The organism is Komagataeibacter xylinus NBRC 15237 (genome assembly GCF_001571345.1).
GTDB classification, from domain to species: Bacteria; Pseudomonadota; Alphaproteobacteria; order Acetobacterales; family Acetobacteraceae; genus Komagataeibacter; species Komagataeibacter xylinus.
The window spans coordinates 1-105054 of record NZ_BCTP01000009.1; the positions used below are offsets into that span (position 1 = coordinate 1).

The 105054-nt window shown below is 64.2% G+C and carries 98 protein-coding genes, 1 tRNA gene and 1 riboswitch; of the genes, 52 read left to right on the forward strand and 47 right to left on the reverse strand.

Annotation, left to right across the window (positions count from 1 at the left end):
- A partial coding sequence (locus GXY01S_RS05415) for a hypothetical protein (RefSeq protein ID WP_255210363.1) occupies positions 1-289 on the forward strand: 289 nt, incomplete at its 5' end.
- Positions 290-438: 149 nt separating this feature from the next.
- Here the strand turns inward: GXY01S_RS05415 and GXY01S_RS05420 are convergent.
- Complete coding sequence (locus GXY01S_RS05420) at positions 439-1704, reverse strand: D-amino acid dehydrogenase (RefSeq protein ID WP_061272733.1); 1266 nt, start codon at positions 1702-1704, stop codon at positions 439-441.
- Positions 1705-1814: 110 nt separating this feature from the next.
- The gene (locus tag GXY01S_RS05425; protein WP_061272736.1) at positions 1815-2840 is read right to left on the reverse strand and encodes an NAD(P)/FAD-dependent oxidoreductase; all 1026 of its coding nucleotides are present in this window, start codon (positions 2838-2840) and stop codon (positions 1815-1817) included.
- 256 nt (positions 2841-3096) lie between these two features.
- On the opposite strand from GXY01S_RS05425, the gene tsaE reads away from it, so the two are divergent.
- The 5 genes from tsaE (at position 3097) to trxA (ending at position 11386) form a co-directional block, all read left to right on the forward strand.
- The gene (gene tsaE / locus GXY01S_RS05430) at positions 3097-3582 is read left to right on the forward strand and encodes a tRNA (adenosine(37)-N6)-threonylcarbamoyltransferase complex ATPase subunit type 1 TsaE (protein ID WP_061272739.1); all 486 of its coding nucleotides are present in this window, start codon (positions 3097-3099) and stop codon (positions 3580-3582) included.
- On the forward strand, positions 3579-4340 hold the full coding sequence (locus GXY01S_RS05435) for a nucleotidyltransferase family protein (RefSeq protein ID WP_061272742.1): 762 nt from the start codon (positions 3579-3581) through the stop codon (positions 4338-4340). The genes tsaE and GXY01S_RS05435 overlap by 4 nt, the downstream gene beginning before the upstream one ends.
- Positions 4337-7390 (forward strand): double-strand break repair protein AddB, encoded by a 3054-nt coding sequence (addB, locus tag GXY01S_RS05440; RefSeq protein WP_061272746.1) that lies wholly within the window; start codon positions 4337-4339, stop codon positions 7388-7390. The genes GXY01S_RS05435 and addB overlap by 4 nt, the downstream gene beginning before the upstream one ends.
- On the forward strand, positions 7387-10977 hold the full coding sequence (addA, locus tag GXY01S_RS05445) for a double-strand break repair helicase AddA (protein ID WP_061272748.1): 3591 nt from the start codon (positions 7387-7389) through the stop codon (positions 10975-10977). Before addB ends, addA begins: the two co-directional genes overlap by 4 nt.
- 79 nt (positions 10978-11056) lie before the next feature.
- Positions 11057-11386 (forward strand): thioredoxin, encoded by a 330-nt coding sequence (gene trxA, locus GXY01S_RS05450; protein WP_061272751.1) that lies wholly within the window; start codon positions 11057-11059, stop codon positions 11384-11386.
- Between the two features lie 103 nt (positions 11387-11489).
- On the opposite strand, the gene hpnK is transcribed toward trxA, so the two are convergent.
- The 5 genes from hpnK to dxs all read right to left on the reverse strand — a co-directional run bounded on the left by hpnK (position 11490) and on the right by dxs (position 17858).
- The gene (gene hpnK / locus GXY01S_RS05455; RefSeq protein ID WP_061272755.1) at positions 11490-12344 is read right to left on the reverse strand and encodes a hopanoid biosynthesis-associated protein HpnK; all 855 of its coding nucleotides are present in this window, start codon (positions 12342-12344) and stop codon (positions 11490-11492) included.
- A 70-nt stretch (positions 12345-12414) separates the two neighbouring features.
- A complete protein-coding gene (gene hpnJ, locus GXY01S_RS05460) occupies positions 12415-13839 on the reverse strand; it encodes a hopanoid biosynthesis associated radical SAM protein HpnJ (RefSeq protein ID WP_061272758.1) in 1425 nt (474 codons plus the stop codon).
- A gap of 103 nt (positions 13840-13942) precedes the next feature.
- Positions 13943-15121 carry a bacteriohopanetetrol glucosamine biosynthesis glycosyltransferase HpnI gene (gene hpnI / locus GXY01S_RS05465; RefSeq protein WP_061272759.1) on the reverse strand — a complete coding sequence of 393 codons (1179 nt, stop codon included), beginning with the start codon at positions 15119-15121 and terminating at the stop codon, positions 13943-13945.
- 62 nt (positions 15122-15183) lie between these two features.
- A complete protein-coding gene (locus tag GXY01S_RS05470; protein WP_061272762.1) occupies positions 15184-15846 on the reverse strand; it encodes an ABC transporter substrate-binding protein in 663 nt (220 codons plus the stop codon).
- The gene (dxs, locus tag GXY01S_RS05475; RefSeq protein WP_370664425.1) at positions 15843-17858 is read right to left on the reverse strand and encodes a 1-deoxy-D-xylulose-5-phosphate synthase; all 2016 of its coding nucleotides are present in this window, start codon (positions 17856-17858) and stop codon (positions 15843-15845) included. The genes GXY01S_RS05470 and dxs overlap by 4 nt, the downstream gene beginning before the upstream one ends.
- 445 nt (positions 17859-18303) lie before the next feature.
- On the opposite strand from dxs, the gene hpnH reads away from it, so the two are divergent.
- Both hpnH and GXY01S_RS05485 read left to right on the forward strand, forming a co-directional pair.
- Complete coding sequence (gene hpnH, locus GXY01S_RS05480; RefSeq protein WP_061272768.1) at positions 18304-19485, forward strand: adenosyl-hopene transferase HpnH; 1182 nt, start codon at positions 18304-18306, stop codon at positions 19483-19485.
- Positions 19486-19616: 131 nt separating this feature from the next.
- On the forward strand, positions 19617-20906 hold the full coding sequence (locus tag GXY01S_RS05485; protein ID WP_061272771.1) for a hemolysin family protein: 1290 nt from the start codon (positions 19617-19619) through the stop codon (positions 20904-20906).
- Positions 20907-21055: 149 nt separating this feature from the next.
- Here GXY01S_RS05485 and GXY01S_RS05490 read toward each other — a convergent pair whose 3' ends face one another.
- The gene (locus tag GXY01S_RS05490; protein ID WP_061272774.1) at positions 21056-23032 is read right to left on the reverse strand and encodes a lytic transglycosylase domain-containing protein; all 1977 of its coding nucleotides are present in this window, start codon (positions 23030-23032) and stop codon (positions 21056-21058) included.
- 181 nt (positions 23033-23213) lie between these two features.
- Complete coding sequence (locus tag GXY01S_RS05495) at positions 23214-24155, reverse strand: uracil-DNA glycosylase (RefSeq protein ID WP_061272777.1); 942 nt, start codon at positions 24153-24155, stop codon at positions 23214-23216.
- Between the two features lie 18 nt (positions 24156-24173).
- On the opposite strand from GXY01S_RS05495, the gene GXY01S_RS05500 reads away from it, so the two are divergent.
- Positions 24174-26003 carry a tetratricopeptide repeat protein gene (locus GXY01S_RS05500; RefSeq protein ID WP_255210364.1) on the forward strand — a complete coding sequence of 610 codons (1830 nt, stop codon included), beginning with the start codon at positions 24174-24176 and terminating at the stop codon, positions 26001-26003.
- Positions 26003-26932, forward strand: coding sequence for a 4-(cytidine 5'-diphospho)-2-C-methyl-D-erythritol kinase (locus tag GXY01S_RS05505; protein ID WP_061272783.1), 930 nt, complete (start codon positions 26003-26005; stop codon positions 26930-26932). The genes GXY01S_RS05500 and GXY01S_RS05505 overlap by 1 nt, the downstream gene beginning before the upstream one ends.
- A 112-nt stretch (positions 26933-27044) precedes the next feature.
- Here GXY01S_RS05505 and GXY01S_RS05510 read toward each other — a convergent pair whose 3' ends face one another.
- From GXY01S_RS05510 to GXY01S_RS05535, 6 genes are all read right to left on the reverse strand, one after another.
- Positions 27045-28031: an SDR family oxidoreductase gene (locus tag GXY01S_RS05510; RefSeq protein ID WP_061272786.1), complete on the reverse strand. Its 987-nt coding sequence runs from the start codon at positions 28029-28031 to the stop codon at positions 27045-27047.
- Between the two features lie 127 nt (positions 28032-28158).
- Complete coding sequence (locus tag GXY01S_RS05515; RefSeq protein ID WP_061272789.1) at positions 28159-28737, reverse strand: YqaA family protein; 579 nt, start codon at positions 28735-28737, stop codon at positions 28159-28161.
- Between the two features lie 40 nt (positions 28738-28777).
- On the reverse strand, positions 28778-29257 hold the full coding sequence (locus GXY01S_RS05520; RefSeq protein WP_061272792.1) for an OsmC family protein: 480 nt from the start codon (positions 29255-29257) through the stop codon (positions 28778-28780).
- A gap of 40 nt (positions 29258-29297) precedes the next feature.
- On the reverse strand, positions 29298-30875 hold the full coding sequence (locus GXY01S_RS05525; RefSeq protein WP_082770731.1) for an ATP-binding protein: 1578 nt from the start codon (positions 30873-30875) through the stop codon (positions 29298-29300).
- 8 nt (positions 30876-30883) lie between these two features.
- Positions 30884-31603, reverse strand: coding sequence for a response regulator (locus GXY01S_RS05530; RefSeq protein WP_061272795.1), 720 nt, complete (start codon positions 31601-31603; stop codon positions 30884-30886).
- A gap of 77 nt (positions 31604-31680) precedes the next feature.
- Positions 31681-32703 (reverse strand): cysteine synthase A, encoded by a 1023-nt coding sequence (locus tag GXY01S_RS05535; protein ID WP_061272975.1) that lies wholly within the window; start codon positions 32701-32703, stop codon positions 31681-31683.
- Between the two features lie 151 nt (positions 32704-32854).
- On the opposite strand from GXY01S_RS05535, the gene GXY01S_RS05540 reads away from it, so the two are divergent.
- Positions 32855-33265, forward strand: a complete 411-nt coding sequence (locus GXY01S_RS05540; RefSeq protein WP_061272978.1) for a rhodanese-like domain-containing protein — start codon at positions 32855-32857, stop codon at positions 33263-33265.
- Positions 33266-33384: 119 nt separating this feature from the next.
- On the opposite strand, the gene GXY01S_RS05545 is transcribed toward GXY01S_RS05540, so the two are convergent.
- Together GXY01S_RS05545 and GXY01S_RS18495 are read right to left on the reverse strand one after the other, a co-directional pair.
- Positions 33385-34278, reverse strand: a complete 894-nt coding sequence (locus GXY01S_RS05545) for a DUF2272 domain-containing protein (RefSeq protein WP_061272798.1) — start codon at positions 34276-34278, stop codon at positions 33385-33387.
- An 18-nt stretch (positions 34279-34296) separates the two neighbouring features.
- Complete coding sequence (locus tag GXY01S_RS18495) at positions 34297-34557, reverse strand: hypothetical protein (RefSeq protein WP_146222758.1); 261 nt, start codon at positions 34555-34557, stop codon at positions 34297-34299.
- Here GXY01S_RS18495 and GXY01S_RS05550 point away from each other — a divergent pair.
- Entirely contained in the window at positions 34529-35527 is a 999-nt protein-coding gene (locus GXY01S_RS05550) for an aldo/keto reductase (RefSeq protein ID WP_061272801.1), read from the forward strand. The two genes, GXY01S_RS18495 and GXY01S_RS05550, sit on opposite strands and share 29 nt — an antisense overlap.
- A gap of 39 nt (positions 35528-35566) precedes the next feature.
- Here the strand turns inward: GXY01S_RS05550 and GXY01S_RS05555 are convergent, their stop codons facing one another.
- Entirely contained in the window at positions 35567-35926 is a 360-nt protein-coding gene (locus GXY01S_RS05555) for a hypothetical protein (RefSeq protein WP_061272804.1), read from the reverse strand.
- Positions 35927-35980: 54 nt separating this feature from the next.
- Positions 35981-37750 carry a Na+/H+ antiporter gene (locus GXY01S_RS05560; protein WP_061272806.1) on the reverse strand — a complete coding sequence of 590 codons (1770 nt, stop codon included), beginning with the start codon at positions 37748-37750 and terminating at the stop codon, positions 35981-35983.
- 279 nt (positions 37751-38029) lie between these two features.
- Here GXY01S_RS05560 and GXY01S_RS05565 point away from each other — a divergent pair, with 279 nt between their 5' ends.
- Together GXY01S_RS05565 and GXY01S_RS05570 are read left to right on the forward strand one after the other, a co-directional pair.
- Complete coding sequence (locus tag GXY01S_RS05565) at positions 38030-38941, forward strand: DnaJ C-terminal domain-containing protein (protein WP_061272809.1); 912 nt, start codon at positions 38030-38032, stop codon at positions 38939-38941.
- Positions 38938-39267 carry a chaperone modulator CbpM gene (locus GXY01S_RS05570; protein ID WP_061272812.1) on the forward strand — a complete coding sequence of 110 codons (330 nt, stop codon included), beginning with the start codon at positions 38938-38940 and terminating at the stop codon, positions 39265-39267. The genes GXY01S_RS05565 and GXY01S_RS05570 overlap by 4 nt, the downstream gene beginning before the upstream one ends.
- Before the next feature lie 54 nt (positions 39268-39321).
- On the opposite strand, the gene GXY01S_RS05575 is transcribed toward GXY01S_RS05570, so the two are convergent.
- On the reverse strand, positions 39322-39729 hold the full coding sequence (locus tag GXY01S_RS05575; RefSeq protein WP_242501156.1) for a hypothetical protein: 408 nt from the start codon (positions 39727-39729) through the stop codon (positions 39322-39324).
- A 224-nt stretch (positions 39730-39953) separates the two neighbouring features.
- Here GXY01S_RS05575 and budA point away from each other — a divergent pair, with 224 nt between their 5' ends.
- From budA to GXY01S_RS05600, 5 genes are all read left to right on the forward strand, one after another.
- Positions 39954-40757: an acetolactate decarboxylase gene (gene budA, locus GXY01S_RS05580; protein ID WP_370664426.1), complete on the forward strand. Its 804-nt coding sequence runs from the start codon at positions 39954-39956 to the stop codon at positions 40755-40757.
- A 75-nt stretch (positions 40758-40832) separates the two neighbouring features.
- A complete protein-coding gene (alsS, locus tag GXY01S_RS05585; RefSeq protein ID WP_061272818.1) occupies positions 40833-42524 on the forward strand; it encodes an acetolactate synthase AlsS in 1692 nt (563 codons plus the stop codon).
- Positions 42525-42725: 201 nt separating this feature from the next.
- Positions 42726-44459 (forward strand): D-lactate dehydrogenase, encoded by a 1734-nt coding sequence (dld, locus tag GXY01S_RS05590; protein ID WP_061272822.1) that lies wholly within the window; start codon positions 42726-42728, stop codon positions 44457-44459.
- 129 nt (positions 44460-44588) lie between these two features.
- Entirely contained in the window at positions 44589-46283 is a 1695-nt protein-coding gene (locus GXY01S_RS05595; RefSeq protein ID WP_061272826.1) for an alpha-keto acid decarboxylase family protein, read from the forward strand.
- 93 nt (positions 46284-46376) lie between these two features.
- Positions 46377-46808, forward strand: coding sequence for an NUDIX domain-containing protein (locus tag GXY01S_RS05600; protein ID WP_061272829.1), 432 nt, complete (start codon positions 46377-46379; stop codon positions 46806-46808).
- A 58-nt stretch (positions 46809-46866) separates the two neighbouring features.
- Here the strand turns inward: GXY01S_RS05600 and GXY01S_RS05605 are convergent, their stop codons facing one another.
- The 3 genes from GXY01S_RS05605 to GXY01S_RS05615 all read right to left on the reverse strand — a co-directional run bounded on the left by GXY01S_RS05605 (position 46867) and on the right by GXY01S_RS05615 (position 50193).
- The gene (locus GXY01S_RS05605) at positions 46867-47052 is read right to left on the reverse strand and encodes a hypothetical protein (protein ID WP_061272832.1); all 186 of its coding nucleotides are present in this window, start codon (positions 47050-47052) and stop codon (positions 46867-46869) included.
- A 466-nt stretch (positions 47053-47518) separates the two neighbouring features.
- On the reverse strand, positions 47519-48502 hold the full coding sequence (locus tag GXY01S_RS05610; protein ID WP_061272835.1) for a phosphotransferase enzyme family protein: 984 nt from the start codon (positions 48500-48502) through the stop codon (positions 47519-47521).
- Between the two features lie 209 nt (positions 48503-48711).
- The gene (locus GXY01S_RS05615; protein WP_061272838.1) at positions 48712-50193 is read right to left on the reverse strand and encodes a carbohydrate porin; all 1482 of its coding nucleotides are present in this window, start codon (positions 50191-50193) and stop codon (positions 48712-48714) included.
- Between the two features lie 261 nt (positions 50194-50454).
- Here GXY01S_RS05615 and moaB point away from each other — a divergent pair, with 261 nt between their 5' ends.
- The gene (moaB, locus tag GXY01S_RS05620) at positions 50455-51006 is read left to right on the forward strand and encodes a molybdenum cofactor biosynthesis protein B (protein WP_061272841.1); all 552 of its coding nucleotides are present in this window, start codon (positions 50455-50457) and stop codon (positions 51004-51006) included.
- Between the two features lie 99 nt (positions 51007-51105).
- Entirely contained in the window at positions 51106-51687 is a 582-nt protein-coding gene (locus GXY01S_RS05625; protein WP_061272844.1) for a DJ-1/PfpI family protein, read from the forward strand.
- Positions 51688-51790: 103 nt separating this feature from the next.
- Here GXY01S_RS05625 and folE read toward each other — a convergent pair whose 3' ends face one another.
- The 3 genes from folE to metZ all read right to left on the reverse strand — a co-directional run bounded on the left by folE (position 51791) and on the right by metZ (position 54151).
- Positions 51791-52396, reverse strand: a complete 606-nt coding sequence (folE, locus tag GXY01S_RS05630) for a GTP cyclohydrolase I FolE (protein WP_061272846.1) — start codon at positions 52394-52396, stop codon at positions 51791-51793.
- 56 nt (positions 52397-52452) lie between these two features.
- A complete protein-coding gene (gene apaG / locus GXY01S_RS05635) occupies positions 52453-52863 on the reverse strand; it encodes a Co2+/Mg2+ efflux protein ApaG (protein ID WP_061272983.1) in 411 nt (136 codons plus the stop codon).
- 85 nt (positions 52864-52948) lie between these two features.
- Positions 52949-54151, reverse strand: coding sequence for an O-succinylhomoserine sulfhydrylase (gene metZ / locus GXY01S_RS05640; protein WP_061272988.1), 1203 nt, complete (start codon positions 54149-54151; stop codon positions 52949-52951).
- A 118-nt stretch (positions 54152-54269) separates the two neighbouring features.
- A riboswitch (SAM riboswitch) is annotated at positions 54270-54350 on the reverse strand.
- A 119-nt stretch (positions 54351-54469) separates the two neighbouring features.
- Between metZ and GXY01S_RS05645 the strand changes: the two genes are divergently transcribed.
- A tRNA-Gly gene (locus GXY01S_RS05645) sits at positions 54470-54543 on the forward strand.
- A 21-nt stretch (positions 54544-54564) separates the two neighbouring features.
- On the opposite strand, the gene GXY01S_RS05650 is transcribed toward GXY01S_RS05645, so the two are convergent.
- A complete protein-coding gene (locus tag GXY01S_RS05650; RefSeq protein ID WP_061272849.1) occupies positions 54565-54963 on the reverse strand; it encodes a hypothetical protein in 399 nt (132 codons plus the stop codon).
- Positions 54964-55267: 304 nt separating this feature from the next.
- On the opposite strand from GXY01S_RS05650, the gene GXY01S_RS17960 reads away from it, so the two are divergent.
- Positions 55268-55495 carry a hypothetical protein gene (locus tag GXY01S_RS17960; protein WP_129551418.1) on the forward strand — a complete coding sequence of 76 codons (228 nt, stop codon included), beginning with the start codon at positions 55268-55270 and terminating at the stop codon, positions 55493-55495.
- Positions 55496-55607: 112 nt separating this feature from the next.
- On the opposite strand, the gene GXY01S_RS05655 is transcribed toward GXY01S_RS17960, so the two are convergent.
- Positions 55608-56045: a hypothetical protein gene (locus GXY01S_RS05655; RefSeq protein ID WP_174520920.1), complete on the reverse strand. Its 438-nt coding sequence runs from the start codon at positions 56043-56045 to the stop codon at positions 55608-55610.
- A gap of 49 nt (positions 56046-56094) precedes the next feature.
- Between GXY01S_RS05655 and GXY01S_RS17965 the strand changes: the two genes are divergently transcribed.
- Entirely contained in the window at positions 56095-56280 is a 186-nt protein-coding gene (locus GXY01S_RS17965; protein WP_146222759.1) for a hypothetical protein, read from the forward strand.
- Positions 56281-56442: 162 nt separating this feature from the next.
- Here the strand turns inward: GXY01S_RS17965 and GXY01S_RS05660 are convergent, their stop codons facing one another.
- The 10 genes from GXY01S_RS05660 to GXY01S_RS05705 all read right to left on the reverse strand — a co-directional run bounded on the left by GXY01S_RS05660 (position 56443) and on the right by GXY01S_RS05705 (position 67815).
- Positions 56443-57117 carry a PqiC family protein gene (locus GXY01S_RS05660; protein ID WP_061272852.1) on the reverse strand — a complete coding sequence of 225 codons (675 nt, stop codon included), beginning with the start codon at positions 57115-57117 and terminating at the stop codon, positions 56443-56445.
- Positions 57114-58067, reverse strand: coding sequence for an MlaD family protein (locus GXY01S_RS05665; protein WP_061272856.1), 954 nt, complete (start codon positions 58065-58067; stop codon positions 57114-57116). The genes GXY01S_RS05660 and GXY01S_RS05665 overlap by 4 nt, the downstream gene beginning before the upstream one ends.
- A gap of 5 nt (positions 58068-58072) precedes the next feature.
- Entirely contained in the window at positions 58073-58876 is an 804-nt protein-coding gene (locus GXY01S_RS05670; RefSeq protein ID WP_061272859.1) for an ABC transporter ATP-binding protein, read from the reverse strand.
- Positions 58877-58881: 5 nt separating this feature from the next.
- Complete coding sequence (locus GXY01S_RS05675; RefSeq protein ID WP_370664427.1) at positions 58882-60072, reverse strand: ABC transporter permease; 1191 nt, start codon at positions 60070-60072, stop codon at positions 58882-58884.
- A gap of 161 nt (positions 60073-60233) precedes the next feature.
- Positions 60234-61292: a hypothetical protein gene (locus GXY01S_RS05680; protein WP_061272862.1), complete on the reverse strand. Its 1059-nt coding sequence runs from the start codon at positions 61290-61292 to the stop codon at positions 60234-60236.
- Positions 61289-62023 carry a 2OG-Fe dioxygenase family protein gene (locus GXY01S_RS05685; protein ID WP_061272864.1) on the reverse strand — a complete coding sequence of 245 codons (735 nt, stop codon included), beginning with the start codon at positions 62021-62023 and terminating at the stop codon, positions 61289-61291. Before GXY01S_RS05685 ends, GXY01S_RS05680 begins: the two co-directional genes overlap by 4 nt.
- Positions 62016-64610 (reverse strand): mechanosensitive ion channel domain-containing protein, encoded by a 2595-nt coding sequence (locus tag GXY01S_RS05690; protein ID WP_174520917.1) that lies wholly within the window; start codon positions 64608-64610, stop codon positions 62016-62018. The genes GXY01S_RS05685 and GXY01S_RS05690 overlap by 8 nt, the downstream gene beginning before the upstream one ends.
- Positions 64611-64804: 194 nt before the next feature.
- Positions 64805-65407: an RDD family protein gene (locus tag GXY01S_RS05695; RefSeq protein WP_061272870.1), complete on the reverse strand. Its 603-nt coding sequence runs from the start codon at positions 65405-65407 to the stop codon at positions 64805-64807.
- Between the two features lie 222 nt (positions 65408-65629).
- A complete protein-coding gene (gene argJ, locus GXY01S_RS05700; RefSeq protein WP_061272874.1) occupies positions 65630-66865 on the reverse strand; it encodes a bifunctional glutamate N-acetyltransferase/amino-acid acetyltransferase ArgJ in 1236 nt (411 codons plus the stop codon).
- Between the two features lie 86 nt (positions 66866-66951).
- Positions 66952-67815 carry a peptidylprolyl isomerase gene (locus GXY01S_RS05705; RefSeq protein ID WP_082770732.1) on the reverse strand — a complete coding sequence of 288 codons (864 nt, stop codon included), beginning with the start codon at positions 67813-67815 and terminating at the stop codon, positions 66952-66954.
- 285 nt (positions 67816-68100) lie between these two features.
- On the opposite strand from GXY01S_RS05705, the gene secA reads away from it, so the two are divergent.
- The 14 genes from secA (at position 68101) to ftsH (ending at position 82939) form a co-directional block, all read left to right on the forward strand.
- Positions 68101-70842 (forward strand): preprotein translocase subunit SecA, encoded by a 2742-nt coding sequence (gene secA / locus GXY01S_RS05710; protein ID WP_061272881.1) that lies wholly within the window; start codon positions 68101-68103, stop codon positions 70840-70842.
- A 65-nt stretch (positions 70843-70907) separates the two neighbouring features.
- Positions 70908-71657, forward strand: a complete 750-nt coding sequence (locus GXY01S_RS05715; RefSeq protein WP_061272884.1) for a YebC/PmpR family DNA-binding transcriptional regulator — start codon at positions 70908-70910, stop codon at positions 71655-71657.
- Between the two features lie 8 nt (positions 71658-71665).
- Entirely contained in the window at positions 71666-72172 is a 507-nt protein-coding gene (gene ruvC, locus GXY01S_RS05720; protein ID WP_061272887.1) for a crossover junction endodeoxyribonuclease RuvC, read from the forward strand.
- Positions 72169-72789, forward strand: a complete 621-nt coding sequence (gene ruvA / locus GXY01S_RS05725) for a Holliday junction branch migration protein RuvA (protein ID WP_061272890.1) — start codon at positions 72169-72171, stop codon at positions 72787-72789. Before ruvC ends, ruvA begins: the two co-directional genes overlap by 4 nt.
- Positions 72786-73847, forward strand: coding sequence for a Holliday junction branch migration DNA helicase RuvB (ruvB, locus tag GXY01S_RS05730; protein WP_061272894.1), 1062 nt, complete (start codon positions 72786-72788; stop codon positions 73845-73847). The genes ruvA and ruvB overlap by 4 nt, the downstream gene beginning before the upstream one ends.
- The gene (locus GXY01S_RS05735) at positions 73834-74253 is read left to right on the forward strand and encodes a YbgC/FadM family acyl-CoA thioesterase (protein WP_061272897.1); all 420 of its coding nucleotides are present in this window, start codon (positions 73834-73836) and stop codon (positions 74251-74253) included. The genes ruvB and GXY01S_RS05735 overlap by 14 nt, the downstream gene beginning before the upstream one ends.
- A 201-nt stretch (positions 74254-74454) precedes the next feature.
- On the forward strand, positions 74455-75120 hold the full coding sequence (gene tolQ / locus GXY01S_RS05740) for a protein TolQ (protein ID WP_078524996.1): 666 nt from the start codon (positions 74455-74457) through the stop codon (positions 75118-75120).
- A gap of 1 nt (position 75121) precedes the next feature.
- Entirely contained in the window at positions 75122-75553 is a 432-nt protein-coding gene (gene tolR, locus GXY01S_RS05745; RefSeq protein WP_061272903.1) for a protein TolR, read from the forward strand.
- A gap of 30 nt (positions 75554-75583) precedes the next feature.
- The gene (locus tag GXY01S_RS05750) at positions 75584-76576 is read left to right on the forward strand and encodes a hypothetical protein (RefSeq protein ID WP_061272906.1); all 993 of its coding nucleotides are present in this window, start codon (positions 75584-75586) and stop codon (positions 76574-76576) included.
- A 30-nt stretch (positions 76577-76606) separates the two neighbouring features.
- Entirely contained in the window at positions 76607-77974 is a 1368-nt protein-coding gene (tolB, locus tag GXY01S_RS05755; protein ID WP_061272909.1) for a Tol-Pal system beta propeller repeat protein TolB, read from the forward strand.
- Between the two features lie 248 nt (positions 77975-78222).
- Positions 78223-78696 (forward strand): peptidoglycan-associated lipoprotein Pal, encoded by a 474-nt coding sequence (gene pal / locus GXY01S_RS05760; protein ID WP_061272912.1) that lies wholly within the window; start codon positions 78223-78225, stop codon positions 78694-78696.
- 113 nt (positions 78697-78809) lie between these two features.
- Positions 78810-79565, forward strand: a complete 756-nt coding sequence (locus GXY01S_RS05765; protein WP_061272915.1) for a tol-pal system YbgF family protein — start codon at positions 78810-78812, stop codon at positions 79563-79565.
- 23 nt (positions 79566-79588) lie between these two features.
- Complete coding sequence (gene tilS, locus GXY01S_RS05770) at positions 79589-80866, forward strand: tRNA lysidine(34) synthetase TilS (protein ID WP_061272917.1); 1278 nt, start codon at positions 79589-79591, stop codon at positions 80864-80866.
- Positions 80867-80998: 132 nt separating this feature from the next.
- Positions 80999-82939 carry an ATP-dependent zinc metalloprotease FtsH gene (gene ftsH, locus GXY01S_RS05775; protein WP_061272920.1) on the forward strand — a complete coding sequence of 647 codons (1941 nt, stop codon included), beginning with the start codon at positions 80999-81001 and terminating at the stop codon, positions 82937-82939.
- 128 nt (positions 82940-83067) lie between these two features.
- Here ftsH and GXY01S_RS17970 read toward each other — a convergent pair whose 3' ends face one another.
- Positions 83068-83214 carry a hypothetical protein gene (locus GXY01S_RS17970; protein WP_156470290.1) on the reverse strand — a complete coding sequence of 49 codons (147 nt, stop codon included), beginning with the start codon at positions 83212-83214 and terminating at the stop codon, positions 83068-83070.
- Here GXY01S_RS17970 and folP point away from each other — a divergent pair.
- From folP to GXY01S_RS05800, 5 genes are all read left to right on the forward strand, one after another.
- The gene (gene folP / locus GXY01S_RS05780) at positions 83213-84262 is read left to right on the forward strand and encodes a dihydropteroate synthase (RefSeq protein ID WP_061272923.1); all 1050 of its coding nucleotides are present in this window, start codon (positions 83213-83215) and stop codon (positions 84260-84262) included. The two genes, GXY01S_RS17970 and folP, sit on opposite strands and share 2 nt — an antisense overlap.
- Before the next feature lie 51 nt (positions 84263-84313).
- The gene (gene glmM / locus GXY01S_RS05785) at positions 84314-85672 is read left to right on the forward strand and encodes a phosphoglucosamine mutase (protein ID WP_061272926.1); all 1359 of its coding nucleotides are present in this window, start codon (positions 84314-84316) and stop codon (positions 85670-85672) included.
- A gap of 3 nt (positions 85673-85675) precedes the next feature.
- Positions 85676-86470 carry a bifunctional hydroxymethylpyrimidine kinase/phosphomethylpyrimidine kinase gene (thiD, locus tag GXY01S_RS05790; protein WP_061272929.1) on the forward strand — a complete coding sequence of 265 codons (795 nt, stop codon included), beginning with the start codon at positions 85676-85678 and terminating at the stop codon, positions 86468-86470.
- 146 nt (positions 86471-86616) lie between these two features.
- A complete protein-coding gene (locus GXY01S_RS05795) occupies positions 86617-87345 on the forward strand; it encodes a response regulator transcription factor (RefSeq protein ID WP_061272995.1) in 729 nt (242 codons plus the stop codon).
- A gap of 296 nt (positions 87346-87641) precedes the next feature.
- Positions 87642-88088, forward strand: a complete 447-nt coding sequence (locus tag GXY01S_RS05800; RefSeq protein WP_242501154.1) for a hypothetical protein — start codon at positions 87642-87644, stop codon at positions 88086-88088.
- 132 nt (positions 88089-88220) lie between these two features.
- Here GXY01S_RS05800 and GXY01S_RS05805 read toward each other — a convergent pair whose 3' ends face one another.
- The 3 genes from GXY01S_RS05805 to GXY01S_RS05815 all read right to left on the reverse strand — a co-directional run bounded on the left by GXY01S_RS05805 (position 88221) and on the right by GXY01S_RS05815 (position 90393).
- On the reverse strand, positions 88221-88463 hold the full coding sequence (locus GXY01S_RS05805; protein ID WP_174520918.1) for a hypothetical protein: 243 nt from the start codon (positions 88461-88463) through the stop codon (positions 88221-88223).
- 534 nt (positions 88464-88997) lie between these two features.
- Complete coding sequence (locus GXY01S_RS05810; protein WP_061273001.1) at positions 88998-89597, reverse strand: hypothetical protein; 600 nt, start codon at positions 89595-89597, stop codon at positions 88998-89000.
- Between the two features lie 109 nt (positions 89598-89706).
- Complete coding sequence (locus GXY01S_RS05815) at positions 89707-90393, reverse strand: YfdX family protein (protein WP_061272934.1); 687 nt, start codon at positions 90391-90393, stop codon at positions 89707-89709.
- A gap of 393 nt (positions 90394-90786) precedes the next feature.
- Between GXY01S_RS05815 and dinB the strand changes: the two genes are divergently transcribed.
- Both dinB and GXY01S_RS05825 read left to right on the forward strand, forming a co-directional pair.
- A complete protein-coding gene (gene dinB, locus GXY01S_RS05820; protein ID WP_255210365.1) occupies positions 90787-91869 on the forward strand; it encodes a DNA polymerase IV in 1083 nt (360 codons plus the stop codon).
- A 153-nt stretch (positions 91870-92022) separates the two neighbouring features.
- Positions 92023-92412: an immunity protein YezG family protein gene (locus tag GXY01S_RS05825; protein ID WP_061272938.1), complete on the forward strand. Its 390-nt coding sequence runs from the start codon at positions 92023-92025 to the stop codon at positions 92410-92412.
- 90 nt (positions 92413-92502) lie between these two features.
- Here the strand turns inward: GXY01S_RS05825 and GXY01S_RS05830 are convergent, their stop codons facing one another.
- Genes GXY01S_RS05830 through GXY01S_RS05840 form a run of 3 tightly spaced genes read right to left on the reverse strand, consistent with a single transcriptional unit; the run spans position 92503 to position 95408 of the window.
- On the reverse strand, positions 92503-93090 hold the full coding sequence (locus GXY01S_RS05830; protein WP_165165645.1) for a DUF1643 domain-containing protein: 588 nt from the start codon (positions 93088-93090) through the stop codon (positions 92503-92505).
- Between the two features lie 59 nt (positions 93091-93149).
- Positions 93150-94436, reverse strand: coding sequence for an NAD(P)/FAD-dependent oxidoreductase (locus GXY01S_RS05835; protein ID WP_061272941.1), 1287 nt, complete (start codon positions 94434-94436; stop codon positions 93150-93152).
- Positions 94437-94484: 48 nt separating this feature from the next.
- On the reverse strand, positions 94485-95408 hold the full coding sequence (locus tag GXY01S_RS05840) for an MBL fold metallo-hydrolase (RefSeq protein WP_061272944.1): 924 nt from the start codon (positions 95406-95408) through the stop codon (positions 94485-94487).
- Between the two features lie 90 nt (positions 95409-95498).
- Between GXY01S_RS05840 and GXY01S_RS05845 the strand changes: the two genes are divergently transcribed.
- The 6 genes from GXY01S_RS05845 (at position 95499) to GXY01S_RS05870 (ending at position 101421) form a co-directional block, all read left to right on the forward strand.
- Positions 95499-96179, forward strand: a complete 681-nt coding sequence (locus tag GXY01S_RS05845; protein WP_061272946.1) for a peroxiredoxin — start codon at positions 95499-95501, stop codon at positions 96177-96179.
- A 4-nt stretch (positions 96180-96183) separates the two neighbouring features.
- The gene (purU, locus tag GXY01S_RS05850) at positions 96184-97065 is read left to right on the forward strand and encodes a formyltetrahydrofolate deformylase (RefSeq protein ID WP_061272949.1); all 882 of its coding nucleotides are present in this window, start codon (positions 96184-96186) and stop codon (positions 97063-97065) included.
- Positions 97065-97556, forward strand: a complete 492-nt coding sequence (gene mntR, locus GXY01S_RS05855) for a manganese-binding transcriptional regulator MntR (RefSeq protein WP_061272952.1) — start codon at positions 97065-97067, stop codon at positions 97554-97556. The genes purU and mntR overlap by 1 nt, the downstream gene beginning before the upstream one ends.
- 24 nt (positions 97557-97580) lie before the next feature.
- Positions 97581-98918 (forward strand): DUF763 domain-containing protein, encoded by a 1338-nt coding sequence (locus tag GXY01S_RS05860; RefSeq protein WP_061272955.1) that lies wholly within the window; start codon positions 97581-97583, stop codon positions 98916-98918.
- A gap of 92 nt (positions 98919-99010) precedes the next feature.
- The gene (locus GXY01S_RS05865; protein WP_061272958.1) at positions 99011-100840 is read left to right on the forward strand and encodes an ABC transporter ATP-binding protein; all 1830 of its coding nucleotides are present in this window, start codon (positions 99011-99013) and stop codon (positions 100838-100840) included.
- Between the two features lie 110 nt (positions 100841-100950).
- Positions 100951-101421: a GAF domain-containing protein gene (locus tag GXY01S_RS05870; protein ID WP_061272961.1), complete on the forward strand. Its 471-nt coding sequence runs from the start codon at positions 100951-100953 to the stop codon at positions 101419-101421.
- A gap of 178 nt (positions 101422-101599) precedes the next feature.
- On the opposite strand, the gene GXY01S_RS05875 is transcribed toward GXY01S_RS05870, so the two are convergent.
- Together GXY01S_RS05875 and GXY01S_RS05880 are read right to left on the reverse strand one after the other, a co-directional pair.
- Positions 101600-102751 (reverse strand): retropepsin-like aspartic protease, encoded by a 1152-nt coding sequence (locus tag GXY01S_RS05875; protein WP_082770734.1) that lies wholly within the window; start codon positions 102749-102751, stop codon positions 101600-101602.
- Complete coding sequence (locus GXY01S_RS05880) at positions 102705-103676, reverse strand: ion channel (RefSeq protein WP_061272964.1); 972 nt, start codon at positions 103674-103676, stop codon at positions 102705-102707. Before GXY01S_RS05880 ends, GXY01S_RS05875 begins: the two co-directional genes overlap by 47 nt.
- Positions 103677-103831: 155 nt before the next feature.
- On the opposite strand from GXY01S_RS05880, the gene GXY01S_RS05885 reads away from it, so the two are divergent.
- A complete protein-coding gene (locus GXY01S_RS05885) occupies positions 103832-104731 on the forward strand; it encodes a 3'-5' exonuclease (RefSeq protein ID WP_061272967.1) in 900 nt (299 codons plus the stop codon).
- The last annotated feature ends 323 nt before the right edge of the window (positions 104732-105054 follow it).

Below are 105054 nucleotides of genomic sequence, written 5' to 3' on the forward strand. Positions count from 1 at the left end.
GCTGGAGTATTTTTATATGATCGTTTCCACCCGTCGTTTCCTGGCCGCCCTGTCCGCTGTTGCCGTCATGGGCGTTGCGGCACCTGTCATGGCGCAGACCGCCGAGCCGACCACCCCGGCCGTTTCCGCGCCGCAGCACGTGCCTGACGCAGCCGATGCCTCGGCTCCGGCTGAAGAAGCTGGTGCGAAGAAGAAGCATCACGGTGGCCGCCATCACAATGGCACGCACCATCATGCCGCCAAGAAGGACGCGGCAGCTCCGGCTGCTGCTGCCCCGGTCGCTCAGTAATTCCCGCATGCCCGTAACCGGCTCCGTTGGGGGCTGGTTACGGCTGCAAGAAAAAAGCCCGGCTCATGCCGGGCTTTTTTTGCGCAAAATCCGGGCGGTGCCGCCTTGTTGCGCAAAGGCGGCCCCCTGTTTGAAAGGCCTGTCCGGCTTCAGGCCGTGGCGTAGCGGTCGATGGACAGGTCGAGGCACGGGATCTCGGTGCGCTTGTTGCTCATGCGGTCGGCCAGCACGCGGCCCGAGCCGCAGGCCATGGTCCAGCCCAGCGTGCCGTGGCCGGTATTGAGCCACAGATTGGCAAAGCGCCCCGCAGGCCCGATCACCGGCGTGCCATCGGGCGTGCTCGGGCGCAGTCCGGTCCAGTAGGCACCCTGCGACAGGTCGCCGCCCCTGCCGAACAGTTCGCTGAACGAGAGTTCAAGCAGTTCGCGCCGGTCGCGGCTCAGGCGCAGATTGTAGCCCGTCAGTTCCGCCGTGCCGCCAATGCGGATCCGCTCGCCCAGCCGCGTGATCGAGACCTTGTGGGTCGCGTCATTGACGGTGGAAACCGGGGCGCGGGCAGGATCGGTTACCGGCAGCGTCAGCGAATAGCCCTTGGTGGGGTAAACCGGCAGCCTGATGCCCAGCGGGCGTAGCAGCAGCGGGGAGTAGCTGCCCATCGACACCACATAGGCATCCGCCGTCATGCGGCCCATGGACGTGCGTACGCCCAGAATGTCGCTGGCCGAGGCATCAAGGGCCTCGATATTGGTCTCGTAATGGAAGGTGACGCCAAGCTCCTCTTCCGCCTTCTGGGCCAGGCGGGCGGTGAACATGTGGCAGTCGCCCGATTCATCGCCGGGCAGGCGCAGCCCGCCCTGAAACAGGTGGCGGTTTTCCATCAGGCCCGGCTCGTGGCGGGCAATGTCATCAGGGCTGAGGAACTCGTGGGCAATGCCTGCAAGATCGAGCAGCTTCATGTCGCGGGCGGCGGCGTCCACCTGCTTTTGCGTGCGGAAAAGCTGGATCAGGCCACGCTGTTCGTCATCATAGGTGATGCCGGTATCGCGGCGCAGGGCATCAAGGCAGTCGCGGCTGTAGGTCGCGATGCGCAGCATGCGGGACTTGTTGACATCGTAGTCATGCGCGTTGCAGTTGGCCAGAAGCTGCTCGAGCCAGCGCATCATGGCGAAGTCGAGACGCGGGCGCACGACGATGGGGGCGTGCGGCCCGGCCATCCAGCGCAGCACCTTGAGCGGCAGCGCGGGCTCGGCCCAGGGGGAGGAAAACCCCGGCGAGATCTGGCCCGCATTGGCAAATGAGGTTTCCATCGCGGCGGCGGGCTGGCGGTCAATGACCGTGACCTCGTGGCCTTCCTTGGCGAGATACCATGCCGCCGTCACGCCAACCACGCCCGCGCCCAGAACGATAACTTTCACGGTCTGTCCCTTATTCTTCCGTCATCAACACATTCGGGGATGCGCCACACGGAAGCAATGGTCAACCATTTGAGTTATGACAGGACCGGGTGGCTGAAATCCGCCCCCCGTCAGCCCGCGGGCACGCCCTTGCTGGTCGAATATTCAAAATGCAGCGCCGTATCCGGGTGCACGATGGGGTGGATGGCGTGGGCCGCCATGGCCCCTTCGGTAAAGCCCTGCAGGATCAGCTTGAGCTTGCCGGGATAGGTCGCGACATCCCCCACCGCGAAAATGCCGGGCAGGCTGCTCTCGCAGGTGGAAGGGGTGACGGGAATGGTGCCGCGCATGGTGTCGAGCCCCCACTGGGCAATCGGCCCGAGGTCGGTCGCCAGCCCGAAGAAGGGCAGCAGGTGGTCGCACGCCACATGCCTGATCGTGCCATCGAGTGTTGCCAGGTCCACGCCCGCAAGCGCGCCGTTTGTGCCGTGCAGGCCATGGAGCTGGTAGCCGATGATCTTTTCCACCTCGCCCCGGCTGACGGCCTCGTCAAGCTGGCGCAGGCTTTCGGGGGCGGCGCGAAAGCGGTCGCGGCGGTGCACCAGCTTCACGCTGCGCGCCACCTCGCGCAATGACAGCGCCCAGTCCACCGCTGAGTCGCCACCGCCTGCAATCAGCACGTCCCTGCCCGCAAAATCGGCGCGGCGGCGCACGAAATACTGCACGCTGCCCGTGGCCTCGAATGCTTCCAGCCCCTCAAGCGGGGGGCGGTTGGGGCCAAACGCGCCCGCACCGGCCGCAATGATGACGGCGCGGGCTTCAATCACGTCGCCTTTGGTGGTGCCCAGGCGGAAACTGCCGCGGGTGCCTTCAAGGCGCTCGACCCGGCGGCCAAGCAGGCGCGGCACGTCAAATGGCGCGATCTGGCGGTCAAGGGCCTCGATCAGCGCGCCACCCTCGATCGCGGGGTGGGCGGGAATGTCATAGATCGGTTTTTCGGGGTAGAGCGCTGCGCACTGGCCGCCAATTTCATCAAGCGCGTCAATCAGCACGCAGCCAAGTTTGAGCATGCCGCATTCAAAGGCGGCGAACAGCCCGGCAGGGCCTGCGCCAATAATGGCGACATCGGTGGTGTGGGTGGGGGAGGGCGTGGTCATGTCCGGCTCAGCTGTCCTGCAGTCCGTGGTCTGGGTAAAGGCATATGTCAGGTGCGGTTTTGCTTGGTTGTGCCCCACGGCGCAAGCCTCGGGCGCGCCCCGGCGCGTGACGATGGCGTGCGCAATGGCGCTAAACTATTGAAAAGACATTTCTCCTTGACACAATCAGGGCGTGGAACAGGAAAGCGGTTTTTCGGTGCGCGCGCCCTGCCATGCCCCTTGTGCGTGGGGACAGGGCAGGGGCACACTGGTCGGCATGGATGCAAATTTTTCCCTGCATGAAATTTCCCTGCCCGACTCCCGGGCCACGCAGGCGCTGGGCCGGGCGCTGGCCGCCGTGCTGCGCCCCGGCGATGTCGTGCTGCTCGAGGGCGATCTGGGCGCTGGCAAGACCACGCTGGCCCGCGCCCTACTGCGCGCCCTGTGTGCGGACGGGGAAATGGAAGTGCCCAGCCCGTCCTATACTCTGGTGCAGGTGTATGAGGCCCCGGCAGCCCCGGTCTCGCATTTTGACCTGTGGCGGCTTGATGGGCCTGACGCCTTGCATGAACTGGGGTGGGATGAGGCGTGCGAGGGCATCGTGCTGGTGGAATGGCCAGACCGGCTGGGCGATCTGGCGCCCCCTGATGCGCTGCGCGTGAGCCTCGTGCCGGATGCCGCGGGCGGGCGCGTGGCCCGGCTGGCAGGTAATGCAGCCCGGCTGGCGCCGTTGATGAACCCCGATACAGGAGATGCCCCATGAGCGTGAACATGCCCCGTACCGCCATGGTTTTTGCCGCAGGGCTGGGCCGCCGCATGCGGCCTTTGAGCGAATCGGTGCCCAAGCCGCTGCTGCGCGTGGCGGGCCAGCCGATTCTGGACCACGTGCTCGACCGGCTCGAGGCGGCGGGCGTGGCGCAGGTCGTGGTCAATGCCCACTGGCAGCCCGATGCCATCCATGCGGCCCTTGCCGCGCGCGCCGCCAGCCATCGTGGCCCCCGCACCGTGGAGCAGGTCGAGGATGCATTGCTTGAAACCGGCGGCAGTGCCGCGAGTGCCTTGCGCGCGGGCCGGATCGGGCCGGACCCGTTCTTCCTGCTCAATGGCGATGCCATGTGGCTCAACGGCCCGGTGCCCGCCCTGCGGCGGCTGGCGGCAGCGTTCGATCCCGCCTCCATGGACGCCATGCTGCTGCTTGGCGGCATGACGCGGGCGGTAGGCGAGGTGGGTCATGGCGATTTTGCTGTTGATGCCCATGGCACGCCGCGCCGCCCGCGCGCGGGTGAGATCACGCCTTACATTTTTACCGGCGTGCAGATCGTCTCGCCCCGGCTGTTTGATGCAGCACCCGAGGGCGGCTTCAGCATGAACCGCCTGTGGGACCGGGCCATGGAGGCAGGCCGCCTGGGCGTGATCGTGCATGATTCGCTGTGGTTCCACCTTTCGCGCCCGGCCGATATCACGGCCGCCGAGCACGTGCTGCATTCCACCCTCAACCCGGATTCGGATACCGGGCTATGAGCCAGCCCGCAGCGCCCTGCGTGCGCGGCCGCGCCGCCGTCATTGCGCCGCATGTGCCGTTTGTGGACCAGATCGCCGCGCGCTGGCTGGCGCAGGCAGGGCATGATGCGCAGGCGTGTGGCAACGGGCTGATCCTGCTGCCCAGCCGCCGCGCCGCCCGCGCCCTGACCGAGGCCTTCGTGCGGCAGGTCGATGGCCGCCCCATCCTGCTGCCGCGTATCGCCCCCATTGCGGGGCTTGATGAGGCGGCCCTTGCGCTGTCGGGCCGCAACGCGCTCGACCTGCCACCGGCGGTCGATCCCGTGCGCCGCCTTGCCACGCTCACGCTGCTGGTCATGCAGGCGGGCCGCGCCTTTGGCGATGTGCAGGGCGTGGATCAGGCCTGGCCACTGGCCCGCGCGCTGGTTGACCTGATGGATGAGGCGGAATGGGCCGAATGCGACCTGCATGACCGCCTGCCCCATGCCGCCGAGGGTGATTTTGCCCAGCACTGGCACCTGACCGTGCAGTTCCTGTCCATCATCACCCAGGTCTGGCCCGCCTGGCTGGCCGAGCAGGGGGTCATGAACCCCGTCGCCCGCCAGACCGCCCTGCTGCACGCGCAGGCGCAGCGCTGGCTGGAGGCGCCGCCGCCTGCGGGCTACCCCATCTGGGCGGCGGGTTTTTCCGATGCGGTGCCATCCACCATCGCCATGCTGCGCGCCGTGCTTTCGCTGCCCGATGGGCTGCTGGTGCTGCCGGGCGTGGACATGGACTGCGCCGATACCGTCTGGTGCACCCTGCCGCCAGACCACCCGCAGGCTGGCACCGCGCATATGCTGGGCGAACTCGGCCTTGAGCGGGACTGCATGGAACAGTGGGGCGACCTGCCACGCGGCTGCGTGGCCAGCAGCCCCATCCCCCGCGCCAGCCTGCTGGCCCGCGCCCTGCTGCCCGCCCATGCGCTGGCGGGCTGGCGCGACCCCGAGGCCCCGGTCATGGCCGATGGCCTGTCGGTATTGCGCAGCACCGACCAGCAGGAGGAAGCCGCCGCCATTGCGATGGTGCTGCGCCAGGTGCTCGAGCAGCCCGGCAGGCGCGCCGCCCTCGTCACCCCCGACCGCGCGCTGGCCGGGCGCGTTGCCACCGAACTGGTGCGCTGGGGCGTCATCGCCGATGACAGCGCGGGCGAAAGCCTGCTCACCATACCGCAGACCGCTTTCCTGCGGCTGATCATACAGGCGGTGGATGGCGGGCTTTCGCCGGTGGCGCTGCTTTCGGTCATCAAGCACCCGCTGGCGGCGTGTGGCCTTGCGCCGGGCAACTGCCGCGCCAGCGCCCGCCAGCTCGAGCGGCTGCTGCTGCGTGGCCCCGCCCCGCCACCGGGCATTGCCGGGCTGCGCGGCGCGCTGGCGCGGGCGGCAGAAGACCCGCATGGCGCATTGGCCGATGCGCCCGACGCACCGGAGGAAATCACCGCCTTCATCAACCGGCTTGAAACGGCCCTCGGCCCGCTGCTGGCCCTGCCACGCGCCAGTCTGGTGCCGGTTTCCACCCTGCTTGCCGCCCTGATCGAAACCGCGCAGGCCCTTGCCGCGACCGACACCACCGATGGCGCCGAGCGCCTGTGGGCAGGCGAGGAAGGCAACGCGCTGGGCCAGCACATGAGCGCCATGCTGGCATGGTGCGACGTGTTGCCCGAGGCCCGGCTGGGTGCGCTGGACGGGCTGCTGGCCTCCTCGCTTGCGGGCATGACGGTGCAGGGGCGGCGCGCGGTGCGCGGGCGCGAGGGCACGGCGGTGCATCCGCGCGTGTTTATCTGGGGCCTGCTCGAGGCGCGATTGCAGACTGCCGATACCATCGTGCTCGGCGGCCTTGTGGAAACCGTCTGGCCCCCCGCCACCGATCCGGGGCCGTGGATGAGCCGCCCCATGCGCACCCGCGTGGGCCTGCCCTCGCCGGAATGGGCCATAGGCCAGGCCGCGCATGACTTTGTTGCATGCGCCTGCGCCGCGCCAAGGGTGGTGCTGTCCATGGCGGCACGGCGGCAGGGCGCGCCCACCGTGCCCGCGCGGTGGCTGGTCAGGCTCAATGCCTATCTGGCAGGCCACGGCCATGTCCTGCCGCAGCACCCCGCCCTGCGCTGGCTGGACAGCCTCGACCGGCCGCCCGGCGGGCTGGTGCAGCCAGCCACCCCGCCGCGTCCCTGCCCGGCAGTTTCCCTGCGTCCGCGCAGCCTGTCGGTGACCGAGATCGAGACATGGATGCGCGACCCCTACGCCATCTATGCCCGCCGCATCCTGCGCCTCAACCGCCTGGCCGACCTTGAGGAACTGGCCGATGCGGCGGATTACGGCCAGATCGTGCACGCCGCGCTTGACCGCTGGTTCCGCGCCCACCCCACCGGCTGGCCTGCTGATGGCGAAGCACAGATGCAGGCCGTCTTTGCCGATGTGCTGCGCGCGGCCGAACTGCGCCCCGCCCTTGCCGCCTGGTGGGCGCCAAGGCTGGAACGCATCGCCATCTGGTGCGCTGCGACCGAACAGGCGCGCTGCACGGCGGGTGGCCCGCGCACGGTGCTGACCGAGCTGGGCGGGCGGATGCAGCTTGAAGACCTGCCCGGCGGTCCTTTCACCCTGCGCGGCCGGGCCGACCGGATCGACCGCCACGATGATGGCACGCTGAGCCTGTTCGATTACAAGACCGGCACCCTGCCCACGCGCCGCAGCGTGCTGGAGGGCTGGCAGTCGCAACTGGTGCTTGAGGCCGCGATGATTGAAAGCGGTGGCTTTCCGCCCCCCGTGGCGGGCACGGTGGCCGAACTGGTGTACTGGCGCCTGACCGGTGGCCATGTGCCGGCCCTCGTGCTCGACGTGGCGCGCGGGGCGGAACTGACTGACCTGATCGCCTCATGCCGCGCGGGGCTGCGTGATCTGGTGGCCGGGTATGACAATCCCGACCAGCCCTACCTGTCGCACCCCTATCCCGGCGAGGAACCCCGCTTTGCCGATTACGCCCATCTGGCCCGCGTTGCGGAATGGAGTGCGGCGCGTGAGGAGAATGGCGGATGAACGTCGCCCCCCCCAAGGCTGGCACCACGATGGACGCGATCGGCCTTGCCAATGACAGCCAGGCCCAGGCGTCCGACCCGCAGGCCTCGGTGTTTGTCTCGGCCTCGGCGGGCAGTGGCAAGACCAAGCTGCTGATCGACCGGCTGCTGCGCCTCATGCTGCCGCGTGACGTGCCCGACCGTGACGGCGTGCCCACCCGCGTTGCGGGCAGCGACCCGGGCCGCATCCTGTGCCTGACCTTCACCAAGGCGGCGGCGGCGGAAATGTCGATCCGCCTGCAGGACCGGCTGGGCCGGTGGGTCATGCTGCCTGATGATGCGCTTGATGGGGAACTCGCCCGCCTGTCCGTGCCGGTGGATGACCGCACGCGGGAGGTGGCGCGTGAACTCTTTGCCCGCGTGCTCGACCTGCCCGGCGGCATGCGCATCGGCACCATTCATGCCTTCTGCCAGTCGCTGCTGCGCCGCTTCCCCATCGAAGCCGCGATCAGCCCGCATTTCACCCTGATCGAGGAAACCGATGCCCGTCTGGCCCAGCGTGCCGCGGTGGAGGATGTGGTGGGCGCGGGTGGCCCCGCCGTGGGGCTGCTCGCGGGCCAGATCGGCGTGGGTGACTTTACTGCCCTGATTGCGCGATTGCAGGCGCATGCCCGCCGCATGCTGCCGGTGGCGCGGCAATGGGTGCGCGACCGGGCCAGTGTCGAGGCCGCCCTGATGCGCCTGCTGGGCATAAGCGGGCGCAGCGTGGAGGAGGTGCTGCGCCAGGCCTGCGCCACCATCCCCGATGAGGACGCCCTGCGCGATGGCCTGCGTTTCGCGGCGCAGGAGGGATCGCCCACGGTCAGGACGCAGGCCGAAACCATGCTGGCCTGGCTGGGGCAGGATGCGGCGGCCCGCGCGGCGCAATGGCCCGTGTGGCGCAAGGCACTGCTCAAGAACGATGGCGCCCCCCGCCAGCGCGGTGGCCTGAACGCCAAGCTTGCCACCCTGCGCCCGATTCTGGTCGAGCAGTTGCTGGCCGAGGCCACGCGCATCATCGCCATCGAGCAGCAGATGCGCGCGATCGCGGTGTTTGAACTCACCTGCGCCCTGCTCTCGGTCGCCCAGCCGGTGCTCGAGTGTTACGCCACGCGCAAGAGCGCGCAGGGCATGGTCGATTATGATGACCTGATCGACCGCACGCTTGAACTGCTGCGCGACCCCGGTGCGGCATGGGTGCTGTACAAGCTCGATGGCGGCATCGACCACCTGCTGCTTGATGAAGTGCAGGATACCTCGCCCGACCAGTGGGCCATCGCAGGTGGCCTGACGGCGGAGTTCTTCGCGGGCGAGGGCACGCATGATGACGAGGGCACGCCGCGCACCATCTTCGCGGTGGGGGACTACAAGCAGTCCATCTATTCGTTTCAGGGGGCCGACCCCGAGGCCTTCCGCGCGTGGCGGCAGCGTTTTCGCCAGAGTGCCGCGGCAGCCGAGGCCCTGTGGCGCGAACCGGCCCTGACCGTCTCCTTCCGCTCCACCGCCCCGGTGCTCAAACTGGTGGACAGCGTATTCGCCAACCCCGCCGCCGCCCGCGGCGTGGCCGAGCCTGATGGCACCATTCCCCCCCATGTCACCGCCCGCCCCGGGCAGGGCGGCCGGGTGGAGATCTGGCCCCCCGTGCCGGTGGAGGAGGATGGCGAGGCGGTCAGCCCCTGGCAGGCCCCCAGCCACAATGCGGGCCAGTCCACCGCCCAGCAGCGCCTGGCCGATACGCTGGCCGCCTGGATCGCGGCCGAACTGCGCAGGCCGCCCGCATTGGGCGAGGCGTCGCTTGCGCCGGGGGATGTGCTGATTCTCGTGCCGCGCCGCTCGGCCTTTGCCCGCGCCCTGATCCGCGCGCTCAAGACCAACGACGTGCCGGTGGCCACCCTCGTGCGCACCGTGCTCACCGACCAGCTTGCGGTGCAGGACCTCATGGCGCTGTGCGCGTGCCTGCTCCTGCCGCAGGATGACCTGACGCTGGCCTGCGTGCTGACTTCCCCCATTGGCGGGCTGGATGATGAATCGCTCATGCATCTGGCAACGGGCCGTGATGGCAAGCCGTTGTGGGCCGTGCTGCGCGCGCGCCATGCCGAGCGGCCGGACTGGGCGGCGGCGTGGCATATCCTCAACACGCTGTTCCGGCAGGTGGATTACGCAACGCCCTACCAGATTCTGGCCGAGGCCCTTGGCCCGCTGGGCGGGCGCACCCGGTTGCTGGCCCGCCTTGGGCCGGAGGCGGTGGAGCCGGTGGATGAACTGCTCTCCGCGGCACTCCGCTTTGAGGAGGCGCATGCCATCTCGCTGCAGGGCTTCCTGCACTGGCTCAATGCCTCGGACGAGACGGTGCGCCATGAACCCGATGCCTCGGCCAACATGGTACGCGTCATGACCGCGCACGGGGCCAAGGGGTTGCAGGCGCGGCTGGTGGTGCTGCCCGATACCATCGCCAGCCCGCGTTCGGACACCAACATCCTGTGGAAAAAGGACCGGCAGACCGGCCTCGACATTCCCATCTGGGTGCCCCGCCGCGAACTGGCCACCGACCTGACCGCAGCGATGCAGGAAAAGATAAAACAGGAGGCGGCGGAGGAATATAACCGCCTGCTTTACGTGGCGCTGACCCGTGCAAGCGACCGGCTGGTGGTCTGCGGCTGGAAGCCGAGCCGGGGCGTGCCCGATGGCTGCTGGTACGACCTGTGCCACCGTGGCTTCGAGCAGGCGGGTGCCGAGGCCCGTCCCTTCGATCTGGGCTGGGAGGGCGAAAGCCTTGTGCTGGAGGAACAGCGCAGCGTGCCCGCCCCCATGCCCAGACCGCAGGCCCCGGCGCTGGATGCGGAGCCGGTTGCCCTGCCGGAGTGGATGGGCCACGCGCCACTGTGGCGGCCCGTGCTGCCGGTCGTGGAAGGCCCGCTGGCCCGCCCGCTCGCCCCCAGCCGGCCCGATGACGTGGCCCTTGGCCCGCAGCCTGCCGTGCGCTCGCCGCTGGTCGCCGCCAGCACGGTGCGCGACCGGGCGGATGCCACGGCGCGGCGCGCCCACGCCCTGCAACGCGGGCAACTGGTGCATGCCCTGTTGCAGTACCTGCCCGACTGCGCGCGTGATGCACGGGCGGACCTGGCCCATGCCTGGCTGTCGCGCCCGGCGGCGGGGCTTGCGGCGGCGCTGCGTGATGAACTGGTGGCGGAGGTGCTCGAAGTCATGGACAGGCCGGAGCTTGCGGCCCTGTTTGCCCCCGGCAGCCGCGTGGAGCAGCCGCTGGCCGGAATCGTGGGCGAGCAGGTGATCGTGGGGCAGGTGGACCGCATGGCGGTCAATGCCGATACGGTTACGGTATGCGACTTCAAGACCAACCGCCACCCGCCCGCCGATATTGGCCAGACCCCGGTGCTCTATTTGCGCCAGATGGCGGCCTACCGCGCCCTGCTGCACGGGGTCTATCCCGGCAGGCAGGTGGTGTGCGTGCTTGTCTGGACCGAAGGCGTGCGCGTTGACATCCTGCCTGCGGCGTTGCTCGATCATTATGCACCGGACAGGGTTGCCTTAAAGGGATCGGTACAGGCTTGACCGCGTGCCGGGTGATTGCCATGTCAGCAGGACGCACGCACCAAGGCGGCCGCGGCTGCCCTAAAGGGAGAATTAAGTGATGAGCGAAAACACGATTGCGGTCAGCGACGACCAGTTCAAGACCCTGGTTCTCGATGCTAAAGAGCCGGTTCTGGTTGATTTTTGGGCTGAATGGTGCGGCCCGTGCAAGATGATCGCGCCAGCACTTGAAGAACTCGGCGGCGAGTTCAAGGGCCGCCTGACGGTGGCCAAGGTTGATATCGACAACAACCTTCGCACCCCCAATGAATATGGCGTGCGCAGCATTCCCACCCTGGTCCTGTTCAAGGACGGCAAGCCCGTGGCCCAGCAGACCGGCGCCATGCCCAAGAGCCAGCTCAAGGCATGGGTTGAATCCAAGCTGGGCTGATCATCAGTAAAAAAAGTTTTGGGTGCCGCCTTTTTTTCAAAAAGGCGGCATTCTTCTGAAGTTTTTTGAGAAAAGCTTCACCAAAAACTTTTATTCTGTCTGTTCAGCGCCCACAGGCGACATCGGTCCATGTGGTGGGCATGGCCCCCGCATGGGCCAGCCCGGAGCGGAAGCCCGGCGCACACAGCGTGCGGAACTCGGCCTCATGCTCGTAAGTCGGCATGAGGCGCTGCAACAGCCTGTTCTTGGCCGTGGCCGGATGGAAATAGATTTCCGACAGGCCATCAGGCAGGTGGGCGGCCAGCGCCGAAACGCGCTCGGTGGTCATGTGCCCGCTCCAGGCCAGGCCAAAGCACCAGTCATTCGTCACCAGCCCGGCCTTGTGTGCCTGATGGCGCAAAAGCCCGGTCCAGCGCCGCAGGGCGGCATCGCCCAGCGTATCGGCATAGGTGCCGGCCGCGCGGAGTGGCTCGGGTGGCTCAAGTGGCACGCGCACGGCGCGCAGGCCGTGGCGCAGGCCGCTTTCAATCAGGTAGCGCCCCACGGTGGGGTGCAAGTGCATGTGCTTGTGCGCGTTGGCATGGTCCAGCGCCAGCCCCGTGGCGGCAAAGGCGCGGAACTGCGCCTCGATCTCGGCGGCAAGTTCACGGCGCACCGCAGGGCGGAAGAAATACTCAACCCCCAGCTTGAGCTGGTCGGAGGGGAATTGTCCATCCTGCGGCACCAGCAGCGGAATATCGGCAGGCGGCAGGGTGGCCGGGCCTTCAATGGCCACAAGATGCAGCCCCACCCGGAGGTCAGGCAGTTTTTTGGCCCGGCGCACAGCATCGGCGGCGGCAGGGCCGGAGACCATCAGGCTTGCGGTTGACAGCAACCCATCCCGGTGGGCGATCTCGATGGCCTCGTTGACTTCTTCCGACAGGCCGAAATCATCGGCGGATATGATGACGCGCTTCATGCTGGAAAACCGGGTGGCTTGAAAAAAGAAATGCCGGAACCCGAAGGTTCCGGCATGGATCGTGGCGTGATCAGGCCGCGCGGCGTTCGCGCAGGAACTGGAAGAACTCCACCCCTTCGCGCAGGCGGCGCTTCATCATCTGCGGGCTGCGCACCATCTCGTTCAGGATCGAGGCGATCTTGGGCGCGCGGAAGTAGAACTTCCGGTAGAATTCTTCCACGCTCTGGAAGATTTCGGTGTGCGACAGGTGCGGGTAGTGCAGCGGCGCGATCTGCACGCCGTTATCATCGATCAGCTCGGCATTCTTTTCATCCAGCCAGCCATTCTCGGTCGCCTGCTGGTGCAGGAACGTGCCGGGATAGGGCGCCGCCAGCGAGACCTGCAGCGTGTGCGGGTTGATCTCGGTTGCAAAGCGGATGGTTTCCTGAATGGTTTCCTTCGTCTCGCCGGGCAGGCCGAGGATGAAGGTGCCATGGATCTTGATGCCGAGTTCGTGGCAGTTCTTGGTGAACTCGCGCGCTGTCTCGACGCGCATGCCCTTCTTGATGTTGTGCAGGATCTGCTGGTTGCCGCTCTCGTAACCGACCAGCAGCAGGCGCAGGCCGTTGGCCTTGAGCACTTCCAGCGTCTTGCGGGGCACGTTCGCCTTGGCGTTGCACGACCAGGTCACGCCCAGCTTGCCCAGTTCCTTGGCAATGGCTTCGGCGCGCGGCAGGTCATCGGTGAAGGTGTCGTCGTCGAAGAAGAATTCCTTCACCTGCGGGAAATACTGCTTCGCCAGGCGGATTTCGGCAGCCACGTGCTCGGGGCTGCGGGTGCGGTAGTGATGGCCACCCACGGTCTGCGGCCACAGGCAGAAGGTGCAGCGCGACTTGCAGCCACGGCCGGTATAGATCGAGATGTAGGGGTGCATCAGGTAACCGATGAAGTAATCTTCAATCTTCAGGTCACGCTTGTACACTTCGGTCACGAACGGCAGGCTGTCCATGTCCTCGATCATGGCGCGGTCGCGGTTGTGCACGATCTTGCCATCGGCGTCGCGCCAGGAGATGCCATCGACATCCTTCCACTCGCGGCCTTCCGCCATTTCCTTGATGGTGAAGTCGAACTCGTTGCGGGCCACGAAGTCCACCGGCGGGGCGTTGAGCAGGCTCTCTTCGGGCTGCACCGCCACCTTGGCGCCAACCATGCCGATCTTGACCTTGGGGTTGGCATCCTTGAGCATCTGGGCCACGCGCACGTCCGATGCGAAGGAAGGCGTGGAGGTGTGCATGATGACGAGGTCGCGGTTGCGCACGTCTTCCAGGATCGGCTCCATGCCCATGCGGGCAGGCGGCGCGTCGATCAGGCGGCTGCCCTCGACCATGGCGGCGGGCTGCGCCAGCCAGGTCGGGTACCAGAACGACTTGATTTCCCGCTTGGCCTGATAGCGGGAACCGGCCCCACCGTCGAATCCGTCAAACGAAGGCGGCTGGAGAAACAGGGTTTTCATCATGCTACGCGTATCCTCGGGTTCTGGCGGGGAACGGGGTTCCCTTAATACCCGTTCTTATTGACTACAGGGTGGTTTTTTAAACGGTCCGGCGGGCTGGCGGGGGTCAGTCACCGGGGGAGGCGGGTTGCGATCGTGGTGTCATGACCGAATGGGGCGTGACATGCATTGTCTGCCCGCGCCAGGCAACCCTCGTGCCTGTAACGCTGCCCACCATGATCGCGGCTGAGATCCAGTCGCGCAGGGGGAGCAGCAGCAACGGCAGCAGGCTGCGCTGCGCCAGTGTCCGGTCAAGGATGAAGGAACATACGCCCCTCCATCCCCACGCACCAAGAAAGAAAAACCATGTCCACGCCGCATGGGGTGCCAGCAGCACCGCAACACTGGCCCAGAACAGGGGCAACTGGATGGCCGAGGCCGCATAGCCCGCCGGTTCCAGTGTTTTAACGGTGCGACCCCAGCGCAGTTCATGCGCCAGCACCTCACGCATCGAGGTTTCGCCCACGGTGGTCCATGTCATGCACGCGGCAATGGCAATGTCCTTGCCATGCTCGCGCACGTAGCGGCCAAGAATCGCATCATCGGCCACATGGGGCACAAGGGCTTCGAGCCCGCCAATGGCGTCGAGCATGGAGCGCCGCAGCGCCATGGTGGCGCCAAGGCAGTCCTGCCGCCCGAGGTAGCGCGACAGCATGACGCCGGGCAGGAAGTTGTGGTTGATCTGGCAGGCGGCAAGCAGGCGCGGCACGGTGTTCGAGGCAGGCAGCCCGGCATAGAGCGTGGTCACGAGCCCAACATTGTCGGGCACCATGGCGCCCACCACGTGGCGCAGGTAATCGGGTGCCACATGAATGTCCGAGTCGGAAATGACCAGCACATCATGCTTCACGCGCGTCATGATGTTGATCAGGTTGCCGATCTTGCGGTTCACGCCATGGAAGGTGGGGTCGATCACCAGTTCCATCTGCACATCCGGATGGCGTTCCATCAGGCGGCGGACAATGGGAATGGCGGCATCATCCTCGGCCTGCACGCCAAAGACGATCTGCATCTGCGGATAGTCCTGGGTGCAGAAGCTTTCGAGGGCTTCCTCCAGCAGGGGTTCGTCGCCATGCAGCGGCTTGAGCACGGAGACCGGGGGCAGGTGTAATTCCCGGTCAACGCGTTTTTCCTGCCAGCGGAAACGCGAGACCAGAAAAGTGCCTACCGCTGCCTGCATGCACCCGGCGGCCGCGACAGTCGCAGCCAGTCCGGCGGGTGAAACAAGAGCGTTGAAAACAGACATTATTTTTCCGGCAAGGTCCCGCGCGTGAAACAAAATGAAAAAGACGACAGGGAAGGGTCAGGTTACTCTTCCGAGAAGGTCTTGATTTTCTTCTGTAACAGATTTGTCAGTTTTTGCACATTCCCGCCAGACAGGGCGGAACTGAAATCTGCACGCTGTGCCGCAACCTGGCTGATATGGGCATTGAGCAGCACGTCAACGATCTGCCAGCCTTTTGCACCCGAGCGCATCACGTAATTGATTTCGGTGCCGCTCGGATCATCGGATGAGCCGATATGTGTTATAACAATGCGGTCGTTACCCACCGGGGAGGGCGTGACGGAAGGGTCGATGGTGAAGCGCGCATCGCTGCCCGGCTTGAAGCTCGAGACATAGCGGGCAATGGTGAACTGGCGGAACGTGGTCAGAAGCTGCTGCTTCTGGTCATCGGGCAGGGCGGCGTAGCGCGGGCCGATGGAGGAGGCGAGCACGGCCTCCATGTCATAGGCGCGGTCGATTGCCGGTGCCAGCATCTGCGAGCGCTGCTCGAACGTGCCGCTACCCTTGGCCTGCACGCGGTCGAGGGCAGCATACAGGGCCTTGATCGGCTCCTGCACCTGCGCGTCGGACGCGGCGGCAGCATGGGCTGCGGAAATGGGGAAGACGGCAGGGATGACCGGTGCCGCCATCAGGCCGGCGCACAGCGCCAGTGCGGTGGTTTTCAGGGCATGTTTCATAATGTTCATGATTTCGGTCCGTTTGCCGTCTTTAGCAAGGGCTGCGTCATGCTGATTCCGACACCCAGCGCATCAAGGGCGGTATTGGTAATGGCCACCGCATCCAGCCCGGCCTCCTGGTACTGGGCCTCCTGGCTGTTATGGTCGATGAAGCGGTCGGGCAGGGTCATGGGGCGGAAGCGCACGCGGTCGAGCAGGCCGGTCTTGGCCAGATGCGTCATGACATAGGAGCCGAATCCGCCTACCGAACCTTCCTCGATGGTGATCAGCACGGCATGGTTGCGCGCAAGCTGCTCGATCAGCGCGGTGTCGAGCGGCTTGGCGAAGCGGGCATCGGCCACGGTGGGGGAAAGCCCCTGGGCGGCCAGCATGTCGGCAGCCTTCAGCGCATCGGCAAGCCTCGGCCCGAGCGAGAGGATGGCGATGCCACCCTGCTCGGGGCCGGACTGGCGCTGCATTTCACGCACGATCCGCCCGCGCCCGATCTCGATGATCTGGCCCGCCGCCGGCAGCTCAAGCCCCAGCCCCGCGCCGCGCGGGTAGCGCAGGCCGAGCGGGCCTTCGTCAAACGCGATGGCGGTGGCGGTCATGTTCAGCAGTTCAAGCTCGTCGCTCGGCGCCATGAGCGTAATGCCCGGCAGGCAGCCCAGATAGGCAATGTCGAACGCACCGGCATGGGTCGCGCCATCAGCGCCAACCAGCCCGGCGCGGTCAATGGCGAAGCGCACCGGCAGTTTCTGCAGCACCACGTCATGCATCACCTGGTCATAGGCGCGCTGCAGGAAGGTGGAATAGATGGCGCAGAACGGGCGCAGCCCTTCGGTGGCCATGCCGGCGGCAAAGGTCACGGCATGCTGCTCGGCAATGCCCACGTCAAAGAAGCGGTCGGGATAGGCCTTGGCGAACTTGTCCAGACCCGTGCCGGACGGCATGGCGGCGGTGATCGTGACGATCTTGTCGTCAGTCGCGGCCTGGCGGACGAGTTCCTTGGCAAACACCGAGGTGTAGCTTGGCGGCCCGGACGGGCCCTTCTTCTGCTCGCCGGTGACGACATTGAACTTGGAGACGGCATGATACTTGTCACCCGCCGATTCGGCCGGGCTGTAGCCGTGGCCTTTTTCCGTGATGACATGCAGCAGCACGGGGCCGACATCCTCGGCATCGCGCAGGTTGCGCAGGATGTGGACAAGCTGGTTCATGTCATGCCCGTTGACGGGGCCGACATAATAGAAGCCGAGTTCCTCGAACAAAGTGCCGCCGGTCATGATGCCACGCGCGTATTCATCGGCCTTCTTGGCCGTGCGCTCAAGGCGACCGGGCAGGCGCTTGGCCATCTTGGCGGCGAGTTCGCGCAGGCTCAGGAACTTGCGCGAGGACATCAGCCGCGACAGGTAGCTTGACATGGCGCCCACGGGTGGGGCGATCGACATCTCGTTGTCGTTGAGCACCACGATCAGGCGCTCGGCGCCGGGGCCGCAATGCGACGCGTTGTTCATGGCTTCATACGCCATGCCCGCCGAGATCGAGCCATCGCCGATCACGGCAATCACATTGCGCTCGCGGTAGGAGGGGTCTTCCTCCGCGCGCAGGTGGTGGGCGACGGCCATGCCGAGGCCCGCCGAAATGGAGGTGGAGGAGTGCGCCGCGCCAAACGGGTCGTATTCGCTCTCGCTGCGGCGCGTGAAGCCCGAAAGGCCGCCCGGCTGGCGCAGGGTGCGGATGCGCTCGCGCCGCCCGGTCAGGATCTTGTGGGGGTAGGTCTGGTGGCCCACATCCCAGATCACGCGGTCGGCGGGCGTGTCGAACACGGCATGCAGCGCCACCGTGAGCTCAACCACGCCCAGGGATGCGCCAAGGTGGCCGCCGGTGGTGGACACGGTATCGATCGTTTCCGACCGCAGTTCCTCCGCAAGCTGCTTGAGCTGCTCGACCGAGAGGTTGCGCATGTCGTGCGGCCACTGCACCCGGTCAAGCTGGGCGTAGCGCCCAAGGGTCGGAATCGCGGGTTTGGTCTGATCCATGATGTTCGCGTCCATTGTTCTGTGTCGGCCCTTGCCCATATGGGAGGAACCGACCCGGTTTTCGGTTAGGCCCCGCGCCCCGGAAAGGGGCCGGGCAGGGCTGCCCCGGCGGCGATGAATGGCGGCTCATGGCAAAAAGACCATGGCGACCTTAGCGTAATCGCGATGTGTTACTCCGGTTAGGCGTGCAAATACAGTCTCTAATTCCCCGACTGTTGTTAATTGGCCACACTGAAGGCAATAGCAATTGAATACAGGATGGTTTCTGTCCTATACCCTCGCGAAAGGCTTCATGTGTCGTACAAGTTCGCATTCTCGGCATGCTCTATGTGCACGGCTGAGTGATGTTGGGCTTGTTTTCTTGTAGGTGGATGTGTCCATAGTCCGACCTACCAGACTTGAAATATGAGACCGGCGGTTGGGCCGGTGCAGGAGCAGAGGTTTCATGGCCGTTCCTATTATGCAGGCAGTCCGCGTCGGCGCCTATGTTGTCAAGCAGCATGTCACGCGGCGTAAACGTTATCCGCTCGTGCTTATGCTCGAGCCCTTGTTTCGCTGTAACCTGGCCTGCGCCGGGTGCGGCAAGATTGATTACCCCGCGCAGATCCTGAACCAGCGCCTGAGCGTGCAGGAATGCCTTGATGCGGATACCGAGGCCGGTGCGCCCGTTATCGCCGTGGCCGGTGGCGAGCCGCTGCTGCACAAGGAAATGCCCGAGATCATCCGCGGACTGATCGCGCGCAAGAAGTACGTATATCTGTGCACGAACGCCCTTCTCCTTGAAAAGAAGATGGACGATTACGAGCCGAATCCGTTCTTCTCGTGGGATGTGCATCTTGATGGCGACCCGCAGATGCACGATGCCTCCGTCTGTCAGGACGGGGTGTACGAGCGCGCCGTGTCCGCGATCAAGAAGGCGAAGGCGCGCGGCTTCCGCGTGTCGATCAACTGCACCCTGTTCGATGGAGCCGACCCCAAGCGCGTCGCCACCTTCTTTGATGAAGTGATGGCCATGGGCGTGGACGGCATCATGACCGCGCCGGGCTATGCCTATGAGCGTGCGCCTGATCAGGAGCACTTCCTCAACCGGCAGAAGACCAAGCAGCTGTTCCGCGACATCTTCCGCCTTGGCAAGGGCAAGAAGTGGCGCTTCACGCAGTCGCCGCTGTTCCTGAACTTCCTGGCGGGCAACGAGCAGTATCACTGCACGCCGTGGGGCAAGCCGCTGCGCAACCCGTTTGGCTGGCAGCGCCCGTGCTACCTGCTGGGTGAAGGCTACGCCAAGAGCTTCAACGAGCTCATGACCGATACCGACTGGGATGCCTACGGCACCGGCAATTACGAAAAATGCGCCGACTGCATGGTCCATTCGGGCTACGAGTCGACCGCGGTGATGGATGCGGTCCGCAGGCCGTGGCACATTGCCAAGGTTGCCCTGTTCGGCCCCGAGACGGAAAAGCCGATGGCGCCGGAAATCCCGCTCGACCACCAGCGCCCGGCGGAATACGTGTTCACCCAGCACGTCGATGCCAAGATGGCCGAGCTGGCCGCGCGCAAGAAGCCTGCGGCCCCGCCGCGCGTGAAGAAGGTCGCGGCCCCGGCCGAGACGGCAGACGCCGCCGACTGATCACGCAGTCCGGCATCATATCGACCGGATGGTTAAGGGAAGGCGGGGCATTTGCTCCGCCTTTTCTTTTGCGCGCGGGCCGAGGGCAAAATATGCCCGCCTGACTGAATATGCTGTAAGAGCGTGGGATCATGCTTGTTTCCCTGATTGTCATATTGTGTCTCGTTCTGCTCAACGGGCTTTTTGCCATGGGCGAACTGGCGCTGATTTCCGCCCGCCGGGCGCGGCTTGCCATTCTTGCGCGTAATGGCACCAAGGGGGCGGACCGCGCGCTGAAACTGGCAGGCGACCCGCAGAGTTTTCTGCCTACCGTCCAGATCGGCATGACGCTGGTCTCGATTCTCGAGGGCACGTTTGGCGGCAACAGCATCGAGGCCGGGGTCAGCCGGTGGCTTTCGCACATTGCGGCCCTGCGCTCGATTGCCGATGAACTGGCCATGTTCCTTGTGGTCAGCGCCATTACGGCGGTCATGCTGGTGCTGGGCGAACTGGTGCCCAAGCAGATTGCGCTGCGCCAGCCCGAACTGATCGCAGCGCGCCTGTCGCTGCTGCTGGAGTGGATGGCGTGGTTCACGCGCCCCATCGTCTGGCTGCTTGGCCGTTCATCGGAACTGGTGCTCAGGGTGATGGGCATCGGCAATGCCATCCGCCAGTCGGTCTCGGTGGAGGAACTGCGCGCCTATATTGCCGAGGGCGCGCAGGCGGGCGTGCTGGAGCAGGAGGAGCGCGACATGATCGAGCGCCTGCTGCGCCTGGCCGAGCGCCCGGTCCGCGCCATCATGACGCCGCGCACCGAACTGTGCTGGGTGGAGCGCCACGTGCCGCGCGCGCAACTGCTGCAGGTGCTGCGCTCGACCACCTATTCGCGCATCGTGGTGTGTGAAGGTGGCGTGGATAACCCGGTGGGCGTGATTCTGGCCAAGGACATGCTCGACCGGTTCCTTGATGGCAAGAGCCCCTCGGTCGAGATCGGGCTGCGCCACCCCATCTCCGTGCCCGATACGCTCTCCGCCTTTGACATGCTCGAGCGTATGCGGTCTTCCCCGCTGGGCATGGCGCTGGTGCTTGATGAATATGGCTCGTTTGAGGGAATCGTTACCTCATCCGACCTGTTTGGCGCGATCGTGGGCGAGCAGCACGAACTGGGCAATACCCCGCCGCAGCGTTTGGCGCATGACAATGTGCTGGTGCTCGATGGCGCCATGCCCGCCGATGAGGTCAAGGACCGGCTTGGCCTGTCCGACCTGCCGGCCGAGGGTAGCTACCACACGCTGGCAGGGCTGGTGCTGGCCCTGCTGCGTCGCGTGCCCGCCAAGGGGGACAAGGTGGTGTTCTCGGGCTGGCTGTTCGAGGTGCTGGAAATGGAAGGCCGCCGCGTCGTGCGCGTGCAGGCCAGCCGCCAGCTTCTGGCTGAGAACTGACGCAGCCTGCCTGAACATGAAGGCGTTTTTGGTTGCCGCATGTTTCCCGGGCTGACTTTTCAAACAGTCTTTAAAGACGGCATCTGGAAACTTTTATTCCAGAGCACATCTTCACCAGTTCGAATGTGTCCATTCAAACTGGATCCGCTCTAGTGGATGGTGTGGCCCGCCATGGCGATCTCGGCGCCAAAGCCGGGCCATTCATCGCGGGCCATCGTCTCGAGCGAGGGGGTCGCAAGACCCAGCCGGTCGGCATAGATCCATAGGTAGGTGAAGGCCCGGCGCACATATTCGCGTGTTTCGTCATTGGGCAGGCTCTCGATATAGAGCAGGGGATCTTCATCCTCATTCATCGTCGCACTGCGGCGCGAGATGGCGACCGGACCGGCATTATAGCTGGCCAGCACGCGGATCATGTCACCACCCGCGGGCACATGCGTCCCGCCTGCCTGGGCGGAAATCTGGGCGAGATACAGCACGAAGCGTTGCCCGATATCGAGGTTGGTGGCGGGATCATGCAGGTCGGCCGGGCGGCGGATGAAGCGGTCCTTGTCATGGGCGATGAAACCGGCCGTCACCGGCATGAGCTGCATCAGCCCGTGCGCCCCGGAGCCGGAAACGATGTTGGGGTCGAAATTGGATTCCAGCCGCGTCAGCGCATAAACCAGCGCCGGGTCCATGCGGAAGCCATGCTCGGGCTGGAGTGGCGGCACCGGGTAGCGGGCCGCGTGGGTGTTGTGCTCGCTCTCGTTGGTGTCGATGAGCATGAGCATCTGCGATGACAGCTCCCTGAGCCCCATGGCGTCGGCCACCATCTGGGTGGAGTGGCACAGGGCGGCATCGTTCTGGATATCGGGCCACAGCCTGCGCAGCGCGGCCTCCGCCCGTTCGCGCTCACCCACCTGCATCAGGGCAAACGCCCTGCGCCCGGCAGGGGTGGCGGCGACCGCCTCGATATCGATTTCACCCAATACCGGGCTGCCCGCATGGATGGTCTGCTGGGCTGCCGCGAGCGTCATGTCGGGATCGGTGCTGATGGTATCGGGCGTGTGGGCCGACCGGCTGGCCGGTGCGGCCCGCAGGCCCAGGATCTGTGAGGCCAGAAGGCCATAGAACGTATGTGGCGCCGCTGCGGCCCGGTGCAGCCACGGCTGATAGGCCGCGACATCGCCCGTTGCCTGATGCGCGCGGGCGGCCCAGTAGGCCGCGCCCGCGCGAATGCTGCCCGGTGTCAGGCTGGCGCGTGATGCGGCCTCGAACAGGGGCCTTGCCATGTCGGCGCGGCCCTGCCGCCAGGCGGCAAGGCCGGCCACATACCCCGCGAAGCCAAGCCGCTGGCCGGATTTTTCAAATGCATCGCGTGCAATCGACATGGCCAGCCGGTTTTCGCCGTTGCTGAACAGCGTCATGGCAATTCCGGCATGCAGATGAGCGGCATACAGGTCGTTTATGCCCGGCGTCGTGGCAATCAGGTGCAGGGCGCTGCGGGCACCCTTCACGCCCTGGGCGGTACGCTCGCGCACGGCGCGGTCGAGCATGGCGCTGCGCGTGAACACCCGCAGGGAGGGATCATCCTCCTCCGGCAGGTGGATGTGCTGCGGCGAGCGGCGGCTGTCGAGCATGTCATGGCTGGGCGCGGGGGGGAGTGGCCCCCCACGGACCGGCGCGGGCATGGCGGCCAGCATGGAATAGATGGCGGGTGAATCCGCAAGGCCCGAGAAGGTGCGCAGCCACAGCCGCAACTGCCCCGCATTGGGGTGATAGGCCGGGTTGAGGTAGCGGGCTGCCAGGATGTCACCAAGCAGGGTGTCATCATGGATGGCGGCAGTCTCGCGGATGGCGGCATCGAACTTGCCATCGGCCTGCAGGCGCAGCACCCGGCGGATGTGGCTTACATCCTCGGGCGAGAGCGGGCGCGGCATTCCGGCATTGCCGTGCGCGTGCAGGCGTGGAAGGGCGAGCGCCGTTTCCTCGTTATGGTCGCCATGGCTGGCTGGATCATCGTCCAGTCGGCCTGGCGCCACTGTTTGGGCACGCAACGGCGCAAACGCCGCTCCTGCCAGAAATGCGGCGCCAGCCAGAAAGGCTGCCACCGCGTGATGGGGGGTATTGATTGTCCCTCGCATGGCGAAGCGGATGTAAGCCGTGCCTGCAAGGAAAGCAATAGCTAACGCCTGTCAGGGCAGTAAATAAGTTTTCAGAACAGAACGGGGGAACTTATGTAAACATCGTAAAACATATGCGCAAACAGGAATGAATAGCTGATTTGCACAGGCTAATATGCCGGAATGATTATGTTAATACCCTTTATGATTTCAAGGGCATGTTTCCGATTGTTTCGCGTATGAGCAGCATGTCTTTCCATGCATCACGCCGCGCCGTGGCGCTGGCGCGCAACTGCAGCGGATGGCGCATGGCAAGGGCTGGCAGCGTGGTGGCGGGGGCGCCATCGGGGCCGGTGGGCAGGGTGATGTCGCGCCACCGCCCGCGCATGCGCGCCGCCGTGGTGTTCTGCCCCGTGATGAGGGAAACGGCGAGGTTGCCCAGCAGCACCACCCGCTCCGGCCGCGCGAGCACGATGGCGCGCTCGATGAAGGGCAGGCAGATCCGCGCCTCCGCCACGGAAGGCGGCCTGCCGCCGGGTGGCCGCCACGGAATGATGGGGGATGCGAGCAACTCGGCGCGGTCGATGCCGATGCTGGCGAACATGGTTGCGACCAGCGCGCCGCCTTCCCCCGCGAAGGGGTGGCCACTGCGGTCCTCATCCGCGTCCGGCGCCTCGCCAATCAGCATCAGCGGGGCCTGTTCCGGGCCTTCCACGCACACGCTATGGGTGGCGGTGGCCCGCAGCCCGCATGGCTCGAAACCGCTTATGGCCGCCCGCAGCGCGGGCAGCGTACCAGCCGCCGCCGCAGCAGCGCGGGCGGCGGCGACCGCCTCGTCAATCAGCGTGGCGCGCGAAGGCGGCGCTGGCGGGCGGGGCCTGCGGGCGGGTTTTGGGTGTCCATTCCCCGCATCTGGCTGTATGGGGAGGGGCTGTGCCGCAGGGGCAGGGTTGCGTGGCGGCGTGGGAAGCGCGAGCCTGTCATGCGGGTCGGGGTCCAGCGCGTCATCCGCGCCCCACTCCACATAAAGGCGTAACAGGGACAGGGAATCAGTCATCGGATGGATATACCCCGCACCGGCACGGGCCATGCAGCCGCGCGCCGTCCTGCCTCCCCGCTCAGGGTTTGGCAGCGGACGCCGCACGCGGTAGATTCTGGCGTCATGCTCTTACCTCGTCTGTCACGCATGGTCGTGGCCTCCCTTGTTGTACCGCTCCTTGCCGGGATTCCCAACCGTGAAATGCGGGCCGCCCCGCCGGTTGACCCCATCATCGCGGCGGGAAAGCAGGATCTGGCCACCAATCTGCTCGTTGGCAACGTGGCCGCGGCCGAGGGCGACAATGCCGAGGCCGCGCGGGCCTATGGCGTGGCGGCAGGGCTTGCGCCCACCTTCCGGCTGTTTGGCGAGCGGGCGTTTTTCTACAGCATCCTCGCGGGTAGCCCGCAGGCCGCGGCCCTTGCCCACGCGCAGCCCTCCGGCGTGATGCCCGAGTTGATCATGGGCAATGCCGCGGCCCTTGCGGGGCAGTGGGATGAGGCGGCAACGCATTACCAGAATGCGCCCGCCGACCAGATCATGGGCCTGCTGCGCCCGCTGCTGCGTGGCTGGGCGCTGCAGGGCGCGGGCAAGACGGATGAGGCCCTCGCCGCCCTGGCGCCTGCCGAGGTCGATGCCCGGCTGGGCGGCTACTATACCCTGCACTCGGCCCTGATCGCCCAGCTTGGCGGCATGCAGATGCGTGCTGATACGCTGTTCCGCCAGGCGGCGGAAAAGGGCAGCGGCGACTTGTTCACCACAATCGTCATGGCGCGCTGGCTCGTCACCCAGGGGCAGGAGGCGGCGGCGCGCGACCTGATCAACCAGCGCATCGCGGCCATGCCGGTGCTGGAAACGGCGCGCGGCAACATCATGGCCATGCTCCAGCACCCGGTGGTGAACCATGCCACCCAGGGGCTTGCACAGGCTTACGGGCTGGTGGCGCTGCTGATCGACCAGCAGCTTTATGCCCATGAGGGCGCGGATGAAGACCACGCGGGCGATGCCGCGATGGAAATCGGCACCCTGCGCGGCACCGAGCAGATGATGCTGCGCATGGCGCTCACCCTTGACCCGGCGGATTCGGAGGCGCGGCTGCTGCTCTCCTCCATGCTGCATGCCCGCAAGCAGGACCGGCAGGCGCGCGCCGCCTTTGATGGCGCCCCGGCCAGCGACCCGCTGCTGCCGGTCTACCGCGCCGAGCAGGCTGATCTTGACGTGGTGCTGGGCCACAAGGAGCAGGCGGCGCAGGAACTGCGCGACCTGCTGCGCCAGGCCCCCGATAACCGCACGTTGTGGAGCAGCCTTGGCGATGCCCTGCTCGACCAGCAGAAATGGCCCGAAGCCCTTGATGCCTACCAGCATGCCACCGCACTCACTCCCCACCGGCTGGAAGGCGATGACTGGCGGCTGCTGTTTGGCCAGGCCATAGCGCAGGAGCGCCAGAACCACTGGCCCCAGGCGCGGGTGCTGTTGCAGCATGCCCTCCAGCTTGCGCCCAACGAGGCGGAACTGCTGAACTACCTTGGCTATTCCATGGTCGAGCACGGCGAGAACCCGGCTTTGGCCGAATCCTACCTGCGCCGCGCCCTCGCCCTTGCCCCGTCCGATAACCAGATCCGCGATAGCGTGGGCTGGGTGCTCATGCGGCTGGGCCATGTGGGGGAGGGCCTGCCGCTGCTTGAGCAGTCGGTCGAGCAGATGCCGCAGGACCCGGCCATCAACTACCACCTTGGCGTAGCGTACTGGATGGCGGGCCGCAGGCTGGAGGCGGTCAATGAATGGCAGAACGCCATCCAGTTCCAGCCTGACCCGATGGATCGCCGCAAGATCACGGCGGCGCTGGACTATGCCCATGCGTGGCAGGCCCACAGGCCCATGGCCGTGCCTGCCGACCTCAAGCCGGTGGCAACGCCGCCTTCTTCCCTTTCCCAGCCAAATGGAACCCGTCACTGATGTCGTCGCTGCACGAACTGGCGCATGCCAAGATCAACCTGTACCTGCATGTCACGGGGCGACGGCAGGCCGATGGCTATCACCTGCTTGACAGCCTTGCCGTATTCGCAGGTGCCGCGGACCGGCTGGACCTGGCATTGGGCAACGGCCGGGGCGGGCATGTGGCGCTTGACATCAAGGGCCGGTTTTCCGCAGGGCTGGGCGGTGAGGACTGTGCCGATAACCTGATCGTTCGCGCCGGGGCGATCCTGCGTGAACTGGCAGGCGAGGAGGTCGCGCGTAACCTGCCGGATGTAGGGATTACACTGCACAAGGAACTGCCGGTGGCCTCGGGCATTGGCGGTGGCTCGGCCGATGCGGCGGCTGCCCTGCGGCTGCTGCTGGGCGTGTGGAAGCTGTCGCTGCCGCCTGCCCGGCTCAATGCGGTGGCCACGCGGCTCGGCGCGGACGTGCCGGTCTGCCTTGAGCAGCGTGCCGCGCGCATGGAAGGAATCGGCGAGGTGCTTTCACCCGCGCCCCATCTGCCCCCCTGTGGCATGATGCTGGTCAATTGCGGGCGGAGCGTCTCCACCCCGCAGGTGTTCAAGGCCCGCGCGCCGGTCTTCACCCCGCGCGCCACGCTGCCCCCCGCCTGGGCCACGCTGGCCGACATGGTGCGCGACCTCGCCGACCAGACCAATGACCTGCAGGCGGCCGCCTGCGCCATCTGCCCGGAAATCGTGACCGTGCTCGACGCCCTGCGGGTCGCACCCGGCTGCCGCCTTGCACGCATGAGTGGCTCGGGGGCGACGTGTTTTGCCCTGTTCGACAGCCCCGACGCCGCCCGTGCGGCACAGGCCGCCGTGCAGCAGGCGGGCGCGCACTGGTGGGTATGGGCGGGTGACCTGTGCCGCAGCACGACCGAGGCACGCACGTCCATTCCCGCCTGAACGGGAAGGGCGTTTTATAGATAAAAGTTTTTGGGTGCCGCCTTTTTGCAAAAAGGCGGCGTTCTTTCGAAGCTTTTTGAAAAAAGCTTCACCAAAAACTTTTATCAGTTTTTCAGCTTTTTTTACGGCGCAGGGCCAGCAGCACGATGCCCATCAGCCCCGTTACGGTGGCAAGCTGGGCATGGCGGCTGGTTAGCAGGAACGGCATGGCCTTGCGCGTGACCATGTCAAACCGGCCATGGGCGGCATAGGCGCCGGGCACGGTTTCATACAGGTCATCAGGCTCATTGCCGGCTACCGGGGTTTTTTCCAGTTGCTTCGCGTAGCCCTTGCCCGACAGCCAGCGGTCTGACAGACCGGGCAGGAAGGTGGACAGCGCCCAGTTGCGTACGCCCGACAGGCCCACCCAGATATCACGCTCGCGCCCGAAGGCGGCGCGGCAGATGGCCTCGGCGGCGATTTCAGGCTCATAGACCGGCCCCATCGGCTTGAGGCGCTTGCCGGTGTGGTTGCGTGTCCATGAAAAGCGCGGCGTGTTGATGGCGGGCAGGTGCACCAGCGCAATGTGGATGCGGTCGCCATCATGCAGGATTTCAGGGCGGATGCTCTCGGAGAAGGCCCGCACGGCGGCGCGCGCCCCGTTTTCCACCGCCTGCAGCGGCGGCGGCCGCAGGCTGGCCAGCCGGTCCAGGTTGACGATGGTGCCATGCCCGCGACGGCGCATGCGCGTCAGCGCCGCGCGCGTGCCGTTGACGGTGCCAAGATAGGTCACCTCGGTCGCGCGGCGGATCTCATCGGCTTCAAGGGCCGCGACCTGCCCGGTTACGGTCGCACCCGCGCAGTTGATCCATAACGTGATGGGGCCGAGCTTTTCTTCTATTTCCTCAGCCGCCTGTTCCACTGCCGCCGCATCCGCCACGTCGGCGCAGACGATATGGGTGCGCACCTTGAGTTCGCGCAGTTCGGCGGCGGCATCATTGAGCCGGTCGCGGTTGCGGCCAAGCAGGGCGACATCGCACCCGGCCCGGGCCAGTGTGCGGGCCGTGGCGCGGCCGATTCCCGCGCCCGCTCCGGTAATGACGGCAACCTGCTGCGGCATGAATGATGCTCCCACCCGTTGGTAACAAGAACCGCGCGGGCAAGGCCGCGCGGGCTGAAAATCACGACCGGCACCCTATCACGGCCTGCGGCGGGCGAACACCATCACGCAGGCAGGGGTGCCCCTCTCAGATATATTTCAGCGCCACGATGCCGCCCACCAGCACGACGGCGAACAGCCCGGCCACCAGCGGCAGGCGCTTTTCGATAAAGCCCTCGATCGACGCGCCATAGCGGCGCAGCAGGGCGGCCAGCAGGAAGAAGCGCGCGCCTCGCGTCACCGCGCAGGCCAGCAGGAACGGCACCAGCGACAGATGCGCGGCCCCACTGGCAATGGTGACGAATTTGAATGGAATGGGTGTCAGGCCCTTGATGAGGATGATCCACACGCCCCATTCGCGGAAGCGGTCCTGCAGGGTCTGCAATGTGTGCTCGGCATGATAGAAATGCACGATTGGCATGGCCGCGTATTCCAGCAGGAACGAGCCGATGCACCAGCCCAGCACCGCCCCCGCCACGGAGGCAATGGTGCAGATGGCGGCGAGCCGGAAGGCCCGCTCGCGCTGTGTCAGCACCATGGGCAGCAGCATGATGTCGGGCGGCAGCGGAAAGACGCTGGCCTCGGCAAAAGCGAGCACTGCCAGCCATAAAACGGCATGCCGGCTGGCGGCGAGGGCAGTGACGCGGGCATACAGGCGATCAAGCATTATCGGGCAATGCCATTAACCGCCTGCTGGCGGCAAGGACTTATTGCGCGCTGGTCACGCGTGGCTCGCACGTCACGGGAAAGCGTACCGAGCGCGCGATGCAGCTGCGCATGGCGGCATCGTTGTGCAGGTCGATCACCTGCTGCACGTCATGCGCGGTGGAAAGGGCTGCGTGGGGCCGCAGGATGACCTGCGTGAAGGAAAATGACCCGTCCTCGAATTCCTCCAGAATGCCCTCGGCATGGTCGGCATAGGACAGGATGCCGATTCCCATCGCCGTGCACAGATGGATGAACCAGAGCTGGTGGTCCGCGCACAGCGCGCCGAGCAGCAGCTTCTCGGGGTTCCATTTCTGGGAGTCGCCGCGAAAGGCGGGGGAGGCCGATCCGTCAATGACCGGCCGGCCCGTGCAGTGCAGCTCGTAGCTGCGTTGATGATGGGCCTGCCGGGAAGCCCCGTCATGTTCGCCGCTTCCGGTCCATAAAAGGGAGACCTGATAACGGTGTGTTCTATCCGGCATCGAGCGCTATATCCTGAATTGTCCGTACTGGAATCGGACCTTAGCAGACAAGTGTGACCGTCACACGTAATCCATGCGGGTGTCGGTTGCCTAGCCGGATATCGCCCCCGAGCCCCCAGATAATATTGCGCGATATGGACAGGCCGAGCCCCGTGCCGCCGGTTTCGCGGTTGCGGCTCTGCTCGGCGCGCACGAAGGGGTCGAACATGCGCTCGAGATCCTCGGTGGGCAGGCCGGGGCCATCATCCTCGATCAGGATGGTCACGGTGGATTCCGCGCCGTTTTCACCCGCGCCCTTATGGGGCGGCAGCAGCACGATCCGCACGCCGCCGCCATATTTTATGGCGTTGGTGACAAGGTTGCTCAACGCGCGCTTGAGCGCCATGGGGCGCGCGCGCACCAGAACGTCGGGCATTTCCGATGAAAATGCGATGTTGTCAGCCGCATCGAGATAGGTCTCGGCGGCTTCATCGGCAATGGTCTGGAGGAGGGCTGTCAGGTTGACCTGCCCCATCGGCTCGCGCTGCGAGGCGTCGCGGCCAAAGGCCAGGGTAGCGGCCACCATGGCCTCGAGTTCATCGAGGTCGCCGAGCATCTTGGCCCGCATCTCGTCATCTTCGATGAATTCGGCGCGCAGCTTCAGGCGCGTGATCGGCGTGCGCAGGTCGTGGCCGATGGCGGTCAGCATCAGCGTGCGGTCGGTCAGGTAGCGGCGGATGCGGTGCGCCATCGTATTGAAGGCATGGGCGGCGCGCGCCACCTCGCTTGGTCCATCCTCGGGCATGGGGGGGGCGTTGACGTTGCGGCCAAGTTCCTCGGCGGCGGCGCCCAGCGTGCTGACGGGCGCGATCAGCCTGCGCACGCCCCACAGGATCAGGATGCCGCCCGCGAAGGTCATGATGAGGAAGGCGATGGGGAAGGTGGGCGAGCGGAACGGGCTGGGCCGGGGCAGGGTATAATGGATCGTGACCCACCGCCGCTCATCGGGCAGCAGGAAGGCAACCGCCCGCCTGCGCCCCGATGTGGGCGTGATCAGCACCTGCTCGGGGCGCATCGATTGCGGCAGCGGCCCCATGCCGGGGTCGTTTTCGGGGCCGAATCCATGCGGGCCGCCGGGGCTGTCGGGGCCAAAGGGGCCACCCGGCCCGTGCGGGCCGCCGTGGCTGAAGGGCACCGGGCTCATGTCATCGGGCATGTGGCCGCCATTCCACTCACCCGGCGGCATGTGGTGCTGGGGGCGGGGCGGTAGCGCCATGGCGTTGATCATGTCCGGCTCGGGGCCGGGGGTCAGCGTGATGTGCACGCTCTCGGGCAGGTGCAGGGCCGCAAGCTCGCGGTCACGGTCCGAGGGCGCGGTCTCCACGATGGCGCGGTAATAGGTGAACATCTTGCTGCGCGCGCGCTCATAGATCATGCGCTGGTCAAAATCGAACCGGTCGAGCGCGTGGATGGTCAGCCCGATGATCTGGATGATGCCCAGGCCCCCGATCAGCAGCAGCGTGGTGCGCGCGGCAAGCGACTGTGGCAGGAGGCGACGCCACAGGCGCGGCCACGCGCCCGGCGGTTTTTCCGCCGGTGGGGGCGCTGACAGGAAGGAGGAACCGGGGAGCGGCTGCATGGGGCGGGTCAGTTGCGCTCGACCTCGGCTGCGAGCACGTAGCCCCCGCCGCGCACCGTCTTGATCAGCTGCGCGTTGCGGCCGTTATCTTCAAGCTTGCGGCGCAGGCGGCTGATGGCCACGTCGATGGCGCGGTCGAACGGACCGGCCTGCCGCCCGCGCAGGAGGTCGAACAGCATGTCGCGCGTCATGACCCGGTTGGCGCGGTCGAGCAGGGCGAGCAGCAGGTCGTATTCGCCGCCGGTCAGCGGCACTTCCACGCCTTCCGGGTTATGCAGCCGCCGCCGCCCGGTATCGAGCGACCAGCCCGCAAAGCGCAGCGTGTGCAGCACCGGCACGCTGCGCGGGTCGGGCGTGTCGCTCGCGCGGCGCAGCACGGCGCGGATGCGCGCCAGCAGTTCACGCGGGTTGAAGGGCTTGGGCACGTAGTCATCCGCGCCAAGTTCAAGGCCGATGATGCGGTCGGTATCATCGCCCATGGCGGTCAGCATCACGATGGGCACGTTGGCCTGCGTGCGGAGCCAGCGCGAGATGTCCAGCCCGCTCTCGCCCGGCAGCATGAGGTCGAGGATGACGAGCTGGTAATGCCCTTCCCCCCACCGGCGGCGGGCTTCCTGCCCGTCACGCGCGGTGGTGACGCGCAGTTCATTGCGTTCGAGGAAGCGTGCCAGCAGGTCACGGATCTCGCGGTCGTCATCGATGATGAGGATATGCGGCAGCGGGTTCATGCGCTGATCCTACACCATGGCGCAGCGGCCCGCATCTGGTGTTTCACTCCGTTTCAATGGCTGTGACCGCAGGGTGTTCAGGCCAGCCAGGACGGCACGGGCAGGTTTTTGCCGCGCAGGAATTCCGGGTTGAACAGCTTGGACTGGTAGCGCGCCCCCCCATCGCACAGGATGGTGACAATGCGGTGCCCCGGCCCCATGGCGCGGGCCACGCGGATGGCGGCGGCGATGTTGATGCCCGCCGACCCGCCAACCGAAAGCCCTTCATGGATCAGCAGGCTGTAGATCTGCTCCAGCGCCTCGGGGTCGGGGATGCGCACGGCATCATCGAAATGCAGCCCCTCAAGGTTGCCCGTCACGCGGGACTGGCCGATGCCCTCGGTCACGGAAGACCCGCTGACCGAAAGGTCACCCGACTTCACCCATCCATACAGACCCGAGCCTTCAGGGTCGGCCAGTACGATGCGCGGGCGCGCAACACCGGCCTTGCGGGCTTCATCCTCCAGCCCCAGCGTAACACCCGCCAGCGTGCCGCCGGTGCCGCATGAGCAGGTGAAGGCATCGAGCCTGCCGCCCATCTGCTGCCAGATCTCGGGGGCGGTGGTGTGGCGGTGGCCTTCGCGGTTGGCGGTATTGTCGAACTGGTTGGCCCACACGCCGCCGGTTTCCTCGGCCAGGCGGCGTGACACATGCACGTAATTGCCCGGATCACGGAAGGGTTTGGCGGGCACGAGGCGCAGGTCGGCCCCGATCATGCGCAGGAAGTCGATCTTCTCGCGGCTCTGGGTCTCGGGCATGACGATGATGGAACGGTAGCCGCGCGCATTGGCCACGAGGGTGAGGCCAATGCCGGTATTGCCGGCCGTGCCCTCGACGATCGTGCCGCCGGGTTTGAGCGTGCCGCGCCGTTCGGCATCATCGATGATGGCCAGCGCCGCACGGTCCTTGACCGAGCCGCCGGGGTTCATGAACTCCGCCTTGCCGTAGATCTCGCACCCCGTGAGGTCTGACGCATGGCGCAGGCGGATCAGCGGCGTATGGCCGATGGCTGCGGGCATGTCAGCACTGAGGGAGGAGACGGGATTTGCACTTTCGGCCATAAGGCAGCACCTTCGCTTGATCTGGGTCGTACCATGCGGCACGGCAGGCCGGATGGTGGCCATGCAGTGCCTGTTGCATCCTTACTATCAGGAATGGGGCAGGGCTGGCATATCCCCGCTGCGCAGGTTTTTCCAGCCGAAAGGAAACATGATGATTGACGATATCTCGCCCGCCGCCGCGTGGGCTGCGGTCAGTGGCCGCCCTAACGCCCATCTGGTGGATGTGCGCACCCCCATGGAATGGGAACATATTGGCGTGCCTGATCTTTCCGGCGCGGGGCGCGAACTGGTGCGCGACAGCTGGCAGCTCCCGCCTGCGGGGCAGGTCAACCCGGACTTCCTGACCACACTGGAAAAGGCCGGGATCGGCAAGGCCGACGAGATCTATTTCATCTGCCGCTCCGGCGCGCGCAGCATGGCTGCTGCCCATGCGGCGTATGACGCGGGCTATCACAATGTTTTCAACGTGGCTGATGGCTTCGAGGGGCCGGAAGATGCGACGGGCAGCCGTGGCCGCCTTGCGGGCTGGCAGGCATCCGAACTGCCGTGGACGCGCGGCTGAGTGGCCTTGCGGGATTGAAGTAAAAGTTTCTGGGTGCCGCCTTTTTGCAAAAAGGCGGCGTTCCTCCGAAGCTTTCTGAAAAAAGCTTCACCAGAAACTTTTACGGTTGAAAGCCTGCCTTACTGGTCGGCCTGCGGCTCGCGGTCCGCATCGTAGCCTACCTGCAGCACCACGCACCACGGGTAGCGGGAGTCGAGGCTCGTGCCATTCCTGTCGGTCAGGCGGCCATTGGGGCCGACGGGCACATGGGTCAGGGCCACGGCATCATCGATATTGCCGCCAATGATGCTGATCTCGTGGCCAAAGGGCGCATCATCATGCGGCCCGGCCACCACGATGCCACAATGCGCGGGAAAGCCCTGCGGCGTGGGCAGGTCACGAAAGCGCACCGACTTGCTCGCCCCGCGCCCCACGCAGATCAGGTCGCCCATTTTGGGTGCGTAACGGGCGGGATTGCGGGCCTTGACGCCCTTTTCCTGCCCTGATGCGGCAGCGTTGATATAGGTGGCGTGGTTGGGCGAATAGGCGAATCGGTCATTCGCACCCGCCACCCGCATCACATACGAGATGAACGCCGCCGACCACGCATAGCGGCCATCATGCACGAAATCGGTGATATGGCCGTCCGCGTCGTGCTTGCCATCCCATGAGGATTCGTTCTCGGCCGGGTCCTGACCAATCCACCAGTATTCCCCCACGCGCTGCCACAGTCCGGCCGTGCGCTCGGGCTTGACCACCGGGGTGGTCGGCTCGGGGCGCAGCAGCGGGTCGTCATCACTGACCGGCTGGCCGAACAGCCGCCATTCGCGCAGCGCAATCGCCACCACGTCCTGCCGGTTGAACGGCTCGTAGTTGCGCGTGGCAAAATCGGGCACGTGGGTGTTGACTGCCAGCGGCCCGGCCCCGTTGGCGTATTGCGCGACCGGGGTGGTGGCCCGATGGGCCTGGTTGGCCGGAGTATGCGCGCACGCAGTCAGCACGAGCAGGGGGGCGAGCAGGACTGTCTTGCGCAAGGGGCACTCCGTAACAGGTCAGGTGCCTTTACCCATACGGCGCGGACCGGCCTTGCGGAAGGGGTGCGCCCCTTTCCAGCCCGAAAAAGAACGCAACGCCGCCACGCGCCCGGTGTTGTGCAGGGCACGGGCATGCATGCCGCCGTTTCGTGGGGGTGGGTAACGCCGCGTGTCGCGCCGTGGCACACTCTCGTGAATCTGGCGGTCACGCCATCGCCACGACCATTTTACCACAAGGGAGAGCATTTCAATGACGCAGGCGCCTGTTACGGAAACCATCCAGATCCGGGGGCTCAGACAGCCCGTCTCGCGCATTGCGCTGGGCACATGGGCCATTGGCGGGTGGATGTGGGGCGGCGCGGATGACCGCAATGCCATCGCCACCATCCATGAAGCCCTCGATCTGGGCATAACGCTGGTCGATACCGCCCCCGTGTATGGTTTTGGCCATTCGGAGGAGATCGTGGGCCAGGCCCTGGCCGGACGGCGCGACAGGGTGGCCATCGCCACCAAGGTGGGCCTGGACTGGAAGGATGACCACAAGCCATTCCGCAATTCATCACCCGCGCGCATCCGCAAGGAAATCGAGGATTCGCTGCGCCGCCTGCGCACGGACTACATCGACCTCTATCAGGTGCACTGGCCCGACTCCGCGGTGCCGATGGAAGAGACCGCCCGCACGCTCGAGGCCCTTGTGCGTGAAGGCAAGGTGCTGGCGCTGGGGGTCAGCAATTTCTCCATTGCCCAGATGGAGGCATTCGGGCAATTCGCGCCGCTCTGTGCCGTGCAGCCGCCCTACAACCTGTTTGAGCGCGCGATGGAGCACGACATCCTGCCCTATGCCCGCCAGCACGATCTGGCCATTCTCGCCTATGGCCCGCTGTGCCGTGGGCTGCTGTCAGGCAAGATGACGGCGGAGACGAAATTCGGCGCCGATGACCTGCGCAGCGCCGACCCCAAATTCCAGTCACCCCGTTTTGCGCATTACCTTCAGGCCGTGCGTGAGCTGCAGGACTTCGCCCGTGAAAAACACGGCAAGTCGCTGCTCGCGCTGGCCATACGCTGGGTGCTGGACCAGGGGCCGACCATTGCCCTGTGGGGCGCGCGCCGCCCCGACCAGATCGCCGCCGTGGCCGATGCAATGGGCTGGCACCTGAGCGCTGATGACCGGCGCGAGATCGATGCGATCCTGGCGCGCTGCATTCCCGACCCGGTCGGTCCCGGCTTCATGGCGCCTCCGGGCGCCTGACGGGTGCTGCCCCGTGCCCTGCTGCGCTAACAGGAGGGTTCAGGGGTCGATCGAATCACCCACGCTGGTGCTGTAGCGGGGTTTCCATGCCCCGGCCTCGACCATGCATTCGGCGTAAAAGCTGGTGTGCCCGGATCCGACCCATGTCTGGGCGCTGCCGCTGTTTCCGCTCCCCATCGCGCCAACGCCAGCCTTGCTCTGGCATCGCTCCGACGCGGCAACGTAGAGGGGGTCTTTTTCGCTGACAGCAGGCATGAAGCCGCTAATATCGCCATAGGGCGAGTTGCCGTGAGGATGATGTTCGCGCACGTTGAAGTGGTGCGAGCGGGCCTGTGCGCCTGCCGCCCCGACGGTGCCGAGGCACAGGCAGGCCAGCAGGATACGGATACGCAGCAGCATGGGGCGGTTCCTCTTGCAGTTTCGGTCTGCCGGGGCGGGGTGGAGGCTCTTTTATCAGTCTGTCAGGGCGGGTGCCATGCATCCCGTTTCAGGCAGGGCTGCGCCACCATGGGTGCTGGCATGCGGCAGGCCATCGGGGCGGGGCAGGGAGCGGGCCTCGATCTGGAGTTCCTGCTCGATGAAATCAAGCTCCTGGTTGATGGTCAGCTCGGTCTCGTCATTGATGAGTTTCTGCACCACCCGCATGTGCAGCCGCTCGCGCATGTGGCGGATGAGGCGGAAGCGTAGCGCGAGCTCGGTCCGCTTTTCACGGATGGCGGTGGCGCGGATGCTGGCTTCCGCCGCGCGGGAATTGTCCAGCCTGCGCAGCGTGTCCTGGTATTCGTGCAGCAGGCGGCCAATGGCTTCCTGCTTGAGGTCCACGCTTTCCGAGCCATCAGGCATGGTGTCGAGTTCCTGCTGCGCCAGCACTGCCTGCTCGGCATGCAGGGCCTCGATGGCGGTCTGCGCCAGTTCGATGCGCATCATGTCCAGCTCGTGCAGGCTGGGGTCGTCCTCATCGGTGCTCATGCCGTGCAGCAGCGGCGGAATGGCCACGCTCGCCAGCACCAGCGAGCAGATGATCACGCCCGCCGCAAGGGTTACCAGCAGGTCGCGGCCCGGAAAGCCGGGGCCGGCCAGCGTTGCCACCGGCAGCGACAGCACGGCCGCCAGCGTAATGGCCCCGCGCGTGCCCGCCACGGTCATGAGCAGCACGTTGCGCGCGGACGGGATGACCGTGTTGCGGTGGCGCAGACGGGCGAACAGCCGCCGGGCGGAAATGGAAATCCAGATCCACGCGAAGCGGATCAGGCTCATCATGAGCTGGATGCCCACGATGGCCAGGATCAGGAACCACGGCGAGATGCCGCCCGCGCGCGCGATGGCGGCCCCCCCGGTTACCAGGTCGGGCAACTGCAGCCCCAGCAGCAGGAAGATCACGGCATTGAACGTGAAGTTCACCATGTCCCACACCGTGGTGGCCTTGAGGCGGGTTTCGGTGCGGGCCTCGTTCATCACGCCGGTGAACTTGACCGTCATGCCGCCCGCCACGGCGGCGAGGATGCCCGAGCACTGCACCGCATCGGCCAGCAGGTAGATGCCAAAGGGCAGCATCATGGCCAGCGTGATGTGGGTGGGCGGGTCGTCATAGCCGCGCACCAGCAGCATGTGCTCCGCCCGGCACGCCGCCCACGCCACCACGATGCCGATCACGATGCCGCCCGTCGCCATGAAGATGAAGCTGCCCAGCGCCTGCTGGAACGAGAACAGCCCCGTCATGGCCGCCGCCACCGCGAACTTGAAGCATACCAGCCCCGAGGCATCGTTGAGCAGCGCCTCGCCATGCAGGATGTGCACCACGCGCGCGGGTGCCCGCCCGCCCTCGATCATGCTGCCCACCGAGACCGCATCGGTAGGCGACATGACGGCGGCAAGCGCGAAGGCCGCGGGCAGCATGATGGGGGGAATGAGCCAGTGGATGAAGTAGCCGCAGGCCAGCGTGGTGAACACCACCAGCCCCAGCGCCATCATGATGATGATGTTGCGCAGCTCGCCAAACTCGCGCATCGGCATGCGGTAGGCATCGGCATAGAGCAGTGGCGGAATGAACAGCAGCAGGAACATGTCGGGGTCGAAGCCGATATTCAGCCCCGCAAGGGCCGCGATGGCCCCCACTGCAATCTGGATCAGGGGCAGGGGCACGGGAATGCGCCCCACGCGCGAAATCAGGCTGCTGATCCCGGTAACGGTCAGTAATGCAAGGGTGATGAAAACGGCATGCATCTGGCGTGGTCTTTTTTATAGTTCTATTTCATTGTGGAAATACTTCATTTTTGCATGAATTAAAAATACAAAAGATGTTATTTTGAAGTTCCTGTTGTGTTATTTTCTTCTGCCAGCCATGCGTGGATCGAAGATTTCCCCACCCTTCATTGACCCTGCCTGCCCTACTTCCCATTATTGAAGCATGAAGGGCCGCAAGGCTGTATTGATGGTGTTCAGGGGGCACGGGCGTGGCGCATGGCCGGGCAGGCCCATTCCTGACGGAGGGATGATTTTTAAGTGAGCAAGGATCCATACGAAGTACTCGGCCTGACGCGCACGGCCAGCCAGGATGATATCCGCAAGGCCTACCGCAAGCTGGCCAAGAAGTACCACCCCGACCTCAACCCCGGCGACAAGGTGGCCGAAGAACGCTTCAAGGCCATAGGGGCGGCCAATGCCCTGCTGTCCGATGAGGCGCAGCGCGCGCGCTACGACCGGGGCGAAATTGATGAAACCGGACAGGAAAAAGGCTTTGCCGGTGGTTACCGCGACCATGCCGAAGGGCCGCAGGGCTTCCATTACGGTGGTGGCCAGTTCTCGGAAGAGGATCTTGGCGACATCTTCGGCATGTTCGGTGGCGGCGGCGGTGGCTTCCGCCGCAGGCCGCAGGGGCCGATGAAGGGGGCGGACCGGCAGTACGCCCTGACCGTAAGCTTCCCTGTTTCCGTCAATGGCGGCACGGAACGGATCACGCTGCCCGGCGGCACGCAGCTTGATGTGAAGATACCGCCCGGCATTACCGATGGTCAGGTCATGCGCCTGCGCGGCAAGGGTGATGCAGGCCAGCAGGGCGGGCCTGCGGGCGATGCGCTGATCACCATCACCGTGGCGCCTGACAGCACCTACACGCGTGATGGCAACGACATTCGCATGTCGCTGCCGGTGGACCTGAAAACGGCGGTGCTTGGCGGCAGCATCACCATCCCCACGCCCGCGGGGTCGGTGAAGATGAACGTGCCCGCCCATTCCGACAGTGGCAGCGTGCTGCGCCTGCGCGGGCGCGGGGTCAAGGCGCATGGCAAGACCGAGGCGGGCAACCTGTATGTCAAGCTGGTCGTGACACTGGGCAAAATCGACCCGGCGCTGGAGGAATTCCTGCGCAATGACACGGCAGGCGGGAAGGCAGAGCCTGCGGAGGGCAAGGCATGATCACGATCGAGACCCTGTGCCTGCGCATCGGCAACGTGCCCGAGCGTGACGTGCAGGCATGGATCGACAGCGACTGGCTGCGGCCCGAGGGCGCGCCGGGGCATTACCTGTTCCGTGAGATTGACGAGGCGCGTGCCCGGCTGATCATCGAACTGCGCGACGACATGGGCATCAATGACGAGGGCATGCCGGTGGTGCTGTCGCTGCTCGACCAGCTTTACGCCGCCCGCCGCCAGATGCTGCGCCTGCGCGAGGCAATCAGCATTCCGCGTGAGAACGAACTGCGTTCGCGCCTGCGCGGCCTGCTGACCAGCGCGCAGGACTGATACGACCTGCCCCCCCCCCGTGAGCGCATCCGGCCACGGGGGTTTTTGCCTGGCTCAGTCCGCGCGGCTGAGCGGCAGGTCCAGCTTCTGGCCCGACTTGGCGCCCTGCATCTGCAGGTCGGCGGCATTGGGCGAGGTCAGGCGGAAGACGGTGCGCGGGTCGTCATTGACCGAGCGCAGCGAGGTGTCATCCTGCACCTTCAGCTCGATGGTGCGGCCCGTCAGCCCCGTGATCTTGCCCAGCGAATCCGGCAGCTTCAGGTAAAGCCGTGCCGCGGGCCCGAGCGCCTTGTTGGCGGTGATGGTGACGGGCTGGAGGCCAAGCGCCGTCCAGTCGCCCGTATAGGCGCCGGGGCCATAGGGGGGCTTGGGGTCGGGCTGGTCGGCGCGTGCCGCGCCAGCACCCGCGAGCACGCCGGTCAGGCCCAGGGCTGCAATCGCCATGTGGAGGGGTTTCATCATCGGGTCATCCTGCCTGTTCATTGATCGTTCACAATGCAGGCGGGGCGCGGGCAGGGCAAGTCGCAAGCCCCGTGTGGCCGCCCTGCGGACCGTGCCATCCCATATATTTTATATATGGAAATAGCCTTGAATATATATTGGACGTACTGAACAACCTGCCCCACCATCATCGTGCCATCTACACATGATCGGGAAGCAGGTCGTGCTACTGCGCCGCCGCCCCGTTGCAGGAGACCCAGGTCTTGAAGCTGAAATGCTACTCGGTAGGCGATATCGATACCCGCTCCAGCGCCGCTGACGCGACGGGCGTGCGTCCGCGCATGAACCGCCTGTACCAGACCTCCACCATGGCCGCGCTGCTCGATGCCGTCTATGATGGGGAAACCACGCTTGACGAACTGCTGCAGCACGGCAATTTCGGCCTTGGCACGTTCAATGCGCTCGATGGCGAGATGATCGTCAATGACAGCGTCATCCACCAGTTCCGCGCCGACGGGCAGGCCGGCCGCGTGCCCGGCGACCTCAAGACCCCGTTCGCCTGCGTCACCTTCTTCAACCCGGAGAAGGAGTACATGATCGACACGGCACAGGACAAGGAAGGCTTCGAGGCGATTGTCGACCGTCTGGTCAACAACCCCAACCTGTTTGCCGCCGTGCGCTTTACCGGCCTGTTCGAGCGTGTCGAGACCCGCACCGTGTTCTGCCAGTGCCACCCGTACCCGCCCATGCTCGAGGTGGTCAGCCGTCAGCCCACCATGCAGCTTGGCGCGGCCGCCGGCACCATGCTCGGCTTCCGCACGCCGGGCTACATGCAGGGCGTGAACGTGGCGGGCTACCACCTGCACTTCCTGACCGAAGACGGCCGCCGTGGCGGCCACCTGACCGATTACGCCGTGCTCAAGGGCAGGCTGGAGGTGGGCATCATCTCCGATGTCGAGATCCAGTTGCCCCGCACCGAGCAGTTCGCGAAGGCCAACCTTTCACCCGAGAACATTCACGAGGCCATTCGCGTGGCCGAGGGCGGTTGAGGGGCCCTCCCTCCCGCCACATCCCTGCCCGGCGGCCAAGGCTGCGGCACATAATCTTTCAGGATAGCTGGAACAATGACTGACAAGACCCAATCGGCCGCGCCTGAGTGCGGGGCGGACATGATCGTGCGCAACCTCGTGGCGCACGGCACGACCCACGTATTCGGCATTCCCGGTGCGAAGGTGGACCGCCTGTTCGACGCGCTGGTTGACAGCCCGATCGAGACGGTGGTGACCCGCCATGAGCAGAATGCCGCCTTCATTGCCGGTGGCATTGGCCGCCTGACCGGCAAGGCGGGCGTTGCCATCGCAACATCCGGTCCCGGCGCCTCGAACTTCGTGACCGGACTTGCCACCGCCAACTCCGAAGGCGACCCGGTGCTGGCCATCGGTGGCGCGGTGAAGCTGGCCGATCGCCTCAAGCTGACCCACCAGAGCATGGATACGGTGGCCCTGTTCCAGCCCATTACCAAATACAGCGCGGAAATCACCTCGCCTGCCGCCGTGTCCGAATCCATTGCCAACGCGCTGCGCTTTGCCGAGAGCGGTCGCCCCGGCGCCGCCTTTGTCAGCACGCCGATGGATATCCTGTCCATGCCGGCGGAAGGCAAGGTGCTGGCCGGGCGCGAACTGCCCAGAAATGGCGCGGCCCCGGCCGAGGCCATCAACGAGGCACTCGGCCTGATCCGCAAGGCGCAGCGCCCGGTCATCCTGCTCGGCCTGCTGGCCAGCCGCCCCGATGTGTCCGACGCGGTGCGCGCGCTGGTGGCGACCACGGGCGTGCCGGTCATTGGTACCTACCAGGCTGCCGGTGCGGTATCGCAGGAACTGTCCGACCGCTTTGGCGGCCGCGTGGGCCTGTTCCGCAACCAGCCGGGCGACCAGTTGCTGCATGAGGCCGATCTCGTGATCTCGATCGGCTACAACCCGATCGAATATGATCCGTGGCTGTGGAATGTCGATAACGGCCGCAAGATCGTGCATGTCGATGTCGTCGCCGCCGAACTCGACACGCATTATGACCCGGCTGTCGAACTGATTGGCGATATCGCAGCGTCGATCAAGGCGCTGGCGGCACAGGCAGGCAAGCTTGCGCGTGCGCCGCAGCTTGAAGAGATCCTGAGCCAGTATCACGCCACCCGCCTTGCCGCGCTGTCAGGCGCGCGCAGCACCTCGAACACTGCGGTCCACCCGTTGCAGATCGTGCGCGAGCTTGAACAGTTCGTGACCCCGGACGTGACGATGTGCCTCGACATGGGCACCTTCCACATCTGGCTGGCGCGTTACCTGCTGTCCTTCCGCGCGCGCCAGATGCTGATCAGCAACGGCCAGCAGACCATGGGCGTGGGCCTGCCGTGGGGCATTGCCGCAAGCCTGGTCAATCCGGGGCAGAAGGTCATCTCGATTTCAGGTGATGGCGGGTTCATGATGTCGTGCATGGAGCTGGAAACGGCGGTGCGGCTGAAGTGCAACCTCATCCACATGGTCTGGGTCGATCAGGCCTACAACATGGTTGAGATGCAGGAGAAGAAGAAGTACGGTCGCGGCTCGGGCGTGGATTTCGGGCCGATCGACTTCGCCATGTTCGCCCGCTCGTGCGGCGCGCACGGCATTGCCGTCCATTCCGCCGATGGCGTGGCCGGCGCCCTGCGCGAGGCCATGGACATTGAAGGCCCGGTGGTGATTTCGGTGCCGGTGGATTACTCGCAGAACCATCTGCTCATGAAGCCGCTGGCAACCCTTGGCGAGACCTCGGCCGCGGCGTAAAACCCGGCCCGGCGTATTTCAAACCGGCCCGCCACGCCCTGACCGGCGGGCGGGCCGTTCTGTTTGGGCATGCGACATCAGCATTTTATGCGCACGTCGCCCGATGCGGAACATGCCAGACTACAAAACATCATTTCACGAATGCCCCCAGGTCATGACAGGCAAGCGGGCGCGAGGGAATGGCACCGAGGGAAAGTAAAAATGCTGAAAGCAGCACAGGACATGGCATCCACAACGGGCGCGCAACTGGTTACGGAACTCCAGCAGATCGTGGGCAACCATCATGTGCTGACCGAGGATGGGGCGACCCTTCCTTACAGGCGGGGGTTCCGTTTTGGTGAGGGACGCGCCCTTGCGGTCGTCATGCCCGGCTCGCTCGTGGAGCAGTGGCGCGTGCTGCAGGCCTGCGTCAAGGCAGGCGTGATCGTGATCATGCAGGCGGCCAATACCGGGCTGACCGGCGGCTCCACGCCTGATGGCAACACCTATGACCGTGATATCGTGATCGTGCACAGCATGCGCATGCGCACGATCCACCTGATTGGCGGTGGCAGGCAGGTGGTGTGCCTGCCGGGTGCCACGCTCGACCAGCTCGAGACCATGCTCAAGCCCATCGGGCGCGAGCCGCATTCTGTCATTGGCTCATCGTGCATCGGCGCTTCGGTATTTGGCGGGGTCAGCAACAATTCAGGCGGTGCGCTGGTGCGTCGTGGCCCGGCCTATACCGACATGGCGCTGTTTGCCCAGGTCTCGCCGCAGGGTGAGCTGCAACTCGTCAACCACCTTGGCATCGAACTCGGTGCCGACCCCGAGGAGATCCTCAAGCACGCGGAGGAAGGCAACTTCCCCGATGCCAGCATCAACTGGCAGGCTGGCCGCGGGCATGATGATGGGTACGCCACCCATGTGCGCGACGTGAACGCCGATACGCCCGCCCGTTTCAACGCCGACCTGCAGCGCCTGCACGAAGGGGCTGGCTGTGCGGGCAAGCTCGGCCTGTTTGCCGTGCGGCTTGACACGTTCGAGGCGGAAAAAGACCCGGTCGTCTTCTATATGGGCACCAACCAGACCGATGTGCTTGAAGATGTGCGCCGCCATATCCTGTCCGAATTCAAGGAACTGCCGATCGCAGGCGAATACCTGCACCGCGATGCGTTCAACATTGCCGAGAAATACGGCAAGGACACTTTCGTCATCATCCGCATGATCGGCACCAGCCGCCTGCCCGCCATGTTCGCCATGAAAAATGCGTTTGACCGCATCGCGGACAGGATCGGCTTCCTGCCCAAGCATTTCAGCGACCGGTTCATGCAGTTCATGAGCCACTTCTTCCCGCAGCACCTGCCCGCGCGCATGCGTGACTACCGTGATCGCTTCGAGCATCACCTCATGCTCAAGGTCAGCGCCTCGGGCGCGCAGGAGGCGCGTGACTTCCTCAAAAGCCATTTCGCCACGCATGAAGGCGAATTCTTCGAATGCACGCCCGATGAAGGGGCCAAGGCCTTCCTGCACCGCTTTGCCGCCGCCGGGGCCGCCGTGCGGTACCGCAATGTCCATGCCGACACCACCGAGAACATCGTGGCCCTCGACGTGGCGCTGCGCCGCAACGACCGCGAGTGGTTCGAGGTGCTGCCCAAGGACATCGAGGACGAGATTATCGTCAAGCTGTACTACGGCCATTTCCTGTGCCACGTGATGCATCAGGATTACGTGGTGCGTAAGGGCTATGACTGTGTTGCGCTCGAGCACCGCATGCTGCCCGGCCTGGACAAGCGCGGCGCGCGCTATCCGGCGGAGCATAATTTCGGTCATCTCTATCAGGCACCCGAGGACGTGCTGGCCCATTACCGCCAGCTTGACCCGTGCAACTGTTTCAATCCCGGCATTGGTCAGGCGACCAAGCGCCGGAACTGGGTTGCCGAAAGCGTAGGGTAAGGCGCGAACAGCCTTACCGTGCTTTTGGCATGATGGCCCGGCTGCGGGCCATTCATGTGGATCCTCCCCCCGTTGGGGGAGGGGCGCGGCCTGACGCGCCCGCCACGCAAGGGAAGGAAAGTCGTCATAATGACATATACAGTTGGCCATTACCTTGGTGAACGCCTGGCGCAGATCGGGCTCAAGGATCATTTCGCTGTTGCGGGTGACTACAACCTCGTCCTGCTCGACCAGCTTCTTGAAATCGAGGGCCTGCGCCAGGTCTATTGCTGTAATGAACTGAACTGCGGCTTCAGCGCCGAGGGCTATGCCCGCGCCAACGGGGCGGGCGCTGCGGTTGTCACCTTCAGCGTGGGCGCGCTGTCAGCACTCAATGCCATTGGCGGCGCCTATGCCGAGAACCTGCCGGTCATCCTGATTTCGGGCGCGCCCAATTCAAACGACCACGGCAGCGGGCACATCCTGCACCACACCACCGGCACGCCGGATTATGGCTACCAGCTTGAAATTGCCAAACGCCTGACCTGTGCGGCGGTGTCCATCACCTCGGCCGAGCATGCGCCGGTGCAGATCGACCACGCCATCCGCACGGCGCTGCGCGAGAAGAAGCCCGCCTATATCGAGATTGCGTGCAACGTGTCCGCCCAGCCCTGCTCGCGCCCTGGCCCGGTCAGCGCCATCCTGGCCGATGTGCCGTCCGACCCCGCCACGCTGAAAGTGGCAGTTGATGCGCTGGCCCGTTTCCTTGATGCCCGCAAGAAGCCCATCATTCTGGTTGGCAGCCGCCTGCGGGCCGCGGGCTGCGAGGAAGCGGCCATCCGCCTGGCCGATGCGCTGGGCTGCGCCGTGGTGAGCATGGCGGCGGCCAAGAGCTTCTTCCCCGAGGATCACCCGGCCTATGCCGGTACCTACTGGGGCGATGTAAGCAGCCCCGGCGCGCAGCAGATCTTTGACTGGGCGGACGGCGTGCTGTGCCTGACCCCGGTGTTCAATGATTACTCCACCGTTGGCTGGACCGCGTGGCCCAAGGGCGACAACGTGGCGCTGATGGAGGCGCGGCATATCGAGGCGGCAGGCACCATCTATGATGGCGTGCACCTGCGCGACGTGATTGATGCGCTGATCGCCCGCATCAAGGGCCAGCCCAAAAAGGATGCGACGCTGGTTGAATACAACCGCATCAAGGCGCCCGTGGCGCCGGTGGCACCTGCCGCCCCCGATGCCCCGCTGGTACGTGCCGAGATGGCGCGCCAGATTCAGGCGCTGCTGACATCCAGCACCTCGGTCATCGCCGAGACGGGCGATTCGTGGTTCAACGCCATGCAGATGAAGCTGCCGCGTGGCGCGCGCGTGGAACTGGAGATGCAGTGGGGCCATATCGGCTGGTCCGTGCCCGCCACCTTCGGCTACGCCGTGGCCGAGCCGGAGCGGCGCATCATCGCCATGATCGGCGATGGCTCCTTCCAGTTGACCGCGCAGGAAGTGGCCCAGATGGTGCGGCTCAGGCTGCCGGTCATCATCTTCCTGGTCAATAACCGGGGCTACACCATCGAAGTCCAGATTCATGACGGCCCGTACAACAACGTCAAGAACTGGGATTATGCCGGGCTGATGAAGGTGTTCAACGCCGAGGACGGCCACGGCCTGGGCTTCCGCGCCACCACGGGTGCGGAGATGGAAAAGGCGATTGCAGCCGCCCTCGCCAACAAGGAAGGCCCGACCCTGATCGAATGCCAGATCGACCGTGATGACTGCACGAGCGACCTGATCTCGTGGGGGCGGCGCGTTGCTTCCGCCAATGCCCGGCCGCCTGCCGCGCGCTGAAACATGCATGCCTTCATGGCCTGAAAGCGGGGGGTGCCTACGGGCGCCCCCTTGCTGTATGGGCCACGCATCAACTGCAGAAGGAAGGCTGACATGACCGGACAGACCGGCCCGCGCGTGGGCTGTGGCGCTGCCATTATTGATGGGGATGGGCGAATTCTGCTGCTCAAACGCCTGCGCCAGCCGCAGGCCGGGTGCTGGGGTTTGCCCGGCGGCAAGGTGGACGCAAACGAGACGACCTGCCAGGCAATGGCCCGCGAAATTGAGGAGGAAGTGGGGTTGCGCGTAGAAGCCCCGGAATTTTTATGCCTGGTGGAGGAACGCGACACCACGGCAGGGCATTTCTGGGTTTCCCCGGTTTATCTGGTTACGTCCTGGCAGGGCGAGCCACGGCTGATGGAGCCGGACAAGCATGAGGGGCCGCGCTGGTTCGCGTGCGATGCCCTGCCGGAAAACCTGACAACCCCCACCCGTTACGCGGTGGAGGAACTGGCGCTTCGGGCAACCCTGAATTGTAAAAAATGACAAAGTTTGATTTTTGTCGTGGTTGCCGGGCGCGATTGGGTCTCAGATAGGCGAAGGATCAGGACGGGTCGGCTGCCGTGTCGAGCGTGCGGGCATAATCGAGCAGGGCACGGCGGTGGCGGGCATGGATCATCCGCGTGGTCAGGGACCGGGTCGGGATTTCATCCGTGATTAACGGAAGGGCACCGGCTGCGATGGATGAAGCTGCGGCAGACGGGGCGATCGTATCAACTGCAGGGGTCATTGCTGTTTTTCCGTTATGTGCCAAGGACAGGACAAGCTCCGGTGAGTCGGGTTGTTAACCGAGCGACACATTACCTAATGTTCATACATGTCGGAATTGAGGCATAAAAGACATACTGGCGCGGAAAGCTCACTTTTTCGTTCACATTTAATTTATCATATGAAACTCAGGAATAGGACCATGTTCCTCCTGAACCTTTCCGGAAAGTAATCTGGGCGCTTTATCGGTCCACAGGAATTAAAAAATTATCTAAATTTTGTCGCCCGGCCGAAAAAAACCGGGCGGCTCGCCTTGGCCCACGGAGACTGTTTGAAAAATCAGCCCGGCAAACATCAAGGCATCATAAGGAAGTTTCTGGTGCAGCTTTTTTCAGAAAGCTTTGAAAAGACGTCGCCTTTTTGAAAAAAAAGGCGGCACCTAAAAACTTTTATCATTTTTTATCAAAGAGTTGTTTTCAAACAGCGTCTCAGCCGAGATGGCGCAGGAGGCGCCCGTTCTTCCATGCCTCGCACAGGGCGAATGTGCGTCCGGTCCAGTCCCGGCCGAGGCTGCGCACCTGTTCGGTCCGGGCATGGGTGCCGGTCCACGCCAAAAGCTGGATGCGGCGCTGGATAACGAGGGCTGGCAGAATATCAAGGTCAGCCTGCGTCAGGTCGCCCATGGTGCCATAACCACTCAGCCAGTGGTCAACCCAGCGCGGAGCCTGCGGATGGTCTTCGTAAAAACTCAGCGCTGCCGCCAGGTCCTGCATGAACCAGCTTATGCCGCAGTCATCAAAATCGATCAGGCGGGTGTGCGTGCCGCTGATCAGCAGGTTGGCCAGCCGCAGATCGGCATGGATCAGCCCGAATCGCGCAGGCCCGGTGCCATAATCCGCCAGTTGCGCTGCAACCGTGCGCAGGCAGCCTGCAATCAGGTCGCGTCCGGCATCGGTCATGCCCGGCGCATCGGGCCACCAGCCCCACGGGGCATCGGGGCCGGTCATGGTGGCAGGGGTCCAGACCTTGCGGGTGAAGCCGGGCGGGCGCTGCCACTGTCGGCTATGGGCATGCAGGCGGGCCGTTACGCCCCCTAGCCGGGCGAAGGCGGCGGGATCGACATCGGTGGTGGGTTCGGTGCCCTCCATCCAGTCAAACAGCACGGCATGGCGGGGTATGCCATCAGTGCCGCAGAGGGTGCGGATGCGCCCGCCATCACGACCGGGCCGGGGCCTGGGCACGTCCAGCCCTGTTGCATGCAGGGCATCGAGCCAGGCCAGTTCGCTGCCAATCTCGGCGGCGGTATGATAGCCGGGCCGGTGCAGGCGCAGCACATGGCGCGGGCCCGATGGGGTATCGATGCGAAAGACGACGTTTTCTGAAATGGAAAGCAGGCTGGGCTGGGCATCACGCAGCGGGTACTGGGCCAGCGCTGCGTGGGCCAGCCGGTAAAGGGAGGCGGGATCGGTCATGATCCCTCTCCCATACCGCCTGGGCGCGTATTGATGAAGGCTGGGTTGGAGACTGTTTGAAAAGTCAGCCCTGAAACATCAAGGAATCATAAGGAAGTTTTTGGCGAAGCTTTTTTCGAAAAGCTTCGAAGAAGGCCGCCTTCTTGAAAAAAGGCGGCACCCAAAAACTTTTCTCATTTTTTATCAATGAGTTGTTTTCAAACAGTGTTTTAGAGAATGCAGTTGAACTGCAGGCCCATCACCGCCGCATCATGATAGGTGGTGGTGCCGCCGGGGCGGTTGATATACTGGAAATCCGGCTGGAAGCTCATGCCGCGCGCTGTATGGATGTTGTAGAAAACTTCATACACGTCTTCATGCGTCTGGATGCCCCAGACCTTGCCCCACTGGTTGTTCAGGAAGGGCGTGCCCGCCAGCACCGAGGATTCCTGCTGCAGCACCGAGGCGCGGCTCATCTCGAAATAATGGAACATGGCGCCCACCGTATCGAGCGGGCGGCCCCAGGCGGCGCCGGTTTCCACCATGCCTGCCCAGGCGTGGTATTTCATCGCCGAGACCTTGCCTGACGTATACATGAAGCCTGAAAGCGCGATCAGGCCGTTGGTCGGGCCTTTGCCGTTGCGGATGAACATCTGGTCGGCCTGGAACCACGCGGTGCTGACACCGGACTGCTTGCGGAAAGGCTGGCCCGTCAGCACGGCGGAGTTGCCGTTAATGTCGGAATACAGGTCGTTGTACTGCGAGTTGTCATAGCCGTAACCCGCCTTGTAGTGACCGGCGAGGTGGCTTTTACCGAATTCGGGCAACCAGCCGAATTCCACCGGGGTGGAGAACTTGCCCAGCCCGCTCTGCGCCCAGGCCCAGCCCGAGATGCCGCCATTGAAGGAATGCGGGGATACGGCGAACATCGAGGCCATGATGTAGGTATCGACCGTAGGCATGACGCGCATCACCACGCCAAGGTTGCCCGATGGCCAGTCGCGCCCGCCCGGCACGTATTTGCCCGGCGCGGGATTGCCGCAGATCGACACGTTCATGAAGTCACAGAACAGGGGGGAGGCGGCAAAGAAGCTGCCCACCGGAATCCAGCCCGCGCTGATGTCGAGCCGGTTATGGAACAGCGACTGTTCGGCATACATGTACACAAGGTGGGCGACCACGTTACCACGCGCGCCGTAGATCTGCTGCACGCCACCAAGCGAATCGTGGATGTTGTCCGTGCTTTCGTTCCGGCCATGACCGTTCACGATCATGGTATGGGTCCAGAAATTCTTGGGTGCGCCTGCCAGCTTGTGCCAGTCGATATCGATTTCCACGCCGACCTGGCCCGCATCGGTCACGCCTTTTTGCGCGCCGCCGTGGAAGTTGCCCGCGAGTTCCTCATGCACGTCGGCCTCGATATGCACGCCGTGCTTCTGCAGATAGGGCTGAAGCCCTGCCCAGTCGCCAAAAAAGTGCTGGTTGCCGTAGGGCGCACTGTAAAACTGCCCCGGATCCTGCACTGTAACATTACGGCGTGAATTGATGTTGAGGCTCGGCTGTGCGCCAACCACGCCCTGGCCTTCCCCCGGAATGGCCTGTGCCCAGGCACCGCCTTCGCCACAGGTGAAAAAAGCAAGAAGAAACAGGGGGAGCAGCGCAAAAGAGCGGATAAATCTTCGGGTCATTCGCATATCGGTAGCATATTTCATGCCGAATATAAACCTTGGCAGGGGAATTGTATAAGAACTAATGTTTTACAAAATATTGGTAAAGATATTTTTTTTGTTATATCAATAGATTTATATAAAATGTTACTATTCCTGACGGTGTTTTTTTGTGCAATGCACAAATACATCAGAATTTTGTGTTTGTTCTCACATATTACTCATTTGCCCTGTCCGGGCCAATGATATCATACCCCGCCCGGCCGCCCGTTGACGCAACCCCGTGGGAATGCTGAACATGGCCCCATGTCACGCCTTGATATGAAAAAACCTTTCCTGCCCGTTCGCATCGCCGTGCTCACGGTATCCGATACCCGCACGCCTCAAACCGACAGGTCAGGTGATATCCTGGTCGCGCGCATTGCCACGGCGGGCCATGAAGTCGCAGCACGCGCCATCGTGCCCGATGACGCGGAGCAGCTTGCGGCGACGCTGTCGGGCTGGATTGCCGACCCGCAGGTCGATGTCGTCATTTCCACCGGGGGCACGGGCGTTACCGGCCGTGACGTCACACCGGAAGCCTTCGACCGGGTGATCGAGAAGCGCATCGAAGGGTTTGGCGAACTGTTCCGCATGCTGTCGTACCAGAAGATCGGCACCTCCACCATCCAGTCCCGCGCACTCGCAGGCGTTGCGGGCGGCACCTACCTGTTCGCCCTGCCCGGGTCGACCGGCGCGGTGAAGGACGGGTGGGATGACATTCTGGTCTGGCAACTCGATAGCCGTCATGTGCCCTGCAATTTTGTTGAGCTCATGCCCCGACTGCGTGAGCATCTGCCCCCCGGCCATGCGGACTGAGGCGGGGCGCCGCCAGGCAGAAGGATAACGGTTTGTGAGCGCCGTCTCTATTCAGAAAGGCGGCATCGATCAGGGTGAAGCAGGTCAAGGAGAACAGGCATGACGGGTACGAAAAGACTGCTGTTGCTGGCAGGCGACTATGTCGAGGATTACGAGATCATGGTGCCCTATCAGGCCCTGACCATGCTCGGCTACACGGTTGATACGGTCTGCCCGGGCAAGAAGAAGGGCGATTGCGTACTGACCGCCATCCATGATTTCGAGGGCGCGCAGACCTATAGCGAGAAGCCGGGCCACCGCTTCGTGCTCAATGCTGATTTTGAGGCCATCAACCACGCCGCCTACGCGGGCCTGATCCTGCCCGGCGGGCGCGCGCCGGAATATCTGCGACTCGATGCGGGGGTGATCGCACTCGTCCGCGCCTTTGCCGATCGCCCTCTGGCCGCGATCTGCCATGCCGCCCAGCTTCTGGCGGCGGCCCGCATCATTTCAGGCAGGCGGGTTTCCGCCTATCCCGCCTGCCGCCCCGATGTGGAACTGGCTGGCGGCGTTTATGCCGATATTGCGATTGATGCAGCGGTGACCGATGGCATGCTGGTCACGGCGCCCGCATGGCCCGCGCACCCGGCATGGCTTGCGCAGTTTATTGCCGTGCTGGGGGCGAAGGTTACGCTTGGCTAAAAACGGATAAAGGTTTTGGGCAAAGCTTTTTGAAAAAAGCTTTGAAAAGACGCTGCCTTTTTTCAAAAAGGCAGCACCTAAAAACTTTTATATCGGACCGATTTCAGATGCCCGCGCTGCTCATGGCCGGGCGGTTGAGAATGGACAGGAATTCCCGCCGCGTGTCGGAGTTGGTGCGGAACGTGCCAAGCATGCGGCTGGTCACCATCGACACGCCAGGGCGGTGCACACCGCGCGTGGTCATGCACTGGTGCGCCGCCTCGATCACCACGCCCACGCCATAGGGCTGGAGTTCTTCATTGATGGTGTTGGCGATCTGTGCGGTCAGGCGTTCCTGGATCTGGAAGCGCCGCGCATAGGCATCAACCACGCGGGCCAGCTTGGAAATGCCAACAACCCGCTTGCGCGGCAGGTAGGCCACGTGTGCTACGCCAATGATGGGCACCATGTGGTGCTCGCAATGGCTCTCCACGCGGATATCGCGCAGCAGCACCATCTCGTCATAATCATCCACCTCCGAGAAGGTGCGGCGCAGCATGTCCACCGGGTCTTCGGCATAGCCTGCGAAGAATTCACCATAGGATTTGATCACGCGGGTTGGCGTGTCGCGCAGGCCTTCGCGGCCGGGGTCTTCGCCCGCCCAGCGCAGCAGGGTGCGTACGGCTTCTTCTGCTTCCGTGCGGGTGGGGCGGGAATCGATGGGGGTCATGCTGTGGGTTCTTGTTGCAGGGGACTGCCGCAGGGACAGGCCACGGAAGGAAAAACTTAATGCAGGATGGTCGGGTGGTGCGGGCTGTCGAGGCTGAAGACCGGGATGCTGATATCGAAATGCTCCCGGCTGGCCGGGCGGATCATGTGGTACTGCCCGCCCATGAAGCCGGTTGGCGTTTCAAGGGCTGCGCCTGACATGTATTCAAAACTGGCGGCGGCGTCGATCAGGGGCTGCTCGCCCACCACGCCTTCGCCTTCCACGCGCTCGATCCGGCCCTGCCCGTCCACGATGCGCCAGCTGCGGCGCAGGAGTTGCACCGCCGTGTCGCCGTGGTTCTCGATCCGCACCCGGTAAGCCCACACATAGCGGTGCTCATCGGGTTCGGACTGGTCATCGAGCCAGAAGGTCTGGACCACCACGCGCACCCTGTCGGTCGTCGCCTCGAAACACGGTGTATTGTCCAGTGTCTCGCCTAGTGCTGCGTCAGCACCTTCCCCGCCGGGGGGAAGGAAAGGCCGGTTCTTGCTCATGGTGGCGACGCTCCTGCGTTTACCGGTTGGCCAGCGCCGCGAGGCCGCGCCTGAGGTCATCGATCAGGTCATCGGCATCTTCCAGCCCGACCGAGAAGCGGATCGCCCCATCGGTAATGCCAAGGCGGGCGCGCTCTTCAGGTGCGAGCTTCATGTGGGTGGTCGTGGCCGGATGCGTGACCAGCGAGCGGGCATCGCCAAGGTTGTTCGAGATCGAGATCAGCCGCAGCGCGTTCATGAAGGCAAATGCCCCCGCCTTGCCGCCCTCGACCTCGAAGGCCACCAGCGTGGAACCCGCCGCCATCTGCTTCTTGGCCAGTTCGTATTGCGGGTGGTCCTTGCGGCCGGGATAGAACACGCGGGCAATGCCGGGGGCCTCGGCCAGGAAGTCCGCCACTTTGGCCGCGTTCTGCGTCATGGCGTTCACGCGCAGGGCCAGGGTCTCGATGCTCTTGAGCATGACCCACGCATTGAACGGCGAGAGGCTGTTGCCGGTATTGCGCTGGAAGGGGCGCAGCACCTCGTTGATCCATTTTTCCGTGCCCAGCACGGCGCCACCGAGCACGCGGCCCTGACCATCGATGTGCTTGGTGCATGAATACACCACCACGTCGGCCCCGAGTTCGAGCGGCTTCTGGTACAGCGGGGTGGCGAACACGTTATCGACCACCACGGTCGCCCCCGCCTTGTGGGCAAGGTCGCAGATCATGCGGATGTCGAGCACGTCGAGCATCGGGTTTGACGGGCTTTCGAGCAGCACGGCACGGGTGGGCTTGCCCAGTGCGTCCTTCCACGCCGCCATGTCGCCGCCATCGACGAACACCGTTTCCACGCCGTAGCGCGGCAGCAGTTCGGAGACGATCCAGTGGCACGAGCCGAACAGCGCGCGCGAGGCCACCACGCGGTCGCCCGCGCGCACCTGTGCCAGTAGCGCGGAGGACACGGCCCCCATGCCGGTGGAGGTCAGGGCGCAGGCTTCAGCGCCTTCAAGATCGCACAGGCGGCGCTCGAGATTGGCCACCGTGGGGTTGCCAAAGCGGGTGTACTGGTAGTGCGAGACATCGCCGGTGAAGGTGCCTTCGGCCTGCTCGGCGCTGTCATAGACAAAGCCGGAGGTCAGGAACATCGCCTCGCTGGTCTCGCCATAGGGCGTGCGCTCGAGGCCCGCGTTGATCAGGCGCGTTGCGGGGCGAAAGGATTTGGGGTCGGGCTGGTCAGTCATGGTGGGTGGCAGTTCCTGCAAACAGGGTGGTGTGAAGGCAGGCCAGTGCCGGTTGATGCCCGGCAGCCTGGCCCGAAGGCGGTGCACGACCGTGGAAACCATGATGCCCGCGCCCTGTCACCGGCGGGATCAGGCCTCTTTAGCGCGTATGTTTTACCTCGCCGCAAGCCGGCCGTATCAAATCACGAGGGCCCGGGCGCAACCTTGCCCCGACATGCATGCTTATTGCGGATCAGGGCCGGGTGCGTCAACTGCTGGCCTGACCCCTAAAGGGGTGATTGCATCTGCCATGCTTGTGCAGTATATGAGGGCGGGCCTGCGGGTGTAGTTCAATGGTAGAACGGCAGCTTCCCAAGCTGCATACGAGGGTTCGATTCCCTTCACCCGCTCCAACTTCCCTTGCAAATTGTTGGTCAGTCCCGGTGCATGCCATCGGCATAGCGGCCCGGGTGCCGGGCGGTGTAATCGGGGTAAAGGGTTTCCTTTGTCATCTCGCCCGCCCGCCATTTCCGGACCAGCTCGAAAGCATAGTCTGGCCTGAGTTTTTCAATACCGCAGTGGAACAGGGCGCATTCGCTCAGGCCCCCTTCGCACATATCCCAGCATGTCAGGTTACCCTGGTCGTTTTCCAGAATGATGGCCGGCCTGTAACGGCAATCTTCAATAATGGTGCCGGGCGGGAAGCGTTTTATGGCGCGTCGTTCCATGTAATAGCGTTTCGGGTCGCGTATCCATAGCGATATGTTCCAGACGATGTGCTGATAAAACCAGTTTTCCACGCGCTCAAGAAAGCTGTCATTGCGCGCTGACATTGTCCGTCGCCTTAATTATTAATATCGTGGTCCTGTTTAACACGATAGCGGGTATTTGGGCAGGTATTGATAAATGGTAAAATAGGGGATGTTTTCTACATCGATACAAAGAATGGCAGGTATTACCTTCAATATATCAGGAAAATACCGAAATTTTCATACATGATCAGGGTGTTTTCCGGCTTTTGCCCTGATGAAGGCGCGCCAGATGTGACGGAAATCGTGAAATTGCCTGTTGCCCTCATCATATTTTTTTCCATTGGGCGCGGCGGACCGGCGCAGGATCGTCCATAAATGTGGCCATGTGCCGCTTGATGAAAAAGGCAGGGAAATGCCGGTGTTTCGTTATGGAATACCGGACTTCAGCACCAGAAATGTGCCGTTATGGTGTTTCTGGGATGGAGAAAAAGAGTGGCCTGTTGAAAATATTACTAATGAACAGAGAAAATTACCGATGAAAATAATCGTTAATGGTATAGCGCTGATCGATAAAATAGAAAATGGATGGCCCCCTGAAAACGATCCATGGTGAACACGACTATAATTTAAAATAACAAAAGTTTTTTGGTGCTGTCTTTTTTTCAAAAAGGCGGCGTCTTTCAAAGCTTTTTTGAAAAAAGCTTTACCAAAAACTTTGGTTTTTATTATTGGGTTGGGGCCGGTTCGGTCGTGGCCTGCGTGTCGGTATAGGTCGTGCCGTTCCAGATCCATCGATCCGTGCCATCGACCAGCAGGTCATGCATGCCCGCATGCATCTCGGGCGTGATGCTGATCGGACCGCTGACGGAATCCAGAACCTGTATCCATTTACGCCCGTCCGGCAGGTAAACGGAGGTGGAACACCCCGCCGAGCCGCACAGGCTGGCCGATTGCAACTGCACGAACAGCGCCGTGCGCGGCGGATCATCCGACAGGCGGCCCGAGCCGGTCAGCAGCACCGGGCGCTCGTTCTGCATGGCGGCATCATGCAGATCAGGCGAGACCAGAAGCCGGGCTTGCCGGTCGAGTTCGGTGCCGGGATGCTGCGCCAGGATCACCGGCCCGCCTTCCGCCCATGCCGCATTCATACCCGCCAGCCCCATGAGCGCGACAGGGAGCACGAGGGCGCGCAGCAGGGAACGGATACACGACATGAAGGGCATACTCCCGCAAGGACAGAACCATTGCGAACCCAATGCGTGGCACCCTTCAAGGTTCCGTGCCGTCTTCCTGCCCGTGGCAAAAGCCGCGTTTTCAAACGGTCAGTGTTTCCTGAAGCCTCTTGAAAAAAAGCTTCACCAAAAACTTCTTGATATTACCAGAGAAAATTATCGCTAAAGGTCATCGTCAATACTACGGCCCTGATCGCCAGACTGGACGCCTGAAAACGATCCATGGTGAACCGGATTAAAACAGGTAAAAGTTTTTGGGTGTCGCCTTTTTTTAAAAAGGCGACGTTCGTGAAAGCCTGTTTGCAGCAGGCTTCACCCCAAACAGACCTCAGTTCCGCCCATGATGGCCAGTGCTGGCGGCAGGTTGCGCTGCCGTGGTGGGCCAGCTTGCCTCGATGCGGTCGCTGAGCTGGTTCAGCAGGCCCTCGGTCACCTTGGCAATGTTGTCATTACTGCCAGTCGCCCCGCTGCCCAGGATGATGGTGCGGTTGCGCTGGATGGGCTGGCGCGAATCCTGCGGAATGATGGCCCAGTCCGCATTCAGCGCGGAGGAACCATCGCGGCTCACATCAAGGCGGCTGATATTGAGCTGCAAGCGCCAGGTGGGGCGGTCGGGCTGGGGCTGGTCGGTCACGAACAGGTTCGGCCATTTCTGCGCAAGCCGCGCGGTGATGAGGTCGGTTGCCCCCACGGAAAGACGGCTGGCCCAGCGGCCGAGCCCGCTGCGTTCGATCTCATGGCCATTGCGCACCATCATGTCCTGACTGTCCAGATAGTCGGGCAGGCGGGTTCGCTCGACCTCGATGACCGGCGTGCTGTCGGTAATGGGGGTGGTAGAGGTGGTTTCCGCACCCGTGGCGATGGCAGGCGCGCCCAGCGTGTAAAAGCGCACGGGGGCCGAGGAACAGGCCGACAGCACCATGGCTGACAGCAGCAGGCCACCACCCGCCCGCAGGGCCGGATACAGGCGCGAAAGGGAGAGAGCGGGCTGGCGCGTTTTCATTGATTGCGTCCCATCAGCAGAAGTTGCGGATTACTTTCGACTTCATTGGCGAATCCGCGCAGCCCGTAGCCTGCTTCCATAATATCACGCATCGTATCGTCCAGATTGAGCCTGTCGCGCGATTGCGGGTCGAGCAGGGCGCGCAGGCCAGCAAGGGTTTCACGCGATTGCGCCATGGTTTGCCTCGTATTGGCAATGAGCGCCAGCAGTTCGGCACGGCGGCCCTCGAACTGGTGGGTATTGGTGGCAATCAGCTGGTCCAGCTTGTTTATGGTCACGCTGGCCCGGTTTTGCGCGTCAATTACGGTGGCGCGGATCTGGCGCACCGCCATCTCGCTGCGCGTGGAGGTGTCATGAATGCTGGTCATCATGCCCGGCACGGTGGCGTTCACGTCGGCCACAAGCTTATGCACGCTGGCCAGCGCGGTGGCCAAGTCATGGCGCAGCCCCTCCATGGAGGTGGAAACCATCATCGCTTCAAGCTGCTGCAACGCGGTCTGGCCCATCGGTATTTCGGGCAGGTCGGTCAGGTTGGGGTGTAGGTGCACGGGTGTTTCGGGGTCGAGGTCAAGGTCGAGTTCGGTCTGGCCCGTGACCAGGCTGTGCAGCGTCATGTCGGCGCGTAGCCCGTTGGCCACGAGTTGCGGCAGCGGCGGCAGGTCGCCCCGCCCTGGCGCATGGGCCGGGTCGAACAGGATATAGACCGGCATGTAGGTGTGGTGATCGACCGGGTCCACCTTGACCGTTATCCGCTCGACCGCACCCACCGGCACCCCGCGGAAATTGACCGGCGAGCCGATATCCAGCCCGTTCGTGGGGCTTTCAAACACTACCACGGCCTCGCTGCTGCGACCGGGCAGCGGCAGGTCGCCCTTGAACCCCAGCACGCCAAGCCCCACGGCCGCCACCCCGAGCATGACCGCGCCAATCAGTGTCTGCCTGCCGGGCATCCGCCTTACCCGTTTCCATGGGAGCTGGAACTGTCCAGCTGTTCACGGTGCATGAAGGCGTGCACCGTGGGGTCGGTGCAGTGATCGCGCAGCCAGGTGGGCGAGCCATGGGCGATGGCGGTTTTCTGGTCGGCATCAAGAAAGATGCCATCATCGGCGATATGGAACAGGCTGGAAAGCTCGTGGCTGACGATGATGATCGTAGCCCCCAGCCCGTCGCGCAGGTTCAGGATCAGTTCATCAAGCCTGGCCGAGGTAATGGGGTCGAGACCGGCAGAAGGCTCATCGAAGAACAGGATGTCAGGGTCGAGCGACATGGCGCGCGCCAGCCCCGCGCGCTTGCGCATGCCGCCACTGAGTTCGGATGGATACTGGTCAATGGCGTGCAGCATGCCCACGAGCCCCAGCTTGAGCTCCACAAGCTGGCGGATGACGTGTGGTTCAAGCTTGGTGAACATCTGCATGGGCAGGGCCACGTTCTCGCCCACGGTCATCGAGCTCCACAGCGCCCCGCTCTGGAACAGCACGCCAAAGCGCCGCCCGATCCGAACGCGGCTATCATCATCGCCCGCCCAGTAATTATCCTTCTGCACCATGTAGGTGCCGTGGGTGGGGCGCAGCAGGCCGATCATGCTCTTGAGCAGGGTGCTCTTGCCGCAGCCCGAGCCGCCCATCACGGCAAAGATGCTGCCGCGCCGCACCTGGAACGACACATCATGCTGGATCACGCGCGGGCCGAAGGCCAGCGTCACGTCATTCACGTCGATCATGACGGGGCGGTCATCGGTGGAGGGCATCTGGTTATTCATGGTGATCAGATCCCGATAACATTGGCAATAACCGCGAAGACCGCATCCAGCGCGATCACGCCCACAATGCCCACCACCACGGCCTTGGTGGCCGCGATGCCCACATCGGCCGCACTCCGCCCGGCCTTGAGCCCGATGCGGCAGCTTGTCAGCCCGATGAAGGTGCCGAACACGAGGCTCTTGATGAAGCCGAAGGTGAACTGGTCGAGCGGCAGCGCCTGCAGGGTTTCATGAAAATAACCCAGCGGCGAGACATCGAGCATGATGTAGGAGACGAAGAACCCGCCCAGCATGCCGATCAGACAGCCATAGAGGTAAAGCAGCGGCATGGTGAAGGCGAGCGCCAGCACCGAGGGCAGGATCAGGTAGCTCGAAACCGGAATGCCGAACACCTGCAGCGCGTCGATTTCCTCATTGGCCTGCATGGTGGAGATGCGCGCGGCATAGGCGCCACCGGTGCGGCCGGCCATGATGATGGCCGTCATCACTGCCGACATCTCGCGCACCATGGCAATGGCCACGAGGCTCGCCACATAGATGTCGGCGGCGAATTTATGCAGTTCCACCGACCCCACGAAGGCCAGGATCGCGCCGACAAGGAAGTTGACCACGCCCACGATCAGCAGCGCCGCAGGCCCCGCCGCACTCAGGTCGGACATGAGGTCCACGGTGCGCATCATGCCGCGCCCCACCACGGCGGCAAACCCGCCCCTGGCGGCGGCGGCCCCCATTTCGCTCACGCAGCCGACCTCGTCGAGCGTATCGAGCGTCAACTGGCCCACGGCGGTAACGGGCTGGAATTTATGCGGCGGCAGCGGCGCGGGCGTAGGCGGGATCTCGGGCAGCAGGTCGAGCAGCTTGCGCGCGGACTCGGGCAGGGTGTCGATGCGTAGCTGCACGTTGTCTTCACGGGCGGTGCGCTTGAGTTCCCACAGGAAGCTGATCAGCGAGGTATCCCATTTGCCAAGCTGGTCGGTGCTGAATTCAACCGGTTCGCCGTGTGGCACATCCCTGAACCCGGATTCCGGAAAGTCGGGGAGATGGCCCTGCTGTGCAATCCAGTCCCCGGACAATGTAACAAGGGTCCGGTTCGCCTCGGGCTGCAGATGCCATTGCGGCGCACCATTGACGGACGTTTTCACCAGCCTCTCCAACCTCAGTGCCGCAACCTCGCCCACCCGGTTGCGGGGCGGCATGCACAAAACGATCCCCGTTCTCGTCATCCGCCTGTTTGCTGGCAGGCAGGTGGCGGGTCTCTCACGGTGTTCTGTTTTCCATACCAGATGACCCGCCCGGCACAAGCCCCGCTGCCGTGAAGGCTCCGCGATGGGAGCGCATGGCTTTGGCCCGTCCGCGCTCAGGGCGGCGCGGGGGCGGGGGGCATCTCTACCGCCGGGTCGTCCACATGGCCGGTCGTGATGGCGGCGGTGATATCGGCCATGATGCGCCGGGCCACGGGCTGGCGGTAATGCAGCGGATCCCAGAAATTGTCCCGGTCTGCGGTCAGGGCGGTGTTGTGGCTGAAGTCGAGCACGAGCGTGTCGTGGCGGGGGGCCGTAACCTGGCTTACGCCCAGCCGGCAGGCCTCCAGCCGCGCATCGGCCACGCTGCCCGGCGTGCCGTGCAGGAAGGTGGAGGCAGGCGGAAACCACACGACGCGCCGCGTGGTGGCAGGCATGCGCGCCAGCATGTCGGCCAGCAGGTCCATGCCCGCAGGCGGGGTATCGGCCATGCCGGGCGGGGCGGGGGTGGTGTCAGGTGGCGCCCAGCGGCTGAAAATGGCCTGCACGCGGGCGGGGTCGTACTGGCTGTCAGGCGGCACGAAGCTTGTATAGCCATCGGTGCCGAAGCGCTGGGCCTTGCGGCCTGCCAGCCACAAGAACTCATTGGCGGCTTCCTGCAGGGCATACAGGCTGGCCATGTGCAGGTAGCCCGCGGCTGGCGGGTGGCCGTACATCCATTCCGGCCAGGGGCGGTTGGGGCCGCTCAGGCTGCCGGGGCGGGGGTGGCACCAGGCGGCGTCGATGCCGATCAGGACAACGCGCGGGGCGGGGTGCGTGCGCACGAAGGCATCGAGTTCGCGCGACTGCTCCCACGGGCTGGCGCTGTTCATGGCCATGTTGAGAAAATGCGCCCCCAGCGCCGGCCCCAGCACCGCAGGCTGCATGAGGCGGCTGGTCGAGGTGCCGATAATGACGGAGTCAAACTGCGGCGCGTGCGCCAGCGCGGGCATGGTGTAGCGCGCGTTGGAGGTAACGGGTATGCGCGCAAGAGGCGGCGAAAAGGGCAGGATGTTCCACGGGTCAACGGTTACGATGAACAGGTAGAGCCCGCCCCCCGTCACCGCCATCGCCAGCCCGGCCAGCAGGGCAAAGCGCCGCCATGGGCCTGCCTGCCCGGACCCGGCCTGCTTCATTGATGGCGGAATGTCACGACCAGAACATCGCGGTAGGCCGGGCGGGCGGGGTCGAGCGGGCGCACCGCCGTGACGCCATGATAGACGCGGTTGTCATTGACCACCGCCGTATCAAGCGGCTGGTCGAGCATGAACCCGCCCAGCAGGGTGCGTTGCAGGTCATGGATGGAGGTCTCGCCCGACATGACGTTTTCACGCCGCACCATGATCACCATCACCCAGTCCACGCCATCGCGGTGCAGGCCCTCGGGCGTGGGCTGGCCGGGGCTGTTCTCCAGCGCCTCGATGCGGAACTGGTGCACCTCGGTGTGCCACACATCGGGCTGGTTCGCGGGCTCGCTCAGGTCGGTCACGATGCGGTGCATGAGCCGCAGGATGGCCAGTAGCGCGGGGTGGCTGCCCATCTCGGGCTCGATGGCGCGGAACCAGCGCTCGATGCCGCCATTGAGCTCGTTGTAGTCGCGGCTCTGGTAGTGGGGCTGGTGCTTCTTGCGCCTTATGCCCTCGGCGGTGATGGCGAAGGTGGCATGGCGGCGGCGGCGGTAGCGGCCACCATCAGCCATGTAGCGGTCCAGCCCCAGCCGATTCCAGCTTGCGGCAAAGCTGGCCCAGTCCGCCACGGCCTGCTGGCCCAGCAGGGCGCGCATGGCCCCCGCGGGCACGAAGGCAAAGCCATCCGCGCGCAGGGGGGCCTCAAGGCAGGCCAGTGCGTCCGCTGTATCCTCAGCCATGGGTGGGGTCATTTCCCTTTGGCGCGGGGTCGGCCTTGGGGGCCGCATCCCCTGCGCCTTCAGCCTTGGGCGCATCGGGTGCGCCATCCCCGGTTTCAGCCTGTGCGGGCTTCTCGAGGGCGGCCTTGGGGAAGTTCTCCTCCATGTTCATGCGCAGCGTGCCGGTTGGGCCATTGGCCAGCAGGTTGAGCGAGGTGGGGGTGGGGAACTTGACCTGTTCCTTCACCATGCGCGCGCTCAGGCGGCTGTAATACTCGCGGTAGACCTTCCACTTGGACCCCGGCGAGGTGCGGATGGAGCCAAGGAACTTGGAGCCATTGCCATCAGCCTGCTCCAGCCCGAGGAAGGAGAAATCCGACTTGATGAGCGGGCCATAGACATGGTCCTTGCGCAGGATCGCCAGTTCATCCTGCAGGATCGCGGCCACCCGGTGCGGGTCTTCGGACAGGTCGAGCATGAAGCTGACCACCACGAGGTTGTAGTCGCGCGAGGTATTGGCAATCGAGGTGACCGACGAGAACGGGATGATGTGCAGGTCGCCATTGACCGCGCGCAGTCGCAGCGTGCGGATGGACAGATGCTCCACCGTGCCCGACACGGCGCCCGCCGTAACCCAGTCGCCCACCTGCATGGCGTTTTCAACCAGCATGAAGAAGCCGGTGATGAAATCCTTGACCAGGCTCTGGGAACCGAACGCGATGGCCGCACCCATGATGCCCGCACCCGTCAGCAGCGGGGCCACGTTGATGCCGATCTGCGACAGCGTGGTCACGGTCACGATGATGATGATGAAGGTCAGCAGCACCGTGCGGATGATGGGCAGCACCGTGCGCAGCCGTGTCGCGCGCGAGGCCTGTTCCGATGTCTCGAAGCGGGTGATCTGGTTCTGCAGGGTTGCGTTGGCCACTTCCCACACCACGATGGCGATGGTGTAGGCGATCATGATCGTCAGCATCGCGCCCACGATCTTGGTGCCCAGCGAGCCATGCACGAAGAAGCGGATGGCCGGCAGCCCCCAGGACTGGAGCAGCAGCACGATCGTGAAGAACACCAGCAGCACCGACAGCGTGCGCCGCGCCATGGGGTAGTAGTAGTCCACGCGGGCCTGCAGGCCGGGATAGCGCTTCTCGGTCGCCTCGGGCACGTGGAAGATCTTGTTCTGCATGCTGAAGGCCAGCACCGACAGCAGCCGCGCGCCCAGAATGACCACGATGGTCAGCGACAGCGTGCGCAGGATCCAGGCATAGCCGCCCTGGATCTGGGTGGCCCAGACCAGCCACAGCGCGAAGTCGAAGAACATGGCGGGAATCCACCAGAAGCGGACCATCTTGCCCACGAACATCCAGAACGGCTTCTCGCGCAGGCGGCCAGAGGGCTGGAGTGCGGCACCCACATGGTGGCGGATGCGCCAGATGAAGATGGCGATCAGCATATGCTCGATCAGCACCACGGCGCGGATGATGGCCTCGGTGCCACGCGCGGGCATGTGGAACACGCCGCCAAGCGTGGACAGGCAGACCACGATGGAAGGTGCGGCCACCAGGAAGTTCCACCACCGCGTGACCATGCGCGCTGTCGCGTCGGATGCGCTGCACAGGCGGATGGTGGGCGAGTGCGGCACGAAAACAGTTTCGAGCAGCAGGTAGATCACGCGCGCGATGACATAGGCGTTGGTGAGCGTGATGGTGACCATCGCCGCCTGGTTGGTGGTGGTGAACAGGGCGGAGGCGCCATAGCCCAGCCCGAAGAACAGCGCGACTGGCAGCAGCTTGATGAGGAAATGCAGCAACGAAAAGGGAATGCGCGTGATGATGCGCAGCGTTTCATGCTGCTGGCGGTCATCCTGCTCGCGGGTCTGCTCGGTCTGCTGCTCGGCCTGGGCATTGGCGGCGGTGGCGGGCGGCGGGCTGGGCTGGTCGGCATCCGCCGCGTCCTCACGCGCGAGGCGCTGGTTCAGGCGCTGCTCGGTTGCCACCGCGCGCGCGGTCACGCTGGCCAGCGGCTTGCGCAGCACGATGGACAGGCCACGCTCGGCCACGAGGGCGAGGATGAAGATGATGCCCGCGCGGCCCATCGCATCAAGCAGGATCTGGCGCGAATCCGTATTGGACAGGATGGAGTGAACCCACCGCCCCACAAAGGCCAGGTCAGCAAACAGCGCCATGAAGTTCTGGCCCTGCTTCAACGCGACATCGCGTATGTGGCTCAGCTCGTTCATGGTTTCGCTGCTAATGCTGTCGGGCTCGACCTCCACGTCGGAATTGGCGGCGGCCTTCTTGGCGGGAGCCGGGGCAGGAGCGGCGGCGGGGGTGGTCGGCGCGGGCAGGCCCTTGGCGATGGCATCAAGGGTTTTGGTGAATTCCTCGCGCTTCTGCGGGTCGTTCATCACCGAGAGCACCTGCTGGGCCTGCTGGGCGGTGATGGTCTGCCCCGTGGCCTGGGCGGCGGCCGCGCCGGGGTCGGCGGCATGGGCGTGGGGAATGCAGGGCAGGAGGGCGAGCAGGAAAGCCGCCAGCACTGTCAGGATGCCGCCCCGTCGGGACTGTCTGGATACGGGATGGGCGCGCGTCGTGAAATGGGCTGACATGCCGATTGTTCACCTCCTTGAAAATATAAAACCCCGCCGGAGCGGGTTCAGGCTCCCCTGTCGAATGACACAGCACCCCCACCCATGAGTGGGCGCGGGATGTGCCATCCTACCGCCTGAAAGCGTGCAATATCAGGACAAAAGATTGCCAAAGCCTGCATGGTTGCATTCTTGGCATGCCTTTTTTGCGTTTTTCAGCCCCACTGGGGCGGCTGCGGGGCCAGGGCGCGGGCCTCGCGCCGGATCACGCAGGTGCCTGCCAGAATGTCATGCAGCGCCTGCTTGCGCTGTGTCCACATGACCATGAGGAAGCCTACGCCAAGCAGCAGCGCCGAGAGATATTTGCCAAAATAGCGCCCCGCGGCCCGCAGCGGCGTGATCCGGTTGCCATAAAGGTCGGTCACGCGCATCTGGCAGGCCAGCTTGCCGGGCGTGGCCTGAAAGCGCGAGGATTCAAACACGATGAAATAGAGTGCTGGCAGCAGGATCGACGCCAGTTCGAACAGCCCGTTCCCGTTCCAGTGCAGGTGGGGCATGCTCGAGACGATGGTGTAGTCAGCCTGCGTGTAGCCCACGGGCTTGATGTAGGAGATGCGGTAGTCCCCACCGCTGCCGCCTGTTACCTGCGGGTCAAAGATCGAGACCGAAACACTCGGCGGCACCAGCAGCAGGCCCATGAGCCCGAGCCCCGCCCAAAGGATGAGGCCATCGATCACATGGGCGACCACGCGCATCCAGAACCCGGCATAGGTCCAGATCTCGGTGGGGGAGGCAGGGCGGAAAAACGGGTTTGTCATGCAGGGCATTCCTGTCTGGCTGCCAAGGGGGTCACCCATAAAGCAATGCCATTGCGCGGTGCGCAGCGGAAGCAGGAAAAAATACGCCGCCCATCAGGCAGCGCGACTGTATAAAAACAGAAGAAAGTTTCTGGTGACGCTTTTTTCAAAAAGCTTCGAAAGGAACGCGGCTTTTTTGAAAAAAGGCCGCGCCCGGAAACTTTTGTTTTTTATCAGTAATTGTTAGCTGCGATAGGAGCCGTTGATGTCGATATAGCCATGCGTAAGGTCACAGCCCCACGCCTGCGCCGTGCCGTTGGCCAGGCCAAGGTCGATCGTGATCTCGATTTCCTTGCCCCTCATGTGGGCCACGACCGGGGTTTCGTCATAGTCGGGCACCACGGTGCCCCCTTCGGCGATCCATGTGCCGCCAATGCCAACGGAGAGCGTATCGCGGTTGGCGGGCTCGCCGCATTTGCCCACCGCCATGACCACGCGGCCCCAGTTGGCGTCCTCGCCCGCCACGGCGGTCTTGACCAGCGGCGAGTTGGCCACGGCCATGGCAACCTTGTGGGCCGATTCATCGGAGGTGGCGCCGGTTACGACAACATGCATCACCTTCGTCACCCCCTCGCCATCGCGGATGACGAGCAGGGCCAGTTCCAGCAGCAGCGAATCAAGGGCCGCGCGGAAATGGGCCAGCGTGGGTGAGGCGGGGTCGGTGATCTCGGCATTGCCCGCCTGGCCTGTGGCAAACAGCAGCACCATGTCGGAGGTGGAGGTATCCGAATCCACCGTGATGCAGTTGAAGCTGCGGTTCACGCCCTCGGTCAGGAAGGACTGGAGCACGCTGGCGGGCAGCTTCGCGTCGGTTGCGACAAAGGAGAGCATGGTGGCCATGTCGGGGGCGACCATGCCGCTGCCCTTGGCAATGCCCTGTATGCGCACCGTGGTCTCGCCAATCTTCGCCGTGCGGGTCGCGGCCTTGGGGAAGGTGTCGGTGGTCATGATGCCACGGGCTGCATCCGCCCAGCCATCAGCCGAGAGGGTTGCGTACAGGCCGGGCAGGGCGGCTGAAATCTTCTGGTAGGGCAGGACCTCGCCAATCACGCCGGTGGAGGCGAGGAACACCTCGGTTGCAGCGCAGTTGACCAGGCGGGCGGCATCCGCCGCGTTGGCCTGCGTCGCTTCAAACCCGGCCCGGCCGGTAAAGACATTGGCATTGCCCGCATTGACCACCAGCGCGCGGGCGCGGCCATCGGCCATGGCGGCGCGGCACCAGTCCACCGGGGCACCGGGGCATTTGCTTTTGGTATAGACGCCCGCCACCGTGGTGCCCGGCGCGAATTCAGCCATGACCAGATCGGTGCGCCCCGTGTAGCGGATGCCGGCCTCGGTTGCACCAAAGCGTACGCCAGCCAGCGGCGGCAGTTCGGGCAGGGGCTGGGCAAGGGGGGAGACGGGCAGGGCTTTGGCCATGATCGGTCGGCTTCCGGTGCGGGGTCAGGGGGGGAAAACTCGGGTGGCGCGGCAGGGCACGGGCCCCGCCGCGCGGCAGGCCGCTTTTAGTGGGCGGGCTGGTTTTCAGGCAGGGGCTTGCCGTCGGGGCCGTAGCGCACGACCTTGACCTGTGCCAGCGCGTTGGCAACCGCCTTCTGCACGCCGTCCTGGATCAGCTTCTGGCGGATCTGGTCGCGCGTTGCGTCAAGCGTGGGGGTGGGGGCGGTGCGCTTGCCCAGCACCTGGATCACGTGCCAGCCATACTGGGTGTGCACCGGGGTCTGGCTGTAGCTGTTGGGCTGCATGGCGGAGGCTGCATCCCAGAAGGTCGGCAGCATGTCGCCCTTCTTGAACCAGCCCAGGTCGCCGCCATTCTGCTTGGCCGAGCCGGGATCCTTCGACAGCTTGGTGGCCAGCTGCCCGAAATCGGCGCCGCCCTTGAGCTGCTTGATCACGTCGTTGGCCTCGGCCTCGGTCTGGACCAGGATGTGGCGGGCATGAATTTCTTCAGCACCGGGCTTGTTGGCGTAGTTCTTGTCGTAATACGCCTTGACCGCATCATCGGTCAGGGTCGGGGCGACCTGGGCCGACAGGTAGGCATTCTGCAGCGCGCCCTGCGAGGCCTGCTGCATCTGCTGCTGCACGTCGGGCTGCTTGTCGAGCCCGGTCTTGGTGGCGGCAAGCTGGATGGCGCGCTGGTCAACGAGCTGGTTGAGCAGGATCGGCACGATGATGTTGTCGGGCAGCTTGCGCAGCTGCTCGGGCATCGTGGCCATGGCCTGCCGCACGTCATTGAGGCGGATGTCCTGCCCGTTCACGCTGGCGAGCAGCGGATTCTGGTCTGCCGTGGCCGGGGCGGCGGGTGCCGCCGGCGCGGGGGAGGCCGCCATTGCAGGAGGAATGATGAAAGAGGAAGCAAGCAGGGCCATCGTTGCGACAGCCTTTGCCGGACTGATAGTCCGCATGTGCAAAAAACCCTAGTTATGAACGCGTTCGGCAGGCATCATGGCGAAGGGCGGCCCTGCCTGCAAGGGCCGTATGGCGGATGGCCGTTTTCCCCCGCTTTTTCCATGGCGCCGCGCTCCATCGGTTGACCCGTGGCGGCGTGGGTCCTATCTCATGTCTCCGCGCGAGAATTTTATCCGCACGCCTGCCCCGTCCCCGCCAGTTATCGTATTGCGGGCGTGCGGGAATGTCATTCCGGGAAGGTCTTCATGTTCGCCAGTATTGCCCGCGCCCTGTTCGGAACCGCCAATGACCGGGCGCTGAAATCGTATCAGCGGCGCGTGCCCGCAATCAACGCGCTCGAGCCACAGATCCAGGCGCTCGATGACGCAGCCCTCGCCGCCAAGACCCCGGAATTCCGCGCCCGCGTTGCCAAGGGTGAAAGCCTTGACGCCCTGCTGCCCGAAGCCTTTGCCGTATGCCGCGAGGCGGCGAAGCGCGTGCTGGGCATGCGCCACTTCGATGTGCAGCTCATTGGCGGTATGGTGCTGCATGATGGCAAGATTGCGGAAATGCGCACCGGCGAGGGCAAGACCCTTGTCGCCACCCTCGCCGTCTATCTCAGCGCGCTTGCGGGCGAGGGCGTGCATGTCGTGACCGTGAACGACTACCTCGCCAGCCGCGATGCCGAGCAGATGGGCAGGCTGTATGGCTTCCTCGGGCTGAGCGTGGGCGTGGTCGTGCCCAACATGCCCGAGGATGAGCGCCGCGCCGCCTACCGGGCCGACATCACCTACGGCACCAATAACGAATTCGGCTTCGACTACCTGCGCGACAACATGAAATACCGCGTGGAAGACATGGTCCAGCGGCCCTTCCACCATGCCATCGTCGATGAAGTCGATTCGATCCTGATCGACGAGGCCCGCACCCCGCTCATCATCTCCGGCCCGGCGGAAGACAGTTCCGGCCTCTACCGCTCGGTCGATGAAGTGATGGTCGCCCTCGTGGCCGACCCCGAAGCCTACGAGAAAGATGAAAAATTCCGCTCCGTCATCCTGACCGAAAAGGGTGCCGAACAGGTGGAGGACCTGCTGCGCAATGCTGGCGTGCTGCATGATGGCGGGCTGTATGACAGCCAGAACGTGGCGGTCATCCATCACGTGCAGCAGTCGCTGCGCGCGCATACGCTGTTCACGCGCGACGTGGATTACATCGTCAGCAGCGGCAAGGTGGTCATCATCGATGAGTTCACCGGCCGCATGATGGAAGGCCGCCGCTACTCCGATGGCCTGCACCAGGCGCTCGAGGCCAAGGAACACGTGGAGGTGCAGCAGGAAAACCAGACGCTCGCCTCCATCACCTTCCAGAACTACTTCCGCATGTATCCGCGCCTGTCGGGCATGACCGGCACCGCCATGACGGAAGCCGATGAATTCGCTGATATCTACAAGCTCGACGTCATCGAGATCCCCACCAACCTGCCCGTCGCCCGCAAGGACGATGATGATGAAGTCTATCTGACCGCCAGCGAGAAATACGAGGCGGTGGCAAACCTGATCAAGGAAATCAGCACCACGTCAGGCCAGCCGGTGCTGGTGGGCACGACCTCGATCGAGAAGAGCGAGCATCTCTCCTCGCTGCTGCGCCGCAATGGCATCCGGCACAGCGTGCTCAATGCACGCTTCCATGAGCTTGAGGCCGAGATCGTGGCCCAGGCCGGTGCGCCGGGGGCCATCACCATCGCCACCAACATGGCCGGGCGCGGCACCGACATCAAGCTTGGCGGCAATGTGGACATGCTGATCAGCCAGAAGCTTGGCGGCATCGAAGACCCCGAGGAGCGTGCCCGGCAGGAAGAGGCCCTGCGCGCCAAGGTGGCACAGGATCACGATATCGTGCGCAAGGCGGGCGGCCTGTATGTGATCGGCACCGAGCGCCATGAAAGCCGCCGGATCGACAACCAGTTGCGCGGCCGCGCCGGGCGGCAGGGAGATCCGGGCAATTCACGCTTCTTCATCTCGCTTGAAGATGACCTCATGCGCATCTTCGGCACCGACCGCATGGGCAACATCCTGCAGAAGCTGGGCCTGAAGGAAGGGGAGGCCATCGTCCACCCCTGGATCAACAAGGCCCTTGAGCGCGCGCAGAAAAAGGTCGAGGCCCGCAACTTCGACATGCGCAAGAACACGCTCAAATATGATGACGTGATGAACGACCAGCGCAAGGAAGTGTATGCCCAGCGCCGGGAATACATGGCGGCGGAAGACCTCTCGCCCATCATCACCGAAATGCGCGAGGACGTGATCCACGAGATCGTGGCCCGCCGCATCCCCGAGAAATCCTTCCCCGAGCAGTGGCTCAAGGATGAGCTGGCCCACGATGTGCAGACCGCGCTCAACCTGACCCTGCCCATTGCCGAGTGGGCGGCGGAAGACGGGGTGGATGGCACGGTGGTGACCGAGCGCATCGAGCAGGCGGCAGCCCAGGCCCAGGCCAGCCGGGCCGCCAATTTTGGTCCTTCCGTCATGCGCTTTGTGGAAAAGCAGGTGCTGCTGACCACGTTCGATGCGGTGTGGAAGGAGCATCTGCTCGCCCTTGACCAATTGCGCCAGGGCATTGGCCTGCGCGCCTATGGGCAGAAAGATCCGCTCAACGAGTTCAAGCACGAGGCGTTCGAACTGTTCCACGCCATGCTCGACCACCTGCGCGCGCGTGTGACCTCCTCCATGGCGCGGGTTGAAATCGCACCGCCGCCCATCGACAACCCGTTTGCGGGCGTTGCCGAAATCCATGCCGACCCCGAAGTGCCGGGGCTGCAGAACGAGCCGGGGCCCGGCCTCATGCCCGATGCGGCGGGCAACCTGCCCGATCCCGCCATGGGCAGGCCGATCGGGGCCGCGGCCATCATGCCCGATGACCCCTCAAGCTGGGGCGAGGTCTCGCGCAATGCGGCCTGCCCGTGCGGGTCGGGCAAGAAATACAAGCATTGCCACGGGCGGCTGGTCTGAACGGCCAGCCCTACCCGGGCCGATACACAAGACAGTAACAAGAACAGCACGATCAGGGACGAACGATGGCAGGTCATTCCCAATTCAAGAACATCATGCACCGCAAGGGCGCACAGGACGCCAAGCGGGCCAAGCAGTTTGCCAAGGTCATCCGTGAAATTACCGTGGCCACGCGCGAGGGCATGCCCGATCCGGCCATGAACCCGCGCCTGCGTGCCGCCATCTCGGCCGCGCGTGAAGTCAACATGCCCAAGGATACGGTCGAGCGCGCGATCAAGAAGGCCAGCGGCGCGGGCGGCGGCGATGACTACACCGAGGTCCGCTACGAAGGTTACGGCCCGGCAGGCGTTGCCGTGATCGTGGAAGGGCTGACCGACAACCGCAACCGCACGGCATCTGACGTGCGGGCCGCGTTTTCCAAGCATGGTGGTTCGCTGGGCGAGACGAATTCGGTCTCCTTCATGTTCACCCGCCTGGGCGTGATCAGCTATCCGCTCGATGCCGCGAGCGAGGACGACCTGATCGAGGCCGGGCTTGAAGCCGGTGCCGAGAATGTCGAGACCGTGGATGGCGTGCATGAAGTGACCTGCCCGGTCGAATCCTTCTTTGCCGTGCGTGACGCGCTGGAAACCCGTTTTGGCGAACCGGCTTCCGCCAAGCTGGACTGGCGGCCGTCCAACACTGTCGAACTCGATGAGGACAAGGCGCGCAGCGTGTTCAAGCTGATCGATACGCTTGATGACCATGACGACGTGCAGGCCGTTTACGCCAATTTCGACGTGCCGGACGACGTGGCCGAAAAGCTCTCGGCCTGACCCGCTCTGTGGTCCGCATCCTGGGCATCGACCCCGGCCTGCGCTTTACGGGCTGGGGGGTGATTACGGCGCAGGGCAACCGGCTGAGCCATGTGGCTGATGGCGTGATCGCGACCGATTCGGCGCTGACCGTGCCCGAGCGGCTGCGCCACCTGCATGATGCGTTGCTGGAACTGGCCCGCAATTTCGCCCCCGATGAAGCGGCGGTGGAAGAAACCTACGTCAACCGCAATGGCGCCGCCACGCTCAAGCTGGGCTATGCCCGTGGGGTGGGGCTGCTGGTGCCCATGCTGCTCGACATTCCCGTAGCTGAATATGGCGCCAAGACGGTCAAGCGCGCGGTGGTGGGCACGGGGGCGGCCACCAAGGAACAGGTCAGCATGATGGTCCGCCGTATCCTGCCTACCGCCCTGCTCAAGCGCGCCGATGCGGCGGATGCGCTGGCGGTGGCCATCTGTCACGCGCATCACCGTGCTTCCGCCATCCATCTCGCCAATGCCACGAGGATGGCATGATCGCGCAGTTGCGCGGCCTGCTGGCACAGGTCGAGGCTGATCGCTGCGTGATTGATGTCAGCGGCGTGGGCTACCTTGTGCAGGCATCGAGCCGCACGCTCGCGGCCCTGCCGCAGCCGCCGGAACTCGCCCTTGTGCTGGTCGAGACCGTGGTGCGCGAGGATGCGATCCTGCTTTACGGCTTTGCCGAGGCGTCGGAACGCTCATGGTTCCGCCTGCTCACCACCGTGCAGGGCGTTGGGGCCAAGGTGGCGCTGGCCATCCTGTCCGTGCTGCCGCCGCCTGAACTGATGGTGGCCATTGGTGGGGGCGACAAGACCATGCTCACCCGCGCGGGCGGCGTGGGCGCGCGGCTGGCCCAGCGCATCGTGACCGAACTGCGCGACAAGTGCGAGGGCATGCCCACCGGCGCACCGGCGGGCGGGGGCGTGCCGGGTGTTGCCATTACAATGCCCACGCCACGCAGCATTGCGGCGGATGCCGTGCTGGCGCTGTCCGGCCTTGGCTTCAGGCGGGCGGAGGCGCAGCCTGTGGTCGAGCGCGTGATCGACCGGTTCGAGGGGGATGTGAACCTCGATGTGGTGATCCGTGACGCGCTGAAGGAGCTGGCCCGATGAGTGAGCACCCCGAGCGCGAGATCGACGCCCGCCGGGCGGAGGAAGACGGCAACGAAGGCAGCCTGCGGCCACAGACGCTTGATGACTTCACCGGGCAGAAGGCCAGCCGCGAGAACCTGGCCATCTTCATCGCCGCCGCCCGCCAGCGCGGCGATGCGCTGGACCATGTGCTGCTGCACGGCCCGCCGGGCCTGGGCAAGACCACGCTGGCGCAGATCGTGGCGCGCGAACTCGGCGTGGGCTTCAGGGCCACGTCGGGGCCGGTCATCCAGCGCGCGGGCGACCTGGCCGCCATCCTGACCAACCTTCAGCCGCGTGATGTGCTGTTCATTGATGAAATCCATCGCCTGCATCCTTCCATCGAGGAGGTGCTGTACCCGGCGATGGAGGATTTCCAGCTTGACCTGATCATTGGCGAGGGACCGGCCGCGCGCTCGGTGCGCATCGACCTCTCGCCGTTCACGCTGGTCGCAGCCACCACGCGGGCGGGCCTGCTGGCAACGCCGTTGCGCGACCGCTTTGGCATTCCGCTGCGGCTGGTGTTCTACACGCCCGAGGAACTCTGTCAGATCGTGGTGCGCGGAGCGCGCAAGCTGGAATTCGACCTGACACCGGAAGGTGCCGAGGAAATCGCCCGCCGCTCGCGCGGTACGCCACGTATTGCAGGCCGCCTGCTGCGCCGGGTGCGCGACTTTGCCGCCGTGGCCCGGGCGGGCAGTGGTCCGGTGGACCGCGCGCTGGCCGATGCGGCGCTGTCCCGCCTCGAGGTTGATTCGATGGGGCTCGATGGCATGGACCGGCGCTACCTGCGCCGCATTGCCGAATACCATCATGGTGGCCCGGTAGGGGTCGAGACGCTGGCCGCGGCCCTGGCCGAGGCACGCGATACGCTCGAAGACGTGATCGAGCCCTACCTCATTCAGGAGGGGCTTGTGCTACGCACCAGCCGCGGCCGCATGCTGGGCGAGCGGGGCTGGCGGCATCTTGGCCTGCAGCCCCCCGCCCGCGTGCCCGGCCAGGGCGACCTGCTCGGAGAGGGGACTGATGGTTCAGCATAATATCGATTTTCGCATCTATTACGAGGATACGGATGCGGGCGGCGTGGTCTACCACGCCCGCTACCTTGCCTTTGGCGAGCGCGCCCGCACCGAGGCCATCCGCGCGCAGGGCCATTCGGCTGCCGACCTGCTGGGCGATTTCGGGCTGGCCTTCGTGGTGCGCCATGCCGCCATGGACTATCGTGCCCCTCTGCGGCTCGATGACATCGTGTGCGTTACGACTCGCCTGACGGAACTGGGCGCCGCAAGTTGCCGGCTGCTCCAGACCTTCCACCGGGCGGGCACGGCTGAAAAACTTGATTGTGGTACGCTGGATGTGCGGCTCGCCTGCGTGCGCGCAGCCGATGGGCGCGCGGCCCGATTTCCGCCGTTATGGCGTGATCTGTTGCGCGGGCTGGTCGGCTGAGCGCAACAGAGCCATGCACGGCGTGTGTTCTTTTTGTGTCATGGGTTGACCATGATGCAGGGCTGTGCGGAAAGCAGGTTGGCCGTGGCTTGCCAAACGGGCAATCTTCGTGTTTGAGCGAACGGCCAAGGTGGGCAGGAGGCGTATTTGGACCAAGCGGTTAATGCAGCGAATCTGGGTGCTGCAGCGGGTGATCTTTCGATGTGGGCGCTGTTCATGCACGCCTCGATCGTGGTCAAGCTCGTCATGATCGGGCTGGTGACCAGCAGTGTGATTGTTTGGGCCATCATTTTTGATAAATTCACCACCATCCGCCGGGTCAACCGGCAGGCCAACGATTTCGAGGAGCGCTTCTGGGCCGGTGGCAGCCTTGAGGATCTGTACGAATCCGATGGCGCCAAGCCCGTGCACCCGATGGCTGCCGTCTTTGGCGCGGCCATGGGCGAATGGAGGCGTTCCTCGCGTATTTCGGGTATCGACCTGGTGCATGGCGGCGTGCAGGACCGCGTCAACCGCGCCATGGCCATTACCATTACGCGCGAGATGGACCGGCTGAACCGCTGGATCATCTTCCTTGCCACCATCGGGCCGGTGGCGCCCTTCATCGGCCTGTTCGGCACGGTGTGGGGCATCATGCACGCGTTCGGCTCGATCGCGGCCATGCACAACACCAATCTCTCGGTCGTGGCGCCGGGCATTTCCGAGGCGCTGTTCGCTACCGCCATCGGCCTGGTCACGGCCATTCCCGCCGTGATCGCCTATAACGTGGTCAGCAACAGCATGAGCGTGTTCGAGGACCGGCTGGATGCGTTCGGCACCGAGTTCGCCGCCATCCTGTCGCGCCAGTCGGAAGAAAGGGGCGCGTAACATGGGGGCAAGCCTGGGCGACCTGCGGGGGCGGCGGCGCAAGCGGCGCCCCATGGCCGAGATCAACGTAACACCCCTGGTGGATGTGATGCTGGTGCTGCTCATCATCTTCATGGTGACAGCCCCCATGATGACCAGCGGCGTGAACGTGGACCTGCCCAAGACGGATGCGGCCCCGGTCAATACCGACACCAAGCCCATCACGGTGTCGATCCGCTCCAATGGCGACCTGTATCTGGGCGATGAACCCGTGTCGCAGGACCAGTTGGTGGACCAGCTCAGGGCGGCGGCGCAGAATGACAGCGAGCACCGTATTTTCGTGCGCGGCGACCAGCATATCGATTATGGCCGTGTCATGCAGATCATGGGGCAGATCACGTCGGGTGGCTTTACGCATGTGGCCCTGCTGGCCCAGCAGCCGCCTGGTCACTAAACAGAATCTGATGCCAGGAGCCGTCTGATCGTGGTCCCACCGCGTCGTTCCGAACGCATCCTCATGCGGCGTTCCATCCTGGTTTCGGGCGGCCTGCATTTTGCCCTGCTGGTGGCCGTGCTGCTCAGGCTACCCGTGCCGGTGCCCAAGGAGCCACCGCCACCGCCCACCATCGAGATGGAATTCGCGGCCGATACGGGCACGGCAACGCCCCACAAGGGTGACAAGCCTGCCCCCAAGCCCGCGCCTGCGCCCGCGCCGGTCAAGCAGGAGGCGCCGCCTTCGCCCACGCCGCCTGAAAAGGAACCCAACGAGGAGGCAGCCCCGCCACCACCGCCGCCTCCCCCCATGCCGCCGCCGCAGCAGGTGTCAAAGCCCGTGCCCGATGCGCCAACCCCGCCGCGTGAGCAGACGCCATCGCCCGATGCGGTCAAGCTGCCGCCCACGCCGGCCAAGGCTGCCCCCGCGCAGGCGCACGCGCCCGTGCCGCCTTCGGCCCAGCCCGATCCTACGGCTGCGCCCAAGGTGCAGGAGCCTTCGCGCACCACGCAGCCCAACGAGGCCAAGAAGCATGTGTCGGATACGCACTCGCTGCTGGCAACGCTCGATGCCTTCCGCGCGGACCAGAAGCAGACCCATCCGCCCAAGGCCCGGCCCAACCCGCAGCAGGGCGGCGCGCCTGATGGTGGTGGCTCGCCTGATGGCGACATAACCAGTTCCATGACCGCCACCGAGCAGAAGGCCATCGGCAATTCCATGCGGCGCTGCTACTCGGAAGATACGGCGGCGCGTAATTATGCCCAGTTCGTGGCGCATCTGGTCGTGACCGTGGATGGCACCGGCACGGCGCGCATGGTGGACTTCGCGCCGCAGACACAGGCGCAGATGGCGGCTGACCCGTCCTATCGCGCGCTGGCCGAACGCGCGCGTGATGCGGTGCTCAGCCCGACCTGTGCCAAGCTGCCCATTCCGCAGAACCTGCTGGGCCAGACCCGGCAACTGAAATTCGTATTCCGTCCCTGATACAAAGCGGACGAAGGCGAGGAGAGGAAAATGATGTCAAGCGTAAAGCCACTGATACCGGATGATGATGCCGCACGGCTGGCATCGGCCTTCAGCCGGCGTGGGTTCATGGGCGCGGGTGTGGCGGGCGGGCTTATGGCCACGCCGCTGTTCGCCGCAGGTGCGGCCCATGCGCAGGATGCGGGTGCGGCCGAAATTACGGTGGACCAGGCGCGTACTGCCCCCATTCCCATCGTCCTGCCCGCGCTTGGCAGCGGCGTGGCCCAGCAGATCACGGATGTGATTTCGGCCGACCTGGGTAATTGCGGCCTGTTCCGCCCCATCAGCGCCAGCATGCCGCAGGGCACGCCGCCGTTTGCCTCCTACAAGTCAATGGGCGCGCGCGCGGTCATGACCGGCAAGGTGGTCGAGCAGGGCAGCAGCCTGCGCGTCGAGTTCCGCCTGTGGGATGTGCTGACCGGCAAGCAGTTGCAGGGTACGGCCTATACGGCGGGCAGCCAGGACTGGCGCCGCATCGCGCATGTCATTGCCGATGTGATCTATAGCCGCCTGCTTGGCGAGCAGGGCTATTTCAACTCCCGCATCGCCTATATCGCGCGCTCCGGCCCGCGTGCGCGCCAGATCACGCGGCTTGCCATCATGGACCAGGATGGGGCGGACAGCCGCTACCTGACCAACGGGCAGTGGCTGACGCTTACGCCGCGCTTCAACCCGGCAAATAGCGAACTGGCATTCATGTCATATGCCAACTACAGGCCGCGTGTTTACCTGTTCAACCTCAATACCGGGCAGCAGCGCCTGCTTGGTGACTTTACGGGTATTTCATTCGCGCCGCGCTTTGCGCCCAATGGGCAGTCGGTCATCCTGTCGGTTACGCGTGGCGGCGGGTCGGACATTTTTGTAGTCGATCTGGCCACAATGGCGCGCCGGCAGATCACCTCGTCCGGGGCGATCGACACCAGCCCGTCTTACAGCCCTGATGGCTCGCAGATCGTATTCAACTCCGACCGTGGCGGCTCGCAGCAGCTCTATGTCATGAGTGCATCGGGTGGTGAGGCGAAGCGGATCTCCTATGGGCACGGGCGCTACGGCTCGCCCGTATGGTCGCCGCGTGGTGACCTGATCGCGTTCTCGCGCATTGCCAATGGCAGCTTCTCGCTCGGGGTGATGGCACCCGATGGCACGGGCGAGCGAATCCTGACCCAGGGCTTTACGGTGGAAAGCCCGACTTTCTGCCCCAACGGTCGCGTGCTGGCATTCTGCCGCCAGAGTTCGGCCGGGGCAAATGGTGCCGGATTTGCAACAGGTATCAATACAATTGACATAACTGGCTTCCATGAACGCGCCCTGCCAGCGGGCAGTTCGTCTGATCCGGCATGGTCTGGCCTGAATAAGTAATTCTTTTCAACACGTTGGGCAAACACCCCGCCAGAACCCACTCATTTGGCAAATGGCGGGTATGTGTTTGTTCCGCGTTGACTGAAACCGGATTTGACAGCTATGCTTGTGGCGGTTTCCAGCGATCGCGAGTTTCTGTTTTACAATTTGTTTGGCAGGGCGCAACGAGACTCGGGACCGTTCTATATTTAAATCCGGAAATTCAACAAATGGTTTCGAAACAAGAAACCGATCCAGGATCCAAAGTAATGAAACTGAAGCTTTTTGGTGCGGCCGGTCTGGCTCTCTTCCTCGCGGCCTGTTCTGACCATGCGAACAAGAACGCGAACACCGGTGCTGCCGTGCAGCAGCAGGTTGGCCCTGTCCCCGGCAGCGAGGCCGATCTGGTCGCGACCGCAGGTGACCGCGTGCTGTTCGCGCTGAACCAGAACACGCTGTCCAGCGATGCGAAGGCAACGCTCGACAAGCAGGCCGCGTGGCTGGCCAAGTACCCGCAGGTGCATGTGCAGATCGCCGGTAACTGCGATGATCGCGGCACCGAGGAATACAACATCGCGCTGGGCGAGCGTCGTGCAAACGCGGCGCATGACTACCTGGTGGCCAAGGGTGTCGATGCATCGCGCATCACCACCATCTCCTATGGCAAGGACCGCCCGACCGCCGTTGGCGATGACGAGGCTTCCTGGTCGCAGAACCGTAACGCCATCACGGCGGTACAGTAAGTTTCTGCCAGCACTTCTACGGAATGTGGCAGTATGGAACCGGCCGGGCGCTTATCGCCCGGCCGGTTTTGTTTTAGGTAGACGTGCGTCGTGTTGCTTGAAGGGTATGGTCCATGCGGTCTGTTATGTCTTGTTTCCTTTCGGTTTCTGGCCGGCTTTCATGGTGGGGGCGGGCTGGCATGCTGGCAGGGGGCATATCGCTGGCCTCGCTGGGTTGCGCGCATGCGGGTGACAGCAATAGCCTGACCCTGCAACTGCTTGACCGGGTCAATACGCTCGAAGAGCAGACGCGCGAGATGCGCGGGCAGATCGATCAGCTGACCAATCAGGTGCAGCAGCAGAATGCCACCATGAGCAAGCAGATCGATGACATGAATTTTGCCATGCAGCAGCATGGCCATGCCGCCCCGGCGGTTCCGGCCCCGGTTACGGCAGCGAGCGGCGTAACGCCTGCCGCAGCAGCCCCGGCCCCAGCTCCGGCCAAGCGCAGCCTTGATGATGTGCTCAAGGCGGGTAACGATGCGCTGTTGCAGCATGATTACGCCACGGCGCAGGCTGATGCGCAGCAGGTGCTCTCCGGCCCCAAATCCGCCAGGCAGATTGATGCGCAGTATCTGATGGCCCAGTCCCTTGCGGGGCAGAAGCAGTATCGTCAGTCCGCCCTTGCCTATTACGATACCTATAACCGCGCGCCGCACGGGCAGCGCGCGCCAAGCGCCCTGCTGGGTGTGGCGGCAACGCTGGTGGCGCTGAACGACAAGGCTTCGGCCTGTCAGGCGCTGGACAAGCTTTCCAGTGAATTTCCCACGCCCGCGCCGCGCATCAAAGCCGCCGAGCAGGTCTACCGCAAGCGCGCCAAATGTAACTGACTGCCTGCGCGGGCGTAAGGCGCATGCAGCCTTCCGAACCGGTCAGCCCGGCCCGTTTTGCCGCCCGCATGGCAGCTCTTGGTCCGTGGCCGGGGCAGGGCACGCCTGTATGCGTTGCGGTGTCGGGCGGGGCGGACAGCATGGCGCTGGCCATTCTGGCGCGCGGCTGGCGGCGGGATGTGATGGGGCTGGTGGTGGATCACGGGCTGCGTGCCGAGTCGCGGCTTGAGGCCGAGCAGACGGTGGCCCGCCTGGCCCGGCTTGGCATACCCGCCCACCTGCTGGTCCTTGAGGGGCTGGCGCGTGGTCCCCGCATGGCCGAACGCGCCCGGCGCATGCGCTACCAGGCCCTGTTCGCTGCCTGCCGTGACCTTGGCGCGCTTGACCTGCTGGTGGCCCATCATGCGGGCGATCAGGCGGAAACGGTGCTCATGCGCCAGCAGGCTGCAAGCGGGGATGACGGACTGGCCGCCATGGCGGTGGCGACGGACATGGCGGATGTGCGCCTCGTTCGCCCGCTGCTCGGCGTAGGCAAGGCCGCCCTTTATGCCACGGTGCGGGCCGCAGGCATGCATTGGGTGGAAGACCCCTCCAACACCGACCTGCGCACCGCCCGCGCCCGCGCGCGTCATGCGCTGGCAGCGGATTTTCCTCTTGCAGGTACGTTGCTGGCCGATGCCGGGCAGGCTGGGCAGGCCCGCAAGGCGCGCGATGGGCATGACGCACGCTGGCTGGCCGCCCATGCCCGCTTTCATCCCGGTGGCTGGGTGGTCCTGCCCGCTGGCCTTGCGCCACCACGATTGCTGTCGGCCCTGATCCGCGTTGTGGGGGGGCGGGATTATGCCCCGGCGCGCGAGGCGGTGGCAGCGCTTGCGGCCCGGCCCCGGGCGGCAACCCTGGCCGGGGTCGCCCTCATGCCCTGGCGCGAGGGGCAGTGGCTCGTGGCCCGTGAGGAAGCAGGGCTCGCCCCCCCCATGGCCGCGGCACCCGGGGCCATATGGGACCGGCGTTTCATCCTGCACGCCGCCCCCCTGCCGCCGGGCTGGCGCGTGGGGGCGGCGGGGCCGGTGGCGGCGTGGTGGCCGCATGGCAGGGGGCGGTCATGCTGGCCCGCGCGGCTGTTGCGCACGCTGCCCGCGCTATGGCATGATGGAAAGGTCAAGGCCGTGCCCCATATGGGCCTGCGCGCGCAGGAACATGCCGCCGCCCATGCGGTTTTCATGAACCAGCCCCCCCACCCCGTGTGCGACTGCGCTGTGTTTGACGGCGCCGGACACGGCCAGGCGGGCAGGCTGGCATAAAAGGTTGGCGGGTGGGGGTGTGAATATCCCCTGATCGTCCTATGTATGATAGGACGTAGTGAACGTGGCATCTGTTCGCCTGCCCGCTGTGGGGCATTGGCGAGGGGGCCAGCGGATGGAACAGTGGACAAGATGAACAATTTCGGCCGGAACTTGCTCCTGTGGGTTATCATCATCGTCCTGCTGCTGTTGCTGTTTAACGTCTTCCAGCCGGGAAGCGCGCAGCATGCATCGCAGCAGTTGGCGTATTCCGACTTCATCGGAGACGTGAACAGCGGGCATGTTCGCTCTGTCGTGGTGCAGGAGCACAACATCACCGGCACGCTGACGGATGGCACGTCGTTCGATACCTATACCCCGCAGGACCCCACCCTGATTTCCCGCCTGACGGAAAAAGGCGTGGAAGTCGTGGCCAAGCCGCTTGAGGCGGATACTAATCCCATCCTGCGCTACCTCATCAACTATGCGCCGCTGCTGCTCATGGTAGGGGCGTGGATCTTCATCATGCGCCAGATGCAGTCGGGCGGAGGCCGGGCCATGGGCTTTGGCAAGTCACGCGCGCGCATGCTGACCGAAAAGCAGGGCCGCGTGACCTTTGATGACGTGGCCGGCATTGATGAAGCCAAGAGCGAGTTGCAGGAAATTGTCGACTTCCTGCGTGATCCGCAGAAATTTACCCGTCTTGGCGGCAAGATCCCCAAGGGCGTGCTGCTCGTAGGCCCGCCCGGCACGGGCAAGACGCTGCTCGCCCGCGCCATTGCGGGTGAAGCGAACGTGCCGTTCTTCACCATCTCGGGTTCCGACTTTGTCGAGATGTTCGTGGGCGTGGGCGCATCGCGCGTGCGTGACATGTTCGAACAGGGCAAGAAGGCCGCCCCCTGCATCATCTTCATCGACGAGATCGACGCTGTCGGTCGCCATCGTGGCGCGGGCCTTGGCGGCGGCAATGACGAGCGTGAGCAGACGCTCAACCAGATGCTGGTCGAGATGGATGGGTTTGACAGCAATGAGGGCGTGATCCTGATTGCGGCCACCAACCGCCCCGACGTGCTTGACCCCGCGCTGCTGCGCCCCGGTCGCTTCGACCGCCAGGTGGTGGTGCCCAACCCCGACGTGGCTGGCCGCGAGAAGATCCTGCGCGTGCACATGCGCAAGGTGCCGCTGGCCTCCGACGTGGACCCCAAGGTCATTGCCCGTGGCACGCCCGGCTTCTCGGGTGCGGACCTGGCCAACCTGGTCAATGAGGCAGCCCTGATGGCCGCCCGCATGGGCAAGCGCACGGTGGCGATGCTCGAGTTCGAGAACGCCAAGGACAAGGTGATGATGGGCGCCGAGCGCCGCTCCCTTGTCATGAGCGAGGACGAGAAGAAGATGACTGCCTACCACGAGGGCGGACATGCGCTGGTGGGCATTCTCACGCCGGGTTCCGACCCGGTGCACAAGGCCACCATCATTCCCCGTGGCCGGGCCTTGGGCATGGTGATGAGCCTGCCGGAGAAGGATCGCTACTCCGAAAGCCGCTCGTGGTGCATCGGCAAGCTGACGCTGGCCATGGGTGGCCGCGCTGCGGAGGAAATCATCTTCGGGGCCGACAATGTTTCGACCGGCGCTTCGGGCGACATCAAGATGGCGACCGACGTGGCCCGCCGCATGGTGACCGAATGGGGCATGAGCGACAAGCTGGGCATGGTGGCCTATGGCGGCAACGGGCAGGAAGTCTTCCTGGGCCATAGCGTGACCCAGAACAAGAACGTGTCGGAGGAGACGGCACGCGAGATCGATAACGAAGTGCGCAAGCTGATCGATGCCGCCTATGAGCGCGCCCGTAGCCTGCTGCTTGAGCATATCGACCAGCTTCATTGCCTTGGCGCGGCCCTGCTGGAATATGAAACCCTGACCGGCGAGGAAATTCGCCAGGTGCTGCGGGGCGAGAAGATCGAGCGCGTGGTGGTGGATGATCCGATGCCGGAGAACCGCCGTCCTTCCGTGCCGCCTTCGGCGCCTTCCGCCCCCGTGGCGCCGCTGCCCGCGCCGGAAGGCGAGGGCGGGGTTGGCGCCGCCCCGGCTGGCTAGGAACAGCCTGAGAGGAAACAGTAAAAGTTTTTGGGTGCCGCCTTTTTGAAAAAAGGCGGCATTCTTTTGCAGCTTTAAGCTGGCAGGCTTTTCAAACAGTCCGTTAATATGAACATGGCGGGGCAGCTTCAGGCTGTTCCGCCATGTTTGTATCCGGCCCCATACCAGCGGACAGGCAATAATGGGCGCGTGGAAAAGAGAGAATCAAAGTTCCGGGTGCTGCGTTTTTCAAAACGCTTCGCCAGAATATTTTCATGATCGGGTACGTCTTTCATGGGGCATTTTTCAGGCCAGTTGCTGATTGAACCCCTGGGCCTGCTGCATGGCAAAGCTGCCCGGCAGGCGGTGGCGCGGGGTGTTGCGCGCTGGTTCGCGGGCGGCCCGCGGGCCTATGCGCTCGCCCGCCTGATCGGACCGGAGCACGAGCATACGATCCTGCCAGTTGCGGCCCTGCCCCCCGCATGGGAGGCGGCAGCCCGGCGCATCAGCGCGCCCGCGCCCGATGCGGGGCTACCGCCAGGGCAGCAGGTCATGGGTATCATCAACGTCACCCCGGACAGTTTTAGCGATGGCGGCCAGCATGACCGCGTGGAGACGGCGCTGGCACGCATAAAGGCGCTGCATGCCGCCGGGTGCCAGATCGTGGATATTGGCGGCGAGAGCACCCGCCCCGGTGCGCCTGCCGTGTCCGCCGAGGCGGAATGGGGGCGTATCGGCCCGGTTATCCGCGCCGTGCGGGCCTGTTCCGCGCTTGATGGCCTGCATCTGTCGATTGATACGCGGCAGGCCGCGGTCATGGACCAGGCACTGGCAGCAGGGGCCACGCTCATCAATGATGTCTCGGCGCTGACGCATGACCCCGCCGCCCGCGCGGTCGTGGCGCGGCATGGCTGCCCGGTCATGCTCATGCACATGCGCGGCACGCCTGAAACGATGCGTGCGCACACGGCATATGGCGATGTGGCGGTGGATGTGGTGCGTGAACTCGGCCAGCGCGTGGAGGCGGCGGTGGCGGCAGGTATTGCACGCGCGCGCATACTCGTTGACCCCGGCATCGGCTTTGCCAAGACGCTGGAAGGCAACCTGACCCTGCTGGCCCGCCTGCCGCTGCTGGCCAATCTGGGCTGCCGGGTGGTGCTGGGCACGTCGCGCAAGCGCATGATTGGCGAACTGGCCCGTGAACCCGACGCGGCCGCGCGCGATCCGGGCACAATTGCGGCCAGCCTGCCCGGAATGGTCTTTCCCGGCGTGGTGCTCCGGGTTCACAATGCAACGGCCATGATCCAGGCCATGCGGGTGCAGCAGGGGCTGGATCAGCAGTAACAGGTAAGGTAGGTCGATGTCCGACCAGAACGTATCCGGAGATTCCCAGTCATGGTAAAAACAAGAAAGCTGTTTGGCACTGATGGCATTCGGGGCATGGCCAACCGCTTTCCCATGACGGTGGAAGTCGCGCAGAAGCTGGGCCAGGCCGCGGGCCTGCGCTTCATACAGGGCACGCACCGCCATAGCGTGCTGCTGGGCAAGGATACGCGCCTGTCGGGCTATATGATCGAATGCGCGCTGGTGTCGGGCTTCCTTTCCGCCGGAATGGACGTGACGCTGGTGGGGCCGATGCCCACCCCGGCCATTGCCATGCTCACCCGTTCCCTGCGCGCCGATCTGGGCGTCATGATCTCGGCGTCGCACAATCCGTATGGCGATAACGGCATCAAGCTGTTCGGCCCTGACGGGTTCAAGCTCTCCGATGAAACGGAAGCGGGTATTGAAGCGGCAATGAGCGAGGACCTGACCCATATGCTCGCCGCCCCCGACCAGATCGGCCGGGCCTCGCGCCTTAATGACGCGGCGGGCCGGTACGTGGAAAGCGCCAAGTCCTCCTTCCCCCGCCGCCTGCGGCTTGACGGGCTGCGCATCGTAATCGACTGCGCCAACGGGGCGGCCTATCGCGTGGCGCCCACGGCATTGTGGGAACTCGGTGCGGAAGTGGTGCGCATAGGCTGCGACCCTGATGGCATCAACATCAATGAAGGCTGCGGCTCCACCCGCCCCGAGGCCCTGTGTGCTGCCGTGCAGCGCCACCGGGCCGATATCGGCATCGCCCTCGATGGCGATGCCGACCGCGTGCTGATTTCTGATGAAAAGGGCCGCCTGATCGATGGCGACCAGATCCTGGCGCTGATCTCGCATTCATGGGCGCGGCAGGGGCGGCTGTCGGGGCGGCATATCGTGGCCACCGTCATGTCCAACATGGGGCTTGAGCGCTATCTCGAGACACAGGGGCTGGAACTGGTGCGCACGGCGGTGGGCGATCGCTACGTGGTGGAAAAAATGCGCGAGCTTGGCGCCAATATCGGTGGCGAGCAGTCAGGGCATATGGTGCTGTCGGATTTCGCCACCACGGGCGACGGGCTGGTGGCAGCCCTGCAGGTACTGGCTGAAGTGGTGGAGTCCGGTCGCCCTGCAAGCGAGGTGTGCCGCATGTTCAAGCCCTACCCGCAACTGCTGCGCAACGTGCGCTTTGCCGGGCGCAGCCCGTTGCATGACCCGCAGGTGCATGACGCGCGCAAGGCGGCGGAAAAGCGGCTGGGCGCGCGCGGGCGACTCGTGTTGCGTGAAAGCGGCACCGAACCGCTGGTGCGCGTCATGGCGGAAGCCGAGGACGAAGCGCTGGTCAATGCGGTGGTCGATGACATGTGCGAGGCGATTACCGCCATCCAGATGGCGGGCTGAGCCATGCAGGGGCGTATCCTCATCATGGCGGGCAGCGATAGCGGGGGCGGGGCTGGCATCCAAGCCGATATCAAGACCGTAACCGTGCTGGGCGGCTTCGCCATGACCGCCATCACCGCGCTGACCGCGCAGAATACGCTGGGCGTGCAGGCGGTCATGCCGGTATCCCCGGCGTTTATCGTGGCCCAGATGCGCTGCGTGATGGATGACCTGGGCGTTGATGCGTTCAAGAGTGGCATGCTCGACCGCCCGGAGGTGATCGAGGCGATTGCCGATGTGCTGCTCACCACGACCGATATTCCCTACGTGCTCGACCCGGTCATGGTGGCGAAAGGGGGGGCCGCGCTGTTGCAGGAGAGTGCGCTGGCCACGCTGAAGGCGCGGCTGCTGCCGCTGGCCACCGTAATGACCCCCAACATTCCCGAAGCCGAGGCCCTGCTTGGCCACGGCATTGCCGGGCGTGCCGACATGCTGCCTGCGGCCCGCGCCCTGCTCGCACTCGGGCCGCGCGCCGTGCTGCTCAAGGGCGGCCATATGGAAGGTGATGAACTGCTTGATGTGCTGGTGCAGGCCGATGGTACGGTGCAGGAATTCGTGAGCCAGCGCATCCACACCCGCCATACGCATGGCACCGGCTGCACCCTGGCCAGCGCCATTGCCACCGGGCTGGGGCAGGGCATGAACCTGACGGATGCCGTGATCCGGGCGCGGACCTATGTGCTGCGTGCCATTGCAGCCGCACCTGGCTATGGCGCGGGCGCAGGCCCATTGAATCATGGCGCGGGCGGGATGGGATAGCGCATTAATAATTCATTAATAAAATAAATGTCATTATATTTATTATTCTTATGGAAGAATGGTAATATATAGACAACTTTAGGTTGTTTAATGCATTCAGCGCACCTATAGGTAGATGTAGTTAAAATATCTACTGGATGGTCGATATGCGGATTTTGCTCGTAGAACCCAATGCCCGGAAAGCCGAAGAGACCACCCGGCATATGGAAAAAGCCGGATTTACAGTAGATCATGTTGATACAGGGCATGATGGACTGGGAATGTTAAAATCCTATAATTATGACCTTGCGGTCATGGAGGTCCGGCTGAAAGATCTTGACGGGTTCGAGGTCATTCGGGTCAGCCGGGCTGCAAGGGTGCCCACGCCCGTTCTGGTCCTGTCAGAGGAGCGCGAGGCCGCCACCAAGGTGAGGGCCTTCTCCACCGGGGCGGATGATTACGTGACCCGCCCGTACGAATCGATGGAACTGACAGCGCGGATGCAGGCGGTAATCCGTCGCTCCAAGGGGTATAGCGAGCCGACCCTGCGCGCGGGGCCGCTTGAACTGTGCCTTGATAGCCGCGCGGTGAGCGTGCAGGGGCACTGCGTGCATCTGACCGGCAAGGAATACATGATTCTGGAACTGCTCCTGCTGCGCAAGGGCATGGTCCTGACCAAGGATGCCTTCCTCAACCATCTGTATGGCGGGATGGATGAGCCGGAAATGAAGATCATTGATGTGTTCATCTGCAAATTGCGCAAGAAATTGCAGGTTGCGGGTGCCGGGCAGCTCATTGCCACCGTGTGGGGGCAGGGCTACGTGCTGCGCGACGAGGCGCCGACCCTGGCCACGGCGCCTTTGGGGGCTTCCATGCCGCATGTAACGGTGGCGTGATACCTGTCGCGCCTGAGTGGCTGCAACCCGAACCGGGCTGCCGTTGTTAAAATGATCGTGCAAAGAAAAATGGCAGGCCCACCCCGTAAGGTGCGCCTGCCAAAGTTTTAAAGTGATGATTCGATATGCGATGCCCCCATCGCCCGACCGTTATTGCATTGGCATGCCGGCCCCGAACATGAGATAAATCAAACTCGGCAGAAATAATTCGTATGTTTTTTTCCGCGCATCTTTATTCCATCTCGTTGATGGGACAGGATGCGCTGATTAACAGGATGGAAACAGGCGGCACGTCGATGGGAAACAAGAAAGCGCTGAGGCAGCTTTACGCAGGTGGTGCGTTGCTGCTTGCCATATCCACCGGGCTGACCGCCTGCGAAAGTGTGCATGACCAGATCGTGGATAAGGAAAACAGCCTTGCCGCGGCGGGTTTTGTGGCGCGCCCCGCCAATAATCCGGAACGGCAGTTGATGCTGCAGAAACTTCCCCCCAACCGGTTCCTCCAGAAATCGTTTGGGGACCACATGCTCTACATCTATTCCGACCCCAAGGTGTGCAGTTGCCTTTATGTGGGCAACCAGGCTGCCTATGGGCGCTACATGTCCTATGTGCAGGCCCAGAATCTGGCTGACCAGCAGCAGATGACGGCGGATATGTACGAAGATGCCTCCTGGAACTGGGGCATGTGGGGTTGGGGCGGCGGCGGCGGCTGGGGGGGGCCATGGGGCGGCGGCTGGTGGTAAGGCGCTGCCTGCAAACACCGCATTGATAAAATAATAAAAGTTTCCGGGTGCCGCCTTTTTCCACAAAGGCGGCGTTTCCTTGAGGTTTTGTGAAAAAAGCCGCGTCAGAAACGGTCTGGCGCAGGCGGAATTTCAGGTAAATTTGGGGCGATGGTCCGCATAGACCACCATCTGCCAGGCTTCGCGCGTGCCGAGTCGGTGGGGGTGGGCATGGATGGCAGGCAGGAGTTGCCCTTCGCTTACGGCTATTTCCACGCCGCAGCCGGCACAACGGTAAATGCCGGAATGAGGGGCGACGGTGCGGGGCGGATGAAGCTTGTCGAATTCAGGATCGGTCCACGTATCAATAAACTGTGCGGACTGGTAGAGGGCCATCCCGTTCTCCATTGTTTTTCATCGGCTGGCTGGGCTGTTAAATAACCTTTAGCATGCATCTTATGTGGCGGCACATCCATCCCCCATGCAGCATGCTATAATCCTGTGCTTTTTCCCCACCTGTGGGTATTGCTTCCCATGCGGGGCAGGTAGATTATTTATGAGGGCATCTGTCACAAGCCAACATCTTTTCAGTACAGAATTAAATTTTTCATACTTATTAATGTAAAATGTAATTTATATTCCTGTTTTATCCATATTGAAATTATTGGATGTAGAAAATAACAAATTTATAAATAGCATAACAGGGTTCGTTTTATAGGAAAATATTCATTGAAACGTTTTGCGAAAATAACGTAACGATTAAAAAACAATAAAAGTTTTTTCAATGCAGCTTTGTCAAAAAAAACTTATCGGATACTGGCAGTTGATTGAAGGGGTTGTTCACAAAACCCGCCATTATCCCGTTTCCTGCCTGCCTTTGGCGTGCCGGGTAGCATGATGCGGACAGCATGTAACTGAAAGGACTGTCTTTCAGTCTGGAGAACGAAGCGTCAGCGACTGGTCAACTGTTTGTGTCACAATGGCATTCAGCGCGCCATGTGCTGCTGTCCATTGAAAGGGATCGGCATCGTTATTGAAGGTCGGGTCAAGCTGGTCGCCCCGTACCGTGCCATAGGCCTGAAAATACATGTCGGGCCGGGCGGGGATGGTGTCCATCGTCCATGTCCAGTCATCGGACAGGAGAGCTGTAGCGCCTACCTGCGCGCAGGGGCGCGTGGGTGACAGGGTCACGGCTGCCGTCGTCATGAGGGCTGCCTGCGGGCGGTGGTAGCGGCTGTCTCCGCCAATATCTTCCATCTGCAGGTCGCGGCGGCGCGCTTCCTCGGCGGGCGGGATGTTGCGCCAGCCATCGCCATCGGGGCCTGCGTGGGCGCGGTCGAGCGGGTCCGATGCAGGGCCAAAGGCGTGGCCTGCGTAATTGAGCGCGGTGCCTGCGGGCACATGGATCGGGCCATGGGCCGCGGCATTCTGCACAAAGCTGTTTTCAACCGGGTGTCTGGCCAGACAGAGCGTGATCTGGCCACCCGCCCAGGCCGGGCGGGCGCCAAGGGCAAGGCAGAGTCCGGTCATGGCTACCCACATGCCTTGCCGGATGGCCAGCCCACCCCCCTGCGCGAGGGGCGATGGGGAATGGGCTGGCCTCAGGCGCGGCATGGTAACGACCGGAAACAGCCGGGACTCAGTGCCCGGCGGCCTTCTTGCCCGAAGGCGTGCCAACCATGTCCTCAGAAACGAAGCGGATGCTGTTCTGGGCATCGAGCAGGGCGGCGTCCGCATCCTTGGTGTTGGGTGTTGCACCCGCAAGCAGGTTGGAGGCGCGATAGATATCGCTGGCGCTGGCATCGAGCGGTGCAATGGCCAGCACGAAGTCAACATCCACCGCAGCAACCTGCAGGTTCTGCGCGGCCTGCGTGGGCTTGCCCTTGTTCAGGCTGGTATTGGCCGAAGCCACCGCCGTGCCCTTGGTGGAGGTGGGCTCAAGGTCTTCGGTCACGATGTATTCGCCATCAACCGGCAGCCAGGCCACGGGCTGGGTGGAGGGGGCAGCCTTGGGTGCGGGTGCGCCAGCCGGGGCCTTTTTGGGGGGCGTGAGCTGGGCCTCGGCCTTCATGAACACCTTGTTGTCGCTCTTGGCGCGGGTCAGGGCGTTGTTGGCATCGGTCAGCAGCTTGATGGCGCCAGCGGTGTCGTTGTTGGCAAGGGCCGTGCGGGCCATGTCAATATCATCAAACGCCCGGCTGCCATCAGCCGACAGTTTGGCGAAATCACGGTTGACCGCGCGCCCGGCCGAGGGGGTGGCATGCGCCGCGCCGACTGCCGTGCCCAGCATGAGCAGGGCTGCGGGCAGGAATGCATATTTCTTCATGGTTCATTCTCCGGTCTTGGTGGCGGTATCATTGCCCGGCGCCATCTGTAACAAAAGATGTGGCAACGCAATGCGGCTGCCCTGCTGCCGCATGTCAGGCCCGACCGGGCGCCTGCGTGCCAAAAGTCCACTGGTCACGGCGCATGCATGCGCTAGTATGGGCCTTGCCGCTCCCGTCTGGGGTGGCGCTGTTTATCAAGGAATGAATCATGTCTGAATGTGCAACCAAGTGCCCTTCCAAGTCTCCCTGCCTCAAGGGTATCCTGGTTTTCGGTGCGATTGTCGGCGTTATCGTGTTTTTCCTTAAGAAAAAGAAGTGCAACGACTGATCTCGCGCAGTCACGCCGTGCCGGTCATGTCCCTTGCGGGCATGGCCCTGGTGCGGTCCGGGCCGTGAGTGGTGCAGGGCACCGGCGCATCATCCATGTTGACATGGATGCCTTTTATGCCTCGGTCGAGCAGCGCGATGATCCGGCCCTGCGGGGCAGGCCGCTTGCCGTAGGTGGTGCCGGGCGGCGCGGCGTTGTTGCCGCCGCGAGTTATGAGGCCCGCCGGTTCGGGGTGCGCTCGGCCATGCCTTCGGTCGTAGCACAGCGCAAATGCCCCGACCTTGTGTTCGTGCCGCCGCGTTTTGAGGTCTATCGCGCGATCTCCGCGCAGATTCACGCCATTTTTGCCTGTTTTACGCCCATTATCCAGCCGCTTTCGCTTGATGAGGCGTATCTGGATGTAACCCGTCCGCTGCTGGATTATCCCTCCGCCACCGCGATTGCCACGGCCATTCGTGCCCGTATCCGCGATGAGACGGCACTGACCGCCTCGGCAGGCGTGTCCTACAATAAATTCCTGGCCAAGCTGGCCTCCGATTACCGCAAGCCCGATGGCCAGTTTGTCATTACACCACGCATGGGGCCGGAGTTTGTGGCGAACCTGCCGGTCGGGCAGTTCCATGGCATTGGCCCGGCCACGGCGGCGCGGATGCATGGCCTTGGCATTCGCACTGGGCTGGACCTGCGCGCGCAGCCGCTCTCACGCCTGCTGCGGCATTTTGGCAAGGCGGCGGATTTCTATTACGGCATCGCCCGTGGGCTTGATGACCGCCCCGTGGAGGTCAACCGCCCGCGCCGCTCCATTGGCGGCGAGCAGACCTTCGATGCCGATATTCACGACTGGGCTGCCGCGCGTGACAGCATGCTGGCCCTGTCGGAGCGGGTGTGGGGGCGTTGTGTTGCGCGTGGCCTGACGGGTGTGACCGTGACGCTGAAGGTGAAATACAACGATTTCCGCCAGATCGTGCGCGGGCGCACGGCGCCGGAAGCCGTGGCGGACGGGGCTGATCTGGCCCGGCGGGCGCTGGCGCTGCTGGAGCCATGCTTTCCGCCGCCACGGGGCATCAGGCTGCTTGGCGTGACCGTATCGGGCCTGCGCGTGCCCGGCGCTGTTCCACCCGCGCGGCAACTGGCATTGTTTGGCTGATATATGAACAGAAGTTTTTGGGTGCCGCCTTTTTTCAAAAAGGCGGCGTCTTTTGCAGCTTTCTGAAAAAAGCTTCACCAAAAACTCTTTATCGATTGTAGGCAGATCGCATTGAGGCCATGGGATGGCTTCCCCCACAGCAGGCAGGATAAAATGAACAACGCAGCCCCTCCCGGTTCAAAGGCCATTCTCAACGCCATTGCCGAACTCGTGCTGATTGCCGTGCCGGAAGAGGAGGAGGAAACCTGCCGCGCCATCGAGATGCACATGGCCTTTACCGGCAATGTCGAACTTGGCGACACGAATGTGTATTTCGGCTTCGATTACGAAACGCAGGAGGGGGAAAAGGTCAATTTCAGCCCGTTTGAGGACGAATCGACCGAAGGCCATATCCGCTACCTGCACGACCTGCAGCACGAACTGCTGGAACTGCGCGCTGCCTTCTGGCGCGAGAACCCGGCCCGCGACCAGCCGGTCTGGACCGGGCTGACCCTGCGCGTGGAGATGGCCGAAGGGTCGTTTTCAGTCGATTTTGACTACTAATGCCCTGAAACAATAAAAGTTTCTGGTGAAGCTTTTTTCAAAAAGCTTCAAAAGACACTACCAGAAACTGTTTTAGGCCCCGCAACCCATTCAGGCCGGGGCAAAAGGCGGCAGCGGTTCGGGCTTCAGGCTGCTGGGCAGGTAAAGCGGATGCTCGGGGCGGCCCGTCCCCTTGCTCAGCCGCATGGCGCTGACCGTAATGCCGTGCTGTTGCAGCATGCGGATCACCTCCGGCCCGCGGGGCAGCAGGCTCCTGATCTGCGGCGAGCCATAGGCGGCCACCACCAGGTCGGCCCGCCGCGCCATGGCCAGCAGGTGGCGGTCGTTTTCAGGACCAACCGGGTCGGGCACCTCGGTCAGGCGCTTCTGGTCGGTGCAGCGATAGGCGAAGGTGTTGCCCACCAGCAGCGTGCCGTAGCCCCAGGCGCGGGCATAGCGCTGGCACTTGGCCACCGTGCGGTCATCGCCGTCTTCCGTCGCAACCGACGGGTTCATCATCAGCCACATCACTGCCTGCCCATCGGGGTTCCAGGTACGGGTCAGTTCATAGCGGTAGCATTTGTCCGGGCCGCCATAGATGGCATGGCTGACCACGTCATCGGCCAGGCGGAGCGGGCGGCTGTGGCCCACATGGTGCTGGCCCTGTCTGCTGGTGTTCATGGCCCCAAACATACGCATGGCCGCGCGGAGGTCCACCCCCGCGCGGCCATGGCGCGTTTTTCAGTGGTTGCGAAAGATCAGCGCGGCGTGCCGATTTTGTGCGGGGCCACCATCAGTTCATGGCCGCGCAGCATGCCATCCCAGTACAGCGCGGGCATGACCCATTCCTTGAGGAACCAGGCCAGATGCGTGGGCTTGCGGCCATTGAGCAGCCATGTGGGCAGGGTGGGGGCCAGCTTGCCGCCATAGGCGAACTCGGCCAGCACGATCTTGCCGCGTTCGACGGTCAGCGGGCAGGCGCCATAGCCATCATAATCGGCCACGGCGGGCTTGTGGTCGAGCGTTGCCAGCACGTTCACGGCCACGACCGGAGCCTGCACGCGCACGGCGGCGGCGGTCTTGGCGTTGGAGGTGCCCGCCACGTCACCGAGTGCGAACACATTGGCAAACTTCGTGTGGCGCAGGGTTGCGGGGTCAACCGACACCCAGCCGCCATCGCCCGCCAGCGCGCTGTTGCGGATCACGTCGGGCGCGCGCTGGGGCGGCACGACATGCAGCATGTCGAATTCCACTTCCGAGGTCGTCTTGCTGCCATCCTGCGCCACGTTCTCGAAGGTGGCGATGCGGCCCTTGCCGTCCACCTTTGTCAGGTTGGACTTGAGGCACAGGTCGATATGGTAGCGGTTGATGTAGTCCATCAGCGGCGGCACGAATTCCTTCACGCCAAACAGCCCCGGCGTTGCGGTGTGGAAGGATGTGTTGATGTTGTCGGCCAGGCCCCGCCTGCGCCAGGCGTCGCATGCCAGGTACATCGCCTTCTGCGGCGCGCCCGCGCATTTGATGGGCATGGGCGGCTGCGTAAAGACGGCATTGCCGCGGCCAAGCGTCTGCACCATCTGCCAGGTATAGGGGGCAAGGTCGTAGCGGTAGTTGGAGGTGACGCCATTGCGGCCAAGGGTTTCGCTCAGCCCCTCGATCGCGTCCCAGTCCAGCGTCAGGCCGGTGGCTACAACCAGCACCTCGTAGCGGATGGATGACCCGTTGGACAGGTGCACGAGGTTGGCCTCGGGCTCGAAGCCGGTCGCAGCCGCCTGCACCCAGTCGGCGCCGGCGGGGATCAGCTTCTTTTCCGACCGGCGGGTCTGTGACTGCTTGAACACGCCGCCGCCCACCAGCGTCCAGCCCGGCTGGTAGAAATGCGAGCCCGACGGCTCGATGATGGCCAGCGTGATGCCGCCGCGCCGCTTGAGAATGCTCGCCGCGGTGGACAGGCCGGCAGCGCCCCCGCCCACCACGACGACATCATAGGTCAGGCCCCGCGCCGTGCTGGCGAGGTTTGGGGTGGATGGGGCGGTATCGGTCATGAGGGGTCTCCGGAATGACTTTGTAGATAAGGCTGCAATGGATGCGCGTCAGGAACGGCTGAGCGGTATTTTGATATAACTTACACCATTATCCTCGGGTTCGGGCAAATGGCCGCCACGCATGTTGACCTGCACCGAGGGCATGATCAGGTTGGGCAGCGACAGGGTGGCGTCGCGCGCGGTGCGCATCTGCACGAACGCGTTTTCGTCCACGCCATCATGAACGTGAACATTGTTGTCGCGTTCCGCGCCTATGGTGGTTTCCCATGCAAAGGCGTCGCGGCCGGGGGCCTTGTAGTCGTGGCACAGGAAAACCCGCGTCTCGGCGGGCAGGGCGAGCAGGCGGCGGATGGAATGGTAGAGCATGCGCGCATCCCCGCCGGGAAAATCGGCCCGCGCGGTGCCGTAATCGGGCATGAACAGCGTATCGCCAATAAAGGCGGCCTCGCCGATCACATAGGCCATGTCCGCTGGCGTGTGGCCGGGCACGTGCAGCACGGTTACGGGCAGGGCGCCGAGCGTAAACCGCGCCCCGTCATCGAACAGCGCGTCGAACTGCGAGCCGTCGCGCGCGAACCGCGTGCCCGCGTTGAACAGCTTGCCGAAGATGTCCTGCACTTTCAGGATGGCGTGGCCAATGCCGAGCCTGCCGCCAAGGCGCTTCTGCAGCCAGGGTGCGGCCGAGAGGTGATCGGCGTGGACATGGGTTTCAAGCAGCCATTCCACCCTGAGCTTTTCCGCCGTGACGTAGTCCACGATGTCCTGCGCCATGGCGTGGTCGGTCCTGCCTGATGCGGGGTCGTAATCCATCACGCTGTCGATGATGGCGCAGGCGCGGGTGGCGGGGTCATGCACCACATGGGTGGCGGTGAAGGTGGGCAGGTCGAAGAATGTCCGGACAACCGGCGCCTGGCCTGTCGCGCGGCATGTCATCACCTGGTTTGCAGCGGCTTCAAGGGCGGTGTCGGGCATGGAATATTATCCATAGTTTATGAATTACATAATAAATGTATGTTATGAGATGGCTTGCGTCAAGGCGCGGCAGATGCAAAAGGGCAGGGCATGAGCACAGAGGCGAGTAAACCCGCAAACCATGGCATGATCGAAACGCGCCCGTTGCGGATCGGGGACGTGGCACCAGACTTTCAGGCCCGTACCACGAAGGGCGAAATGCGCCTGTCGGACTTCCGCGGGCGCTGGCTGCTGTTTTTTTCGCATCCGGCGGATTTCACGCCGGTCTGCACCAGCGAGTTCATTGCGCTGGCCCGCTCGGCCGATCGCTTCGAGCAGCTTGACTGCGCGCTGCTGGGCCTGTCGGTTGACAGCCTGTACGCGCATCTGGCCTGGCTCGAGACGATACAGGAGCGCTTTGGCGTCGAGATTCCGTTCCCGCTGGTCGAAGATCCCTCCATGGCGGTCTGCCGCGCCTACGGCATGCTGGACCTGACCGCGCAGAACAGCGCCACCGTGCGCGCCACCTACGTGATCGACCCTGATGGCGTGATCCGCGCGCTGGTGTGGTACCCCATGTCTGTCGGGCGCTCGGTCGAGGAACTGCTGCGCCTTGTCGAGGCCCTGCGCCGTAGCGAGGGCAACGCGGTCATGACGCCGGAGGGCTGGACGCCGGGCTGCGACGTGGTGCACCCCGTGCCCACCACGCAGGCCGCCCTGCGCAAGGCCGGGGGGAGTGGATGCTGGTTCTATAACCCCGTGCCCGATACGGGCCGCAAGCGCGGGCAGTAACGCTATGTCCGATCCTGCGCCGTGTCCGCGCCTGTCCTATGTGCTCACGCTGTCCTGCCCCAACCGGCCCGGCATCGTTGCGGCGATCAGCCAGGCCCTGTTCGAGCTTGATGGCGACATCGCGGGCGCCCAGCAGTTCGATGAGCGTGAAAGCCGCATCTTCTTCATGCGCGTGGTGTTCAGCGTGCCCGCGGGCGGCGTGGCGCGCGCCGCGCTTGAGCAGGCGCTGGCCGCTCTGGCCGCGCGGTTCGACATGCAGTGGTCGCTGCGCGAGAGCCTGCGGCCCACGCGCACCGTCATCATGGTCTCGCGCTTTGATCACTGTCTGGTCGACCTGCTGTATCGCTGGCGCATTGGCGAACTGGCCATTGCGCCGGTGGCCATCATCGCCAACCACCCGCGCGAGACCTATGCCCATATCGACCTTGACGGCATCCCCTTCCACTACCTGCCCGTAACATCCGCCACCAAGGCGGCGCAGGAGGCCAGGATGACCGAAATCGTGCGCGGGACAGGGGCCGAGCTGGTGGTGCTGGCGCGGTACATGCAGATCCTCTCCGATTCCATGAGCGCGTGGCTGGCGGGGCGGTGCATCAATATCCACCACTCCTTCCTGCCCGGCTTCAAGGGGGCAAGGCCCTATCATCAGGCTTTCGCGCGCGGGGTAAAGCTGATCGGGGCTACCGCGCACTTCGTTACCCCCGACCTTGATGAAGGCCCGATCATCGAGCAGGATGTCGAGCGCATTACCCATGCCGACACCCCCGATGACCTGATCCGCAAGGGGCGCGATATCGAGCGCCGGGTGCTGGCGCGTGCCGTGCGTTACTTTACCGAGTGCCGCGTCATTCCCAACGGGCGCAAGACCATCGTGTTCAATCCCTGATGCCCGGCCCGGACCACAGGCCAGCAGCAGCCCCCATGCCCGATGCCGATACGCAGTGCGCGGGCTTCCGCCAGGCGCGGCTGGCGCGCAAGACCGCCCTGATCGAGGATTATGTCGAACTGATCGATGACCTGCTCAATGACGGGCAGGAGGCGCGTCAGGTCGATATCGCCGCCCGCCTTGGCGTATCGCAGCCCACCGTGGCCAAGATGCTGGTCCGCCTCGAGGCGGACGGGCTGGTGACGCGCAGGCCCTATCGTGGCATTTTCCTGACCGGGGCAGGCCAGGAGATGGCGCGGGCCAGCCGCGCGCGCCACCACACGGTCGAGCAGTTCCTGCGTGCCCTTGGCGTCAGCGAGGCGAGTGCCCGCATTGATGCCGAGGGCATGGAACACTATGTGGGAGCGGAAACGCTGCGTGCCTTCCGCCACGCGCTCGAGGCGGGGCTGGCCGCCTTCATGGCCAAGGCAGGCAAACGCCACGACGACTGATCCGCCAAGGAAAGGGAACGCCCCATGACCCGACGCGCAGGCTCCGCCGACCTGCCGCTGCATACCGGGCGCGTGCCCGCGTGGCTGGGCCAGCGCATGGCGCGGCTGGGGGCGGTCATCACGCAGGCGGTCGTGCATCATTACGGGCGGGACGAATTCCTGCGCAGGCTGGCCCACCCGTTCTGGTTCCAGTCCTTTGGCGCGGTCATGGGCATGGACTGGCATTCCTCCGGCATCACCACCAGCGTGATCGGGGCGCTCAAGCGCGGGCTGGCGCCATTGCAGGATGAGCTGGGCCTGTATGTATGCGGGGGGCGTGGCCGCCATTCGCGCCGCACGCCCGATGAACTGCTGGCGGTGGGCGAGGCCACCGGGCTTGACGCCACGCCCCTTGTGGCCACGAGCCGCATGGTGGCCAAGGTGGACAGTGCCGCCGTGCAGGACGGGTTTGATCTGTACCTGCATGGTTTCATCGTGGCGGCGGATGGCAAATGGGCCGTGGTGCAGCAGGGCATGCATGCGGGCCAGCGCCTTGCGCGGCGCTATCACTGGCTGTCCGATGACGTGAGCAGTTTTGTCGAGGCGCCGCATGCCGCCATTGATGGCCGCACGACAGGCCGCCCCATCATGAACCTGACCGACCACCGGGCAGCTGCCTCACGCGCAGGGCAGGTCGAACTGCTGCATGACATGGGACCGGACCGGCTGACGCGCGCACTCATGCGCATCGAGGGCCATGCGCCCCCGCCGCCGCCCGCTCAGGGTGAACTGCCCTATCTGTGCATGCCCGCCCACCATGACGTGCAGCCGCAGGACGTGAACATGCGCCGCCTGCATGGCGCGCTGGCGGCGGCACAGGAGGCGGGGCCGCGTGACTTCCCCGACCTTTTGCGTGTGCCCGGCGTGGGCGCGCGCACGGTGCGTGCCCTTGCACTGGTGGCGGAGGTGGTGCATGGCGCGCCGTGCCGGTTTGATGATCCGGCCCGTTTCTCGCTGGCGCATGGCGGCAAGGACCGCCACCCCTATCCCGTGCCGGTGGCGGTGTATGACCGCACGCTCTCGGTCATGAAGGCGGCCGTGGCCGCGGCGAAGCTGGGGCGCGAGGAACGGCTCGATGCCATCCGCAGGCTCGACTCCGCTACCCGCAGGCTGGAGCGCGATGCGCGTGGCCCGTCTTTTTCCGCCATTATGGGCGCGGAACGCGCGCGCTCGCATGATTATGGCGGGCGCTCGGTATTTGGTTATGAACCGCCGCCGCCCGACCGGGTTTCAGAAGGGCAGCGGAACGGGATCATGCGCCATGATGGCCAGCCACACGACCAGCAGGGACACGAAGGCGAGGCGTCCCGCAACGCGGGATAGGGGTGCATCTGTCATGCAGGCATGATACCGGGCCAAATGCGGCATAAGTGCGGAGTCTTTTCCCCGCCATGTCCTCAAGGCAGCATCCTCGCATGAATGTGAAAGACACCACTCTCCCCGCCGACACGCCCTCCATGCCCGCGCTGGCACGCTACCGCACGCGCCCGCTGGGGTTCATTTTCCATTACGTGCGGCTGCATGGCCGGTGGCACGCCATCATCGTCAGCGCGATTGCGGTGGCGGTGGCGTGCAACGTGGGCATGTCGGCCATCATCCGCCATCTGGTCAATGGCATGACCGAGGGTGGCCAGGGCATGCAGGCGGTCTGGGTATCCATCTTCCTGTTCTGCGCCACCATCATCTGCGACAACGCGGCCTGGCGGGTGGCGGGGTGGATGGCCTCGGGCGTGTTCGTGCGGGTGGGTGGCGATGTGCGTGGCGACCTGTTCCGCTACCTCAGCGGGCATGACGCGACCTATTTTGCCGACCGGCTTTCCGGAGCACTCGCGGCCCGCGTTTCGGCGGCGGCAGGCGCGGTGGTGGCGCTGGAGAACATGGCGGCATGGAACCTGCTGCCTTCGGTGCTGAACCTGTTCCTCGCCATCATCACGCTGGGCACGGTCAGCCCGCTGATGGCACTGGTGCTGGTGGGCATGACGCTGCTGCTGGGGCTGTGCATCTACCTGCTGGCGGGCCACGGGCAGGAGATGCACCTGGCCTACGCGGCGGAAGCGGCGGAGGTGGATGGCGAGATGCTGGACGTGATGCAGAACCTGCCCCTTGTGCGCGCGTACGGCATGATGGGGGCGGAGCATGGTCGCATGCGACAGCGCATCCGTGGCGAGATCGGGCTGCACACGCGTTCGCTACGCTATATGGAAAAGCTGCGGATGATCCATTCCGTCGTCACCGCCTTCATGACCACGGGGCTGCTGCTATGGGCCGTGCTGCTGTGGCGCATGCACCGCGCCACCACGGGCGATGTGGTGATGGTGACCACGCTGGGCTTCCTGATCCTGAACTGCACGCGTGACCTGGCCTTTTCCATGGTGGAGGCGATGAAGCACGTCACCCGCCTGGCCGAGACGCTGGGCCACCTGCTGGTGCCGCATGAAGGCAGCGGCGTGGCCGAGACGGTGGTGCTGCCGCCCGCAATGCTGCGCGGGCATGTGCAACTGCGTGATGTGAGTTTTGCCTATCCCGGTGGCGCGCCGGTGCTGTCGCATTTCAACCTAGATATTCCCGCGGGCACGCGCGTGGGGCTGGTGGGGGTGTCGGGCTCGGGCAAGAGCACGGTGCTGGCCCTGCTGCAGCGCCAGCGCTTCGTGCAGGCGGGGGCGGTGGAGCTTGATGGCGTCAACATCCTTGAACTCGACGAGGCCAGCCTGCGCGCCTCCATGGCCGTGGTGCCGCAGGAGGTATACCTCCTGCGCCGCTCGGTGGGCGAGAACATCCGCTACGGCCGCCCCGATGCCACCGATGAGGAGGTAAAGGCCGCGGCAGAAGCTGCAGGCTGTACCCGTTTCATCAACGCCATGCCGCAGGGGTTCGCCACCGTTGTGGGCGAGCGGGGGGTCATGCTCTCGGGCGGGCAGCGCCAGCGTCTGGCCATTGCGCGCGCCTTCCTGCGCAATGCGCCCATCCTGATCCTGGATGAAGCGACCAGCGCGCTTGATGGGGAAAGCGAGCGCCATGTCCATGCCGCCCTCGAGCGGCTGATGGTGGGACGCACGGTCATTGCCGTCGCCCACCGGCTTTCCACCCTGCGCGGGTTTGACCGGATCGTTGTGATGGAGCGCGGCCATATTGCCCAGGCGGGCACCATGGCCGAGCTTGAGGCGGTGCCCGGCCCGTATCGTGACCGGCTGCTGGCAACAGGCGACCTGCTGGCCCCCGTGCCGGGTCTTTCGCCCCTGTCGTGAACAGTGTCTGAAACAACGCATTGATAAAAAATGCTAAAAGTTTTCGGGTGCTGCCTTTTTGAGAAAAGGCGGCGTTCTTCCAGTCTCTCATCAAACCACAAGGAAAACCCATGCAGGCCCCAACCCACCGCATAGGCCCCGAAGACCTCGTGCCCATGGTGGCCGCCACCCTTGCGGGCGAGACGGATCTGATCGCCAACATGGCGAATATCGCAGCCCTGGTGTTCGAGGCGCTGCCAGACCTCAACTGGGCCGGATTCTATCTGTGGAAGGACGGGATGCTCGTGCTGGGGCCTTTTCAGGGGCGGGTGGCCTGCACGCGTATTGCGCCGGGGCGTGGCGTGTGCGGCACGGTCGCGCGCGGGCGCAGGACGCAAATCGTGCCTGACGTGCATGCCTTTCCCGGCCATATTGCCTGTGACGCGGCCTCTGCCGCCGAGATCGTGGTGCCTGTCCTGCACGGGGAACGGCTCGTGGGCGTGCTGGATGTTGACAGCCCCTGCCGCAACCGTTTCACCCCATCGGACCAGCACAGGCTCGAACAGGTCGTGGCGCTGCTGGTGGCCAGGATCACGCCCTGATCAGGCAGGCATGCCCTGCGTGCCCACCAGAATATTAAATCAGGAAGTTTTTGGTGAAGCTTTTTTCAAAAAGCTTCGAAGAACGCCGCCTTTTTGAAAAAAGGCAGCACCCGAAAAATTTCATTCTTTTTTGTCAATGCATTGTTTCCCGGCGTTCTTTTCGGGTCGCCGGTCACGTTCATTGTTTTCCGTCAGTCCGCAGGGCGGGATGGGGCGCGGGTGCGGCCGGCATCGGCTCGCCTGGCGTGGAGGGTGCGGGCGGCGTGTCCGTCAGCCGGGCAATGGCCGTGCGGGTGGTGAGCATGCCGTGGGCGGCCTGGCCGTGGTCATTGGGTATGTCGGCCTGGGGGGTCATGTACATCATGCCCTGCGGGAAAGCCATGAGCACGCGCCTGCGCCGCAGGAAGTTCATGCCCAGCACGCTGTAGCTGGTTTTTTCCACATTCACGTCCAGCGGCAGGTCATGCCAGCCGCCAATGGCAATATTGTCAAAATGGTGCCTGCGTCCGTTCAGGATCTTGCCGGCATTGGTGCGGACGTGAATGTCATCACGCAATATGGCGGAGGTCAGGCCCAGCGCCCTGGCATCCTTGCGTGAAAGCGAGGACATGTCCGCCCCCGGTTCGATCTCCATGCGCGTGCCCTGCGTGCCCACCTGCATGCTGATGCCGGTCATGCGCCCACGGCGGTCGGGTTGCAGGGGCAGGGCCGTGCTGTCCGGCCCGAGCCAGTCCTGCAATGGCGGGCAGCCGGGCTGCGTGCTGGCAACGAACAGCACCATGACGCGGGCGGGGAAATCAAACAGCACATCGTAATTGCCCAGTATGTCGTAGCCGATCACGCCGAGCACGGGCTGGTCATTGAGGCGGGGCTGGCGCGTGCCCTCGATCAGGGCGGGCACGTCATCGGCATGGCCGTTGCTGATGCGCAGGTCATGCAGCACCGTGGTGTAGGTGGTGTCGATGCCCGCGATGGTCTGGATGCTGATGGCTGACAGAACGGGAAAAGTCGTGTCGTTGGGCGCGTAAATGCCCACCTCGTCCTGTGTGACGCTGACATAGGCCAGTCCGGTCATGTCATTGAACGTGGCGGGAATGATGGGGCTGCCGCTATTGGTCAGCAGCGGGGCTTCGATGACATGGGTCAGGCAGGCGGCGGGCAGGCCATAGTGCAATACGGGCGTCGGCGCGGGTAAGGGGGCGTGCCGGGCGGCATGGGCGGGCATGCCCTCCGCAAGGGCAAGAAGCACGGCGCCCGCGCGGGCCAGCAGGGCCGCACGCGGATCAGTCCGGCTGGTCCGTAAGGTATTCCGCCGCCCCGGTATTTTCATCGAGGGGGGATTCGGTCTGGTCAAAGCGGGTGTAGTCAACGGTGATCCGCCCATCTGGCCCGGCGTTGATGATATCGACGAAGCGGTGATTATACAGCATGCGGTCAAATCCGTAAGCGGAGCGCGCGAAAACGGTCTGGCCCGAGGCTTCGTCGGTGCCGGTCAGGCTGACGATGATTTCCGCCTCCTGTGCCGCAAGGTCGTTTTCCGTCATGCCATAAAGGGGGCTGTCGGTGTCGATGACATGGGTGGGCGTGCAGGCAAAGCGCAGCACCGGCACATGCGACTGCTGGAGTGTAAGCAGGTCGAACTGCCGCACCACCCGGCCCGATGGCATGCGGATGAGACGGGCGAGCGCAAACTCCACATCCACTGACAGGATGGGGCTGCGGCGGCAGTTGGCGATGCGGATATCAAGGTGAAGGTGGCCGCCTTCCGCAAGGATCAGCGCCTTGTCACTGAACATGACCCGCGCGCGCGGGCGCGAAAAACGCGCGAAGATGAGGCCCGTGGCCAGGGCGTTGATCATCATGCCGCCCAGCACTTCCACCGTGGCGATCATGTTGGCGGTGCGGCTCACTGGCACCATGCCGCCATAGCCCACGGTCGAGAGGGTCTGCACGCTGAAGAAGAAGAAATCAGCAAAGCTGTGCGGGTCGGCTCCCTTAACGCCCTGGCTGTCGGCCATGTACAGCAGCGCGAAAAGCAGGTTGACCCCCACATACACCAGCAGCGAGCTGTAAAAGAACGTGCGCCACGGTGCGGTGAGGGCATGGTGGTAGAAATCGGACCAGATGCGGTCCACCTGCCCCACGCGCACGATGGTGTCGTGTCCCTGGTCCTCGACCTTGTGAAGGGATTGCCGCCTGTCGCCTGCCGGAGGGCTGGGGCGTGGGGGCGTTTGTGGCCCGGCGTCCTGTGCCATGGCGTGTCCTGCCTGCGCGTGTGGTGTGGGGTCAGGACGGATTGGCCTGACAAACTTTGTAATATGACATGCGCCCCGGCGGGGCAACGGGCTGCGTGGTAGAGAGGGCGTGCATCCTTCGCATATCCATGCACACCCGCCCGGCAGGAGACCCCATGGCAGAGTTGACCCCCGACCAGATGGAACACATGGCCACCACGCTGGAAGGCACGGGCCGCTACCGCGTGCTGCGCCCGCTTGCCCCGCGCGTGCTGGCTGAATACCCGCCCGAGGCAGGCACGCGGCTGGGCATGTTCCTTGATCTCGAGACCACGGGGCTGAGTGCGGTGAAGGACGAGATTATCGAATTCGGCATCGTGCCCTTTGTTTACACGCTGGACGGACGGATTCTGGGCAGTCTGGAACCGTTCAGCCGCCTGCGTGAACCCTCGCGCCCCATTCCGCCCCAGATCACCGCGCTGACCGGCATCACCCCCGCCATGGTGGCGGGCCAGTCGGTGACACCGGAGGAGGTGGCCAGTTTCGTGGCGCCTGCCTCACTTATTATCGCACATAATGCAGATTTTGACCGCAAGTTTGCCGAGCGTTTCACTCCGGCCTTCACCACCAAGCCGTGGGCGTGCTCCATGAAGGACGTGGACTGGGCGGCGGAAGGCTTTGAGGGGCGCAAGCTGTCCTATCTGGGCATGCAGGCAGGGTTCTGGTTTGACGGGCACCGCGCGGTGGATGACTGCCAGGCGGGCATTGCCATTCTCGACCGGGTGCTGCCGGTGTCAGGCCAGCCTGCCCTTGCGGCATTGCTGGAAAACGCCCGGCAGGTACGCTGCCGCATCTGGGCGGAAAATGCGCCCTATGAGTTCAAGGACCAGTTGCGCCAGCGCGGCTACCGGTGGAATGACGGCACGGATGGCAATCCGCGCGCGTGGTCCATCTCGCTGCCCGAGGCGGAGGTGGAAGCGGAACTGGCTTATCTGAAAGCGGAGGTCTTTGCCCGCCCTGTGGACCTGCCGGTGACGCGGATCACGCCGTGGGACCGGTTTTCCACCCGTTGCTGAGGGGGGGGGATATTTTTTGGGCTGCCTTATTGGACGAAGCTTTTTGGAAAAAAGCTTCACCAAAAAATTTTATTATTTTCAAGGCATGGAATATAGCTTCAGTTATATAAAATAATTAATTGCTTACATATTTTGATAATTTTAAATAATTCATAATATAATAAAAACAGATTTCATAAGTATTGATATAAAAAAAGAAGAAAGTTTTTGGTGAAGCTTTTTTCAAAAAGCTTCAAAAAACGTAGCACCCGGAAATTTTTACGGACCACCAAAGAACGCATCGCCCATGTAATCAGGCGGCCCGCCATCCAGTCCTTCGGCTT

Bases quoted from the DNA above. Each gene is read 5' to 3' on its own strand.
- GXY01S_RS05425 (WP_061272736.1), bottom strand. From the start codon at position 2,840: ATGACCACGCCCTCCCCCACCCACACCACCGATGTCGCCATTATTGGC.
- tsaE (WP_061272739.1), top strand. From the start codon at position 3,097: ATGGATGCAAATTTTTCCCTGCATGAAATTTCCCTGCCCGACTCCCGG.
- GXY01S_RS05435 (WP_061272742.1), top strand. From the start codon at position 3,579: ATGAGCGTGAACATGCCCCGTACCGCCATGGTTTTTGCCGCAGGGCTG.
- addB (WP_061272746.1), top strand. From the start codon at position 4,337: ATGAGCCAGCCCGCAGCGCCCTGCGTGCGCGGCCGCGCCGCCGTCATT.
- addA (WP_061272748.1), top strand. From the start codon at position 7,387: ATGAACGTCGCCCCCCCCAAGGCTGGCACCACGATGGACGCGATCGGC.
- trxA (WP_061272751.1), top strand. From the start codon at position 11,057: ATGAGCGAAAACACGATTGCGGTCAGCGACGACCAGTTCAAGACCCTG.
- hpnK (WP_061272755.1), bottom strand. From the start codon at position 12,344: ATGAAGCGCGTCATCATATCCGCCGATGATTTCGGCCTGTCGGAAGAA.
- hpnJ (WP_061272758.1), bottom strand. From the start codon at position 13,839: ATGATGAAAACCCTGTTTCTCCAGCCGCCTTCGTTTGACGGATTCGAC.
- hpnI (WP_061272759.1), bottom strand. From the start codon at position 15,121: ATGTCTGTTTTCAACGCTCTTGTTTCACCCGCCGGACTGGCTGCGACT.
- GXY01S_RS05470 (WP_061272762.1), bottom strand. From the start codon at position 15,846: ATGAACATTATGAAACATGCCCTGAAAACCACCGCACTGGCGCTGTGC.
- dxs (WP_370664425.1), bottom strand. From the start codon at position 17,858: ATGGATCAGACCAAACCCGCGATTCCGACCCTTGGGCGCTACGCCCAG.
- hpnH (WP_061272768.1), top strand. From the start codon at position 18,304: ATGGCCGTTCCTATTATGCAGGCAGTCCGCGTCGGCGCCTATGTTGTC.
- GXY01S_RS05485 (WP_061272771.1), top strand. From the start codon at position 19,617: ATGCTTGTTTCCCTGATTGTCATATTGTGTCTCGTTCTGCTCAACGGG.
- GXY01S_RS05490 (WP_061272774.1), bottom strand. From the start codon at position 23,032: ATGCGAGGGACAATCAATACCCCCCATCACGCGGTGGCAGCCTTTCTG.
- GXY01S_RS05500 (WP_255210364.1), top strand. From the start codon at position 24,174: ATGCTCTTACCTCGTCTGTCACGCATGGTCGTGGCCTCCCTTGTTGTA.
- GXY01S_RS05505 (WP_061272783.1), top strand. From the start codon at position 26,003: ATGTCGTCGCTGCACGAACTGGCGCATGCCAAGATCAACCTGTACCTG.
- GXY01S_RS05510 (WP_061272786.1), bottom strand. From the start codon at position 28,031: ATGCCGCAGCAGGTTGCCGTCATTACCGGAGCGGGCGCGGGAATCGGC.
- GXY01S_RS05515 (WP_061272789.1), bottom strand. From the start codon at position 28,737: ATGCTTGATCGCCTGTATGCCCGCGTCACTGCCCTCGCCGCCAGCCGG.
- GXY01S_RS05520 (WP_061272792.1), bottom strand. From the start codon at position 29,257: ATGCCGGATAGAACACACCGTTATCAGGTCTCCCTTTTATGGACCGGA.
- GXY01S_RS05525 (WP_082770731.1), bottom strand. From the start codon at position 30,875: ATGCAGCCGCTCCCCGGTTCCTCCTTCCTGTCAGCGCCCCCACCGGCG.
- GXY01S_RS05530 (WP_061272795.1), bottom strand. From the start codon at position 31,603: ATGAACCCGCTGCCGCATATCCTCATCATCGATGACGACCGCGAGATC.
- GXY01S_RS05535 (WP_061272975.1), bottom strand. From the start codon at position 32,703: ATGGCCGAAAGTGCAAATCCCGTCTCCTCCCTCAGTGCTGACATGCCC.
- GXY01S_RS05540 (WP_061272978.1), top strand. From the start codon at position 32,855: ATGATTGACGATATCTCGCCCGCCGCCGCGTGGGCTGCGGTCAGTGGC.
- GXY01S_RS05550 (WP_061272801.1), top strand. From the start codon at position 34,529: ATGACGCAGGCGCCTGTTACGGAAACCATCCAGATCCGGGGGCTCAGA.
- GXY01S_RS18495 (WP_146222758.1), bottom strand. From the start codon at position 34,557: ATGGTTTCCGTAACAGGCGCCTGCGTCATTGAAATGCTCTCCCTTGTG.
- GXY01S_RS05555 (WP_061272804.1), bottom strand. From the start codon at position 35,926: ATGCTGCTGCGTATCCGTATCCTGCTGGCCTGCCTGTGCCTCGGCACC.
- GXY01S_RS05560 (WP_061272806.1), bottom strand. From the start codon at position 37,750: ATGCATGCCGTTTTCATCACCCTTGCATTACTGACCGTTACCGGGATC.
- GXY01S_RS05570 (WP_061272812.1), top strand. From the start codon at position 38,938: ATGATCACGATCGAGACCCTGTGCCTGCGCATCGGCAACGTGCCCGAG.
- GXY01S_RS05575 (WP_242501156.1), bottom strand. From the start codon at position 39,729: ATGATGAAACCCCTCCACATGGCGATTGCAGCCCTGGGCCTGACCGGC.
- alsS (WP_061272818.1), top strand. From the start codon at position 40,833: ATGACTGACAAGACCCAATCGGCCGCGCCTGAGTGCGGGGCGGACATG.
- dld (WP_061272822.1), top strand. From the start codon at position 42,726: ATGCTGAAAGCAGCACAGGACATGGCATCCACAACGGGCGCGCAACTG.
- GXY01S_RS05595 (WP_061272826.1), top strand. From the start codon at position 44,589: ATGACATATACAGTTGGCCATTACCTTGGTGAACGCCTGGCGCAGATC.
- GXY01S_RS05600 (WP_061272829.1), top strand. From the start codon at position 46,377: ATGACCGGACAGACCGGCCCGCGCGTGGGCTGTGGCGCTGCCATTATT.
- GXY01S_RS05605 (WP_061272832.1), bottom strand. From the start codon at position 47,052: ATGACCCCTGCAGTTGATACGATCGCCCCGTCTGCCGCAGCTTCATCC.
- GXY01S_RS05610 (WP_061272835.1), bottom strand. From the start codon at position 48,502: ATGACCGATCCCGCCTCCCTTTACCGGCTGGCCCACGCAGCGCTGGCC.
- GXY01S_RS05615 (WP_061272838.1), bottom strand. From the start codon at position 50,193: ATGAAATATGCTACCGATATGCGAATGACCCGAAGATTTATCCGCTCT.
- moaB (WP_061272841.1), top strand. From the start codon at position 50,455: ATGTCACGCCTTGATATGAAAAAACCTTTCCTGCCCGTTCGCATCGCC.
- GXY01S_RS05625 (WP_061272844.1), top strand. From the start codon at position 51,106: ATGACGGGTACGAAAAGACTGCTGTTGCTGGCAGGCGACTATGTCGAG.
- folE (WP_061272846.1), bottom strand. From the start codon at position 52,396: ATGACCCCCATCGATTCCCGCCCCACCCGCACGGAAGCAGAAGAAGCC.
- metZ (WP_061272988.1), bottom strand. From the start codon at position 54,151: ATGACTGACCAGCCCGACCCCAAATCCTTTCGCCCCGCAACGCGCCTG.
- GXY01S_RS05650 (WP_061272849.1), bottom strand. From the start codon at position 54,963: ATGTCAGCGCGCAATGACAGCTTTCTTGAGCGCGTGGAAAACTGGTTT.
- GXY01S_RS05655 (WP_174520920.1), bottom strand. From the start codon at position 56,045: ATGGGGCTGGCGGGTATGAATGCGGCATGGGCGGAAGGCGGGCCGGTG.
- GXY01S_RS17965 (WP_146222759.1), top strand. From the start codon at position 56,095: ATGAAGGGCATACTCCCGCAAGGACAGAACCATTGCGAACCCAATGCG.
- GXY01S_RS05660 (WP_061272852.1), bottom strand. From the start codon at position 57,117: ATGAAAACGCGCCAGCCCGCTCTCTCCCTTTCGCGCCTGTATCCGGCC.
- GXY01S_RS05665 (WP_061272856.1), bottom strand. From the start codon at position 58,067: ATGCCCGGCAGGCAGACACTGATTGGCGCGGTCATGCTCGGGGTGGCG.
- GXY01S_RS05670 (WP_061272859.1), bottom strand. From the start codon at position 58,876: ATGAATAACCAGATGCCCTCCACCGATGACCGCCCCGTCATGATCGAC.
- GXY01S_RS05675 (WP_370664427.1), bottom strand. From the start codon at position 60,072: ATGCCGCCCCGCAACCGGGTGGGCGAGGTTGCGGCACTGAGGTTGGAG.
- GXY01S_RS05680 (WP_061272862.1), bottom strand. From the start codon at position 61,292: ATGAAGCAGGCCGGGTCCGGGCAGGCAGGCCCATGGCGGCGCTTTGCC.
- GXY01S_RS05685 (WP_061272864.1), bottom strand. From the start codon at position 62,023: ATGGCTGAGGATACAGCGGACGCACTGGCCTGCCTTGAGGCCCCCCTG.
- GXY01S_RS05690 (WP_174520917.1), bottom strand. From the start codon at position 64,610: ATGTCAGCCCATTTCACGACGCGCGCCCATCCCGTATCCAGACAGTCC.
- GXY01S_RS05695 (WP_061272870.1), bottom strand. From the start codon at position 65,407: ATGACAAACCCGTTTTTCCGCCCTGCCTCCCCCACCGAGATCTGGACC.
- argJ (WP_061272874.1), bottom strand. From the start codon at position 66,865: ATGGCCAAAGCCCTGCCCGTCTCCCCCCTTGCCCAGCCCCTGCCCGAA.
- GXY01S_RS05705 (WP_082770732.1), bottom strand. From the start codon at position 67,815: ATGGCCCTGCTTGCTTCCTCTTTCATCATTCCTCCTGCAATGGCGGCC.
- secA (WP_061272881.1), top strand. From the start codon at position 68,101: ATGTTCGCCAGTATTGCCCGCGCCCTGTTCGGAACCGCCAATGACCGG.
- GXY01S_RS05715 (WP_061272884.1), top strand. From the start codon at position 70,908: ATGGCAGGTCATTCCCAATTCAAGAACATCATGCACCGCAAGGGCGCA.
- ruvA (WP_061272890.1), top strand. From the start codon at position 72,169: ATGATCGCGCAGTTGCGCGGCCTGCTGGCACAGGTCGAGGCTGATCGC.
- ruvB (WP_061272894.1), top strand. From the start codon at position 72,786: ATGAGTGAGCACCCCGAGCGCGAGATCGACGCCCGCCGGGCGGAGGAA.
- GXY01S_RS05735 (WP_061272897.1), top strand. From the start codon at position 73,834: ATGGTTCAGCATAATATCGATTTTCGCATCTATTACGAGGATACGGAT.
- tolQ (WP_078524996.1), top strand. From the start codon at position 74,455: ATGTGGGCGCTGTTCATGCACGCCTCGATCGTGGTCAAGCTCGTCATG.
- tolR (WP_061272903.1), top strand. From the start codon at position 75,122: ATGGGGGCAAGCCTGGGCGACCTGCGGGGGCGGCGGCGCAAGCGGCGC.
- tolB (WP_061272909.1), top strand. From the start codon at position 76,607: ATGATGTCAAGCGTAAAGCCACTGATACCGGATGATGATGCCGCACGG.
- pal (WP_061272912.1), top strand. From the start codon at position 78,223: ATGAAACTGAAGCTTTTTGGTGCGGCCGGTCTGGCTCTCTTCCTCGCG.
- GXY01S_RS05765 (WP_061272915.1), top strand. From the start codon at position 78,810: ATGCGGTCTGTTATGTCTTGTTTCCTTTCGGTTTCTGGCCGGCTTTCA.
- tilS (WP_061272917.1), top strand. From the start codon at position 79,589: ATGCAGCCTTCCGAACCGGTCAGCCCGGCCCGTTTTGCCGCCCGCATG.
- ftsH (WP_061272920.1), top strand. From the start codon at position 80,999: ATGAACAATTTCGGCCGGAACTTGCTCCTGTGGGTTATCATCATCGTC.
- folP (WP_061272923.1), top strand. From the start codon at position 83,213: ATGGGGCATTTTTCAGGCCAGTTGCTGATTGAACCCCTGGGCCTGCTG.
- GXY01S_RS17970 (WP_156470290.1), bottom strand. From the start codon at position 83,214: ATGAAAGACGTACCCGATCATGAAAATATTCTGGCGAAGCGTTTTGAA.
- glmM (WP_061272926.1), top strand. From the start codon at position 84,314: ATGGTAAAAACAAGAAAGCTGTTTGGCACTGATGGCATTCGGGGCATG.
- thiD (WP_061272929.1), top strand. From the start codon at position 85,676: ATGCAGGGGCGTATCCTCATCATGGCGGGCAGCGATAGCGGGGGCGGG.
- GXY01S_RS05795 (WP_061272995.1), top strand. From the start codon at position 86,617: ATGCGGATTTTGCTCGTAGAACCCAATGCCCGGAAAGCCGAAGAGACC.
- GXY01S_RS05800 (WP_242501154.1), top strand. From the start codon at position 87,642: ATGGGAAACAAGAAAGCGCTGAGGCAGCTTTACGCAGGTGGTGCGTTG.
- GXY01S_RS05805 (WP_174520918.1), bottom strand. From the start codon at position 88,463: ATGGCCCTCTACCAGTCCGCACAGTTTATTGATACGTGGACCGATCCT.
- GXY01S_RS05810 (WP_061273001.1), bottom strand. From the start codon at position 89,597: ATGACCGGACTCTGCCTTGCCCTTGGCGCCCGCCCGGCCTGGGCGGGT.
- GXY01S_RS05815 (WP_061272934.1), bottom strand. From the start codon at position 90,393: ATGAAGAAATATGCATTCCTGCCCGCAGCCCTGCTCATGCTGGGCACG.
- GXY01S_RS05825 (WP_061272938.1), top strand. From the start codon at position 92,023: ATGAACAACGCAGCCCCTCCCGGTTCAAAGGCCATTCTCAACGCCATT.
- GXY01S_RS05830 (WP_165165645.1), bottom strand. From the start codon at position 93,090: ATGCGTATGTTTGGGGCCATGAACACCAGCAGACAGGGCCAGCACCAT.
- GXY01S_RS05835 (WP_061272941.1), bottom strand. From the start codon at position 94,436: ATGACCGATACCGCCCCATCCACCCCAAACCTCGCCAGCACGGCGCGG.
- GXY01S_RS05840 (WP_061272944.1), bottom strand. From the start codon at position 95,408: ATGCCCGACACCGCCCTTGAAGCCGCTGCAAACCAGGTGATGACATGC.
- GXY01S_RS05845 (WP_061272946.1), top strand. From the start codon at position 95,499: ATGAGCACAGAGGCGAGTAAACCCGCAAACCATGGCATGATCGAAACG.
- purU (WP_061272949.1), top strand. From the start codon at position 96,184: ATGTCCGATCCTGCGCCGTGTCCGCGCCTGTCCTATGTGCTCACGCTG.
- mntR (WP_061272952.1), top strand. From the start codon at position 97,065: ATGCCCGGCCCGGACCACAGGCCAGCAGCAGCCCCCATGCCCGATGCC.
- GXY01S_RS05860 (WP_061272955.1), top strand. From the start codon at position 97,581: ATGACCCGACGCGCAGGCTCCGCCGACCTGCCGCTGCATACCGGGCGC.
- GXY01S_RS05865 (WP_061272958.1), top strand. From the start codon at position 99,011: ATGAATGTGAAAGACACCACTCTCCCCGCCGACACGCCCTCCATGCCC.
- GXY01S_RS05870 (WP_061272961.1), top strand. From the start codon at position 100,951: ATGCAGGCCCCAACCCACCGCATAGGCCCCGAAGACCTCGTGCCCATG.
- GXY01S_RS05875 (WP_082770734.1), bottom strand. From the start codon at position 102,751: ATGAAAATACCGGGGCGGCGGAATACCTTACGGACCAGCCGGACTGAT.
- GXY01S_RS05880 (WP_061272964.1), bottom strand. From the start codon at position 103,676: ATGGCACAGGACGCCGGGCCACAAACGCCCCCACGCCCCAGCCCTCCG.
- GXY01S_RS05885 (WP_061272967.1), top strand. From the start codon at position 103,832: ATGGCAGAGTTGACCCCCGACCAGATGGAACACATGGCCACCACGCTG.